We start from the raw sequence: 110512 nt of genomic DNA, 5'->3' as shown, positions 1-110512 counted from the left end.
CGGCATCATGGGCTTTCAGCGCAATCAGCAGAACTACGACGCTCTCGCGCGCGTGATCGAAAGGTGCCGGAACCTGGACGACAGATCCCACATCTATGCGAACCAGGGCGATCAGTATTACTTCATCGATGTCTTCCACTCGCTGCCGGACTTCGATGCGACGCGCATTTACGATTTCATCGAACTGAACACGCCCTGGGTCTATCGCCGCCCGGACAGCTTCATGGTTCATTACATCGGCATGTGGGAAGATAACCGCGCGCTTATCATGGACTACGACCTCCGCCACGCCGCGATGGAATGACGCGCTCGCCACCATCGTTGCCGCGCCGCCGGTAAGATGTACCGGACGGCGCCGCGCGTGCCCTGCAACCAAACCGCCACAATCACAGCCGATCATTAACCAGCGCGCAGGATTCGATCTGCGCAAGCCGCACGCACGACGCTCGACCAATCCTCTCACTCATCAGGAGAACCAATTGAACGACGACGTCACTGGCACGACCGCCCTCGAGACGCCTCTCGATCCCGATCTTCTCGCGAAGATCGACGCCTACTGGCGGGCCTGCAATTATCTTTCGGTCGGCATGATTTACCTGCGCGCGAATCCGCTGCTGCGCGAGCCGCTCGAGCGCGAACACATCAAGCGGCGTCTGCTCGGACACTGGGGCTCCGATCCCGGCCAGTCGTTCGTCTGGGTACATCTGAACCGGCTCATCAAGCGCGATGATCTGAACGTCCTGTTCGTCTCCGGTCCCGGCCATGGCGCGCCCGCGACGCTCGCGAACTCGTGGCTCGAAGGCCATTACTCGGAGATTTACCCCGATCGCAGTTTCGACGAGCGCGGCATGCTCAAGCTCTTTCGCGCGTTTTCGTCGCCGGGCGGCATCGGCTCGCATTGCACGCCGGAAACGCCGGGATCGATTCACGAAGGCGGCGAGCTCGGTTACAGCCTGTCGCATTCGTTCGGCGCGGCGTTCGACAATCCCGATCTGATCGTCGCGGCGGTCGTGGGCGACGGCGAAGCGGAAACCGGCCCGCTCGCCACATCGTGGCATTCGAACAAGTTTCTCAATCCCGCGACCGACGGCGCCGTGCTGCCGATTCTCCACCTGAACGGCTACAAGATCGCCAATCCGACGATCCTCGCGCGCATTCCGCACGACGAGCTCGAAGACCTGTTCAGGGGCTACGGCTACGCGCCGCATTTCGTCGAAGGCGACGATCCGGAAACGATGCATCAGCGCATGGCCGCGACCTTGGAACGCTGCATCGCCGATATCCGCGCGATTCAGGCGAACGCGCGCGCCAATCCTGAGAACGTGACGCGCCCGCGCTGGCCGATGATCGTGTTGCGCACGCCCAAAGGCTGGACCGGACCGAAGGAAGTCGACGGCCGGAAGGTCGAGGATTACTGGCGCTCGCATCAGGTGCCGATCGCGGATGCCGTAAGCAATCCCCGCAGTCTCGCGCAACTGGAAGCGTGGCTGCGCAGCTACAAGCCCGAGGAACTGTTTGATGAAGACGGCCGTCTGATCGAACCGCTGCGCGCGCTCGCGCCCGAAGGCACGCGCCGCATCAGCGCGAATCCGCACGCGAACGGCGGCGCGCTGCGGCAATCGCTCGACATGCCCGATATCCGCGACTACGCGTTCGAGTTCAAACGCGCCGCAAGCGTCTACACGTCGCCGACGGCCGTGCTCGCCACGTTCCTGCGCGAAGTGATCCGCCGCAACATGACGAGCTTCCGTCTCTTTGGCCCGGACGAGACCGCGAGCAACAAGCTCGACGGCGTGTACGAAGTATCGGGCAAGCGCTGGATCGCACAGACGCTGCCCGAAGACGAAGACGGCGGCGCGCTGTCCGTCGACGGACGCGTCATGGAGATGCTGTCGGAGCACACGCTCGAAGGCTGGTTCGAAGGTTACGTGCTCACCGGGCGTCACGGTCTTTTCGCGACCTACGAAGCGTTCGTGCACGTCATCGATTCGATGTTCAACCAACACGCGAAGTGGCTCGAAAAAGCAAAAACCGAAGTCGGCTGGCGCGCGCCGGTGCCGTCGATCAACCTGCTCATCACGTCGCTCGTGTGGCGGCAGGATCACAACGGCTTCACGCATCAGGATCCCGGCTTTCTCGATGTCGTCACGAACAAGAGCCCGAACGTCGTGCGTATCTATCTGCCGCCAGATGCGAACTGCCTGTTGAGCGTCGCGGATCACTGTCTGCGCACGCACGACTACGTGAATGTGATCGTCGCGGACAAGCAGCCGCATCTGCAATATCTGAACATGCAGGACGCCATCGTGCATTGCGCGAAGGGCATCGGCATCTGGGACTGGGCGTCGACGGATCAGGGCGCGGAGCCGGATGTCGTGATCGCGTGCGCGGGCGATATCGCGACGATGGAAGCGCTCGCCGCCGTCGAAATCCTGAAGGCGCATTGCACCGATCTGAAGATCCGCTTCGTCAACGTCGTGGATCTCTTCAGGCTGCTGCCGGACACCGAGCATCCGCACGGCTTGTCGCATCGCGATTTCGATTCGATCTTCACGCGCGACAAACCCGTGATCTTCAACTTCCACTCGTACGCGTCGCTCGTGCACAAGCTCACGTACAACCGCACGAATCACGCGAACATGCACGTTCACGGCTATCGCGAGCGCGGCAACATCAACACGCCGTTCGAACTCGCGATCATCAACGGCGTGGATCGCTATACGCTCGCGATCGACGTGATCGACCGCGTGCCGCGCATCGCGGGCAGCAGCGCGCATACGAAGGAATGGCTCAAGAACCAGATCATCGAGAGCGTGCGGTACGCGCATGAGGAAGGCATCGATCGCGACGAGATCCGCGAGTGGACGTGGAAGGATTGATGCGAGACTGAATGCGGCATGCAAGATGCCATCTGGCCTGATGAATGCAAAACGCCAGATGCAAAATGCAAAAAGCGCCCGGGGACATGCAGTCCGCCGGGCGCTTTCCCGTTCGCAGAAGCCTTGGCGTCAGGCTTTGCGCTCCGAATGATCCTTCTGCCTGAGCGTCTGCGGCAAGCCGAAGAGCAGCAACAGCGCGCACAGCACGCTCATCGCGCCGATCGCATACAGCGCGGGCGTCGTGCTGCCCATCGTGTCGCGGATGCGGCCGACCATCACCGGGCTCACGATGCCGCCCAGTTGCCCCAGCGTGTTGATCAGCGCAATCCCGCCCGCCGCGCCCGCGCCGGTCAAGAGCTTCGGCGGCAGCGCCCAGAACGCCGGAATCGAGGCGATCACACCCGCGCCCATGACGCCGAGCGCGGCGATGAGCAGCGTCGTCTGCTTGTCGAAGATGCCCGCCGCGAAGAAGCCGGCAGCCGCCATCACGAGCAGCGTCGCGACGAACTTGCGGCGCTCGCCCGACCGGTCCGACATGCGGCCGACCACGACCATGCAGATCGCGCCGCAGATATATGGGACGGCCGTGAGCAAGCCGATGATCGTCGGATTCTGCGTGCCCGCCGCCCGGATCAGATGCGGCGCCCAGAAGTTGAGACCGTACGACGCGATCTGAATCAGGAAGTAGATCAGGCCGAGCATCAGGAAGCCGGGCGTCCTGATCGCGCCGAACAGCGAATGGCCGGTGTCGGTATGCTGACTTTGCGTCGAGATCTGGCTCTTCAGATACGTCTTCTCGTCGCTCGTGAGCCACGCGGCGTCATCGACGCGATCTTTCAGCACCTTCAGCACGAGAATGCCAAGCAGCACGCACGGCAGGCCGCCGAGCAGGAACAGCCAGTGCCATCCCGCGATGCCCGCGACGCCATTCAGATGCCCGAGCACGAGCCCCGACAGCGGCGCACCGAAAAGCCCCGAGAAGGCCGACGCGAGAAACAGCATCGACGTGATGCGCCCGCGATAGCTCGCCGGAAACCACAGCGTCAGGTAATACAGCACGCCCGGCGCGAAGCCCGCTTCCATCGCGCCGATGATGAAGCGCAGTCCGTAGAACTGCCATTCCGTCTGCACGAAGACCATGAGCGCGGTCGCGATGCCCCACGAAATCATGATGCGCGCGATCCAGCGGCGCGCGCCGACCTTGTAGAGCAGCATGTTGCTCGGCACTTCGAAGAGCACATAGCCGATCACGAAAAGACTCGCGCCGAGACCGTATGCGGTGTCCGACAGGCCGAGCGAACTCTGCATCTGAAACTTCGCGAAGCTGATATTGATGCGGTCGAAAAACGCGAAGAAATAGCACAGCATGATGAGCGGCATGAGCCGCAATGCCACCTTGCGGATGATGTGCGAGGTGTTGCCGACAATGTGCGGCTCATCGGCCGCGTGGACGCTTAGATCGCTCATGTTTTGTCTCCAGTGTTGTTTTGGTCTTTTGAATTAGATCGCTTGCACGTAATCGGGCGCCGGATGCAGATCGCAATTGCGTCCCGCCTTCGCGACTTGTCCCGACACTTCGTGTCCGACGAGCGCGGGCAACGTGCGCGACAGCGCAATCAGCCTTGGCAGATCGATGCCCGTCGGAATGCTCATCTCATCGCACATGTTCACGAGGTCTTCGGTGCAGATGTTTCCCGAAGCGCCCGGCGCGAACGGACAGCCGCCGAGACCGCCGAGCGCGGCGTCGAAACGGCGCGCGCCGGTGTCGTAGGCAGCGAGGACGTTGGCGAGGCCGAGGCCGCGCGTATTGTGAAAGTGCAGCGTCAGATCGGCGGCGGGGACGTGTTCGAGCACGCGTGCGACCAGCCGCGCGACCTGACGCGGATTCGCCATGCCGGTGGTATCCGCGAGCGTGATGCCGTCGATGCCCATTTCGCGATACGTCCGCGCGATCGACACGACGCGCTCTTCGTCGATGCGCCCCTCGAACGGGCAGCCGAACGCGGTCGCGACGGTCGCGTTCAGCGAAGCCTTGCCGGAGGCGAGCCGAACGACATTGCCGAAACCGGCCAGCGACGACTCGCAACTCATACGCATGTTCGCGCGATTGTGCGTCTCGCTCGCGGACATCACGAGGTTCAGTTCATCGGCGCCCGCGGCGAGCGCGCGCTCGGCGCCCTTCACGTTCGGCACGAGCGCGACGTAGATCACGCCTCGCCCGCGCCGGATGCCGTTGAAGACCGCGTCGCCATCGCGCAGCGCGGGAATCGCTTTCGGCGACACGAACGAGCCCGCCTCGATGCGCGTGAAGCCGCACGCCGACAATGCGTCGATCAGCGCGATCTTGTCTTCGGTCTCGACCCACTGCTTTTCGATCTGCAGACCGTCGCGCGGCGCGACCTCCTGCACGACCAACGGTTCTTTGTATTCGTAATTCATTGCACCGCTCCTTCGGCACGCAGCCGTTCCACTTCATCCGCGGCGAAGCCGAGCGATTCGAGCACCGATTGCGTATGCTCGCCGAGCGCCGGGCCTTGCCAGTGCACTTCGCCCGGCGTATCGGAGAGCTTCGGCACGATGCCCGGCATCTTCACCGATGCGCCGCCCGGCAGTTCTGCCTTCAGCAGCATGTCGCGCGCTTGGTAATGCGCGTCGTTGACGATGTCCGCGACGGAGTAGATGCGACCCGACGGCACTTCCTCGCGTTCGAGCGTCGCCAGGACATCGTCCATCGAGTGATGCGAGGTCCACGCGGTGATCGCTTCGTCGAGCATTGCGCTGTGACGCACGCGGCCGTCGTTGCGGGCAAGCGCGGGATCGTCCGCGAGATCGGGACGGCCGATCACGTTCATGAGCCGCCTGTAGATCGGGTCGCTGTTGCCCGCGATCACAACGAAGCCGCCATCCTCCGTGCGATACGTGTTCGACGGCGCAATGCCCGGCAGCGCCCCGCCGCTGCGCTCGCGCACATGGCCGAGCAGATCGTATTCGGGCACGAGGCTTTCCATCAGATTGAACACGCTTTCGACGAGCGAGACATCGACCACCTGGCCGTCGCCCTTGCCGGTCTTCACGCGCAGCACCGACATCAGCGCGCCGATCACGCCGTGCAGCGAAGCGAGCGAATCGCCGAGACTCACGCCGACGCGCGCCGGCAGCCCTTCTGCGTCGCCCGTCGTGTAACGGATGCCGCCCATCGCCTCGCCGATCGCGCCGAAGCCCGGCCGGTCGCGGTACGGACCCGTCTGGCCGTAGCCGGAGATGCGGACCATCGTGAGCTTCGGGTTTATTGCATGCAAAACGTCCCAGCCGAGACCGAGTTTTTCGAGCGCGCCGGGCCGCATGTTTTCGATGACGATGTCGGCATCGGCGGCGAGACGCTTGATCACGTCCGCGCCTTCGGGCGACTTGAGATTCACGCACACCGACTTCTTGTTGCGCGATTGCAGATACCACCAGAGCGAAGTGCCCTCGTGCAGCTTGCGCCATTTGCGCAGGGGATCGCCGGTATTCGGCGCTTCGATCTTGATGACTTCCGCGCCGAATTCGGCCAGCATGCGCGCCGCGAACGGCGCGGCGATCAGCGTGCCGATTTCGATGACGCGAATGCCCTGAAGAGGTCCGCTCATGCCGCTGTCTCCTGATGATGTGCTTTTCGATGGAGACAAGCTTATTGGCGAACGCTCGGGGGCGTCCAACCGCATTTCGGCAAGCATCGTTCGTCAAACGCGAACGCTCGCCGGTTTTTTGAATGCTAAATGCCTGCTTCGACGGTCCGCAGATGATCGAACAGCAGCCGGCTCACGGGCGATAGCGCATCCGAATCGCGCACGACGATCACGAGGCTGCGCGCTGCCCAGTCGTCGTCGAGCGCGACGGCCGCGAGTCCGAGCTGACGACCCATCGCTTCGAAGACCTGCATCGGCAGCACGCCGACGCCCATGCCCGCCTGCACCATGCGGCACACGGCGTCGAAACCGGGAACGTGGATGCGCAACCGCAGTGCGCGCCCCGCCTGACGCGCCGCGAGATGCGTGCGCTGGTTGATCGAACTCGCCGAATGCAGCCCGATGTGATCGAAGTCGAGCGTCTGCGCGAATGCGATGCTCGCGCGCTTCGCCAGCGGATGATCGCCGGGCATGACGAGCGCGAGCCGGTCGTGCCGGTAATGCGCGGTTTCGAGGCCGCGCGTGTCGGCGTCGCCGGAACAGATGCCCAGGTCGACGAGACTGTCCGCGACGCCTTCCACGATGCCGCCGCTCGGGCGCTCCTCGAGATCGATCTTGATCTGCTCGTGCACGGACGAAAACGCGCGCAAGTCTTCCGGCAGGAATTCGACGATCGCCGAGAGATTCGCCATCATCCGCACGTAGCCGCGGACGCCGCTCGCATGTTCCGCGAGTTCGATGCCGATGTTCTCGACATCGCGCAGCACGCGCCGCGCGTGATGAAGCAGCGTTTCGCCCGCCGGCGTCAGCGCCATGCCGCGCGCCTTGCGTTCGAACAGCGCGGCGCCGACGGCCTGCTCCAGTTCGAGCAGACGCTTGCTCGCCGCCGACACCGCGATCGCCTCGCGTTCCGCCGCGCGCGTGAGCGTGCCTTCCTCGAACACCGCGAGAAAGAGTTGCAGCGTCGTGAGATCGAGACGCCGAAGGAGATTGCGGGTAGCCATCAGCGCGCGTATTTGAAGGTGCCTTGCGCGCTCGCGATCATCACGCGATCGTCGACCCACGCTTCGCCGCGTGCAAAATAGACGGAGCGTCCCTGACGTTCGAGAAAGCCTTTTGCGACGACCTTGTCGCCGATGCCGCGATCGAGATAGTTCACGGTCAGCGAAAGAGTGAAGCCGTGCACAGGCGCGGCGCCGGTCGGAAAGAGACCGGCGTAGCCGCAAGCGGCGTCGAGCAGCGTGGCGATCGCGCCGCCTTGCAGGATGCGCTGCCGGTTCAGATGCCCGGCGTGTATCGGCATCGTGAATTCGGCGTAGCCCGCGCGCCATTCCGTGAGCGTCGCGCCGAGCGCTTCGAGAAACGGATTGTCCAGATCCAGGTTCGCCACCTTTGCTCCTGATTGCCTGCGTTGCGGCGATTGTGCCATCGGCGGCCAGGCGCTGCCGGGCGGCACGAACCTGTTTTCCGGACATCCAGAATGGAAAAAACCCGCACGCGGCGGGTTCGATTTACGCAGTTCCGATTTACAAACTCACCGGACCGCGTTCCGTTTGGCAACGCACACAGAAATTCGCTATATGCGTTTCATGAAGGTCCGTCATGAATCGCATGGCGCATATTTGTCCGCGTAAATATGCGTCGTGACAAAGCGTCTCACGAACGCAACACACTGCATTAAAGGGCGTCAGTTATATCCGCGAATGACGCAGGAGTTTTTTTCCTCATCGGTCTTGCCGAAACGTCCGCAAATCTCTGCGATATATTCGGGTTCCGCCGATACCTGACTCGAACGATGCGACACCGGAACGCTCGTGTCGTGCGGCAGCTCGCCGTCGTCGATCCAGGCGTAGAAATGCGCGCTCGTATTGGCTTCCATGTTTTGTCTCCTATCTATGAAGCGCGAAAAAAGCGTTTTGACAGATTCAGAATGCACTCATCGAAAGCGGCTGGCCCTAGTGGATTTCATTAATGGACGAAGCCCGCCAGCCTGACGATGATGATAAGAATGCCCGTTCGCAACGCAAATCCGAACCGGTTCCAATCCGCCTGTCTGTTTCGTAGCGAAAAAAATGCCCGGTGCATGACCGGGCAGACTTGAATCATCGATTATGGAAAGCGGCGTTGGCAGTCTTCTATCAGTTATACGACATTCTTTTCGACGATCGGCCGGCCTTCCAGCACGCGAGTCCAGTCGAGCGGCGATAAATCGAGCGTTTCGTAACGCCCGCGCAAAATCAGTTCGCTGACGCCGCGCCCTGTTGCCGGGCCTTGTTGCAGGCCGTGTCCGCTGAACCCGTTCGCGAAGATGCAATTATCGACATCCGGATGATGGCCGATGATCGCGTTCTGATCGAGCACGTTGTATTCGTAATAACCGGACCAGCAACGCTCGACGCGCAGCGCCTCGAACGCCGGCACGCGATGCGCGAGCGTCGGCCAGATCACGTCGTCGAAGAGCGCGTGATCGACTTCGTCGAGCGGCAGGTCGTCGGGATCGTTGTCCGCCGAGGGCGACGTGCCGCAAATATACGTGCGCCCTTCAGGACGGAAATAGACGCCCGTGGGATCGATCAGCAACGGCGCGCGCTCGAGCGTCGCCGGCGACGACACATTGAAGATGCTGCGCCGACGCGCGAACACCGGAATGTCGATGCCGAGCATCGCCGCGACCGGACGCGACCACGCACCCGCCGCGTTCACGACGACATCGCATGGATACGTTTCGCCGCTGGCCGCGCGCACGGCGTTCGCACGCCGTCCTTCGCGTTCGATGCCGACGACTTCCGTGGTCACGTAACGCGCGCCGAGCGCCTGCGCCTTGCGACGCAGCGCCTGCACGAGACCGTAGCCGTCGAACCAGCCTTCGCCGCTCTCGCCGAACGCGCCCGCCGCGAGATCGTCCGTGTTGAGCCACGGAAAACGCGCGCGCAGTTGCGCGGCGTCGAGCAGGCTGATGTCCGCGCCGAGCGCTCGCTGCAACGCGTGGTTTTCGCGCAGCGTCGACGCACCCGCCGCCGTCGCCAGAAAGAGATAACCGCCTTCGTGCAGATCGATCGACGGACGCTCGCCGTTCACTTCGAGCCGCTCGCCGATCGAACGCAGGAAGTCGATGCCGAAGAGCGACATGCGTACCGAAAGCGGCGTCGAGAACTGCTGCCGGATCGAGGCCGCCGACAGCGCCGACGACGAACGCGCGTAAGTCGGGTCGCGCTCGATCACGGTGACTTGCACGGTCGGGTCCGATGCGCGCAGAAAGTACGCGACCGAGCTGCCGATCACGCCGCCACCTACGATGACAACGCTCGAACTCACGTTGGCCTCAGCTCAGATTGAAGTCGATGCCCTGCGCGAGCGGCAATTCCGACGAGTAGTTGATCGTGTTGGTCGCGCGGCGCATGTAGGCTTTCCAAGCATCCGAGCCCGATTCGCGGCCGCCGCCGGTTTCCTTCTCGCCGCCGAATGCACCGCCGATCTCCGCGCCGCTCGGCCCGATGTTCACGTTCGCGATGCCGCAGTCGCTGCCCGATGCGGACAGAAAGCGCTCGGCCTCGCGCAGATCGGTGGTGAACGCGCACGACGACAATCCGTGCGCGGCGGCGTTGTTCGCGGCGATGGCTTCGTCGAAATCCGTGTAGCGCATCACGTAGAGAATCGGCGCGAAGGTCTCCTTCAGCACGACCTCCGTCTGCGACGGCATTTCGACCAGCGCCGGGCGCACGTAGTAGCCGTTTTCGTGGCCCTTCACGGTCACGCGCTCGCCGCCCGTCACCTTGCCGCCTTCGCCCTTCGCCTGTTCGAGCGCGTCCTGCATGCGCGCGAACGCCTGCACGTCGATGAGCGGGCCCATCAGCACGCCCTGCTCCAACGGATTGCCGACGGGCACTTTGGCGTAGAGATCTTTCAGACGCGCGACGGTTTCGTCGTAGATGCTTTCGTGCACGAAAAGACGCCGCAGCGACGTACAGCGCTGCCCTGCCGTGCCGACCGCCGAGAACAGGATGCCGCGCAGCGCGAGATCGCGATTGGCCGTCTGCGACACGATGCCCGCGTTGTTGCCGCCGAGTTCGAGGATCGAGCGGCCGAAGCGTTCCGCGACCGCGACGCCGACCTTGCGGCCCATTTCCGTGCTGCCCGTCGCGCTGACGATGTCCGAGCGCTTGTCCGCGACGAGCGCCGCGCCGACCTCGCGCCCGCCGATGACGACCGACGCGAGGCCCGCAGGCGCCGCGCCGAATTCATCGATGGCATCGCGCAGGATGCGGTCGACGGCGAGCGCGGTGAGCGGCGTTTTCTCCGATGGCTTCCACACGACCGCGTTGCCGCACACGAGGGCGAGCGCCGCGTTCCACGACCACACCGCGACCGGGAAATTGAACGCCGAGATGATCGTGCACACGCCGAACGGATGCCACGTCTCCGCCATGCGATGACCCGGCCGCTCCGACGCGATCGTCAGGCCGTACAACTGGCGCGAGAGACCGACGGCGAAATCGCAGATGTCGATCATTTCCTGAACTTCGCCCAAGCCTTCCTGGAGAATCTTGCCCGCTTCGAGCGACACGAGCCTACCTAGCGCCTCCTTCTTCTCGCGCAGCCGATTGCCGAGCAGGCGCACGAGTTCGCCGCGGCGCGGCGCGGGCACGTTGCGCCACGAGGCGAACGCGGTGCGGGCGGCGGCGAGCGCGGCGTCGACGTCGGCGGTGGTGTTCTGCTTCACGCGGCCGATGACTTCGCCCGTGATCGGGGAAGTGACGGCGATATCGCCGTCGGTGACGAGGCTCGCGATGCCGAGGTCGGAAAGAATCGATTGTGCATTCACGATGAAAGTCCTTGCGAAGCGGGTTCGTTCGTCGGAGCAAAAGTTTCTGATAAGAAACTTTCGGAAGTCAGGAGACTATACGCGCTGCCGATGGCGCTCACAACAGCCGTCAATATTAGGGTTGTCACCAGATGCGGGCCGTTCGCCGCCGTTTTGCGCGATGTTATTATCGGAAACAAAGCGCTCCCACACGTTCCCATGTCCAGCCCCGGCACTAAGAATTCGCCCGAACAATCCGCCTCCGATCTCGGTGCCCGCGTGAAACGCGCGCGGCTCGCGCACGACCTGACGCTCGAAACCGCGAGCCGGATGTGCGGCGTGTCGCGCTCGGCGCTGTCGAAAATCGAGAACGGGCTGATGTCGCCGACCTTCGACGTGCTTCAGAAAATCGTGCGCGGCCTGCAGATCGATCTCGCCGAACTCTTCGGCACCGCGCCCGCGCCGAATGCGAGCGGCCGGCGCGCGCTCACGCGCCGCAACGAAGGACAGCGCCACGCGTATCGCGGCTATCAGATGGAATTGCTCGCCACCGAACTCGCGCACAAGGCGATGCTGCCGTTTCGCATCCGCATTTCGGCGCACACGCTCGATGCGTTCGACGACTGGGGCCGTCACGAAGGCGAGGAGTTTCTTTACGTGATCAGCGGCAGCGTGTGCCTCTATTCCGAACTCTACGCGCCGACGCATCTGCATGCCGGCGACAGCATCTACTTCGACAGCCGCACCGGCCACGCGGCGATTTCAACGAGCGACGAAGACGCCGAAGTGCTGTGGATGGCCACAGGCGGCGTGCCGGCGCCCTCATCCGCGCGCGATGCCGTGGACGCCGGCTGACGCGTTCATCGCAGAAAAGACGCATCGGCATTTCGTTCGGGCCGACGGTGAAGGTGCAGACCTCGTGGATATCGGCGGGATTCGTCGCGAGTTGCGCGGTGAAGTTCGCCGTCAGCATCGACACGACGAGACGCATTTCCACCGCCGCCAGACAGTGGCAAATTCGGACACGATCGGATCGAGTGGAGTAGGCATTTCAAATTCTCGTTTCATGATGAAAACGATGATAATGCAGGCGTTTTCCCCGCGTCCCCTCGTCCATTCGGGCTAATCCAGCATCAGCCTGCACTGACAGCCTTCCCCTCCACCTTCGCCGCCGACCGCTTGAAATAGGGCGAACTCAACGTCGCCGCGCCCATGTCCGACGCCGCTTCCAGCAGCGCGGGCGCGAGCTCCTTCAGACGCGCCTCCGGCAAACGGCTCGTCGGCCCGGCGAGGCTCACGACGCCCACGACGACGCCCGTCACCGGATGATGAATCGGCGCGGCCATCGACGTCATGCCGGCCTCGTACGTCTCGCTCGCGATGCCGTAGCCGCGTTTGCGCGCCGCCTGCAGATCGGCGAGAAACTGCTGGATCGTCTTCGGCGCCTTCGGTCCGCCCGAGCCGGGCTTGCCGAGCCCGCCCTGCTTCGACACGAGTTCGAGCGCCTCCTCATCGGAAAGCGACGACAGCCACGCCTGTCCGCTCGCCGTGCAATGCAAGGGCGGCTGGCTGCCCATGTCCGGGTCGTAGCGCAGCCCCGACTTCGCGCCCTGCGCCTTGCCGACGAACGTAATGTGATCGTCCTCGACGACGCCCAGCCGCGCCAGTTCGCCGGATTGCGCCGCGAGCCGGTCGAGCACGGGCTGCGACACGTCGAGTACGCCGCCCGTCGACAGATAGATGAGCGCGAGCGACACGAGCTTGAGCGCGAGCATGTATTCGCCGTGATCCTCGTCCTGCCGCACGTACCCTTCGTCGATCAGCATCGCGAGCAGGCGATGCGTGCCGCTGCGAGGAATATTGAGCGTGTCGGCGATGGCAGCGAGTTGCATCCGCCCGCCGTTTTTCGCCAGCAATTCGATGATCGACAACGCCCGCTCCAGATTTCCCGCCATCTTTCAGTCTCTCGAAGTTCCGATGATTCGGAATGAGAACACGATTCCACCTCGGAATTCAACCGGCGTATGTTTCCTCCAGCCATGCAATCGTCGCCTCGCGCAGACGTTTCGCACGCGTGAGCGCGCTCGCCGATTTCGCCCATTCGTTCATCGGCACTTCGAGCGAGAGCGGAAGATCGTCGGGCAACGCGCGCAGAATGCCCGCGAGATCGAGGCCGCCCTCGCCCGGAATCATCCGCTCGGCGCGCGCCTGATGCAGCAACGTTTCGAGATCGGTCGGGCGCTCGGCGGGCGCGTCGCAGAACTGCACGTAACCGAACCATTCGCGCGGCAATTCGCGCAGCGTTCGCGTCGACGATCCCGTGCGGTCGAAATGGATCGGATCGACGATGAGGCCCGTATTCGCGCGCTGCGCCGCTTTCACGATGCGCGCGCCCTGCACGATGTCTTTCGCGTCGGTCCAGGGCATCGGTTCGAGCGACGGCGACAGGCCATACGGCTTCGCGAGATCGCACAGCGCGGCGAGCCGCTCGGCCGTGCGGGCCCCGTCGGGATCGTTGCCCGCGACGAGCACGTAGCGCGCGCCCAGCTCGGCGGCGGTTGCGAGCATCGGTTCGTAATCGGCGACGTTCGTGTCGGGCTTGAGGCGCAGGATTTCGGCATCCAGCACGCCGATGCCGGTATCGCGCAAAGCCGCGAGCGTCTCGCGTTTCAGCGGCGTCGCGCCGACGATCTCGTGGCGCACTTCCGTATCGGTCGCGGGCACGAGGCGCAGGCCGACGAAGTCGTAGCCCGCCTGCGCGGCGCACTCGACCATCTGCGGCGGCGTCAGTTCGAGGATCGTCAGCGCGGACAGAGATAGCTTGCGTCGTGACATCGGCAATCTCCGGTTAGCGCAGCGGCGAGAACGGCGCGGGCACGTAGATGGTCGATTCCATCGTCGTCAGATGCGCCGGTCCGCCCTTCGGCGGCCAGATGCCGTCCTTCACGGCTTCCGCGCGAATCCGCGAGCGCTCGTCCACGCTCTTGTACGGCCAGATGTTGAGAAAGCGCGGCACGGTGCCGTCGAGCGCGTACATCGCGCCGATGAGCGGCGAGCGTTTCGTGCGCTCGGGCACGGCGTTCTGCCATGCGTCGATCGTGTGTTGCAGGCTCGCGAGCTTCGTGCCGTAGACGCGCATCTCGTAGATGCCGCCGTGCACGGCCGGCTCGATCGGCGGCAGGAAGGGAAAGAGCGCGTAGCTGTTCACTTCGACATCGGTGATGAACTCGCCGCAGCCGAACGGATTGCCTTCGAGCAGCAAGCGCCGGCGTTCCCCGATCAGCGCCGCTTCGGATTCGAAGCCGCGCAGCACCATGACCTTGCCGAGCGCGCCGATATCCGAATACCAGCAGCCGAGCAGCTTCGAGCCGGGCGCATCGCCGCTTGCCTTGATGTTTTCGAAGACCTGCGCGTTCGCGCCGATCTTCACCGTCAACGTGACCGTGTCGTACAGAGTCATTGCAGAGTCCTTGCCTGATTGAAGTTGGAGAGATTCGTGATGCTGTCCTCGCGCGCCGGTTCGGCCAGTTCGAGGCCCGCGAGATAGCCGAAGGTCATCGCTGGGCCGAGCGTGATGCCGCCAGCGGGATAGTGGCCGCCCATCATGCTCGCGGCGTCGTTGCCGACCGCGTAGAGGCCGGGAATCGGCGCGCGCATGTCGTCGAGAACACGCGAGCGCGCATCCGTCGATAAACCCGCGAACGTGCCGAGGCTGCCCGGCACGATCTTCACCGCGTGAAAAGGCCCATCGACGATCGGCGCGAGACACGGATTCGGCTTGTGCGATGCATCGCCCTGAACGCGGTTATACGGCGTCGAGCCTTTGTGGAACTGCGGATCGAAGCCGTCTTTCGCGTAGCCGTTGTACGTGGCGACCGTATCGGCGAGGCCGCGCACATCGATGCCGCATTGCTGCGCCAGCGCTTCGAGCGTCGGCGCGGACTTGAGATATCCCGAGCGTTCGTAAGGCCGCAGCGGAAACGGAAACGGCTTCGCGAAACCGAGGCCGTATCGGCGCTGAAACCGGTGATCGCAGACGAGCCACGCGCACGTCTCTTCGCCCGGCGACGTCGTGCCGATGAGCGCGGAGATGAAGTCGCAATACGACGACGCCTCGTTCGTGAAGCGCCTGCCCGCGCGCGTGACGGCGATCAGACCCGGCTTCGCGCGCTCGATCAGATGCGGAAACGCGACTTCGCGTCCCGTGGATTTCGGCACGAGCGACACCGGCGCCCACGCGGCGGGCGCTTCGAGCGACGCGTCGAAATGCGCGCCCGCCGCTTCGCCCAGGCGAATGCCATCGCCGGTATTGCTCTTGGGCGCGGCGGACCAGTGCGGCATCACGGGAAACGTTTCGGTCTGCCGCTTCGCGTCGTGCGGATAACCGCCGCACGCGAGCACGACGCCGCGCCGCGCGCGCACGTCGTGCATGACGCCATCGATCTCGACGCGCGCGCCCGTCACGCGATTCGCCTCGCGCGTCAGCGATACCGCCTTCGCCCGCGTGCGCAGATCGACGCCGCGATCCGCCGCCGACTTGAGCAGCCGCGCGACGAGCGCATTGCCGTTCACCAGATGCATCGAGCGCCGATAACGCAGCATGTGCCACGCAAACGCGGCGAAACGCTTCGCGACGTGCCACGCCGACTTCGCGCTGCGCGTCGCGTTCAGGAAGTGCGCGAGGTCTTGTCCCGACGCGATCGCCATGCCCTTGATCGTTACTTCGGCGAGCGGCGGACGCAGCTTGTCGATGAGCGGGCCGAGCTCGCGTCCGTCGAACGGCATCGCGCAGACCGAGCGGCCGCCCGTCGCCGCGCCTTGCGTCGTGTGGAAATCGGGGATGCGGTTGCCGTCGATGAAACGCATCGACGTATTGCGCTCGAAGAATTCGATCATGCGCGGACCGTGCTCGATGAGCGCATCGGCTTTCGCGGCATCGAAATGCGCGCCGAGTTCGCTCTTCAGATACGTGCGCGGCGCGCTTTCATCCTCGACGATGCCCGCGCGCGTCGCGAGCGGATTGCGCGGAATCCACATCCAGCCGCCCGACCACGCGGTCGTGCCGCCGAACACGTCTTCCTTCTCGCAGACGAGCACGGACAGGCCGCGCGTGGCCGCCGTGACCGCGGTCGACAAGCCGCCCGCGCCGGAGCCGAGCACGAGCACGTCGCATTCGAGAATCGGTTCGAGCTTCATTTGGCGTGCGCGTGCATTGAAAGATCGACCGGAAAATCGAGCGCTTCGTCCTGCTTCGGTTGCTTCGCGCGCGACGTCGCGTGGCGCGCCGCGAGGTAGCCGAACGCGAGACCGGGTCCGAGCGTGATGCCGGGGCCGGGATACACGCCGCCCATCACCGATTGCGCATCGTTGCCGCAGGCATAGAGGCCGACGATCGGCCGGTCGTCGCGGTCGAGCACGCGCGCGTCGGTATCGATAACGAGGCCGGTCGCCGCGCCGATATCGCCCGGATAGAGCCGCACCGCATAGAACGGCGCCTGGCCGATCGGACCGAGGCACTTGTTCGGGCCGGTCCAGTTGGCGTCGCCGTTGGCGTTCTGATAATCGGTCGTGCCGCGCTGGAAATCCGCGTCGACGCCGGTTTGCGCGTAGCGATTCATGCGCGCGACGCTATCGGCGAGACCGGCCTTGTCGATATCGAGCTTGTCCGCCAGTTCGTCGAGCGTCTTGCCTTCGACGAGATAGCCATCGGCGAGAAACGGCGCGAGTCCCTTGCCGCCCGGACGCACCATGCCAAGGCCGTACTTGCGCAATCCTTCGGAGTCCGTGACGAGATAGGCGGGCACGGCGGGCGTCGTCCTGTTCGCCGTCTGCATCGCAATCCCGAACAGGTGATACGACGTGTTTTCGTTGAGAAACCGCCTGCCGGACTTGTCGACGGTCATCATGCCGGGCTTGCCGCGATCCATGATGAAGTGCGGAAACACGGCGGTCGTACCGTCGGCGCGCTTGCGCACGGAGACCGGCGCCCAGAACGCGTTCGACAGCCCGCCAACGCCGAAGCGCGCGCCCGCCGCGAGCGCGAGATCCTGCGCGTTGCCGCTGTGGCCGGGCGCGCCGGGACACCACGCCGCATCGGCGCCCGGCAGCATCTCGGCGCGCCGCATCGGATGACGATTGAATCCGCCGCTCGCGAGAATCACGCCGCCCTTCACGTTGACGCGCCGACGCTCGTTGATCTGGCTCAGCGTCACGGCTTCGATGCCATTCGCGCCCGCGTGCAAAGCCTCCACCTTCGTGCTCGTCAGCACGGTCACGCCGCGCTGAAGCAGCGAGTAAAGCAGACGCCCGATCAGCGCGTTGCCCATCACGAGACGCGTGCCGCGCGGCGAGCTCATGCGGTCGCGTGCATGACGCGCGAGCAGTTTCGCCGCGTGCCTGAACGATGCCAACGACTTCGTCATGTTCAAAAGATGCCCGACGTCGTCGCGGTCGACCATCATGCCGCCGAGCACGGTGAATTCGGGAATCGGCGGACGAATCAGCGAGAACGCGCGGCCGAGCTTGCGGCCGTCGAACGGCAGCGGCTCCAGCGCGCGGCCTCGCAACGTCGAGCCTTCGATTTCCGACAGATAGTCCGGATGGAACGGCCGCGCGCGATATTTGACATCGGAGTTCGCTTCGATGTGCGCGACGGCCTTCGGGCCGGCGTCGAGGAACGCGCGGCGCATCGCGGCGCTGCTGCGCTCGCCGACCGCGCGATTCAGAAAGCCTTCGGCATTCGCGGACGAATCGTCGCGATTGACGCTCGCCGCGTGCTTCGACGCGGGAATCCACGTCGTGCCCGCCGAGTACGCGGTCGTTCCGCCGACGTATTCGGTGCTCTCGACGAGCAGCACCCGCGCGCCATCGACCGCCGCGACCAGCGCCGCCGACATGCCCGCGCCGCCCGCGCCGACCACGATTACATCGAAGGTCTCGTTCTGTTCCAGTTTGTCCAGTGTCTCCGCCATGTGCGCGCTTCCTGTAGAACTCTCTTTGATGTTGGAATACTATTCCAGAAACGCGACGTAAGCCAAGTTCTTTTTGAGACGATGGAGAAACGGTATGCGAGTGCTGGTTACAGGCGGAAGCGGCTTTCTGGCAGCGTGGGTCATGCGGCGGCTGCTCGCGCGCGGCATGGATGTGCGCGCATTCGATGTCCGCGAGGACGCGCGCCTTCTGTACGCGCTCGCGCCCGAACGCGCCGGTGACGTGCAATGGCGGATCGGGGATATCGGCGAGGCGCGCGATGTGGCGAACGCGCTCGACGGCTGCGATGCCGTCGTACATCTCGCGGGCGTGCTTACGCCCGCGTGCGCCGCCGATCCTGTGCGCGGCGCGCGCATCGATCTGATCGGCACGCTGAACGTGTTCGATGCGGCCATCGCGTGCAATTTGCGCTCGGTGCTTTACGCGAGCAGCGCGGGCGTCTTCGGCCCCGACGATGGCGCGACGCCCTTTCCGCTGACGCACTACGGCGCGTTCAAACTCGCGTGCGAAGGCTCGGCGCGGGCGTACTGGCACGATCATGGAATCGCGAGCATCGGATTCCGGCCGCTCGTCGTGTACGGCGCCGGACGCGAGACCGGTTCGAGCGCGGGTCCGAGTCTCGCGTGCCGTGCGGCCGCGCGCGGCGAGCCGTACACGATTCCCTTCACGGGCGCGACCGGCCTCGTCTACGCCGATGACGTCGCCGCCGCCTACGAACTCGCGCTCGTGACCGCGTTCGACGGCGCGCACGCGTTCACGCTCGCAGGCGACATCACGCCGATGCAAAGCGTGATCTCGACGCTCGAGCGCATCGCGCCCGGCGCGCGCATCGACGCAGAAGGCGCGCCGTTGCCCATCGCGACATCCTTTCCCGACGATCCCGCGCTCGCGCGATTGCTGCCCGGTCTTCCGAAAACGCCGCTGATCGACGGATTGCGGCAAACCGTGGCGTTCTATCGATAGATGAAGCGGGTCTTGGCACCGCCTGTTCCTTGGGGCACGATCGCCTCTTCAGGAACACGGTGCCAGCATGCAAAAAACGACACTGCTCAAAGGCATCCTGCCGATCAGCCGCGCCGCCGCGTGGCGCGACGCGCTCGCGGGCATCTCGCTCGCATCGATGGACATTCCGCAAGTGCTCGGCTATGCGCGCATCGCCGGCATGCCCGCGGTGACGGGCCTCTACACCGCGTTCCTGCCGCTCATCGCGTTTGCGCTGTTCGGGGCGTCGCGGCATCTGGTCGTCGCGGCCGATTCGGCGACCGCGACGATCTTCGCGAGCAAGGTTTCGTCGATGGCCGCGATGGGCAGCCCGCAATACGTCGCGCTGGCGGGCATGGTCGCGTTGCAGACGGCCGCGCTGCTCCTCGTCGCGCGGCTTTTCAAACTCGGCTTTCTCGCCGATTTCCTGTCGCGCACGGTGCTCACCGGTTTTCTCGCGGGCGTCGGCGTACAGGTGTCGATCGCGATGCTCGGCGATCTCTTCGGCATGACGGTGCCGTATCCGTCCTCGCGCAGTCTCGCCCAGCTTGCTTACGTGCTCGGTCATCTCGTGCACGCGCACGGACCGACGCTCGTGCTCGCGCTGGCCGTGGTCGTCGCGATTCTCGGCTGCAAGCGTTTCGCGCCGCGCCTGCCGATGCCGCTCATCGCGGTAATCGGCAGCATCGCCGCGAGCAAGGCGTTCGATTTCGCCGCGCACGGCATCTCGGTGCTCGGTCCGGTCGATGGCGGCCTGCCCGCGATCCGTTTTCCCGACATCACCTGGCAGCAATCGCTCGACCTCGTGCCGGTCGCGCTGTCGTGCTTCGTGATGATCATCGCGCAGAGCGCCGCCGCGGCGCGGGTCTTCGCGCAGCAGTATCGCGAGGACGTCGATACCAACAGCGACATCCTCGGTCTGGCTGCGGCGAACGCGGCGGCGGCCGTGAGCGGCACGTTCGTCGTCAACGGCAGTCCGACACAGACCGCGATGGCCGACCGCGCCGGCACGCGCAGCCAGTTCGGACAGCTCGTGTTCGCGGCAGTCGTCGCCGTCGTGCTGCTCTTCTTGAGCGGCTATCTGCGCTATCTGCCGCATTGCGTGCTGGCGGGCATCGTGTTCACGATCGCGATCGGGCTCATCAACGTGCAAAGCCTGAAGGACATTCGCGCGGAAAGCCCCGGCGAGTTCGCGCTCGCGCTCATCACGGCGGCTGCGGTGGTCATGGTGGGCGTCGAGCACGGCATTCTGCTCGCGGTGGCGTTATCGCTGCTGCGGCACGTGCGCCACAGCTATCATCCGCACACGATGGTGCTCACGCCCGTCGCGCCCGGCAAACCGTGGCAGTACGAGCCGACGAGGCCCGCCGCGATGACCGCGCCGCACCTGATCGTCTATCGCTTCGGCGCAGATCTGTTCTATGCGAACGATCACTTTTTTGCGTCGGAAGTGACGAATCTCGTCGATACGGCGCCGGACGAGTTGCGCCATTTTGTCGTCGATGCCGGCGCGATCACGGACCTCGATTATTCGGCGGCCCGCACCATCGGCGAACTGGTCGAAACGCTGCGCGCACGCGGCGTCGTCGTGATATTCGGACGCGTGAACCGCTTCCTGCGCAGCGACATGGACCGGCACGGACTGACGCCCGCGCTCGGCGCATCGAACGTGTACGACACACTTCACGAAGCGCTGGCAGCGGCTGGCGCAAGTCCGGGCGCGCACGAGCCGAACGTTCTCTGAATGCGCGTTGGCAGCCGTCTTTCTGCCGGCGCTTTTTGGTGGTCGCGGCTCGGGAAGACCGTTAGTTGCCTTCCTTCAAGTAGCAATTTTGTTGAATAGCATTCCATTTTCAACTAGCATTCAGCGAGTGCGGTCACACTATTTTCCGATCACGGATCAGGAGGCAATCGAGGCATGGCGCAGGACACTTCTTTTTCCGCATCGCTCGATGCGGGCTTGAGCGGCGCGACGCGCGTCTATTTCATCGTCGGCGATCCGATCGCGCAGGTACGCTCGCCTTCCGGCGTAACAGCGGCGCTGCGTGCGGCGGGACGCGATGCAATCGTGATTCCGGCGCACGTCGCGCCCGAAGATCTCGGCGCGTTTTTCGCGGGCATCGCGCCGCTGCGCAATTGCGACGGCGTGATCGTCACCGTCCCGCACAAGTTCAGCGCGACCGAATACTGCCGTTCGCTGACCGATGAAGGCGCGTTCCTCGGCGCGGTCAACATGCTGAAGCGCAATGCCGACGGCACCTGGCACGGCGGCGCGTCGGACGGCATCGGCATGGTGGCGGCGTTGAGAGATGCGGGCTGCGACCCGAAGGGCAAACGCGCGCTGCTGATCGGTGCGGGCGGCGCGGGTTCGGCGATCGGCCACGCGCTCGTCGATGCGGGCGTGGCCTCGCTCGCGATCCGCGATTTCGACGCCGCGCGCACCGGCGCCCTCGCCTCGCGCCTCGCTGCGCTGGGGCGCGGCGCGGTGAGCGTCGCCGACGATTCGGCTGCCGAAACCTACGATCTCATCGTGAATGCGTCGCCGGCGGGCATGCGTCCGGGCGACCCGCTGCCGATCGACGTCTCGCGCCTGCCACCGACGACCTTCGTCGGCGATGTCGTGACCAAGCCGCCGGTCACGCCTTTCATCGAGGCCGCCCGCGCGCGAGGCTGCACGACCGTCACCGGCACGCAGATGTTCGGGCGCGTGTGCGATGCGATCGTCGCGTATCTATTGAAGGGGTGAATCGCGGGACCGTTTGCCGTGCGAGGAATCGGAGCAATCTGGTTCAATCGCGAAACACGATCAGTCAACATTCCCGCCGCGCATTCGCGTCCCTCGCGAAGCGCGCCGGCTTGCAAGCTCCGGAACGAATCGTCGACGAACGCCGCCCCTTCGAAGGCGGCGTATTTCTGCGCCACGTTCCCGCCACGCCGGCGCTAGCGGCCGATTCCACAAGACTCGTGCGCTCGCATCGAGGGCAATGGAAGCAAGAGGCTGGAATGAACTCGGATCGAAAAACAATTCAACGCGTTGCGCGAGCTGGCTTCGCGGCCATCGCATGTGCCGTGCTCGCGGCGTGCGCATCGGGACCGGGCGCATCGGCGCCGCTGCCGGCTGACGGCACGCTCGCGACCGGACGCATTGTCGGCAAACAGTATTTGACGACTGTGTCGACGAACACGGCTTCTTCTTCCGGACCGACCGTCGGCGTGGGCGGCGGCGGCATCGGCGGCAATGGATGGAACGGCGTGGGCGGCGGCGCAGGCCTGAGCTTCGACCTGACGAACCTGTTCCAGAAGGCCCCGGAACAGACCGCGAAAATCTACCGCTACAGCGTGCAGATGAAGGACGGCTCGAAGCGCGACATCGACAGCCCGCTCGATCTCAACGAGGGTGCCTGCGTGACGACGATCGACTCCAGCCAGCCCGGCTACCCGAGACTGACGGGCGCGGACGCCTGCTGATCTTCCGGCGCCGCTCGTCCGATGAGCCGCCCCGACACCGCCGCGGCGACGCGCCTGATAACCGGGGCCCAATCGCCCGGTTCGCGCTGACGAATGAGCCGCACCGAGTCGTACCACGGCTGCGTCTCGTCTTCACCCCAACACCAATGCGACGCGCGATCGATCATCACCAGCACCGGCTTGCCGAGCGCGCCGGCGAGATGCAGCGGCGAACTGTCGATGGTCACGAGCACATCCAGCGCGCTGACGAACGCGGCGGAATCATGAAACTGCTCGCGATAGTCGGGAACGCCGGCGATACGCGCGCCCGCCGAACGCATTGCGGCAATATCGTCTTCGCGGCCCGGCGCAACGGGATGGAACGTGACGTTCGGCAGGCTCCAGAGCGGCGCGAGCGCTTCGACGGGAATGCTGCGCTGGGCGTCGCGACGATGCGTCGGGCTGCCCGCCCACACGAGACCGACGCGCAACGCATGGGTGCCGTCCGATGCGAGTTCGCGCCGCCACGCGTCGATGCGCTCAGGCGCGGCGTGAAGATACGCGCGGCCATCGACGTGATGCGGCAACAGACCGATCCAGACAGGCAGGCTCATCATGCCGACGGTGTAATCGACCGTGCCGAAGTCGTGCGCTTCGATCTGCACGCAGTCCGGCACGAACCGCCGCACCAGCGGATACAGCGCCGAACGCACCGCCAATAGCGCCGCGCCGCCGTTTCTTCGCACGCCCTCCGCGAATTGCGGAAAGTACCGCACGAATTGAATGTCGTCGCCGAGGCCGAGTTCGCTGTAGACCACGACGCGCTTGCCGTCGAGCGGCTGCCCGCGCCAGCCCGGCGCGAGCCGCTCCATGCGCGCGACGACGCCGTTGTCGCCCTGTTGCGATGTGCGGCGATCGAAGCGCATCCAGCCGCTGCGCCACGCGCCGCGCCGCAATTCGAGGTCGGCGAGATCGACGGCGAGCCAGGCCGCATCGGGCGTCTGCGAGAGCGCCAGACGGTACATCGCTTCCGCTTCGCCGTAGCGCGACTGCTCGTTGAGGTACATGGCGATTGCGCCGGTCACGTGACCATTGTCCGGATGATGCCGCGCGGCCTCGCGCATGATCGCTTCCGCCGATACGCTGTCGTGACGCAGCCAATAGCAATGACTCAGTTGCCAGCGAAGCTCGTAGTCTCTCGGGAATCGTTCCAGTGCTTCGACGCAGAAACGTTCGAGCGCGAGCCAGTCGCCCGAGCGGCGGATGTCGAGCGCGACGGCCAGCGCGTGGGCCGCATCGGACAAAGAGAGCGGAGGTGCGAATGAATCGGAATACATGAATGACTGCAATAGAACGGTGTTTGAAACGCGTGCTGAGTTTATATGAATCGAGGTTCATAGGAATACCGAAAAGCACGAGATAAATCCGAAAATAGCAATGCCGGATCGTTTAATCTGCATATCGAACTATCTTCAGGTCATGCTGAAATGCAGTGATTCGAATCGGCGATTGTGTGCGGCGCGGCGCTTTGCCATACTGAGTTCATTCGCCCTGTCTCCTCAAGCGTCCGCACTCGACTAACGAGCCCACAAGCGGACGCTCTCGCCGCCTCCCCGGGCGGCGTTTTTTTGCACGCGGCCTATTACCTCTGGCGTAATTGTCCGGCTCACTTTCTCCTGCGACGATGCACTCACACTGTTCATCGACGAGGAGACGGAAATGCCTGCAAAGCACTCACGCCCAGGTTTTATCGCGACCGCAGACGGCGTCGAATTGTTCTATCGCGACTGGCATCCGCAAGGCACGCCGGGCAACGGCAGGACGATCGTCTTCGTTCCGAGCTATTCGCTGCCAGGCGACATGTGGGCCTATCAAATGCTGTCGCTCGCGCGACAGGGCTTTCGCTGCGTCACCTACGACCGGCGCGGCCACGGACGATCGAGCGATCCGGGCGGCTGCTACGACTACGACACGCTTGCGGACGATCTCGCCGCACTCATCGATGCGCTCGATCTGTCGGACGTGACGCTCGTCGGCTATTCGATGGGCGGCGCCGAAGCCGTGCGCTATCTGACGCGTCACGGCAGCACGCGCGTTGCGCGCCTCGCGTTGATCGCTTCGACCTTGCCGATGCTCGCGAAGACGCCGGACAATCCCGACGGCATCGACCGCGCCTATACCGATGCCTTCCTGCACGACTTGACGACGGACTATCCGCAATGGCTGGCCGACAACGCGCGTCCCTTCGCCGGGCCGGGCGCGTCGCAGGCCATGATCGACTGGATTCGGGAAATGGCATTGCGCACGTCGCATCAGGCGCTTTTCGCGTGCAACGAAACCGTCAATCGCGGCGATTTCCGCAACGAGTTGCGCGACATCGACGTCCCGACGCTCATCGTGCAAGGCAATCGCGACGAATCGAATCCGCTCGAACTGACTTCGCAGCGCACGGCGCGCCTGATTCCGAACGCGCGGCTCGTCGTCTATGAAGGCGCGCCGCACGGCATCTTTCTGAGCGACGCGGCGCGGCTGACGGCGGATATCGGCGCTTTTGCGTCGGCGTAGCGATTGGCGCTCTGTTGCGGCGGCTTAATAACAGGCTCGGCGTTTGTCGGATAAGCGCTGAGTCCTGACGCGTTTGAAAACACTCATAACAATAGACTCTGGAAGAATCCCGGCACACCATAGCACTGCGAATCGACATTCCACCGCGCGGCTCTGCAATCGCCGCGCAATCCGCCCCACGTCCACCGGAGTCCATCGCAATGATCTTCCACGCCTCCATTCCCGCCCACGATCCGAAACACGTCGCGCAAGTGCTCGCCGAACTGTGGGATGGCTTCGCCGCGCCCTTCTCGCCCTTTCCCGGCGCGTGGATGGCGGTCGCCGGCGACGATCGCGGCAGCATCATCGAGGTCTATCCGAGCGATCAGGTCATCACGCCGGGCGGCGGTCACGAGGAAAGCGTCAGCTATGGCGCGGACACGGTGAAGCGCCCGCAGTACAGCGCGTTCCACATGGCCATCGCGACGAAGCTGAACGCAGAGGAAGTCATCGCGATCGGCGAACGCGAAGGCTGGCGTGCGGTGCGCTGCACGCGCGGCGACAACTTCTTCCACGTCATCGAATTCTGGATCGAGAACTCGACGATGCTCGAATTCCTCACACCCGACATGCAGGCCGAATATCTCGCCTTCGCGACGCCGGAAAACTTCAAGGCGATGGCCGCGGCTGCGGCCTGACGCTCACTTGCCGCGCCGCAGCCCGAAAAACAGCGCGGCGCCGCTCGCGAAGAGCAGCAACGAAAGCAGATGCACGGCGAGATCCATGCTGCCCGTCGAGGTGCGGATCTGGCCGATCACCCACGGACTCACGATCCCGCTCGTGATGCCGATACTGCTGATGAAAGCGATGCCCGCCGCCGCGCTCTTGCCCGGCAGATGGCTGGCGGGCACGGCCCAGAAGATCGGCAGCGCGGCGAAAATCAGCGTCGCGGCGAGCGAGAGAATCGCGAGCATCAGCGGGAAGCTCGGAAAATGCAGCGTGAGGGCCGCGAGCGCGATGCCGCCGCCGATCGTGCAGCACGCGAAGTGCTTGCGCCGCTCGGCGACGCGATCCGAATGGCGCGCGATCAGAATCAGACCCACCGCGCCGATCGCGTTCGGCACGACGGTGTAGAGGCTGACCGACATGACATCGGTGATGCCGAAGTCGCGGATCATCAGCGGCATCCAGAAGCTCAGCGTCAGCGACGCGCACGTCAGCGAGAAATAGATGAACGCGAAGAGATAGACGCGCGGATTGCGCAGCGCGTCGAGCATGCCGCTGTTATCGTGCTTCTCGTGATGACCGGTCGCGCACAGTGCCGTGAGCCGATCCTGCTCCGTTTGCGTGAGCCATTGCGCATCGCGCGGCGTGTCCACCAGCAGGCGCAACGCGATAAGACCGAGCAGCAGCGCGGGCGCGCCCTCGATCGCGAACATCCACTGCCAGCCGTGCAGGCCCATCACGCCGGCCATATCCCCCATGATCCAGCCGGACACGAGTCCGCCGAACACGCCCGCGACGGCCACGCCCGCGAAGAACACCGACATCACGCCCGCCCGCCGTTTCGCCGGAAACCAGTACGTCAGATAAAGCACGATGCCCGGAAAGAAACCCGCTTCGAACACGCCGAGCAGAAAGCGCAGCAGATAGAAATGGCCGGGCGTCGATACGAACATCATTCCGACCGACGCCGCGCCCCACAGCAGCATGATCCGCGTGAACGTGCGGCGCGCGCCGAACTTCGCGAGCAGCAGATTGCTCGGCACACGCTAACGGACTGAATGTGAACCGCATGGCGCGAGCTGCGTTAGGTTGTGAATCGTAGCTGAAACCTGTAGACGGCAAGCTGACGGACGGTCAGCGACCGCTACTTATGCGATCGGTCGTTCGCGCGAAGACGGCGCTCGTCCCTGCATTGTCCTCGCTAGCGACCCATATAATCGTCGAACGAAACTATTCCGATTACCAGGAGCGGCTGAACCGATGGAAGAGAGACAATTTTCTGAAGAGGAAGTGCAGGATCTTACCGACCGGGTATTCTTGCTAAAGAATCGGATAGAAGAAGGAAAATTCCACGTAGTTGAGCATTTGGCTGAAGGTTTCACGGAGAGCCTGCGTGCCGTCCGGCTACGTCACGACGGCAAGGTCGATCCGCATTCGGTCGATGGAAGGATTCGAGCGGCGACCCTTGCGATTCGAGCGATGCAGCACCGCGAGGACTCGAAGCGAGCGATCAGTCTCGCGAGGATCCAAAGCGAATATTTCAATTACCTGTTCGCCCAGTTCGATTGGCTCTATGCCGAACTACGGAAGCCTAACGCTACGCCCGCGCGTATTGCCGCAGTTGCGGCAGCCAACGAAAACATCGTGAAAAGCGTGATGGTGGCGCTTCCGGAAATAGCGGATGATCTGCGCGAGTTCTGGAAGGCTGTCACGGAAGCCGGCGCCTTCCATTTACAAGACGGTCGTCAATTGAAGACGACGTTTGCAGGCGATCTGTTCCCAGCACACTGGGAAAACGCAGTGTCAACCGCGGGGCTCTACGTTGATACTATCATACTTCCATGTCCGGTCATGAGGATCGCGCCGCTGATAGGACTTGCACCGGACCGTGATGTTGTCTCAATGCTCATAAAGCACGTCGTAACCGCAATGACCTATCGCGACGTTGCCACGGCGGATATAGATCCCCCAATCGTGCTAATTCTGCCGAACGAGGAAGACGTCATTTCGCAAGACCGTCAGGGACTCGTTAGACGCGCGAACCCCGCCGTTCTCAAACACGCGGCTCATCTCTTTCAACGGCCTTTCGAGAGCATCGAAGCACTCGGTGAATTCTGCGGATCGCTCGGCACAGTTGAACAGGTGCTTGCAGAGTTGAAAGTGCCGGAGCGACTTCTTTTCGATACCGATTGGGAGCCAGGCGCAAGTGCGCAATTGCAGCGATCGTTGCACGATCGGGTCTTTGCTATGCCGGGCGTGGATCCGACGGTCGCTGGTAATCATGTGTTCGAGGCTTGCTTGGGACGTATGCCGCAAGCGCTAGCGGCGCAAGAGAAAGCACTGCAAATTGGTGCGACACCGCTGATTAACGCCGAAACGTCGTGGCGTTACTATACGTGGCTTCTTGAGTATCAAGGCGTCGAATCGAAGACGGCTCCTCACGGACGAGAATCAATGCATGTCGTTCGTGCGATGGTAGCTGAGCGAGGAAATAATCTGGCATGGCTCGGAAACGTGCCAGTAGAGACGGTTGTCGAGATCCGAAGGAAGGGGCTGACCGACGAAGTCCGCGCGTTGCTCGGGAAAGGCATCTCAGAACTCATCCACATCGATCCCGACAACTACTTCAGAACCGCAGATCAAGTGGTCGACAACCTTGACCGGGCGTTTCAAGAACATCAGAAGCAATTACTCGAAGCGAAGGCCAAAAAGCTCAAGCTTTTTGGAATCGACGTTGCGTCTTGCGTGACCTTCGGTGCCATCGGCGTCGCTGCTGCTTTGACGTCAAATCCAAGCTTAGGCGTCGTGTCAGCGATCGCAGGCGTCGCAGGCCTTCCCAACCTCAAAGACATCAAATCAAAGTTCTCGGACATACTGGCTGAAGATCGTGCCAGACGCAGCTCGCCGACAGGGCTCTTGTTCCGACATGTACGAAATTAGCGGACGTCGCCAAGCAGCTGCGATCCAAATGGAATATTAAGTCTCGCGCAAGTAGGAGCAAGAACGAGCCAGCTTGAGGTGGGCCTGCTCACGCTGCGATCGACGCGGGCTGTCACACGCCGCGCCTACCATGAGCGCACGCGCAAATACTCGTTCCACTCTTGCGGGGACGTCGGGGCGAGTCATCTGGAAGGCAAATCGACGAGCGATCATAGGTAATTACCCGCGCTCGTCGGCGTCCTGTAACCTATACGATAGAATCGCAAATCGTCAACCGGTTTTAAGCGGCAAACGGCCGTTCGATTTCAGTTGGAAAAATCGGGCTCGTAACCACCACCGCGAACGTTCACGTCACCACCGCGCACGTTCACGCTTACGACGCTCGAATTCTTGGAGTCGCGTATGTGCTACGGAAACCCAGATCAGTTACTGGCCGACCTGCTGCAAGCTCGCCCACTCGTGCCTAACGAACATGGGCATACAGCGTTGGAAGACTTCGAGCACTTCTGCGCTTATTCGGGTTGCGACCCAAACAGTTCTTGGGCGAAATACGCCTATATCAGCGCACGATTTCCGCCAGCGGCGGCATGAGCGCGATCCCGCTGATTGATGTCAAAGACTTGATGTTAGCGACGCTGACACGAGCACCTTTCTCGCGCGATGACTGGCTGAATTGAAATATGACGGCTATCGCTGTCTCATTCGCAAAGTCGGTGTTCGCGTCCATCTCGAAGTGGCCTGTTCGCGCTGCGAGCGGCGAGGCCGCTATCGACTGTCCGGGCTCGTCGCTCGACTCGGCGACGAGTTCCCGATGACTGATCTAGGCTCGGAGTTAGCAGATTGTCCAAGGCGTAACGCCTCGATGACAGAGCGATGCGACGTGTACTTTCCCGGCTTTATCAAGATCATGACGGGCGAGGATCCTGCCGCGAAACCGAACGCCGTCAGCGACGATGACGACGACTATTGAGACGGGAGACATGCAGCCATGAACAAGGCGTATCTGATCGATCCGCTCGCGCGGACAGTAACCCTGATTGACCGCGGAGACAGAGACTCGCTCGCGCCCGCTTATCGGATGCTCGATTGTCAGTACGTTGAGGACTATGCGTTAGCAGATGCCGGGCGCGACACGCTCTATGTCGACGAATATCAGCACAGAGAGCGCGGCGCGTTGATTTGTCATCTCTTTCCGCACGCTGCTTTTGTCGGGCGTGCGCTCTTGATCGGCGCGACAGCCGACGGCGAGGAAGCCGACCCTGAGACACCGCTTAAAGCTAGGTGCGCAGCGACTCACTTTGTTTGAAGTTGTCAGCCTAAGTCGCAAACAACAAACCGACGACTCGCGAGCATACGCGAGCTTCACTTTCTGAGAGAAGCCATGAACGCCAGTTACTACACGTTTCATGTCACCAACTTTATATGCATTGTCGATCGCGAACTCGAAGGCTGTCGAAGTGTCACCAACGATATTCAGCGGATCATCGATGAAGACCTCATACCGCTTCTCTTGCCGACACGACGATTGATCTATCGCGACTCCGAGGGACGATGGGACGAGGTAAAGCTCAAGCATGAAATCGGCGCAGTCGCTTTCGACAGCTTCGCGCCGATCGATATAAAGCTCGCATCATCGTTCGACGTGTTGACGCCCGCGTTCTTCGGCGATGCCTCGGACGAAGACCTGATCGCGATCGGATACGAGCGGCCGTTTCGACTCCTCGAGGATGGCCGTATCGCCGCGCTACAGACGATCAATCCGTGGCTCGTCGCTGTTGTCGTTGACGTCCACGCTTACGGTCACGCCGATGCTTACTACTATCGATCGAAGCAAGCCGCCAAAGATGCGCTGGATAAATGGAGCGGCGTTGGCGAGCCGCAGAACTGGATACGTCATCCTCAAAGTGGGCGGCGACGAGATAACGGCGACGCGGCGCACGAGTATATTCAACCATGATCCGGAGTGTCGATGGACCAATCCGACCAGAGATTGCGCGATGATATTTACGAGATGTATGAGTTGTCGGTGGTACTCGGGGCTTGTCTCAACTCAGCGAGAAGCGATCCCGATACGGTGAGCGTGCCGCGCTCGAAGCTCAGTCGCTTCGTCAGCCTCGTCCCGTTCATCGCGGGATACGCGATGGCCGTCATGCCGCTGACACCGACGCCCGCCACTAAACGACGCGCTAAACAGGTCGAGAATGCTGATCCCGCGCTCTGCGCTGTAGCTCTTGCACAGATGCTTAAGCATGTTGATTACACCAGCCGCAAATGCACGTTTACCGAACAGATCGGTGCGGTGCTGCCGGTCGAAGTGATCTACCAAGCCCGCGCCGCATTGAACGCCTATAAAGGACGACGATGATGACCGCTTGCGATGACAAACTGCGCGACACAATGTACGAAGCCTATGAACGGTCGGTGACGTTGCGCGAGTTGCTTGATACTGCCGAGCCCGAAGCAAGGGATCTGCGTGTCTCGCGTGACGACCTCGAACGTATCGCGTTGATCCTGCCTCTGATTTCTGGTTTCTGTCTGGCCGCGCTGCCGACCGCGCGCACGGTGCAACGACTCGAAGCGATCGCCACAGCCGACTTCGATCAATGCGCGGCGATGCTTTCGCTCGTGCTCGATCAGATCGACTACATGCACGGCGCTTGCGCGATCAACGATGCAATCGGACAAGTGCTACCTCCCGAGACGCTTATCAAAGCACGCGCAACGTTGAACGGCGGAAGATAGCCGAAGCTCTCTCGTTTCTGGAACGCTGCCCCGCTTTCGAGCGGGGTTTTTTTTGCGCGCTCGACACGCAGAAAAGTTAGAGAGGTTGCACTGACGAACTCGTGTACTTGGTGAGACGTTCTCGACAATATTCGTTCCGTCGGCGGCGCTGACCGCCAGAGACAAAACGGAGCAGCAAATGAACAGCAACATCAATATTCGCAAGTCGCTTGACGCGCTGATCGCGGCGGGCTTCCCAGTGTCGTACCATACGTTTCGCCATCCGATCTTCATTCAGAAGCGCCGTATCGCCGAAGCGTGCGAACTTGCCGGCATCGCGCCGGTTTTGAATTGAACGGAGTCGAGCATGAAACGAGTAGCGATCACTGATGTCCGCGGCAAGTATCCGAAGTTCGATTCGATCGTCGCAGACGACGCGAATCCGTACTTCCTGATCGACGCCCATGTTAAAGCGCACGGCGGCAAGCCGTACAAAGCAGGCATGTCGTCGTCCGCATACTACGGCCGCTTTTGGGTTGACGAAAAACCCGTCACCGAATAATTGGAGCTAGTCATGACTTTCTTTGTAATGGGCCTGTTTGTGTTCTTCCTGCCGATCATCATCGCGGCGTGTCGCAAGCATCGCAACACCGCGCCGATCGTGCTCGTCACTCTGCTGCTCGGCTGGACGTGCATCGGTTGGTTGGTCGCGCTGATCTGGGCGTTCACCGATAAGGTGAACGACACGCAAAAGCCTCGCGTATGGGGTCCCGCATACAAGCAACCGCGTGAATGATTAGAGCGTTTGCACTGACGAAACACCTGTGCCGCGGTTGAGCATCACAGCAATATGAAGTTGTCGGCGGCGCTGACCGCACGAACCGAATCACGAACCAACTGTTTAGGAAACCTACCATGTCGAACAATGTTGAAGTCACCATGATCGAAGAATCGTCGCTCAACGCAATCCGCCGCATCGTCGCCGGAGAGATTCGCCGCTATGCAGAAGACCAGGCGGCCGCGAAAGCTGCTCGACCGAAAGCGCGTGTCGAATTGACCGCCGAGGAAGCGAAGCAATACATGACCGTTGATGAAGTCTCGGCGGTCACGGGTTACGGCGTGCCGTCGCTGCGCTCGATGGCAGCGAAAAAGATCGCACCGAAAGCGTTTCCGATCCTGCCCGAGCGTGTTGGCGTGCGCAGTCTGTACAACCGCGAAGCGGTCATGGCGTCGCCGAAAGCGCAGCAGCACGCCGGCCAGACGAACGGCTTTATCGCGACCCCGAAGAACATCGAATCGCTCGAAGTGATAACGATCGACGTGAAAGACGCCGGCGCGATCAGCGCGACGATTCAGAACGCGATCAGCGCAGCCGTGAATAAGCCCGCCGCGAGAAAGGCGACGACGAAGCAGGCAGCATCGGCAGCGAAGAAAGCGCCGGTCGCAACGAGAGCGCCTGCAGCGACGAGAGCGGCACCGGCCGCGAAGAAAGCGCCCGCCGCGAAGAAAGCGACGACGCGCAGCAAGTAACGAACGATCCGCGCGCGGCGACGCGCATCTTTTGAGGAAGTAGCAAGCATGACGATCACTGCAACTCTGGTCCCTGAATCGCGCCGTCTCACGTTCCTGCCCGAGACGTTTACGCCGCGCATGATGATGCGCGCCGAGGGACTTATCTACCATCAAGCGTCGATGCTGTCGAAGCAATACGGCGGCGGTCTGTGGGAGTTTTACACGCTCTCGAACGGCGGCCGCTACGCCGCGCCGGTTCGGCCGGACCAAGTCGCCGTGCGCGTCGATGGAAACGGCTATGACGGCATCGTTAGTGCCGACGCGTTGTCGTCCCGCTGACGCTGGTTATCGTCGCGCTGACGCTGATTGTCGTCCTGCTGCTTCTGCGTGTCGGGCGACGGCGGAACGCTGCCGCGCTGCTGCTGCGCCGGTTGCTGGCCGGGTTGCTGGTTGTTAGAGGTCATGCGGGTTCTCCCTCCGTGGGTTGCGCGGGATTGCGCAATGCTTCGTTCTCGGGTGCAGCGGACACGAGCGCGACGCGCGCGATACGGGCGATATGCTTGATCGTCTGCGCGTCGGTCGTCCCTTCGCAGAGTTCGCCGATCAGCGTCAGCGCGGCGCGCAGGCGGCTGTTGTCGTGCGCAAGATGGTGGCGAATGGCGTCGTGTCGTACTGCCATCAGAATTCCTTGTCGGTTCATGATTCAAACGGATCTTCAATCAACGGCTGCACAGGTATCGAGTCGAATAGCGACTGCTGCGGCTTGATGTACGGGATGCGCTCGATCGTCACTTCGACGCACGCTTCGGGCTTCGGTTCGCCGCGCTCGGCGTGCAGCCGCCAGACGAACGAGTCATCGATAAAGACGCGGCCCTTCATCGAGTCGAGCAGGATTTTCAGGCTGTTGTCCAGGTCGATGCAGCGCACATCGTCTTCCCACTCGTCGCCGAGCTTGCGCATACGCGCGCGAGCGTCGAGCGGCAGCTTCGGATAGAGCTTCACGGTCAGCGCGATCCGGCCATAGATCGGTTCGCGAATCTTGGCGAGCTTCAACAGCCAATGGACCTCGCGCCTGTACGCCTTCGCTTCGGCCGAGACGACGACCTGAACGTGACCGCTGATGACGAACGACTTCCAATATCGATTGCTCGACGGCGGATACGGAAGCGTCAGCGTCAGCGGCTGGTCGAGCGCGATCGACGGCGGCAGATCAGGAGCGCGATGGCCGGCCATGATTACGCGGTTTCCTTCGGTCGATGGAACACGGGCAACGTCGCGCCGATGACCTTGAAGTGAACGAGGCGCAGCAGGACAACCGGCGTGTCGTCGGGCGTGATGACCAACTCGCAGCGCGTCACGCCTTTGAGTTGTTCGCCGTTGACGAGCACGACCGGCGTCATGCCCGACGACAGATCGAGTGTCAGCATCATGCCGGTTCTCCCTGCTTGCTCTTGCGCTTCTTCAACGGCGGCAGCGTCGGCGGCTCGACCGACTCGCGCAGTCCGGCCGCATAGGTCAGCTGCTCGCGCGCATAACGTTTGATGTTCTGCTGGCCGTAGCGTTTGCCAACGTCGGGCCACTTGGCAATCTCAGCGAGCGCATTGAACAGCGCCTCTTCGAGCGGGTTTAGCATGATCGCTCTCGCGCATTCTGGCCGCATACGAACCGATATGCGAGGTGTGAACGTCGAGGTCTTCGAGCGCGTAGAAGTAAGCGGGCTTGACGTGATAGCGCGGATACGTCTCGTGCAGATACGAGTACACGCTTTCGATATCGGCGCGCTCGCCGCGTGCCATCAGCGCGCGAATCGCGGCAAAAATCATGCCGTTTAGGTCGCAAGAAAAATGCGACGGCATCAGCCACGCGCAGTGACACAGCGCATCGCTCTTGAGCAGCAGACATGCAAGCACCCGACGTTCGCCGCGCGATTGCAGATCGGTCTCGTAGGACGGGAAGCCTTCGTCAATCATTGTTGTCTCCGTTAATGATGTGATAGAGGCGCGCGGCTAGCTCGATCGTCAGATCGTCACCGGCCCGAGAGTTTTCGTTGCCGATGATCTGCGCCAACTGCTGCAAACAGACATGGCATCGACCCAGATCATTGCTTAGGAAATCGAACAATGTCGCATACGAAAGACGTTCATGCTCGGTCAACGGGAACTGCATGTCACGCAGCCGATTAGCGGCGATGCGGGCGAAGGTGCTCACGACGCTAGCTCCTCGTCATCGCTGCCGGGCTCGCGATCGCCATAGATATGCGGACTCGGCACGCGCGGCGGAAGCTCGTCGGGCTGATCGTCGTCGCGCTCGGCCTGATGGTGCGTCATTTCCCACCGTCGAATCGCGTCCTCGGCGAACTCGATCTGGACCGCGTTGATCGCTTGGCCTTCCTTAGCATTCGCAGGTAAGCGTCGAGCCCATTCGATGCCATCGGGTCGAGCCTGTTCGAACGTATCGGCAACGATCGTCTTGATGTAGGCAAGCTGGGCGATACCTTCGGGCGTGATCGTCGGACGTTGATCGGTCAGGCACGAGTGCGGCGGGATCATCGGCGTCTCGAATTGCTTCGGCACCGGCCGGCATAGCTCACGAAACGCCGGCAGATCGGGCACGGAACGCGTGTGGAACAGAGCCGCGACACCACGACGCAAATCGAGGTCGGTCATGTCCGCGAGACCTTCGCGCCAGATTTTTTTCGTCTTGTTGAGGTCTTCGACGTTGCGCCAGAAGTCGTGAAAACGCGCACCGTAAATCGACTCCATGCGGCTAAACAGCCGTTCGATCCAGTGCTCAGAAACGGCGCGAGTCATCGCTGACCTCCGGCATCGGAACGTCGATCACGTTCGCATCGTCGTCCTGCTGGCGATGCGATCCGGTCAGCCCGCGGGAGACGCGTTTGCGATCCTTCGCGATCGAATCCAACTCGTCGCGGCGGCCGTGGCCGTTGACGCGCTGCGTCGTCGGCGTCGTCGTCGGTTCGGTGCCGTTGCGCAGCCAGTCGAGCGCGGTCGTCACGGCATAGGCGCCGGGACTGCCGGCGTGCCGGGCGATGGCAACGTCGAGGGCATGACCGAGCGATTCGACGCTGACGCCGGCATCGATCGCGGCATCGAGGTTCGTCGCTGTCGTCGCCGTCAAGCGCAGTTCCTTGTCGGCAAAAATTTTTCTGGCGAGCGCGTTCGTCGTCTCCGTCTCGGCGACGCTTTCGCGCGCGCGCGAGTTTGACCGATGACTTGAGACTGAGCGATTGGTTTTAGGTTTTATCTCTCTGGGTTTTAGAGACTTTCCTTTTCCTTTTCCTTTTCCGTCAAAGACGATTCCGTGAGTGGTCCGTGTATGACTCGTCAATGCCTTATCTGGCAAGGGATAAAGCGGCTTACCCGGACGGTTGATGACCTGATGTTTTGCGAACGTCGGAACGTGCAAAAACCGCCCTGAAAACGCTTCCGCAAAACTTGCTAAATTTGCTGGATCGTTCACTGAGTTATCCGTGACATTCACGGAATACTCAAGGAGCAATCCTTCTTCGATCAGTGAAACGATCAGCGGCTCGACCTCGATTTCGTCGCCGGGAAAGACCTGCATTTTGAGTCGAATCGGATCACGCGGAAGGTTGCCGTGATCGTCGGCAAAATTCCACGTTCCGATAAATAGCAGACGCGCCGGATACGAACAGCGCGCAAGCTGCGGATTAGTCCAGAACTCAGGCTTGATCGTGCGGATTCGAGCCATGATCGTGCCCCAGTCACTCGCCGTGCGGCAAGGGCGCGATCTGCGTGGCGTTGAAGGTGCGGAGCTGGTCGAACATGCTGCGTTCGTCGTGCTGAGCGCCGAGTCGTCCGCTCGTTCGCATGTTGAGCCACCAGCCGAACAGGTCAGGGGTGCGAAGCTGTTCTTCGCGTTCGTGCGCGTCGCGCCATTGCTGTTGGCGACGGGTTCTGTTATTCGTTTGCATGGTCAAGTTTCTCCGGTTTCCGGAGTGAACCACGTCGCGCGACGGGACAAACGAGCAATCAGCGTATTCCTCGCCGATTCGCGTTTCAACCATGCAAACCGCTGAAAACTTTAGCTGCTCAATATATCGGGCGTATAAACGAAGGTGCTCGCGCAGCAGCCGGAGGGTGCGGCCTGCCTGTCGTCCTACTGCCATAAGCCTTTCGGTTGGCTATACGTTGGTCGGTTCGCTGTCCAAGTCAGGTGTTCGATCGGACAGATATTTTTTTGTAGCACAAAGGGACGATCGTTCGATCTACGAAGTACTTGAGTGGAAATCAACGCGCGTTGATAAGTGCATACCCTGGTGTGATCACGGCAAACGCTACCGGAAACATTCCCATTTCGCTAATCTTTTAAGAAATGTCTACGACTGTCCGAAGCGACCGTTCCGGACATTTCTAAGGTTTTACTTCAAGAAAATGGTGCAGCACGGGCGATCCTTCATACGTTTCGTATCGCGAAAAACTGGCTTTCCTTTAATCGCGCGAGAGATATTTTTCATCCTCGTGCCGCACCGATCGTCGCCCTGTTATTCAGGAACGAGACGATTATCTCGGGCATTCGAAATACACGCGTTATTGCAGTAGTACGTGCGGTCTCTAAGTGACTTCGATCATGCGAGCACGCTGCCGCTTATCAAGATGCTCTACCCCGGCACAAGCGGCGAGACGATCGCGCTGCCGCCCGAGGCGCTTCACTGGCACAAGGTTCTGGTCGATGCCGCGCAGCACGTCAAGCGTTACGAAGCGATTGTCGACGGCAGCAAGGGGCATTTGCTCGAACTGCTCGGCGATGCCGCGATCGGCACGCTGCCCGGCAACAGCGGCGAGTATCGGCGCAAGGTCGTGAACCGCCGCGGCTTCGAGATCGCGCCGACTTCCTACATCGACTTCCGTTTCAAGTCCAACAAGGGTGAAGCAAATGACGAGTGACCGCACGAGCGACATTGCGACCATCGAACCGCCGCCGAAGCTGTTCGGCCTGACGCCTGATCTGTTCTCGCTGCTCGAACGCGTTGCCGCGATGATGGCGTCCGCTACCGTCATGGTGCCCGAGCACTGCCGCGGCAAACCCGGCAACTGCTTCGCGATCGCGGCACGCGCGCATGGCTGGGGGCTCGATCCGTTCGCGCTCGCGCCGAAGACGCATCTCGTCGGCACGACCCTTGGCTATGAAGCGCAGGTCATCGGCGCGGCAATCAATAACTCCGGGCTGCTGCGCGATCGTCTCAACTTCGAATGGTTCGGTAACTGGTCGAAGGTGCTCGGCCGCTTCGAGACGAAGACGAGCAAGACTAAGAAGAACGAGCACGGCGAAGCGCAGACGTATCGCGTGCCGGCATGGACGCCCGAAGACGAAGAAGAACTTGGCGTGCGTGTCTGGGCCACGTTGAAGGGCGAGGACGAACCGCGCACGCTCGACGTGCTGCTGACACAGGCGCGCGTGCGCAATTCGACGCTGTGGGCCGACGATCCGCGCCAGCAGCTTGCTTATCTTGCCGAAAAGCGTTGGGGCCGCCTGTACACGCCTGAGGTCATCTTGGGCGCATATACGCGCGACGAACTCGAGACGATCGATCTGGGCGAGCGCGATATGGGCCGCGCCGAAGAGGTCCAGCGCCCGCGCGCGAACGATCCCGGTGAGTCGATCAAAGCGAAGCTGCGCCGCGTCACGCTCAAAGAGGTGCTGAAGGCTATCGACGACGCGACGACCGGCGCGGAACTCGTCGAAGCTGGCGAACTCGCCAAGAAGCTGACCAGCGAAAACGACAAGGAACAGGCGCGCCAGCAGTACGACGCGAAACGGAAAGCCGAACAGGCCAAGTCGACCAAAACCGGCAGTGAGGTCGCTAACGGCGCCACCAGTGCGCCCGACAACGGAGCGCATGGTAACGCGAAGGACGACACGAACGGGGACGCGAGCGGCGGTTTTACGGTCACGTTCGCCGAGGTCGCGAGTTCGATGGAAAGCGCGCTGCGCCGGCGCGATCGTGACGCGCTCGCAGCTGCGGCCGATCTGATCGCCCAGGTCGGTGACGATCAGCAGCAGATCGAACTGCGCACGATGGTCGAAGGCTTCATGAACGAACTAGACGGCGACGGTGACGAGGTGGCGGCATGAGGCGAACCCGCGAACGTCTGCCGCTGCACACATCCCCTTGGCCCGGCTGCACGCGTCAAGTCAGCCCTCGAAACTGGGGCTGCTCTGAACATTGGTACATGCCCGGAACCATCCGCTCGTGGATCGGCCGCGCGTATCGATATGGCATCGATCACGACTGCCATCCGACACGCCGCTATGTCACCGCGCATCGCGCAGCACTGCGATGGATTGCCGAACACGGAGAACAGTCATGACGATCAATCGAAAGATCATTGCGAACGAGTACGCGCTTTTCGCGAAAGCCAACATTCCGCCCGACGCGGCTCCAGGACAGCATGCCGATATGCAGCGCGCGTTCTTCGGCGGCGTCATCGTCATGCAACGCATCAATCGATTGATTGGCGAGATGACGGATAGCGAAGCGGTCGCGATACTCGAATCGATTGAGGACGAGACCAACATATATGCCGTCGCGCAGTTCGTCGCCGCCAGCATCTTCGTTGAGCAGGAGAGCAAGTCATGATCGACTTTCAGCAAACAGAATTGCGCGTCGTGCATGTGAACGTGAGAAGCGAGATTGTCGGCGACGATGAACGTCTCGCGATGGACTTGCGTATTGAGATGAACCTTCCGAACGTGTGCCTCGACAAGCTCGATGCAGACCTGCGGCCGTCGCTCTTTTGCGCGAACGGCAACGGCGACTTGCTCGGCAAGGATGCACAGCACATGCCGCACCTACGCTTTCCGCAACTCGGTCCGCTATCGTGGGATGGCTCGGTCTCGCCGGTCGCGCTGCTGCTGCATCTCGGCACGAAGAAAAACGAACTGAAGCTCGCGGACGCGAAGTTCAACAAGCTGCGCATCATGCCGCATGAGGGTGGAACCTGCGGGCTCGTCTGGCGCCTGCAGGTGCATCCGACCGAGGAAGAATCCGCCAAGGTCATGACTGTGCTTAAGCACACGATCAAGGGCACCCTCGACAGGAGCGAGGCGACGGACGACAGCGAGGACGACGATGAATGACGATCATCGGCGATTCTTCGATGCGCGCTCGCTCGATCGTCGTCGTCACCGCCTGCCCTTGATCGGGCAGCTTATCGGCGGTTTGCTGGCGTCACTCGTGATCGTCTTGCTAATGCTCGCGATCACAGCCGCAGCATGGGCCATTCTCTATCTGATTCACACAGCACCGTGAAAGAGAGTCCATCATGCAGCGAAAACAGGAACGTATCGACGACGGCGCGCTGTCGCATGTCGTCATCATTGGGGAGGAAGGCGACGGCTTTACGATAACGACCGAGGACGGGCGGCCAGCGACGCTCGCGGTCATCGATCCGACGACCGGCGAAGTCATCGAAAGCGGTGCCGATTTGGTCGGGGAGGTGTGGGATGTGGCGATCGAGGCGTATCGCCGTTTTCTGGTTGGCGAGAAGGCCCTGCGCGTCATGTCGGGACCGCCGGGCTTCTTCGCAGATAAAGAACCAGACTAAGTCGTGACGAGTCGTTGCGCATTTGCGGAACATCGGTGGAAGTCACGCCCCAGAGAAACGGAAGATCAACCGCGAAGCTCCTTCACAGTGGCAACTTCTAGCCGTTCAGTGACCTGCAGGTCGATAGATCGCAGAGCTACGATCGCAAAAAAGCTCTAAGGACGGATAAGGTGCACCGCCTCCGCAAGCGGGCCGGTTTTATCCACATAAAGGCTGGCAAGGTATTTGCGGTCGTTGTCTGCCAATCTGATGCCGGATCCGCCGCTCGTCTTCGACCTCAACACCATCTTCAGCGCCTCGACCGGAAACGCAAGGATCGCGTGTTGAGGGTCGAAAGCATACAGGAAGCTATCGTCCCGGAGATACGCGGATACCGACTTGCGGACGCCAGTCATCGCTATCAATTCAAGGTGCGCTGGTGCGTTGGGTTCAGAGAAGCGTGGCGTAGTATAGTTCACCTCCTCTCGACGCTTCATCAGCCAATCGAGCGCACCATCCACTCCAATCGGCTGTGAGAGCAAGGCGTTGTTAGGCAAGACCGCGCCGAACGACGTAAGTACCACCTTATGCGTGGGCCCATCCCTTTTTACTGCCATCGCACCGGCACTGCTCTCCCAACTGTACGGCTTTGTCCCTTCGTAACATATTGCTGTTCCGTGGGCCGCTAGTATCGCACGGGTCATATAGAACACAGCGTAGTACAGCTTTACCGTAGCCCACGTGAACAAATCCCTTTCGATCGCTTGCACCGCGTCTCCAATAGAGACGATTCCGGAGTAGACGTAGTCTGCGGCGTCCCGGTTCAGCGCCTGATGAAGCGCGGCCGCTTGTGCCGCGTTGAGGGCCACTGTAGAGAGCTTACCGCCAAGCGCTACGGGCTTCAGCTGTCCATCCACATAGCTTTGAGCTTGGTGCATTGTCAGACTTTGATCTTGACAGTCGACTTCTTCTGAGGACGGAACACGTCAACCAACCTGTCATACACTGCCTTCGACGCACTGGCTCCGCCGAGACCTTTGATGTTTTCTTGAAGAATCAGGGATTCTTTCGAAAGGTCTAAGGACTTTGCGATCGTTTCAACCTCGAAGGAGCCCTGTAGGTTGCAGTACGGGACCAGCTTCAGCCGCAAGAACTCAAGTGCGCCCATGAAACCTGCGGCATACATGAACGCGTTCGTCTTGCTGTCCCACTCAGGACCGTATTTCTGTTGAATCGCACTAAAAACGTTGACGATGATTTGTCGCTGTATCTCAAGTTCATGAATGTCTATCTGCTCCAGCGCACCCTTGTCTTCAACGAGAGGCTTGATAGCACTGACTGCCGTGGACAAAGCAATGCCACCTTTTCGAGTCTTATGCCCCGGAAACTTTATCTCGTCTTGATACGGAGATGTTCCGTCTTGGTTGAGGAAAGTAGCGATGTCACGTGCGCGAACCGCAGCGGCGTCGACCAAGTCTGCACTTGCGATTCCAAACAGATCGAAGACCAAACTCCGAGGAGCCGGCTTTTGCTCTTCGTTGATCGCTAGGAAGATGTCCGCGCATTCCTTGGTCGAGAGCTTCTCGTATATCACGACTGGAAGTTCGAGCTTGCCGATGTCGGCGCGTTCCTCAATAGCCGCTCTGATACCTGCGATGCGGTGTTGACCATCAATGATTTGGGCAGACTGACGCTCGTCAGCAAACGTCAGCTTGCCGTTAGCTCGTGCGATGGGATTTTTGTCGTTGACCCAGTTCAGAACAATCGCGTTGGGATAATCGCCGCCTGCGAGAGTGAAGTCTTTGATGCCCGATATGCGAGACTGATTGAGCATTCGCTGTATCGCACCTTCTTCGCTCGACTGGCCCCGAACGGCGGCATAGCTTATCTTGGTTACAACACTCGCGGGCAGCTTGGTCAGGATGAACTTGCGTCCCCCTTGCTTGACTTCTATGAAGCTCGGCTGTTGCTTAGCCATTGAATTTTTCTCCGGGACTTTCGGTTCGCCCTTTTTCCGATGAGAGTATGAGCGGAAATTTCGTGCTTCGGCACCGTATGCGGGCTGAGATGCACGATAACTGGCGTAGCTGCGGCAAATTCTACCCGACCCGAAGGATCCGCAGGCTAGGTGGCCTGCTGACCAGCTATTCGGCCCGCTTCCTTGCGCGCGCGAGGTTGGCGACGGCGCGTCAATGCCTGATGCTTCGGATCGTCGACGATGGTTTCGCTATGCCACGCGCCAGTCTTGCGGTCGATGAGAAAGCCGCGGATGACATCGTGTTTGGACGTCAGACGTAGCTCGATCAGTTCTTCGTTCTTTCGCGTGACCGGCCTGATGTCGATGCGTTTGAACGTATCGAGTACGAGTTGACGGGCTTGCGTGCGCGCGGCCGCGTCGAGTCGCGTGACGTCCTCGCGCAATTCAATCCAGCGTTGGGCCATCGCCGGCTTGGACGTTCGATCGAGCGGGACCAATGCAAACTCGTGTTTCGTGACGCTGGCCTGATGCGCCTTGAGTAGCGTCTCAAGCTCGCGGAGCTTCGTCACGAGTGAGGGCAGTTCGCCGTCGGATAGCGCGAGAGCTTCGGTGACGCGATCGATCTGCGCCTGCGTCTTGTCGACTTCCGCGCGCGCCAGCCTGAGCAGACCGTTGAGATTGCGCGCTATGTCGTCGTTCTCGACGAATAGCGACGTTAGCTTGATCTGGTCGCTGCAGTAGTCCATGACCGCCCGTTCTACAGGGACGATCGACATGCTACCGGTCCCGCATCGCTTCGACTTGTCCGCTTGCGTTGCGCTCGTGCAGTAGAGTCGACGATGACCGTCCTGCGGTAGTCCGTCCTCGCGCAACGATCGGCCGAGCATGTTTTGATTTGCGAGCGCGCTGCCGCACTTCATGCAGAACGTCAGTCTCATGCCCGTAACGAAGCTGACTATCTCTGAGCGCGTGCCCGCTGTGCGCCCGCGTTGCGATCGAAGCGCCTGCAGTTCGATGAACTCGGCCTCGGTCAGCGCCGGATAGTAGTTCGGCATCGCGTATTCCTGACCTTCGATCTCCACGGTTTTTTCGCCGATTAGCGCGCGGTTCTGGATGATTTCGTGCAGTCGCGTTGTGTTGCTCAACCCGCCTTTTCTGATCTTGCCGTTGACCATCCTATCGGGCGGCAACGGAATGCCGGCGGCCTCTAACTGATCGAAGCAGCAGCGGAGCGAATACCCTTGACGGAAGAAGCCGATCAGCGCGAGCAGCGGGGTCGTGAACGGCTCCCAGAATTGAAACTCGTTGGTCTTGCTGTCGTACTCGACCCAGCCCGGGTCTTTGCCGACGCCGAGACGCTTGCGCTCGTCGAGCTTTACCCAGTTCGTTGCGCGCGCTCGGGCGGCTGCTCGGATGCGCGTCGCTCGATTGTCGATTTCGGTGCGCGCTTGGGCCATCAGCATGATCGAAAACATCAGGTCGAACGGGTTCTTGTTGATCCCGTCCTGACTGTACTCGCGCTTGTCGGCCATCGTGACGACCGTGATCCCGCGGCTGATGATCGCGAGCAGCTGCATCAGCGCGTCGATGACAGTCGCACGCGACATGCGATCCATCGATTCGGCGATCAGCACCGAACCGGGGGGAACGTGACCGGCTTCGACTTCGCGCAGGAAGCCGCCGAAAGCGCCCTTAGTAACGTGGTCGCCGTGATAGGCGGATTGACCTTCATCGCGGAGCATGAGACTGCGATCGAGTTCCATGCCTCGTTCGCGCGCCCAAGTCTGGGATACTCTTCCTGCCGCTGAATGCTCGTGCCGGTTTTCTGCCGGATATTGCTGAACCGCAGATAGCTATAAACACGCGCCGCCGCGCTCGGTAGCGTCGGCGGCGCTTTCTTACTGGCGCGTGCCATTTCGAATTCTCCGTTTCGAATGAATCGGATATAAACAGAATAGTCTATATTCCGTTCGTTACGGCACTTCGAAAAGCACGTAGCCGACATAAAACACGGCGGCGCCGAGGCCGTACATTGCATCGGAGAAGCCGAGATCGTGCTTCATCTGCAATTGCGCGAAGCCGATGTTGATGCGGTCCAGAAACGACACGACGTAGCACAGGAACAGAAACGGAATGATGCGCCACGCGATTTTGCGGAACAGCGCGTCGTCCGATTGGGCGTGCGCATCCGCGACGGCGCTGGGCTCAAGCGCCGCCGTGCTGATCGACTTCGACATGTCTCGCTCCAGATGGGCGTAATGAGGCCGGCGTCTTGCGCGCGCCTTTTGCCTTGAGAGAGGGAGAAGCGGCGCGTCAGTGCGCGCCGCAAGAAACGGCGGTCAGTCCTGCAGTGCGGCCCACATTTCCTGGTCGCGCTGGGCCGTCCAGATACGCGGATGCTTGATGCCGCTCGCTTCGTCGTAAGCGCGCGAGACGTCGAACGGCAGGCAGTGCTCGTAGATGAAGACGTGACCGAATTTCGGATCCATCGCCTTGCGCGTCAGCGCCATCGATCCCTTCAGGTCGAGTTTCTCGGCGACGGCCTCGCGGCCCGCCTGCAAGAGCGTCGTGACGAAGTCCTTCGTGTAATCGAGGCCCTTGTCGACTTCCGCCGGCGAGAGCAGCGCCGGACCGCGTCCCGGCACGAGTTTGTCGGCCTTCAGCGCGCGCAGCGCTTCGAGCGTCGCGGGCCATTCTTCGAGTTGGGCATCGCCGCAATAGCAGGCGGCGTCGTACTCGACGAGATCGCCCGAAAACAGCACTTTCTGCGACGGCAGCCAGACGACCGTATCGCCCTTCGTGTGACCCGCGCCGAGATGCGCGATCTTCACTTCGAGCTTGCCGAGATACAGCGTGATTTCCTTCTCGAAGACGAGCGTCGGCCATGTCAGGCCCGGCACCGTCTCGACACCGGCGAAAAGGCGCGGAAAGCGCTCGATCTCCGATTTCATGTCCTGCTCGCCGCGCTCGACGATCATTTCATACGTGCCGCGGCTCGCGATGACCTGCTGCGCGCCTTCCGCGAAATACGCCGACGCGCCCAGCACGCGCACCGCGTGATAGTGCGACAGCACGATGTACTTGATCGGCTTGTCGGTGACGCTGCGGATTTTCGCGATGAGATCCTGCGCCATCGCGGGCGTGGCGGTCGTATCGACGATGAGTACGCCGTCGTCGCCGATGATCACGCCCGAGTTGGGATCGCCTTCCGCCGTGTACGCGTACGCGTTCTCGGAGAGTTGCGTGAACGTGATCTTCTTCTCTTCCAGATCGGCCTGCGATGCGAATGCTTTTGCCATGGTCGTGTCTCGCTTCCATTCTCGTGGGGATGGGTGGATGATCGGCGTGATGCCGTTGTTTGTCAACAGCAAGCGTACTTGCTATTTGCAAATTACGGGTAAGTACCGAATCGCTTCATCGGATGATTCCTGCTCGGCTAACATCTGCGGTTCGTTCATCCTTTATAGATCGCGGAGTGCTTTTGGCTCGTTCCGAAATCGGCGAAGAAAAGAAACAGCGCGGCATCCAGAGCGTCGAAGTCGGCGCGCGTCTGCTCGATGCGCTCGCCGCGCGCCGCGAGCCGCTTGCGTTGAGCGCGCTGGCCGAAGCGGCCGAACTGTCGACCGCGCAGGCCCACACGTACCTCGTGAGCTTGACGCGGCTCGGCCTCGTCAAGCGCGACGCGCTCACCGGCAATTACGAGCCGGGGCCGCTCTCGCTCAGGCTCGGCCTGTTGAATCTCGAGCATCAGCCGGCGTATCGGGCCGCCGCGCCGCGCGTGTCGGCGCTGGCGCTCGCGACCGGCATGAGCGTCGCGGTGAGCGTCGCCGGGCCGCAAGGGCCGACGATCGTGCGCTATGAGCGCGGCGGCTATCCGCTGCATGTGAATCTGCACGTGGGCACGGTGATGTCGCTCTCGGCGACGTCCACGGGCCGCGTGTTCCGCGCGTTCGACGACGACACCCGCGTCGCCGCGATGCTCGCGCATCAGGGCGAAGCCGATGCGCCGGAGATGGCCGCGTGCATCGAAGCGATTCGCGCGCGCGGCATCGAACGCAGCGTCGATGCGCCGAGTCCCGGCGTGAGCAGCATGAGCGTGCCGGTGTTCGACGGCGCGCATCGGATGCAGCTCGCACTGACGGCGATCGGACCGACCGGCCTCGCCGACGTCGCGTGGGACGGCCCGCTCGCGCACGCGCTGAAGGATGCCGCGCGCGACATTTCCGGGCTGCTTTCATGACGATCTTCGACGAGGACACGAAGCCGCAGCGCGGCATCAACGCGCTCGACGCGACCGGCGATCTGCTGCGCGCGCTGGTCGCCGCCGGCGAGCCGCTCACGCTGCGCGACCTCGCGGCCGCGGCCGGCATGCCGCCCGCGAAGGCGTTCGCGCATCTGGTGAGTCTGGTGAAGGTCGGCCTGCTCGCGCGCGACGACGCCGGGTTATTCCACGCCGGCCCGCTGAGCCGCGAGCTCGGGCTGATCGCGCTGCAGCGCCTTTCGCCGATCCGCGATGCCGAAGCCGAGATCGTCGCGCTCGCCGCGAGCACATCGATGACGGTCGCCGCCGCCGCGCTCGGACCGCTCGGCCCGACCGTGATCCGGCTGGAGGAATCGGCGCGGCCGCAGCATGTGAGCTTGCGCGTCGGCACGGTGATGTCGCTCGTCAACACCGCGATCGGGCGGGTGTACGCCGCGCACCTTCCCGCCGACATGCTCGCGAGCCTGATGACGCAGGACGCCATCCGCCTCGCGGGCGCGCAAGCGGCTGCGGGAAGCGACGCCGCGTATCGCGCACGGCTCGACGACATCCGCGAACGCGGCCTCGATACGGCGCTCGGCGCGCCGGTGCCCGGCATCCATACGCTGGCCGCGCCCGTGTTCGATCACACCGGCAGCGTGTGCCTCGTGATCGCGTTGATCGGTTCGTCGGGGGGCTTCGACAGCGCCGCGGACGGCCCGCTCGCCCGCGCGCTGCTTTCCGCGACGCGGCGCCTTTCGTGGCGTTTCGGTCTGATGGACGCGAGCTAGCCGCCCTTGACCATCTCCGTGCCGGTCACGCGGATCGCGGGGAAACGGTCGGTCGGCTTCGCGATCTCGTCCTGCGATGCGACGATCTCCAGTTCGTAACGCCCGGCATCGTACGTTGCCTTGACGACGGCATTGACCGCCGCGAGCGTGTGCTCGAGCGCGGTGCGCAGCGAGTCGCCCTGCAAGGTGCGCGCGACGAAGACCGCGCTCGTCAGATCGCCGACGCCCACCGGCTGGCGCGCGAACGGATACAGCGGGCGCTGCGCGAACCACGCCTCGCCGGGCGTGACGGCGAGCATATTGAAGGTGTCGGCGCGGCTGTTGCGATCGAGCAGATGCTTCACCAGCACGATGCGCGGCCCGCGCGCGATCACTTCGCGGCATGCGTCGACGGCTTCCTCGACCGTCTCGATCGGACGCCCGACGAGCTTTTCCAGCTCGACGTGATTGGGCATGATCGCATCGGCGATTCCGGGCATCGTCGTAACGAGGAAATCCTCGATGCCGGCCGCGACCGTGCAGCCGCCCGTCTGACCCATGACCGGATCGCAAAAATAAAGCGCGCGCGGATTCACCGCCTTCACCATCTTCACGATTTCGACGACCGCGCGGCCCTGCTCCGGCGCGCCGAGATAACCGGAGAGCACCGCGTTGCAGCGCCCGAGCACACCGATCGCGCCGATGCCTTCGATGACGTTCTGCAATTCGTCCGCATCGAAGGCGCTGCCTGTCCAGCGGCCGTACTGCGTGTGATTGGAAAACTGCACGGTGTTGAGCGGCCAGACGTTCACGCCGAGTCGCCGCATGGGAAAAACCGCCGCGCTGTTGCCCGCATGGCCGAACACCACATGCGATTGAATGCTCAGGACGTTGTTCATGTTCTGCTTTCCCGATTGATCGTGTCCGGTCGGATGAAACGTCGAAACGCTCGTCGCGCGCCAGCGCCGTGCAGCGCAACGCGACGATGGTTTCGGAAAGCACGCTCGCGGACGCCGTGCGCGGGCAGTGCAACCTTCATATTGTGCCGTGCCTCGACGCACTGCGGCATGGCGTGCCCGTTATAAATTGCGCGGACGCGTTTTGTCGAGCGATGCGATCGACAGGAAGTCCAAAGGTCGCGCGTCTGCAACACCGCAGCACGCTCGTGCGCGTTCGGCACACGCATTGCTCGATGCGGACGGCGAAACGGTCCGCATCGCCCGGCGAAAAAAACGGGCGACTTCAGCACACGAATTCGAATGCGCGCCGGATAATGCTCCATCGACAGATACCAACAAAAGCATACGAGGACGCACACACGGCAAGACATCGAACATCAATAGTCGCAGGTCAAATCAGGAGGCTGACATGGAGATGCTGGCTAAGAATCGCACCGATTTGCAGAAGTCGACCCTCGCAATCGTCCTCGCCGGCGGGCGCGGCACCCGGCTCGGTCCGCTCACCGACAAGCGCGTGAAGCCGGCCGTCCACTTCGGCGGCAAGTACCGCATCATCGACTTCGCGCTGTCCAACTGCCTCAATTCCGGCATCCGCCGCATCGCGGTCGTCACGCAATACAAGGCGCATTCGCTCATCCGCCATCTGCAGCGCGGCTGGGGTTTCCTGCGCGGCGAGTTCAACGAGTTCATCGATATTTGGCCGGCGCAGCAGCGCGTGGATTCGAGCTGGTATCGCGGCACCGCCGACGCGGTCTATCAGAACCTCGATATCGTCCGCTCGATCGGGCCGGAGTTCGTCATCGTGCTGGCGGGCGATCACATCTACAAGATGGATTACACGCGCATGGTGCTCGACCATGTGGAAAGCGGCGCGGACTGCACGGTCGGCTGCATCGAGGTGCCGCGCATGGATGCGGTCGCGTTCGGCGTGATGCACGTCGATGAAAACCGCCGCGTCACCGATTTCCTGGAAAAGCCCGCCGATCCGCCCGCGATGCCCGGCAAGCCCGACATCGCGCTCGCGAGCATGGGCATCTACGTGTTCAGCGCGAAGTATTTGTATGACCTGCTGCAGGAAAACATCGAGACGTCGAACACGGATCACGATTTCGGCAAGGACATCATTCCGCGCGTCGTGACGACCGGCAAGGCGATCGCGCATCCGTTCAGCATGTCGTGCGTGACGTCGAGCAGCGATCCGGAAGCGCCCGCGTACTGGCGCGATGTCGGCACCGTCGATGCGTACTGGTCCGCGAATCTCGATCTCGCATCGACGATTCCGGAGCTCGATTTGTACGACCGCAAATGGCCGATCTGGACGAATCAGGAGCAGTTGCCGCCCGGCAAGTTCGTACGCGACCTGAACGGGCAGCAAGGCGCGATCACCAATCTGCTCGTGTGCGGCGGCTGCGTGATCTCGGGATCGCAGGTGTCGAAGTCGGTGTTTTCGTCGGCGGTGCGGGTCCACTCGTTCTGTAACATCAATGAGGCAGTCTTGTTGCCGCAAGTGACCATCGGGCCGAGTTGCCGTTTGCAGAAGGTCGTGATCGACCGCGGCTGCACGGTGCCCGAAGGTCTCGTGGTCGGCGAGGATCCGGACGACGATGCCGCGCGTTTCTTCCGCACGGAGTCCGGCGTCACGCTCATCACACGCGACGCGCTGGCGCGGCTCGGACAGCGTTAGACGCCGCGCGCCGGCCAATAAAAACCAATCGACGGGAGTGCCGATGACCGTATGCGTGCTGCATGCCGCAGCAGAAATGTTTCCGCTGTTGAAAACCGGCGGCCTCGCCGATGTGGTCGGCGCGTTGCCGCCCGCGCAATCGCAACTGGGCACGAACGCGCGCGTCGTGCTGCCGGGCTTTCCCGCCGTGCTCGCGGGTCTCGACGATCTTCAGCCCGTGGCCGATCTCGGCAGCGCGTTCGGCGCGGGCAATATCCGCCTCGAGCGCGGCGTGTTGCAGCCGCACGGCATCGTCGTGTATGTGGTGCGCGCGGATCAGTTCTACGATCGTCCGGGCAATCCGTATATGGATGCGACGAATCGCCCCTATGCCGATAACGATCGGCGCTTCGCGCTGCTCGGCTGGGCGGCGGCGCGCATCGCGACGGGCGTGGACCCGGCATGGAAGCCGCATATCGTCCACGCTCACGACTGGCATGCGGGACTTGCGCCGGCGTATCTGCGCGCGTTCGAGCGCGGCGGCGCGGCGCGGGTCGGCACTGTGATGACGGTGCACAACCTGGCGTATCAAGGCACGTTTCCGGCTTCGGAATTCGGCGCGCTGCAATTGCCCGGCGATTTCTACGCGGTGGAAGGCGTCGAATTCTACGGCCACGTCTCGTTTCTCAAGGCGGGGCTTTATTTCGCCGATCGCATCACTACCGTCAGCCCGACCTACGCGCGCGAAATCCAGACGCAGGTGCAAGGCGCCGGACTGCACGGTCTCCTGCAGACGCGCACGCACGACATCACCGGGATTCTGAACGGCGTCGATTATTCGATCTGGAGCCCGACCGCCGATGAATCCATCGCGTCGAAATACACGCAGGCGAAGATCGGCGGCAAGTCGAAATGCAAGACGGCGCTGCAGGAGCGCATGGGTCTCGCGAAGGACGACGACGCCCTGCTCTTCGGCGTCGTCAGCCGTCTGACGGAGCAGAAAGGACTCGACCTGCTGCTTTCGGCCGTGCCCGATATCGTCCAGCGCGGCGGCCAGCTCGTCGTGCTCGGCACCGGCGACCCGGCGCTCGAAACCGGCATGAAGAACGCGGCGGCGGCGCATCCGGGCGCGGTCGCGGTCGAACTCGGCTTCGACGAGACGCTTTCGCATTCGATCATCGCGGGCAGCGACGTCGTGATGGTGCCGTCGCGCTTCGAGCCGTGCGGGCTCACGCAGCTCTACGCGCTCGCGTACGGCTCGCTGCCGCTCGTGCATCGCGTGGGCGGGCTCGCGGATACCGTCGTCGATTCATCGCTCGAAAATCTCGCCGAGGATCTCGCGACCGGCTTCGTCTTCGATACTTTCGATCGCGCGGGCATCGTCGGCGCGATCCGGCGCGCGTTCGCGCTCAAGGCGCGTCGCACGGAGTGGAAGGCCGTCGTCAAGCGCGCGATGGGCCAGAGCTTCGGCTGGGAAGACGCCGCGCTCAAGTACGCGGAGGTTTATCGGGATTTGACGGGCGGCTGAGCCGTCCAGACGACGTCGCCATCCACCGCGTAGGGCGCGCAGGCGCGATGCTTGCGACTGCAATGCGCCATCGCCGATGCGATCGGGTCCGGCCCGAGTGCCGCGATCGACCACGCGCCATCCGACGCGATCACGAAAGCGCGCGGACGCGGCAACTTCAGAAACGCGTCGTAGCCCTTGCGACCGGCGGCGTCGATGAACGGCACGGCGCTCGCATCGGCAAGCGCGGCGAAACCGGTCGCGGGCGGGCCCGAGCGCGTCCAGACCACCTGATCGTCGTACGCATAGAGACGGCAATCGGCCGTGAGCGCCGCACAGTCGCGCAGGGCCTGCGTCAACGGATCGAAGCCGTCGTGCGCCGCCGCGCCGCCGTTCGGTCCGACTGCAAACGCGCGCGGAAACGGCTTCGAGAGGAACTTCCGATACAGCGCGCGCATGCCCTCGCTGCCGAGATACGGCACGGCGGCGATGTCGTCGACGGCGGCGTATCCGCTCGAGGGCGGCGTCGCCATCGGCATGTTCTCCGGGTAAATCGACGCGAACGGCATGCCGATTTTCTTCAGGAACGCATCGAGTTTCGGCGTCCACACGCGCAAGCCTTCCCATGAACCCAGCAGCTTGTGGGAATCGGTCATGAAGGCGCCGTAGTTCGCCAGTTCGGCGTTCGCGCCCGCCGACGTGTAGCGCGCGAACATTTCCCGCCAGGTGCCGGCCGGAAAGAACGAATCGTTCTCGCCGTACAGCCACAGCGACGGAACGTGCGCACGCGCGCCGAGCGCCGCGCTGTCGCGGACGAGCGCAGCGTCGTCCGACGCGCATACGTCGACGCGCACGCCGCCGTAGAAGTTCACGACGCCCTTCACTTCCGGCGCGTTTCGCGCCCCGAACGCGAGGCTGTACCAACCGCCCGCGCTCTCTCCTGCGACAACGACGCGCGAACCGTCGACGTAAGGCTGCTGACGCATGTACGCGATGACCTTGCCGATATCGTCCGCCGCCTTGTTCCCGAGCCCCGCCAGATCGCACCCGTGCGCGCGCAGTTCGCCCGTCGATCCCGCGTAGCCGCGCATCATCGGCAGCGCAACCGCGTAGCCGCGCGACATGAAGTAGTTCGCCAGATAGGTGAGATGAAAGCGTGGCATCGTCGCCTTCGTTTTCTTGCCGTAACCGCCATGATTGATGACGGCGAGCGGAAACGGTCCCGCGCCCTCCGGCATCGCGATCGTCACCTGCAATTGCGCGGTATCGCCGCGCTCGCCGACCGGCACTTGCACGACGCGTTCGCCGGGCAATGCGGGAACCGGCGCACGCAACGCGTCGTAGGCGCTGGTTGCATGACTGTCCGATAGATGGAATGCCATCAGAAAGACGAAAAATAGCTGCAGTCGAAACATGGTTCCCGCGCGCGTAGCCTAAAGGCCGCATTATCGGCGTTTCCTGTTCGCGACCTTGCGCCGGCGGGCGCGCAATTTGCGTAAGGCACAAATTAATACAAATGCAGGAGCGCATATGCATAAACCCCTCGCAGGCCAGATTGCGCTCGTGACGGGCGCGAGTTCGGGCATCGGCACGGGCGTCGCGACCGCGCTCGCCGATGCGGGCGCGCACGTCGCCATCAACTATCACTCGCACGCGGAACCCGCCGAAAAGCTCGCCGCCGCGATCACTGCGAAAGGCGGCGAAGCGTTCGCGGTCGGCGCGGACGTCTCCGACGAAACCCAGATCGACGCGATGTTCGATGCCGTCGTGAAGCGCTACGGCACGGTCGATATCGTCGTCGCGAATTCGGGCTTGCAGAAGGACGCGAAGTTCACCGCGCTCACGCTCGACGACTGGAAGACGGTCATCGAAACGAATCTCACCGGCCAGTTCCTCACCGCGCAGCGCGCCGTCCGCGAATTCGAGCGGCGCGGCATGCGCGACGTGTCGAAGGCGCTCGGAAAGATCATCTGCATGAGTTCCGTGCACGAGGTCATTCCGTGGGCGGGACACGTGAACTACGCTGCGTCCAAGGGCGGCATTCAGATGATGATGAAAACCATCGCGCAGGAAGTCGCGCCGCAGCGCATTCGCGTGAACGGCATCGCGCCCGGCGCAATCCGCACCCCGATCAACAAGGACGCTTGGGATACGCAGGACAAGCTCGACAAGTTGCTGACGCTGATTCCGTACGGGCGCGTCGGCGAGGTCGAGGATATCGGGCGCGCGGCGGTGTGGCTTGCGTCTGACGATAGCGATTACGTCGTCGGCACGACGCTTTTCGTCGATGGCGGCATGACGCTCTATCCGGGATTCGCGGATAACGGCTGATGGCGGACAACGGAATGAACCCAATCAAGGTGGACGTCGCCGTGATCGGCGCGGGCACGGCCGGCATGGCCGCGTTTCGCGCGGCGCGGCTCGCGGGCGCGAACGCGGTGCTGATCGAGGGCGGCGAACCGGGCACGACCTGCGCGCGCGTCGGCTGCATGCCGTCGAAGCTGCTGCTCGCGGCGGCCAACGGCTTGCACGACGCGCATTCGCTCGCCGCGCGCGGCATCGAAGGCACGCACGCGCTCGAAGCCGATCGCGCGCGTGTGCTCGATTACGTGCGGCGCGAACGCGATCACTTCGTCAAGGGCGTACTCGACGAAATCAAAGCGCTGCCGGATGGCATGCTGCTGCGCGGCAAGGCGCGCTTCGAAGCGCCGACGCGATTGCGGATCGGCGACGACACGCGCGTCGAGGCCAAAAGCGTCGTCATCGCGACGGGCGCCGCGCCGAGCGTGCCCGACGAGCTGAAGGTGTTCGGCGACAAACTCATCACGAGCGACGATCTCTTCGAACTGCGCACGTTGCCGAAGCGCATCGCCGTGTTCGGCGCGGGACCGATCGCGCTCGAGCTGGGGCAAGCGCTCGCGCGGCTCGGCATCGAAATTTTCATGTTCGGCAAAGGCGGCAGCGCGGGAGCGATTACGGACAAACCGGTGCGCGATGCGCTTATCGCCGCGCTCGCCGACGAGTTCTATTTCGATCCCGACGCGAAAATCGACGGCATGTCGCTAGAGGGCGGCCAGCCGACGCTGCGCTTCACGTCGCCGGACGGCGTGGCGCGCGTCGAACGCTTCGATCTCGTGCTCGCCGCGACCGGCCGTGCGCCGAATCTGAAGCCGCTCGCGCTGGAAAACGCGGGCATCGAACTGAACGAAAAAGGCGCGCCGCTTTTCGACGAAACAACGATGCAATGCGGCGACAGCGCGATTTTCATCGCGGGCGATTGCGACGGCGCACGCCCGTGGCTCCACGACGCCGCCGACGAAGGCAAGCTCGCCGGCGACAACGCCGCGCGCTTTCCGGACGTGCAGCGGATCGAGCGCAAGGTGCCGTTCTCGATCGTGTTCTGCGAGCCGCAGGTGGCGATCGTCGGCGCATCGTATGACGATCTCGACAAGCCGATGACGGTCACAGGAGAAGCATCGTTCGAGAATCAGGGACGAAGCCGCGTCATGCGTCAGAATCGCGGCCTGCTGCACGTCTATGCCGACGCGAAAACCGGCAAGCTGCGCGGCGCGCAAGGCTGCGGCCCGGCGATGGAGCATCTCGGGCATCTGCTGGCGTGGGCGCTGCAACTGGAATTGACGCTCGATGAAGCGCTTAAACTGCCTTTCTATCATCCGGTCGTGGAAGAAGGCTTGCGCACCGCGCTAAAAGATGCAGATAGAAAATGCTACGAGGAAAGATCGGAAACACCGCCGGCATTACCAAGCGCCGCGGGTTGCTGATCCAAAAAAAACGAACGCCGGTTGCAAGCAACCGGCGTTTATCGTCGAAAAGAGCAAGGATCAGCTTCCGCTCAAACCATATTGCAGTGCGAGATCGAACCCGAGCACGACGAGCGAACAGAAAAGCCCCAAGGACAAATTCGCCAGTCTATGTCCGACGTCCTTGTGCTTCGTCAGCACGGCGCCCGCGAGGAACGCTATTTCCACGATGACCTGCATGCAAAACACGGCAATCATCAACGCGAACTCGTAACCCATCGAGTTGAAGTTCAGGAAGTTAAAGCCGTTCACCGCCACCCAAGACCCCACTCGCCAAGCTTCGTATGCCAATAGCAGCAACGGGAAGAAATAGCTGGCTACATAAGTCGGCACCGTGGCGTGCCGCAGTTCCATATTTAAGTGACGTGTTACTTGCATCGCGTACTCCTCATCTGATTGCCCGAAAACGACGGGCGTTCTACCTGCACCGTGGCGCAAACCGGAGCGTTCTGATCGAACGGCAGACGGGCGTCGTGCTTTCAGAATAGGACAATTTTTTGGAAAGCGAATCATCGTATTCCCGATGATCGTATCCAATAAGGCTTTACGCGCTTCGTTGTGCAGTGCAACTGAATAAAGCAGTTATTTCCCGGCCCTAGATTCGACACGCGCATACGTGCCGATTTCCTAAAGTGTTCGAGCCGTATCAAACGCCAGAGTTCTTCGCGTACAACTTGATAATGCCCGAAAAATCGAGCCCGCCGAATCCTTGCTGGCTCATCGACTGATACAACTGTTGTGCCAGCGCACCCATGAATACGGGCTGCTTCGCGGCGCGCGCTGCATCGACGGCAAGTCCGAGATCCTTGAGCATTAAATCAGCGCCAAATCCGCCCGAATAACCACGCGACGCCGGCGCGGTTTCGATGATGCCCGGATAGGGATTACACGTATCCGAGCTCCAGCAACGCCCAGTCGATGTATTGACGATACTCGCGAGTTTCGTCGGATCGATGCCGAGCGTTTCGCCGAGTTTCATCGCTTCGGCGACGCCGATCATGGAAATCCCTAGCAGCAAGTTATTGCAGATCTTCGCGATCTGGCCCGTGCCGGTTTCGCCGCATCGCACCATGTTCTTGCCCATGCCGGACAAGACGGGACGCAATGTTTCGAAGAGCGTTTCATCCGCGCCGACCATGAACGTCAGCGTACCCGCCTGCGCGCCGACGACGCCGCCGGAAACGGGCGCATCGGCGAACGGGTTGCCCTGCTTCGCCGCCGCCTCGCCGATGAGCTTCGCGGTCGCCGGATCGATCGTGCTGCTGTCGACGAGCGGCACGCCTTTCGCAACGCCCGCGAGCACGCCGTCGTCGCCCAGATAGACCGTCTTCACATGCTGCGCCGCGGGCAGCATCGTGATGACGACTTCCGCGCCTTCCGCCGCCGCGCGCGGCGATGCGGCGAGCGTCGCGCCCGCCGCCTTCGCCGCATCGAGCGCGGCGGGGACGAGATCGAACGCCGTCACCGCGTGGCCGGCCCTCAGGAGATTGGCGGCCATCGGACCGCCCATGTGACCCAAACCAATGAAGCCGATTCGCATGGACATCTCCCTTTAGCGAAGCGCGATGGTCGTGTTGACGCCGTCGTTCACGGTGGCGTCGTCGAACCAGCGCGCGGTGACGGTTTTCGTCTGCGTGTAGAACTGCACGACCTGCTTGCCGTACGGGCCGAGGTCGCCGAGCTTCGAGCCGCGCGAGCCGGTGAAGCTGAACGCGGGCACCGGCACCGGAATCGGAATGTTGATGCCGACCTGACCGATATCGATCTCGCTCTGGAACTTGCGCGCCGCCGCGCCGCTTTGCGTGAAGAGACCGACGCCGTTGCCCATCGGATTGCGATTGACGAGCGCGATGGCGTCATCGAGCGTATCGGCTTCCAGCACGCACAGCACCGGGCCGAAGATTTCCGTCTTGTAGATCGACATGTCGGTATCGACGTTCGTAAAGATCGTCGGTCCGATGAAGTTGCCCTTCTCGTAGCCCTTCACGTCGATATCGCGGCCATCGAGCGCGAGCGTCGCGCCCTCTTCCACGCCCTTGCTGATGAGCCCGAGAATGCGCTCCTTTGCCGCTTTCGACACGACCGGGCCGACGTCCGTATTCGGCTCCGTGCCGCCGTTGACCTTGAGCGTCCTGGCCTTCTCGACGAGTTCCGGCACCCAGTCCTTCGACGCCCCGACGAACACGGCGACCGACGTCGCCATGCAACGCTGACCCGCCGCGCCGAAGCCCGCGCCCGCGAGCGCGTTGAGCGTCTGCTCCTTGTTGGCGTCGGGCAGGACGACGGCGTGATTCTTCGCGCCCATCATCGACTGCACGCGCTTGCCGTGCTGGCTCGCGAGGTTGTAGACGTGCGTGCCGACGGCCGTCGACCCGACGAACGAAATCGCCTTGATATCGGGATGCGTGCAGATCGCATCGACGACTTCCTTGCCGCCATGCACGACGTTCAGCACGCCCGCCGGCACGCCCGCTTCGAGCGCGAGTTCGACGAGTTCCATCGTCGACAGCGGATCCTGTTCGGACGGCTTCAGTACGAACGTGTTACCGCAGACGATCGCCATCGGGAACATCCACAGCGGGATCATGGCGGGGAAATTGAACGGCGTGATGCCGGCGCACACGCCGAGCGGCTGCCGTAGCGTGTACGTGTCGACGCCGCCCGCGACGTTTTCGGAGAATTCGCCCTGCTGCAGCGTCGAAATCGAACACGCGTGCTCGACCACTTCGAGACCGCGAAAGATGTCGCCTTCGGCATCGGCGAGCGTCTTGCCCTGCTCCGCCGTCAGCGTCCGCGCGATGCGCTTCTGGTTCTGGCGCACGAGGTCCTGAAACTTGAGCATCAGACGCATGCGCGTGCCGAGCGGCGTCGTGCGCCACGTCTGAAACGCCTTGTGCGCGGCGGCAACGGCGGCGTTGACTTCATCGACCGTCGCAAACGGCACGCGACCGACGACTTCCTGCGTCGCAGGATTGACGATATCGCGCCACTCCGTCGTCTTCGAATCGACGAACTGGCCGTCGATCAGCAGTTTGGCCGTACGGACGGACGCACTCTGCGCCGGATGTTCAGCAGCGATATTCACGAGTCACTCCTTTTGGATGAGTTGTCACGAAGGGGAACGAAGACGCGCGGACGGAGCGCCGGTGCGGCGCCGAAGGGAAAAGGCATGTCGTCTCCGTTTATAAGAAATCGGCGCGCAGTGCAGCACGCTCGTTTCCTTGAGTATAGTTATGCAAAAGTCCATCATGGCACTAGAAAAACACCCGATCGATATGCAAAAAACGCCATGCCAAACGTTATTCCAAGCGCCAAGCTCGATATCGGGCGCCTCAACTGGGACGACCTGCGCTTCTTCCTGGAAGTCGCGCGCACGCAGCGCGCGAGCGGCGCGGCGAAGCGTCTGGGCGTCGATTACACGACGGTCGCGCGGCGCGTTCGCGCGCTGGAGGACGCGCTCGGCACGCTTCTGTTCGACAAATCGCGCAGCGGCGGATTCATTCTGACGGCCGAAGGCCAGCGCCTGCTCGGTTACGTCGATTCGATCGAGACGACGGTGCAGTCCGCGACCGAGCAGATCGCCAACACGGGGCACGCGCTGTCCGGACACGTTCGCGTCGGTTCGACGGAAGGCTTCGGCTGCTTCTTTCTCGCGCCGCAACTCGCGCGCTTTCAGGACGCGCATCCGAACATCTCCATCGATCTGCTGCCGGTACCGCATTTCGTGAGTCTGTCGAAGCGCGAGGCGGATATCGCCGTCACGCTCGAACGACCCGAGCAGGGCCAATACGTTTATACGAAGCTGTGCGATTACCGGCTCAAGCTCTACGCGACCGCCGACTATCTCGACGCGCACGAACCGATCCGCACGAGCGACGATCTGCGTCATCATCGTTTCGCAAGCTATATCGACGATCTCGCGTTCAGCTACGAATTGCTGTATCTCGAACGCGCGGTGCCGGGCGCGGTGTCGCGCTGGCGCAGTACGAGCGCGATTGCGCAGTACTTCGCCGCGCTGCAGGGCCGCGCGCTCGCGATCCTGCCGTGCTTCATGACTTCGCCCGATCCGCGCTTCGTGCCGGTCTTGCCCGACGATATCGTCGTGACGCGCGCCTTCTATCTGTCCTGCCGCGAGGATTTGCGCAAGCTGAAGCGCATCACGGCTGTATGGGACTACCTGCGCGCGGCGGCCGAAGCGAACCGCGGCTTCCTGATGGGAGACGGCGCGCAGATGGCCTGGGTCGATGTCAAGTGATCCTGACCGGCGACACGCTTTTTGACAGCGATTCGAGACCGAACGTGGTATGCGTGACGCCACCGCGAACATCACAAAATTTGACTCGATAAATTCGTGGAATTTTGCTTCGATGTCCTGCCGAAACGTCACTCGCCCACGCGAGCTCGGGCATAATCGCCGGCCAGTTTCATTGCATTGCCGTGGAGAGCGCGGCGCACTCCATTCCCGTGATTTCCTCTAGTTTCTTTCCCGCTGCCCCGACGGGCCGCGCCGTGCGCTAATGGCTTTCGTCATCTGGTCACGGCGGTCCATGTCCCGCCAGCGCATCCGTTTCGTCGAGGCCCGCACGGCGCGCGCCATCGCGGTCATCGGCGCCATTACGCTTCTCGTGGCCGCGCTCGCGCTCGGCATCGCGATCGGCACCATGTTCGCGCGCAGCCATCTCGGCGAGGAGCAGACGCTGATGTCGCGCCGCTCGTACGAGATCGAAGAGCTCGGCCGCATCAATGCCGCGCTGATCGAGCTGACGCCGCGCGTCGAAGGCCTGTCCGCGCAAGTCAGCGAGCTGCACGAATTCGACACGCATCTGAAGGCCGCGCACGGCGCGGGCGGCACGTCCGGCGTGCATGACGTGCCGCCGCTGCCCGACAGCGAAGAGCCAGCCACGTCGCTCGACGGCGCGGGCGGCCCCGCCTTGCCGCCGCGCCTGTGCGATATCGGTCGCGCGGCGGCGGGCACGCCGCGGCAGCGTTTGAAGAGCGCGCATCGGATCATCGATTGCCTGAACGACGAAGTCTCGCAATTGCAGACGCAAACGCTCGCCCACTACGCCGCGTACATGGCCTTTCCCGGCCGCAATCCGGCACCCGGCCTGCGCAGCGGCTCGCCTTACGGCAACCGTCTGGACCCGTTCACGGGACGTCTGAGCTTTCATCCCGGCATTGACTTCGCCGGACCGGCGGGCACGCCGATTCTCGCCAGCGCGGGCGGACGCGTCATCGCGGCGGGCGAGCGCAACGGCTACGGCATTTCGGTCGACATCCGCCACAGCGACGGCATGGTGACGCGCTATGGACACGCGTCGCGCATCTTCGTGAAAACCGGCGAATTCGTGATGCCGGGACAGGTGATCGCGGAAGTCGGCTCGACCGGCCGCTCGACGGGGCCGCATCTGCATTTCGAAGTGATCGTCGACGGCGCTCAGATCAATCCTTCTCCCTATCTCGCGCTCTTCAGGCGTTTGTCGCATGCGCAAAGTTGATTCGAAGCGGCTGTCGCTGCAACTCTCCCGCCAGTCCTATTCGCTGACGCCGAGGCGCGGCGCGGGCATCTGGCTCGGACTGATCGCGGCCGTGTGTGCGATCGCGGCGCTCGCCGCCGCAGGCTTCGCACTCAAACGCTCGCATGAAGACGTGCGCAAGCTCGACACGCTCTGCGCGCCGCCCGTCTCCGAGCAGAAGCTGCGCGAGCAGCTCGCGCATGCGCAGCTCGCGCTCGAACAGGAGATGGCGAGCCGTACCTCGCTGGAAGAACGCGCAAAGGACAGCGCGGCCGAAATCCAGCGTCTGCAGACCGATCTCGCTTTCCTCAGGAAGCAGCAAAAACCCAATTGAGCGGCACGCGTCAGCGCGGGCTTCGTGCAGCAACCCTTTACCGCATCGCAAGGACTCGACATGTTTTCATCGAAGAAGGATTCCAACGGCATCAAGATGGCCAAGCTCGCGACGCTCGTCGCGCATAACGTGCATATCTCGGGCGATCTCGAGTTCAGCGAAGGCCTGCGCATGGACGGCCAGGTCACGGGCAACGTGGCCGGCCGTCCGGGCGAAGAAACGCTGCTCGTCGTGAGCGATCAGGGCGCGATTCGCGGCAACGTGAGCGCTTATAACGTCATCATCAACGGCTGCGTGACGGGCGATGTCACCGTCGCGCATTTCGTCGAACTTCAGTCGAACGCGCGCGTGCTGGGCAACATCTACTATCAGCAGTTGCGCATGGATATCGGCGCGACGGTCGAAGGCAAGCTCACCAAGTTCGATTCGCAGGCGGCGCACGTCCCGAGTCTGCCGGCGCCGCCCGAATACAACATCGACCTCGTCTCGAACTGACGGCAGACAACGAGCGCCGGAGAATCCGCGCGTGCTGGCAGCCGGGCGCGTGTCCGGCTAAGATTCGATGGATCAAGGCCACGCGCTCGCGCCCCTGGCGAAATCACGCGACTTCGAGCGTCCATCGACACGTGGCCGGTTATATCCAGATAACGATAAAGGGCGCCCCATGCTGGTCAATTGCGCGGCTTATCAGAATGGCCGAAAGCTCGCGGACGTCGAGATCGACGACATCAACGCCTATCGCGATCTGCCCGACTCTTTCATTTGGGTTGCATTGAAAGAGCCCGGTCCTGGCGAACTCGCGCACATGACGCAGCAGTTCGGCTTGCACGAGCTGGCGGTCGAAGACGCGCAGCACGGTCATCAGCGGCCGAAGATCGAGGAATACGGCGACTCGCTGTTCGCGGTCTTTCATACGGTCGAATTCGACGAAGAAGGCGAAGTGCTCGTCGGCGAAATGAACGTGTTCGTCGGCACGAACTACGTGCTTTCGGTCCGCAACCGCACGACGCAAGGTTTTCAGGAAGTGCGCAAGCGCTGCGAGCGCGAGCCGCATCTGCTCAAGCACGGCCCCGCGTTCGTGATGTACGCGCTGCTCGATGCGGTCGTCGATCGATACTTTCCCGTGCTCGAGACGCTCGGCGCGGAAGTCGACGAAGTGGAAGAGCGCATCTTCGAGCAAAAAGGCTCGGTGGAATCGCGCGAGATCATCGAGGATCTGTACTCGCTCAAGCGGCGCATGACGATCCTGCAGCATCACACCGCGCCGCTGCTCGAAGCCGTCAGCAAGCTGTATGGCGGGCGCTCGCCCGGCGTGTGCTCCGGCATGCAGGAATATTTCCGCGACGTGTACGATCACCTGCTGCGCATCGTGAAGACCATCGAAGGACGGCGCGAAATGATCGTCACGGCGATCCAGGTGAATCTCGGTCTGATCGCGCTCGCGGAAAGCGAAGTGACCAAGCGCCTCGGCTCGTTCGCCGCGCTCTTCGCCGTGCCGACGATGATCGCCGGCATCTACGGCATGAACTTCAAGTCGATTCCCGAACTGGACTGGGTCTACGGCTACCCGACGTGTCTCGCGGTCATGCTGGTGGTCGATGTCGTGCTCTACTGGCGCTTCAAGAAGGCCGGCTGGCTGTAGCAAGAATGTTCCTTTTCGGAACCTTCGGGCGAAATTCGTTGTCTAATCAAGCGATTTGCGAGAGAATGTCATCTGGCCTTGCAAAATCGGCCTATCGACCGCACATGACGTAAGCGCACGGCAGAAGCGCTCACTTCCGCAGCACACGTTGCTTTTCCGTTTCAACCGCACATCGGCTCTGCTGTTGCCGATGTCGCCGTCCCGGTCATGCCGGCCACGGCGCGCCGCATCCGCGGTTCGCCCTGTCGTCCGGCCTATGCCGTCAAGCTCACGACGAGCCTGAGATAGAGACGCGGCGCGCCCCGCATGCACGTTTATCGTGCATGGACGCGCCAGGCCACGCTTTGCATCGCCACTTACGATTCGTAGCGACGACGCTTTCGGGCAGCGGCGCAGAACGGTTCGTTGGCGTCGAATGCGCGTTTTTCGCGCGATGCGCGGCAGCACCCACTACAACTCATTACAGGAGCCCCATATGGCGAAAGAAGAACTCATCGAACTCGACGGTATCGTTGACGAAGTGCTTCCCGACAGCCGCTATCGCGTGACGCTGGACAACGGCGTCGTCGTGGGCGCTTACGCCTCGGGCCGCATGCGCAAGAATCACATCCGTATTCTGGCCGGCGACCGCGTGACGCTGGAACTGTCGGTGTACGACCTGACGAAGGGCCGCATCAACTTCCGTCACAAGGACGAGCGTGCCGGTGGCGGCGCCCCGCGCGCACCGATGCGCCGTCGTTGATTTCCCTGCATCATCCGTAACGAGCGTGAGCCTGATCCGCAGCGCGCGCTTTTGAACCAAACACGCGGATCATTCTGAACTTCGACGCGGCCGCTCATCCGTCAAGGCTGCGCAGCGCGTCGATGTCCCTTCTTCCTTCAGCCGCGCGCCGCCAAGAGCGCGTCGATGCCGACCGCGAAGCCGTCCTCGTCGTTGCTCTTCGAGACCAGGCTCGCGCGACGCTGCACGCTGTCGGATGCCTGCCCCATCGCGATCGATACGCCCGCGATCTCGAACATCGCCACATCGTTGCCCATGTCGCCGAGCACGGCCACGCGTTCGAGCGGCACGTTCGCGAGTTGCGCCAGTTCGCGTACCGCAGTGCCCTTGTTCGCTTCCAGGCTCGTGATATCGAGGTAATAGGTCTGCGAGCGCGCGGCGTGTCCGCGGCCTTCCAGTTGCTTTTGCACGCTGCTTTCGACGCGCGCGAGCAGCGCCGTATCGGCGGTCGAGCCGACGATCTTGTCGACCTCGCCGAGATCGACATCGTCGAAACGCGTGACGAGCACGCCTTCGTAGCCGACCGTGCGCGTCTCGAGCGGCACGTAGGTGCCTTCGGGATTCGTCAGATACCAGGCGTCATTGATGAACACCCACGCGTCGACGTTCGCCGACGCGAGCGCTTCGAGCGATGTCTGCACGACATCGCGCGGCAGCTTGTGCGACGACAGCAAATCGCACGTGCCCGGCCTGACGAGACTGCCGCCGTTGTACGACGCGTAAGGCATGTCGACGTCGAGCGCCTCAACGATATGCCTCATGCCCTTGCCCGGCCGGCTGCTCGCCACGGTAAAGCGCACGCCCGCTTCCTTCAGGCGACGCACGGCGTCAATCGCCGGTTGGCCCAATGCCTTGTCGGTATAGAGCAGCGTGCCGTCGCAATCGGTGACGACGAGTTCCGCTTTGGCGAGCGCGGCGAACGCCGCATCGGCGTCGCCGTTCACGCTGTAAAGTCCGTATTTGCTGTTGGCGTTCATCAGTGCGCCCCTTCACGCTGATTGAAATGCGGCAACTGGCGCGTCTCGCGCACCGAGCGCGGATGCCACAGCCGCGCGCCGCCTTCGATGCCCGCCGCATTCGACACGACCGCGACGTTATCCGGCAGCTTGAACTTGATATGCGCCGCGTTGCCGCCGCCGATCCACAGCTTGTCGTAGTTCGTCAGCGTCGCCAGGATGCCGATGATCTTCTCCACGCGCCGGCTCCAGCGCTTCTTGCCCGCCTTCTCGCGCGCCGCGTTGCCGATGTACTCGTCGTAAGTCTTGTCCTTCGCGACCGGATGATGCGCGAGCTCCAGATGCGGCATCAGTTCGCCGTCGCGAAAGAGCGCGGTGCCCGCGCCCGTACCGAGCGTCAGCACCATTTCGATGCCGCGCCCTTCGATCGCCGCGAGCCCTTGCATCTCCGCGTCGTTGATCATGCGCGCGGGCACGTTGCCGAGGCGCTCGGCGATCAGTTGCGCGAGCGGCACGCCGCGCCAGGCGGGCGTGCCGAGATTCGGCGCGGTCAGCACGACGTTATCGCGCACGACGCCCGGAAAGCCGATGGAAATGTGCGTCGGCGGCTCGGCGACGATCGGCGCGATCAGTTCGATGAGCGTCTCCACGACCACGTCGGGCTTCGCCGGATGCGGCGTCGCCACGCGCACGCGGTCGCTCTTCATCTCGCCGTCCTCCGAGATGATGGCCGCCTTCAACCCGGTCCCGCCGATATCGATCGCGAGAATGCGTTCCGCCTTGATCGCGAGTTTGTCCGCCGTGACGTGGGTCTTCTGCTTGGCTCTTGATTCTGTGCTCACGCTCGTTGTCCTTTTGAGTTTGCGTTGCGATGAGATGAGTTCAGTTCTTCTTGTGCGCGTCGGTCAGCGGTCGCCACGCGCGGCCGTCGTCGGCAAGCAGCTTGTCCGCTTCGGCCGGCCCCGCGCTGCCCGCCGCGTAACCGCGCACGGGCAGCGGACTGTCCGGATGCAGCACGCGATCCACCGCCGCCCAAGCCGTCTCGATGCTGTCCGCGCGCTGAAAGAGCGTCGCGTCGCCGAGCATGCAGTCGTAGAGCAGCGTCTCATAGCCGACGTTCGCGCGCTCCGCGAAGAAGTCGGCATAGTCGAACCTCGAACGCACCTTGCCGATCTGCATTACCGGTCCCGGCACTTTCACGTTGAAATCGAAGCTCGTGCCGTGCGCCGGATCGATGCGCAGCGTGAACACATTCGGCGTCAGCGCATCGACGGGCGTATCGCGAAACAGCAAAAACGGCACCGCCTTCAGTTGCACCGCGATCTCCGTGCGACGCTCGGTGAGCCGCTTGCCCGTGCGCAGATAAAACGGCACGCCGGCCCAGCGCCAGTTCTCCACGTACACGCGCGCCGCCGCGTAGGTTTCGGTCCGGCTATCTTTGGCCACGCCCGGTTCTTCCTTATAGCCCGGCCCGGCGGGTCCAGCTTCGTACTGGCCGAGCACGACGTCGTCGGCGGTGAGCGGACGGATCGCATCGAAGACTTCGGCTTTTCTGTCGCGCACGGATTCGGCATCGAAGGAATTCGGCGGCTCCATCGCGACCATGCCGAGCAACTGGAACAGATGGTTCGGCAGCATGTCGCGAAACGCGCCCGTCTGCTCGTAGAACTTGCCGCGCCCTTCCACGCCGATCGTCTCCGCCGCCGTGATCTGCACGTTGTCGATGTACTCGCGCCGCCAGATCGGTTCGAACATCGCGTTGGCGAAGCGCACGGCGAGAATGCTCTGCACCGTGTCCTTGCCGAGAAAATGGTCGATGCGGTACACCTGCGACTCGTCCGCATACTTGAGGATGCAGCGGTTCAGTTCCTGCGCCGACGCCAGATCGCTGCCGAACGGCTTCTCGATGACAAGCCGTCTGAAATTGCCGTCCTTCTCTTCGAGCATGCCCGCCGCGCCGAGATGCTCGATGATCGGCTGAAAGAACCGCGCGCCCACCGCGAGATAGAACACGACGTTGTCCGACTTCGCCTGCGCGAGCCGCGCCTTGAGCCGGGCGAAGGTTTCGTCCTCTTCGAATTCACCGGGGAAATATTCGAGCCGCCCGACGACCCAGTTCCACGCGTCCTCGTTCAACTGCGACGTGTGAAACGTCGCGGCCTTGTCGGCGGCGAACGTGCGCAGCGATTGCGTGAGCTCGTCGCGCCATTCGGACGTCTCGCGCTCGCCGTGATTCACGCCGATGATCTCCATGCCGTCGTCGAGCAGCTTGTCGGCGGAGAGGTTGTAGAGCGACGGCATCAGCAAGCGCTTGGTGAGATCGCCGCCCGCCCCGAAAATCACGAGCGTGCATGGCGGCGCGGGATGCTTGCCGGCGCACGTCGCGCTGGCCGGGTTGTTTTCCTTCGATTGATTCGCTTCGTTCGATTCTTTCGGCATGGCGTATCGCCCCTTGTCAGTTGCGCTTGAACCTGGAAAGACCTGCATCGATGCGGCACAGTTCATTCGAACGACGCGTTGCAAGCCCGCGCGACGAATAACGTATGCATTTTGTAATTTTTAACCTTTCGTGTCGTAAAATATGCGCGCCTGACGACAGCACTCGCGGACATTGCGACATCGAAGCTTGACGAAGCCTGAACTCCATATGAACGCACATGACACTTCCATCGACCTCGCCGCCTACTTCGAGCGCATCGGGTACGCGGAATCCGTGCGGCCCGCCCCGACGCTCGACACACTGCGCGCGCTGCATCTGCTGCATCCTCAGGCCATTCCCTTCGAAAATCTCGACGTGCTGATCGGCCGCCCGATCCGGCTCGATCTCGAATCGATCCAGCGCAAGCTCGTCGCCGGACGGCGCGGCGGCTACTGCTACGAGCACAACCTGCTGTTTCGCAGCGTACTTCAGACGCTCGGTTTTCGCGTGCGCAGCTTCGCAGGACGCGTCCTGTGGGGCCGCGAGCGGTCTGACATGCCTGCGCGCACGCATATGCTGCTGCTCGTCGATCTCGACGAAGGCGCGTTCCTCGCCGATGTCGGCTTCGGCGGCATGACGCTTTCCGCTCCGCTCGCGCTCCAGACGGGCCTCGAACAGATCACGCCGCACGGCGCTTTCCGCCTCGAAGGGGCCGGCGAAGCGCCCGGCTACATCCTGCAGGCGCTCGTGAACGGCGCGTGGACGAACGTCTATCGCTTCGACCTCGATCCGCAGTATGACGCCGACTACGAGATGGCCAATCATTTCGTGTCGATGTATCCGCAGTCGATCTTCCTGCACAACCTGCTCGCCGCGCGTCTCGCGCCGGGCAAGCGCCTCGCCCTGTTCAACCGGCGTTTCTCGATCCACGACGAACGCGAAGGCAGCGATCATCGCGAACTCGACGGCACGGCCAGTCTGCGCCGCGTGCTCGAAGGCGAACTCGGCATTCGTCTGCCGGATGGCGCCGAACTCGACGCCGCCCTCGCCCGTCTGCCCAACCAAGCTTAATCAGAAGACCACGATGTTCAAGAAGAAGACGCGCGGCGGCAGCGATTTCCAGACGCATCACCGCAGCGCGGTGCTCGCAAACCGGCTGCCGGCCTGGCGCTCGCGGCTCGTCGTCATCGGGGTGACGGCGGCGTTTTTGACGCTAGCCGGACGCGCGCTGTGGGTCCAGGTCATCGACCACAAGTTCTATATCGGCGAAGGCCAGAAGCGCTATCAGCGCACGCTGGCGCTCTCGGCGACGCGCGGACGCATCGTCGATCGCAATGGCGCGATGCTCGCCGTCAGCCTCGCGACCTACGAAGTCTGGGCGACGCCCAAGCTCTTCGACGGCGATCACGGCGGCGAGATCGCGCGCCTGCTCGACATGCCGCCGAAGGATCTGCAGCGCCGCATCGACGGGACTCGCGCGTTCGTCCTGCTCAAACGTCAGGTGGAAGCGGAAACCGCCGAGCGCATCGCGACGATCGGGCGCGCGGGCATCACGCTCGTGCCGGACACCAAGCGCTTCTATCCCGAAGGCGAATCGGCGGCGCACGTCGTCGGCTTCACGAATAACGAGGATCACGGGCAGGAAGGCGTCGAGCTGGCCGCCGACGCGCGTCTGACGGGCGCGGCCGGCCAGCGCGAAGTGATCCGCGACCGGCTCGGGCGCGTGGTCTCGCAGATCGGCGAGCCGGCCATGCCGCAGAACGGCGAAACCATTCAGCTGACGATCGACCGGCGCATCCAGCAACTCGCGCATTCGCAACTCAAGGCGGCGATCGCGAAGCACAAGGCGCGCGCGGGCAGCGTCGTCGTGCTGGATGCGAAGAACGGCGAAGTGCTCGCGCTCGCCAACTATCCGAGCTTCGATCCGAACGATCGCTCGCGCCTCACCGGCGAGCAGTTGCGCAACCGCGCGCTCACGGACACCTTCGAGCCCGGCTCGACGATCAAGCCGCTCGTCGCCGCGCTATCGATCGATCTCGGCCGCGTGCGGCCCGAAACGCGCATCGACACATCGCCGGGCACGTTCAAGCTCGGCCCGAACGTGATTCACGACACGTCGAATCACGGCGTCATCACCGTGTCCGAGGCGGTGCAGATGTCGAGCAACGTCGCGCTCACGAAGCTCGCGCTGCAGATTCCCGCGCAGACGATCTGGGACAAGTACCGCGAATACGGCATCGGCCGCGCGCCCGAGCTGACGTTTCCGGGCGCCGCGACCGGCCGCCTGCGCGCGCCCGAGCGCTGGAAGCCGATCGAACAGGCGACGATGGCGTATGGCTACGGTTTATCGCTGTCGCTCGTGCAGATCGCACAGATCTACACGGCGTACGCCGGCGACGGACGCTTTTATCCCGCCACGCTGATTCACGGCGAAACGCGCCGCGACGCCGTGCAGGTGACGAAGTCCGCGACCGCGAAGGCCGTGCGCAACATGCTCGAAAACGCGACCGGCGACCACGGCACGGGCCGCGCGGCGGCGGTGGAAGGCTATCGCGTCGGCGGCAAGACGGGCACGGCGCGCAAGCAGGTCGGACGCTCGTATGCGGCGAACAAGTACCGCGCGTCGTTCGTCGGCATCGCGCCGATGAGCGATCCGCGCGTGATCGTCGCCGTGATGATCGACGAGCCCACGGGGGGCACCTATTACGGCGGAACGGTCGCGGGGCCGGTGTTCTCGGGCATCGTCGGCGCGACGCTGCCGCTGCTCGGCGTGCCGCCCGACGCATGAAGCGCGGCGCACGCGGGCGCGGGCCTTGCTGCAGCGTGACCGGACTGTCAAGGGCTTGTGCTCTAATGTCGTGTTCGGCACCAGAAGATCAAACGGGAAAGACCATGAAAAAACTCGCCGCGGCGCTCGCGTTGCCTGTGCTTTTCGCCGCCTGCGCCCAGTTTCATAACGAAGATGCAGGACAACCCGAAGTCGAGAAATCGTCGACGGAAAACAAGGTGAACGGCATCGTGCAGTGCATCGCCGCCGAAGCGAAAAAGCACGACGCCCAATACAAGCAGACGTCCATCCCGCAAGGCGTGATGCTGGAATTCGGCGATTCCAACGTCATCAAGGTCCGCTACGACAACGGCGAGACCACGTACCGGTACTATCCGGGGCAGCGTCATCCGTCGAACATGTGGATCGAAGGCGCGGGCAAGAAATGCGCGCCGGCGGACGCCACCGCTCACGACGAACCTCAGAAATAAGCAGACAGGACCATGCGCTCGACCAAAGCCATCAGCGCCGTCGAACGGCTCAAGACGCGCAGCGGCAACGCGAATTACGCGGCCATCTCGATGCCGGGCGGCTACTTCTATCTCGCCGAGCGCGCGCCCGAAGGCACGAAGAAAATCTCCGAGCCGATGCCGATGGACGACTTCGTCGCGTTCGTCAACGCCCGCGATCCGGCCAAGCCGCGCAAGGCCAGCAAGCTCGATCTCGCGATGGAAGAACAGATCGGCCGCAGCGGCAAACGCACGGCAAAAACGCCGTCCGCGAACGACGAATGATCGGCCTGCGTCGCCCTTGCGCGACGCAACATCGAAATCCCCGCGTTGCTCTCACACCAATGTGCGATGACAGACGGAGCCATCAGGCCCGCGTTGCGTACATTTTTGTTAACGATCGAAATCGCCGAGACAGGCAACGATCGGTCATCCGAAGAAAAGAGCAAGGGCCACCCGCTTAGCCACAAAAATATGCGCGGGTGAACGGGGTGCCTCAACGGCGCGCGTGTCCGATGTCGGGACAAGCCGTCGTATGGCCGAGAGGAAGACCAAATAATGAAGAAGAAAAACGAGACCAAGGGCAGTCTCTTGCCCTCGGCGTTGGCTGACGTCGAGCTTCAGCACATCGAGCGCGCACTCGCGCAACTTCGCACGATGCACAAGCAGTCTTCCGGCACGCTCAACGTCGAATACTGGCGGGAGCGGCTCGCCGCCGTGGTCAAGGGTTACGCGCTCGTGCCGGCGCAGAAGCAACGCATCGAAGCGTTGCGCGTCGCGCTCGACACAGTCGACAGCGGTCCGCGCGACGGCTCCGGCAGCCGTAAAAGATCGACCAACAGGCTTTGGGCGAAAGCGGCCTAAGAACCGCTTTCGCCGCTCGCGCTGCGGCGCGAATCCCTCGTTCGCGCCCGCGTCTCGCGACGAAGCGGGCGTGCAACGGTCCTTTGAACTTCCGACGATTCACGGCACGTGCGTTTCAACGCGCCGCTTTGCCGCGTCAGGCACCGTTCATGCTCGAAAGCTAGTCTTTCGATCATGCCGGGAATCGCCATGTCCACTTTCTTTCACGACCGCGCGGGCGCATCGCGCCGGCCCTCGCCGATGCTCGCGAACGCGATCGTCGCCAGTCTCATCGCGACGTTCAGCACGGTCGGCGTCGCGCAGATCACGAACGGCGGCGGCTCGGAGCGACAGGAAAGCCGTCAGTCGGATTCGAGCTCGCGCGCGAATCCATCGGGCTCGCCGCTGGTCGAATCGCAGAAACCGCAATCGAAGGATGCCGCGCAGGGCCGCGCCGCGACCGCCGACAAGAAGCACAAGGCCGAGGGCAGCACCGGCTTCAACAACGGCCTTTACGGCACGGGCGCGGGCAACAACAAATGATGCGCGCTTAGTCGCGATGCCGCTGCGGCGCGCTCGTGATCTCTGGCGCGATCGCCGCGTGATTGACGATCGCGACGAGCGACACGCCGCCAATCACATTGCCGATGAACGTCGGCACGAGGAACACGAAGAAGTAGTCGGAGATGTCCGCCGCGCCGATCATCACCGCGTAGGCCGCTTCGACCGATCCGGCGATGACGTGCGTGAGCTTGCTCACGGCGACGGTGTAGGTCACGAGCAGGATCGTGAGGAGCCGCCCCGAGCGCGCGCTCGGCAGCAGCCATACCATCAGCGCGATCAACCAGCCGGAAAACACGCCGCGAACGACGGTCACGCCGAAATCCGCGGAAAGCGGCGTCATCGCGACCTTGGCGAGCGCCTCGCTCACTTCCGGCGAAAAGACGCCGCGAATCTGCAGGATCGCCGCGAAGATCGTCGTGCCGACCAGGTTGAAGAAAAGCACGATCGCCCAAAGGCGCAGCGCCTTGAACAACGTCGACAAATCGCGCCGCGTAAGGACCGGCAGCACCGCCGTCAGCGTGCTTTCGGTGAAGAGCTGCTGACGTCCGAGGATCACGAAGACGAAGCCGATCGTGTAGCCGAAGCTCGATACGAGTCCCGTCCAGCGGGCCTCCGGCAGCGCGCTTTCGAGAATCGACTGGACGAGAAAGGAGAATCCCATCGACAGGCCGGCGGCGAGCGCCGACCACATCAGCGCCGCGAAGGTGCGCTCCATCGCGACTTCGCCTTCCTCGCGCACGATCTCGTGGATGACGAGCGGATGCGGTGCGGAATGCTCGGCGGCTTGCTCCTGCTCGGCGCTGTCGAGATGCGGCGAGTCGGCCCCCGCTTGCGGGTCGTTCATGTTCTTTCTCCCTGAACGCCGCTCGATGCGAAATGTGGATGAGCGGCTGGCGCATCCACGAAGCAGGAAGAATGCCCGTTGATTATCTGGCGACGCCGCCGTCGAGCGATTCGTAACCGCGCCACTTGTAGATGAGCGCGGAGACGATCCAGCACGCCGCGAACAGCGCGACGATGCCGTAGCCGAGCATCCCGAAGTGCTCGGAGAGCGACGCTGCCACGTCCCACAGTCCGCCCTTCAGCCGCAGCCGGTCCGCGATCAGCCCGAGCGCCTCGATGCCGCCGATCAGCACGGCAATCAGCACCGAGACGAGCGTCACGGTGAGGTTGTAGTAGAGCTTGCGGATCGGCTTCATGAAGGCCCAGCCGTAGGCGCCGGTCATCAGCAGGCTGTCGGCGGTGTCGATGAGCGACATGCCCGCCGTGAACAGCATCGGGAACACGAGAATCGACCACACCGGCATGCCGCGCGCCGCTTCGGCCGCCGCGATGCCCATCAGCCCGATTTCGGTCGCCGTGTCGAAGCCGAGGCCGAACAGAAAGCCGAGCGGATACATGTGCCAGCTCTTGCCGATCAGCCTGAAAAGCGGACGGGCGATGCGCGCGAGCGGACCGCCGCCGACCGTGAGCATGTCTATGTCGTCGCGGCAGGTTTCGCCGCGCCGCACGCGACGGAACGCGCGCCATACGCCGCGCAGCACGAACAGGTTCATCGCCGCGATCGCGAACAAAAAGAGCGACGACACCGACGTGCCGATGATTCCGCCGATCTCGCGGTACTCGGCGAACCGGCCGTGCACGGCCATCGCCGTCGCGGCGATGAGCGCGGTGGCGGCGACGACGATCGTCGAATGTCCGAGCGAAAAGAAGAAGCCGGCGAAGTGCGGCCGCTTGCCTTCGTGCATCAGCTTGCGCGTGACGTTGTCGATGGCGGCGATATGGTCGGCATCGACCGCATGGCGCAGCCCGAGCGAATACGCGAGCAACGACGTGCCGAGCAGCAGCGGATAGTGACGGAACGCGACCAACGCCCAGAGCCACGCGAGCACGTTGAACGCGATCAGCCCGCCGATGAGCCGCGCGGATTTGCGCGGCAGGTTGCGATGCGCCTGATGCGGCGCGGAAGCGGGCTCGATCGGTTCGGACATATGCGCGCGCTTGCGAGGATGAAGGGACAAAGCATAACGTGCGCCGATGCATGGTCAAAAATCGGATGCATATTGCGTCGAATGCGAAATCCTTAGCCGGATTCCTTGGTTGGGAGGCATGCGACGCGCCGCTACCATGGCCCTTCGCCATTTTCGACGTCCGCCATGCCCCGCTATCTCGACGACGCCCAACGCCAGGAACTCCAACGCCAGCGCGAAACCTGGCGCTGGCGCAGCGAATGGCCGACGTGGGCGGTCGCCGTCGCGATCTACGGCGGATGGTTCGGCGTCGCGCTCAACGCGCGCGCGATCGGGCTGGTTCCGGCCGTCGCGCTGCTCGCGGTGCTGTCGTGCTGGTATATGTCCCTGCAGCACGAGCTGATGCACGGTCATCCGACGCGCTGGCCGCTCGTCAACATGCTCATCGGCATCGCCCCGCTCGCGGTATGGTTTCCGTATGAGGTGTATCGCGAGTCGCATCTGCGGCATCACGACGACGCGCATCTGACCGAGCCGGGACGCGATCCCGAGAGCTATTACGTGACGCCCGAACAGTGGGCGAGCGCGGGCCCCGTCCTGCGCGCCGCGCTCGCCGCGCGCAATACCTTCGCGGGCCGGATGCTCATCGGGCCGTGGTTCTCGATCGCGGCATCGTGGCGCGAGGCGGCGCAGGCCGTCGTCGAGCGGCGCTGGAAAATCGTCGCGAGCTGGATCGTGCATCTCGCGTCGCTCGTGCTGCTCGCGAGCTGGCTCGACACGCGATGCGGCATTCCGTGGCGCGCCTTCGTGTTCGGTGTCGGCTATGCGTCGCTCGCGCTGGCGTCGATTCGCTCGTTTCAGGAGCATCGCGCGGCGGAGAGCCATAGCGAACGCACGGTCGTCAACGAGGCTGCGTGGCCGTGGCGACTGCTCTTTCTCAACAATAACTTTCACGCCGTGCATCACGATCTGCCGGGCGTGCCGTGGTTCGCGCTCGGGCGGATCTATGCGCGGCGGCGCGATGCCTATCGCGCGAGCAACGGCGGTTTCGTCGTGCGCGGATACGGCGAATGGGCGAGCCGTCACGCGTTCGCGCAGGCTGCTGAACCGGTGCATCCGTTCGCCGCGCCGGACGCATCTGCCGATCGACGCCGCGACGCGCGCCGCGAACCCGCGCGTCTCGCGAGCTGACGCCTCCCACGGTACGATTCGCGTCATGCACTGGATCGCCGCCCTGCCGATGTACAACGTCGCGCCCGCGCTCGCCGCGGATTGGCGCACGCTGCTCGAACGTGTCCGCGAGCAGCTCGCGGACTGGCTACGCGCACGCGGCGATACGCTCGAGATCGTCGATCCCGGTGCGGATCTCACCGCGTTCTGGCTGCGCGACGACGTGTTGTTGTCGCAAACCTGCGGCTATCCGCTCGTGCATGCGCTCGCGAATCGCGTGCAAGTCGTAGGCGCGCCCGATTTCAACGCGCCCGGCTGCGAAACCGGCGCTTATCGCAGCGTGATCGTCGTCGGGGCGCGTGTCGGCGCGCAATCGGTCGAAGACTGCCGGAACCTGCGCGCAGCCTACAACGACGACGATTCCAACAGCGGCATGAACCTTTTCCGACACGCCGTCGCTCCTTACGCGCACGACGGGCGTTTTTTCGCGTCGGTGACGAAAACCGGCGCGCATCTCGCGTCGCTCGCCGCAATCGCCGAAGCGCGCGCTGACATCGCCGCGATCGACTGCGTCACGTTCGCGTTCGCGCAGGCGCATCTGCCCGAATTGACGGCGGGCGGGCGCGTGCTCGACGTGACCGCCGGCGCGAGCGCGCTGCCGTTCATCGCGTCGCTGCGCGTGCCGCCGGATTCCATCGACGCAATCCTCGACGCCCTCGCCGATGCACTCGCGGACGACCCCGCGCTCGCCGCACGGCTGAGGCTCAAAGGCATCGTCAGACGCACACAGACGGACTACGCGGCCATTCTCGACTACGAGCGCGAGGCCATCGAGCGCGGCTATCCTCGCCTCGCCTGACACTTCGCCCCACGGTGCATTCCGGCAGATTCCGCGGACTTTCGGCACAATCGGTCTTTTCAGCGCGTGAAACCAGCGCGATGCCGGATGCATCGCGATCCGTCACGCTTTCGGAAAGCCGCAATGATCCCCTTCTCGCTACTCGACCTTTCCCCGGTTCCGCTCGGCTCGACGCCGGCCGACGCCTTCGCCCATTCGCTCGATCTCGCCCAGCACGCCGAGCGCTGGGGTTATCTGCGCTACTGGCTCGCCGAGCACCACAACATGACGGGCATCGCCAGCGCGGCGACCGCCGTGGTGATCGGCCATATCGCGGCGGGCACGAAGACGATTCGCGTCGGCTCGGGCGGCATCATGCTGCCGAATCACGCGCCGCTCGTGATCGCCGAGCAGTTCGGCACGCTGGCTTCGCTGTTTCCGGGACGCATCGATCTCGGACTCGGACGCGCACCCGGCACCGACCAGACCACGGCGCGAGCGCTGCGCCGCGACCTGCACGGCAGCGCCGAATCGTTTCCCGATGACGTCGTCGAATTGCAGCGCTACTTCGCCGATCCGGTCGAAGGCCAGCGCGTGCGCGCGGTGCCCGGCGCCGGCCTGAACGTGCCGATCTGGCTGCTCGGCTCGTCGCTGTTCTCGGCGCAACTCGCGGCCGCGCTCGGGCTGCCGTTCGCGTTCGCGTCGCATTTCGCGCCGGATTATCTGCTGACCGCGCTCGAGGTCTATCGCAAGCAATTCCGCCCTTCCGCGACGCTGCAAAAGCCCTACGCGATGGTCGGCGTGAACGTGTTCGCCGCCGATACCGCCGATGAAGCACGCTTTCACTTCACGTCGCTGCAGCAGCAGTTCATCAATCTGCGGCGCGGCACGCCCGGACAATTGCCGCCGCCGGTCGAGTCGATCGCGTGGAGCGACGCCGAGCGCGCGGGCGTCGAGCATTCGCTCGCGTGTTCGGTCGTCGGCGCGCCCGCCGATGTCGAAGCCGGGCTGCGCTCGGTCATCGATCAGACGCAGGCCGACGAGCTGATCGTCACCGCGCAGATCTTCGATCACAAGGCGCGTCTGCGCTCGTTCGAGCTCACGAGCCAGGCGCGCGACGCGATCGGCGCGAGCGCCTGAACCATCGGCCTGAGCAGAGAAAATTAGGGGTCGCAAGGCTTCGACGGGTCTCCCGCTTTACGCGCGCGCTTTTGACAGGCAATAATGAGATACCGGAGGACGGCGCGGGCCGCGCCATCCTTCGCGTCCGCTTCACTTGCCAAGTTGAAACTCCGCATGGCGCGCCCGATATTCGTGCATGCCGGTGTTCGGCGCGGCGACACAACAACAACGACGTCGCAAGACGGGAGGAAGAATGTCGATGCCGAGAAGCGCCGCCACTGGCGCCATGACGCTCCTGACGGAATACGACGATGCCAGCGGACAGGAAGTGCGTTCGCTGCGCCTCGAACCGGCAGCGGACGGCAAAGCCGTACTGCTGATTGAAATCGATGAGCGCAAACCCGGCATTCACCGCGAAGTGCGTTATGAAATTACGCCCGCGGAGCTGATTGCCGCCATTCGCGCGCACGGTGCCGAATTACCTGGGGAACAACACAGTCGTTAAAACGTTTTAATAGTTGCCATCGGCAGCATACAATAGAGTTAGCGAGGTTTCGGCCGCCATGCGGAATTGGCGGAGCGGCTTCGCCATCGGTTCGTGGCTCCCCACGTGACGTTCCGCGCGCTTCCCGTTCGCGCGTCCGTCACGGCGATGCTCGGGCGGGCGAACGTTCGCATTGGTGGCAATGCACACATTAAAGGCAAAGTCATCGCGCGAATTAATAGGCGTGCGGTAATACACTAATTGACGCGTGCCATGCACTGCGTCACGCTTCATAAAACACATATATTCAAGTCATCGAACCGCCCCGGTCCGCGCGGGGTTTCGGTTCGTCCTCTGAAAATCAAAAAGCTGAATCAGGAAAGCCGTGGACGAAAGAAAGCGAGACAGCATCATTGCGTATTTGCGCAGCCGAATGGCTGAGTTCGGCATTTCGGAAAGAGCGTTGGCCGAAGCATTGGCCGAAGCGCCGGCGGAGAATCCGCCGCCGCCCTCCTTCACCAAGACCAACGGAACTCATGGCGCACCCAAGGCAAAGCGGCCGATGCCGCAATTGCCCCTGATACCGCATTCGTCGGATGCCGGGGCGCCGATATTCCGAAACGCGAGCGGCGATACGTGGGACGGCATCGGCGATATGCCCGAGTGGCTCAAGCGTGCAGTGCACGCCGGGCAGGACATCGAGTTTTATCGCGTTTGAGCGTCGTCGGCACATTGCCGAGGCAGGCCGCGCCTCGCTGGCGGCGGTTCGCGCGCGTCCTTTGAAACGCAGACCCGGTACATTGCGCCCAGCGCGCTCGCCGGTCGCGTTTTCGCTGCTCATAGGCAGCGTTCATAGGCAATTCACAGGGATTTATCAAGCCCAAAAAATTTTCGCCGATGGTTGCCCATCGAGCCTGAAAACGTTTATTGATACTTCTCTGTAAGTCGGCTCCTATTCGAGCCACGCATCGGCCTGACGTCAAGCACGCCCGATCAAGTCCCGCCGTCTCCATTCGACCAGGGGGCACGCATGAACGCATACGGACGCCGCAACGTTGCACCCGCCGCTCGCCGGCATCGACCGGCACAGGAACGCGCGCGAGGCACCGGCTCGGGTTCGCACAGTGGCGCCTGACGTCCCGGTCAACCGAAGTAATCCTAACGATCGAGCGGCGCGCGCCATGCTCTCCCGTCCCGACACACTGCCGAGCGTCGTGCGGCGCATGACGGCCGGACGCATGCTGCTCGGTGGCGCGTCGGTCGAGGCGGTGGCCGAGGCGCTGCATCTTTCCTTGCAAACGGTGCGGCGTTACAAGGCGATCGTCGACGAAGGCGGCCTCGACGCGCTCGGCAAGATGGGCGTCGGCGGGCGCGCGTCGGTGCTGGATCGCGAGGCGCTCGACTGGATCGCCGCCGCGCTGCGTGGGCCCGCGCGCGCGCACGGTTTCGAGAGCGATACGTGGACCAATGCGCGTCTGCGCGAACTGATCGAGCGGCGCTACGGCGTGCGTTACTCGCGCGTCTATATCTGGCAGATCGCGACGAACCTCGGGCTCGGACATTTGCTGTCGAAGTCGCGCCGCTGAGCGCGTTCCGCAAGTTGACTGAAGCAACACGAACATAAGGAGGCACGGCATGTTCCGCTCGTCATCTCAAGCTTCGCATCGTTCGGTCAGGATTCTCGCCGCCTGCGTGGCGCTCGCTCTCGGCGCGATCGGAAGCGCATCCGCCGACGATGCCGCGTCCGCCCCGACGACGCGCGGCGCGGCGGCCATCGCACAGGTGCAGGCGCGCGTGGTCGGCATCGATCCGACGACGAACAGCGTGTCGCTGCAGGGTCCGGGCGGGCGCGTCGTCGAAGTGGCGGTGAATCCCGAAGTCGGCGATGTGAAGAAACTTCAGCTCGGCGATATCGTGAACATCGAATATCGCAGCGCGGTGCTCGTGAGCGCGACGAAGGTGAAGTCGAACGGCATCCGCGAGCGCATCGACACGGACGCGTTGATTCCCGCGTCGGGGGGCGTGGCGGCGGAGGCGCGCGTCGTCGAGGTGATCGGGACGATCGAGCGCGTCGATGCGAAGAACCGGCGCATCACGCTGCGCGGGCCGAACAAGACGGTGACGCTGCAAGCCGCGCCGGATGTGCCGCTCGCCGGGTTGAAATCCGGGGATATGGTGCACGCGCGGTTCGAATCGGCGACCGCCGTGCAGGTGATGCGCGGCGGCCAGGGGATCAAATGAATGTGTGCGGTTGTCCACAGTTTTTGTGGAGAGCCTTGTGGATAGCCGTGGGAGCATCGCCTCAACGCTTTGATCGCAAAGGCTTTTCCTTCGTGCATCGACAACGCGGCAGCCGCTGAAAAACGAAACGCCCCGCAGGGCGTTTCGTCATCCTCTCAGGCTCGAAGCGCGCCCTTCTCGTCAGAAATTGAAGTTGTCGATATTCGCGGCATCGAAGGTCGTCGGCGGGCCGAGAATCACTTCCCCGCTCTTGCCCACCGTGCGCTTGCCCAGCTTGCCCGCCTCGAACGAATCGCCTTCCTTGCCGGTGATCGTCCCCGATGCGAGATTGGCCGCCGCGAACGCCGCGAGATAACCCAGTTGACCCGGATCCCACAACTGGAACGCCTTGACCGTGCCGTTCTTCACGAACGCGCGCATCTGATTCGGCGTGCCGAGGCCCGTCACGACGACCTTGCCCTTCGCCGGCGAACTGGAGATATAGCGCGCCGCCGCCGCGATCCCGACCGATGTCGGCGCGACGATACCCTTCAGGTTCGGATAAGCCTGCAACAAGCCCTGCGTCTCGACGAAGGACTTCTGATCGTCGTCGTTGCCGTACGCGATCTTCACGAGCTTCATCTTCGAATATTCGGGCTTCTTCAGTTCCTCCTGCATCCACTTGATCCAGGTGTTCTGATTCGTCGCATTGGGCGTCGCCGAGAGAATCGCGAATTCGCCCTCGCCGCCGATCAGCTTCGACAGCAACTGGATCTGTCCGCGTCCGATCGCTTCCGAATCGGCCTGATTGACGAAGATCTGCCGGCCATCGGGCGCCGTGTCCGAGTCGAAGGTCACGACCTTGATCCCTTGCGACATCGCCTTCTTGAGATACGGCACGACCGCGTTGGCATCGTTCGCCGCGATCACGATCGCGTTCTGCCGCTGCGTGATGAGCGTGTTGATGTAGCTCACCTGCGACGACGCGCCCGCATCCGACGGACCCACGACCTTGCCATCGCCCTTGAGCTCCTTGATCGCGGCCATGCCGCCGTCGTCGGCGATCACTTCGTACGGGTTGTTGATCTGCTTCGGCAGGAAAGCGATCTTCAGGCCGCTCTTGATATCGGCGGCGCTTGCCGAAAGCGCCACGGTCGCCGCGAGAAAGGCCGCCGCCAGCGCCGGCCCGCGCAGGAATCGATGAGGTTTATTCATGTTGGCATGTCTCCTGTCATTGCGCATTGGCTGCGCTGGTTGATTACGACGTTCAAAGCGCCTGCGCCATCAGACGCTTCTCGCGCGCGGCCCGCCAGCGCGCGACGAGATTCGGGATCAGCACCGACGAAAGCAGCAGCGCGCCCGTCACGATGGTGAGCGTTTCGCTCGATACGTCCGCGAGTGTCAGCGCATTGCGCAGCACGCCGATGATGACGAGCGACAGCAGCACGCCGATCATCGAGCCGCGTCCGCCGAAGATGCTCACGCCGCCGAACAGCACCGCCGCGATCACCGAGAGCTCGAAGCCTTCGCCGTTGTCGCCGCGCGCGCTCGTGAAGCGCAGCGTGTAGACGATGCCCGCGAGCGCCGCCATCGCGCCCGACATCATGAAGAGCTTCAGCTTCGTCTTCGCCACATCGATGCCGGAAAATTGCGCGGCCGTCGGATTCGCGCCGATCGCGAAGAGGCTGCGGCCGAAAGGCGTCGCTTGCAGCAAGACCGTGAAGATGATCGCGCCTGCAATGACGAGTACGAACGGCATCGGCAGGAAGGTGTCGCCGACCGTATCGATGCCGAACGCCGTGTACGACGCGGGAAAATCCGCGATCGCCTGATCGCCGAGCAGCACGTACGCAAGGCCGCGAAAAAGCGCGAGCGTGCCGATCGTCACCGCGAGCGATGGCAGACTGAAGCGCACGATCACGAGGCCGTTGAGCAGGCCAGCAAGCGTGCCGAACGCGAGCACGAGGACGATCACGAGCGGCATCGGCAAGCCCATGTGCCACAGCACGCCCATCAGCGCGCTCGATGCGCCGAGCACCGACGCCACCGACAAATCGATCTCCGCCGCGACGATGATGAGCGTCATCGGCAGCGCGATCAATGCGATCTCGGTGAAGTCGGCGAGCATGTTCGAGATGTTCGCCGTCGACAGGAACAACGGCGACAGCACGCGCCCGGCGACGAGCGATACGACGAGCACGATCGCGAGCATCGCTTCCCATTGCAGAGGGCGGCGTTTCGTCGTGGACAGAGCGGAATCGGGTTTAGCCATGATCGCGTTTCCTCATCATGCGGCGCGCGACGGAACGCGCGAGCAAGGTATCGAGCGCGATCGCCGCGACGATCAGCGCGCCTTGAATCGCCTGCTGCCAGAATGGCGACACGCGCAGCACCACCAGTGCGATGTTGATGACGCCGAGCACGAGCGCACCGAGCGTCGCGCCGGCGATGGTCCCGACGCCACCCGTGATCGCGACGCTGCCCACGACCGCCGCTGCCACCACTTGCAGTTCTATGCCCTTCGCCGTGCTGGCATCGACGGTGCCGAAACGCGCGAGCCACAGCACGCCCGCGAGCCCCGCGATCGCGCCGGAAAGCAGGAAGCCGATCATCACGCGGCGATCCACGCGTATGCCCGCAAGACGCGCGGCCTCGGGATTCGAGCCGATCGCATAATGCTCGCGCCCGCCGCGATACTGCTTCAGATACACCGACAGCGCGATCAGCACGACGAGCGCGATCAGCACGAGATTCGGCACGCCGATAAGCGAGCCCGTCGCGATGGACGCGAATGCGTCGGGCAGGCTCGTCGCGTTGATCTGGCCGCCGTGGACCCACGCGTAATCCGCGCCGCGCACGATATAGAGCGTCGAGAGCGTCGCGACGAGCGACGGCACGCGCCCGAACGTGACGAGCGCGCCGTTCACCGCGCCGATCACGAAGCCGATGCCGATGCCCGCGAACATCGCCACGATCACCGGCATGTGCGGGAACATGACGAAGAGGCTGCCGACGCCATACGCGCTCACGCCGACGACCGACGCCACCGACAGATCGATATGCCGCATCAGCATCACGATCGTCATGCCCGCCGTCAGCAGGCCGATGATCGACACGTTGAGCAGCACGTCGCGCAGGTTCTGCAGGTTCAGGAAATCGGGCTTCACCGCGCCGGTCGCGCCGATCAGCACGAGCAGCACGATGAAGAGCGTCAGCTCGCGGCTCTTCGCGATCGTGACCGCGAGGCTTTCGCGCTTCGTATCGGCGGCGTGCATCGCGGGAAGTGAAGATGTATGTCGAGTCATCATGCTGCGTGCCCCAAAACGGCAGGCGATGCGCCCAGCGCAGCGCTCATTACGCGTTCTTCGTTCGCCTCGGCGCGCGCGATATCGGCGCTGATGCGGCCTTCGTGCATCACGAGCACGCGATCGGCCATGCCGAGCACTTCGGGCAGCTCGCTGGAAATCATCAGCACGGCCATGCCTTCTCTGACGAGTTCGGCGAGCGTGCGATACACCTCCGCTTTCGCGCCCACGTCGATGCCACGCGTCGGTTCGTCGATGATGAGCACCTTCGGATTCGTCGCGAGCCATTTGCCGAGCACGACCTTCTGCTGATTGCCGCCCGACAGCGTGCCGACGGGCGCATGGAGATCGCTGGCCTTCAGACGCAGGCGCTTGCCCCAGTCGGCGGCGAGCGTCGATTCGCTTCTCGCCGTGATGAGCCCGTGGCGCATCAATCGGCCGAGCACCGTCAGCGATGCGTTGCGCGCGATGCTCAACTCCAGCGCGAGCCCTTGCGCGCGACGATCTTCCGGCACCAGCGCGAGCCCGGCGCGCACCGCCGCCGCCGGATGCCCGAGCGCGAGCTTCTTGCCGGCGATCTTCACCTCGCCGCCATCGACCGGATCGATGCCGAAGATCGCGCGCGCCACTTCGCTTCGTCCCGCGCCGACGAGTCCCGCGAGCGCGACGATCTCGCCCGCGCGCACATCGAAGGACACGTTCTTGAACACGCCTTCGCGCGTGAGATTGCGCACCGAAAGACGCACGTCGCCGGGCGCGACATCGGCTTTCGGATAGAACGTGTCGAGATCGCGGCCGACCATTTTGCTCACGATCGCATCGATGTTCATGTTCTCGGTGAGCGCGTCGTGGACCTTCATGCCGTCGCGCATGATCGTCATGCGCTGCGTCAGCGCGAACACTTCATCGAGACGATGCGTGATGAAGAGAATCGCGGCATCGCGCTCGCGCAACGCACGCACGATCGCGAAGAGCCGCTCGACTTCGGGCAGCGAAAGCGCGGCCGTCGGCTCGTCCATGATGAGCACGTTCGCGTCGAGCGACAGCGCCTTCGCGATTTCCACGACTTGCTGATCCGCGATCGACAATCCGCGCACGAGCCGTTGCGCGCGCAGATTCACGCCGAGCGACGCGAGCAACGCATCGACTTCGCGATGCATCTCGTCGTAGCGAATGCGCCCGAAGCGATCGCGCGGCTGGCGGCCCATGTAAATGTTCTCGGCGATGGAAAGATCGGCGAAAAGCGTCGGCTCCTGATAGATCACGGCGATGCCCGCATCGCGCGCTTGCGCCGGATTCGCGAAGCGGCGCGCCTCGCCTTCGACGAGCAACTCACCCGCATCCGGCTGATAGACGCCCGCGAGCAACTTCACGAGCGTCGATTTGCCCGCGCCGTTTTCGCCGAGCAGCGCGTGCACTTCGCCGGGAAAGAGTTGCAGGCTGCCGTCGCCGAGCGCGCGCACGCGGCCGAACGATTTGCTGGCGTGTCTCAGTTCAAGACGTGGCGTCGTCATGTCGTTTTCCTCAGATGCGGTAGATGCGTTCCGCGTTGCGCACGAAGAGCGCTGCTTTCTCGCTGTCGCTCGCGTCGGCGACGATGCGCGCATACGCGTTCCACAACGCCGTGTACGTGCCGAACAGCCGATCCACCGGAAAGTTCGATGCGAACATCGCGCGCTCGACGCCGAACGTATCGATCGTCTCGTGCACGTAAGGACGCAGGCTTTCGATAGTCCAGCCGTGATCGAACATCGCAAAGCCGCTCAGCTTCACCGCGACGTTCGGGCAAGCGGCCAGCAAGCGCATGCCGTCGCGCCACGCGCGATAACCTTGCGTCGATGCGCGATCCACGAACATGCCCGCATGATTGACGATGAATTGCGTATCCGCATGCTCGCGCGCGAGTTGCGCCGCCTCTTCCATCTGCGATGGATAAAGCTGCAGATCGAACGACATGCCGAAGCGCTTGAGCGAGCCGAAGTGCCTGCGCCATTGCGGCTCGCGCATGTAATGACGCCCGACGTAGTCGTAGAGCTTGCTGTCATGTACGTTGAGAATCTGGCGGATGCCGCGCGTATTGGCGAACGCCGCATGCGCTTCGAGCACTTGCTGCGCGTCATCCGCCGACAGATCCGCGCCCGCGACGATGCCGTTCGGCATGCCTTCGATATCCGCGATCGATTGAAGCCAGCGCGTTTCCTCGACGGGATCGGCGGGATCGTGATTTGCATCGACGTGCACGAGCTTCAGCACTTCGATGTCTTCGGCATCGCGCAGCAGATCGGTGAGCAGATAGTCGTGCTGCAAGTCGCGCGCATCGCCGACGAACGACGTCTGCGGATTCGCAAGCCACGGGTAATGATGCGTCTTCAAGTCCCACAAATGAATGTGCGGATCGACGACCTGCATGATGGCGTTCCTCGCGAAAGAGGCGAACGTTTCAGGGAAGATGAAAGACCGGCACGAGCGGCGTCGTCACGGGCGAATTGTCCGCGTGCGTGTCCATCAACTCGGCCATGAGGTTCCACCACTTGCGCATGATGGGCAGCGTCGGCAACGCATCGGTCGTGTGCGTGTCGGTGCGCTGATAAATGGCGAAGAGATGCCCGTTCGAGTCGTCCAGAAAGATCCGGTAATCGCGGATTCCGGCGGCGCGCAACGCATCGGCCAGTTCCGGCCATATCTCGCGATGACGCTTCTCGTATTCCTCGCGCATGCCCGGCTTGAGGGTCATGCGAAATGCCACTGTCTCCATGGCGGACCGCCTTTTTATGTTTGGTGAATCCCTGCGTTCGGGACTCGTCGTGCTGCGACTATAATTCGCCGACCGATAACACGACAATCCGATTGCAGGATTGGCCGATCGCAAAAACGTATCGCTGCGCCGTATCATCGCGCGGTTCCGAGCGGACTGTCGAATGAACCAGAACGTGTCCCAAAGTGTGTCGTCCAGCCTTTCACCGATCGCGCTCGTCAATCGGCTGAAGTTCAAGCATCTCGCCCTTCTCGTCGCGCTCGACGACGCGCGCAATCTGCATCAGGCCGCCGACGCGATCAACGTCGCGCAGCCGAGCGCGAGCCGTATGCTCGCCGACATCGAGGAAGCATTCGGCTTTCTGCTCTTCGAGCGCAATGCACGCGGCATGCAGCCGACGCCGCTCGGCACCGCCGCGCTCGCTTACGCGCGCCGCTCGCTCGCGGACCTGACGCGCTTCGCCGACGATCTCGACGCCAAGCGCCGCGGCGGTCACGGTCAACTGACGGTCGGCGCGATCATGGGCGCAGCGCCCGACGTGCTCGCGATGGCCGTCACCGAATTGAAATCCGAACGTCCGCTACTGAACGTGCGCATTCTCGGCGAGACGAGCGATCAGGTCGTGCAATTGCTGCATCGCCGCGAAGTCGACCTCGCGCTCGGACGCCTCACCACGCCGTTGCAGCACAACGATTTCGACTTCGAGCCGCTCGCGCGCGAAGCGATGCGGCTTGTCGTGCGCGCGGGGCATCCGTTGGCGGACAAGGCTTCGCTCGAGCTGCAAACGCTCGTCGGCTGGCCCTGGATTCTGCAACCGATCACGAGTCCCGCGCGCGGCCTCTTCGAAGACGAACTCGCGCGCGCCGGGCTGACGACGCCCGCGGATATCGTCGAATGCGCGTCGATCTTCGCGACGCTGCAACTGCTGCAAAACAGCGAAGCCGTCGCGATGCTGCCGGAATCAGTCGTGCGCGACTATCTGCGCGCGCAATTGCTGATCGAACTGCCGATCGAGATCGGCAAGAGCCTGTCCGGATTCGGCTTGTTGCGGCGCAAGTTCGAAACCTTGAGCGAACCGGCCGAGTACTTCATCGCGTTGTTGCGCAAGTACTCGGCGTCGTCGCGTCACTGAAGGTTCACGAACAGCCCGCCATCGACGAGCAAGGACGCGCCCGTCACATAGCGCGCCCGATCCGAAGCCAGAAACACGACGCACTGCGCGACATCGTCCGGTGCGCCGAGACGTCCGAGCGGGATGCGTTTTTCCATGTAGGCGCGCTTGTCCTCGTTCGAGAGATCGTCGGCGTTGAGGTCCGTCGCGATCGTGCCGGGCATCACCGAATTGCAGCGGATGCCGTACGGTCCCAACGCGATCGCGCAGGATTGCATCAGCGAATGCACGCCCGCCTTGGTCGGCGTGTAATGCGTCTGCATGCCGCCGCCGACGAGCGCGCTGATCGAACTCGTCGCGACGATCGCACCGCCCGTGCCCTGCGCTTTCATCTGGTTCGCGGCGGCCTGGGTGACGTAGAACGCGCCGTTCAAATTCACGGCGACCGTGGTTTCATAGACAGAAGCCGGCATGTCGAGGAACGCGTGAAACGGACAGATGCCCGCGTTGCTCGACAGCACATCGACGCGGCCGAACGCTTCCACCGTGCGCCGGATCAGTTCGATGCCGGTCTCGCGCTCGGCGACGTTGCCTTCGACCGCGATCGCGCGCCGCCCGAGCGCCTCGATCTCGCCGACGATCGATTCCACCGCCGACGCCTTCCCGTAAGACGTGTCGTTGTCGCGCCAGTAGTTGATCGCGACGTCCGCGCCTTCGCGCGCGCTCGCGAGCGCGATCGCACGGCCGATGCCGCGCGAGCCGCCCGTCACTACGACGACCTTGTTCTCCAGCAACATGCGATGCCCCTCAGTGTGTGTAAGGCCGCGTCAACGCGCATTCCGGATTCAGCCGCACGCCGAAGCCCGGCGTCTCCGGCACCTTCATGCGGCCGTTGACCGGCACGGGTTCGTCGAGCAGCAAGGGCGTAAACATCGGCACGACCTGATCGGCCTTGGGCGCCATCATCAGAAACTCGGCGAACGGCGAGTTATGACGCGTCACGACGAAGTGATAGCTGTACACCGACGAACCGTGCGGCACGACGAGCACGTTGTGCGCGTCCGCGAGCGCCGAAATCTTGATGAGCTCCGTGATGCCGCCGCACCAGCCGACATCCGGCTGCACGAGATCCGCGCAACCCATTTCGAACAGCATGCGAAAGCCCCAGCGCGTCGCTTCGTGCTCGCCGGTCGTCACCATCATGCCGCCCGGCACGGAACGGCGCAGTTCGGCATAGCCCCAGTAGTCGTCGGGCGGCAGCGCTTCTTCGATCCACTTCAGGCCGTGCTCGCGCGCCGCGTTCGCGAGGCGCTTCGCGTAGTTGAGATCGAGGCTCATCCAGCAATCGAACATCAGCCAGAAATCGTCGCCGACTTTCGCGCGCATGTCCGCGAGCTTCGCAATGTTCTTGTGCAGCCCTTCCTCGCCTTCCGCCGGGCCGTGCTGCAAGGGCATCTTGCCGCCGATGAAACCCATCTCCTTCGCGAGATCCGGACGCGCGCCCGTCGCATAGAACTGCAACTCGTCGCGCACCGGTCCGCCGAGCAGATGGAACACCGGCTCACGGCGCACCTTCGCGAGCAAATCCCACAGCGCAAGATCGACGCCCGAAATCGCGTTGAGCACGATGCCCTTGCGCCCGTAATACAGCGTCGCGTTGTACATCTGATCCCACATCTTTTCGATGTCGGTCACGCGCTGGCCTTCGAGAAAGCGCGCCAGATGCTTCTCGACGATGAACGCGCCGATCTCGCCGCCCGTCGTCACCGCGAAGCCGACGGTGCCGTCGCTCGCTTCGATCTCGACGACGAGCGAGCCGAGCACGTTCAGCCCGAACGACTGGCGGCTCGCGCGATATTCGGGATAGCGGGCCATCGGCGTGGCGATGTGATCGTCGATCCAGTGATCGGCGCCCTGATCGTGGTAATCGGCGCCGCCGCCGCGAACGGTGAAAGCGCGTACTTGCTTGATAGTCGGCATGGACATGTGTTCGTCTCCTTCTCTGTTCTTTCTGTTCAGGATGCGCTGGCGGTTTCGCCGCGCGTAATCGAATGACGTTCGGGCACGCGCACCAGCACGACGATGACAAGCGCCGCGAGCACGCTCGCGCCCGCCAGCACCATCAGCCCCGCGCTCGCCGAATGGAACGCGGCTTCGGCGGCGGTGCGGGCCATCGGCGCGAAGAAGCCGCCGAGTCCGCCCAGCGAATTGATGAGCGCGATGCCCGCCGCGGCGGCCGCGCCCGTGAGATAACGCGTCGGAAAGGTCCAGAAGAGCGGTTGCGCGGCGATGAAGCCGCTCGCCGCGCAGCACAGCGCGATCAGCGACACGACCGGCGATCCCGCGATGCCCGACACGGCGATCGCGACGCCCGACATCGCGAGCAGCGCGACCGCGCACACGCGATGCCGGCCGGTGCGATCGGCATAGCGCGGCACGATCCACGTCACGATCACGGCGGCCATCCACGGCAGCGCCGTCACCAGTCCCACGCGAAATCCGACTTTCGTGCCGAGCAGCGCCGACACCTGTTGCGGCAGATAGAACACGACGCCGTACACCGCCGCCTGAATCAGGAAGTACACGCAACAGAGCACGAGCACGCGCGGATCGACGAGCGACGCGAGCACACTGCGCGGTCCGTGCGACGACGCCGCGCGCGCATCGTCGTCGAGGCGGCTGGCGAGCAGCGCGCGCTGATCGGGCGTAAGCCAGCGGGCTTTCGCGGGATCGTCGTCGAGATACCAGAACGCCCACACGCCGACGATCGACGCGAGCAGCCCTTCCACCAGAAAGAGCCATTGCCACCCTTTCAGGCCGAACGCGCCGTGCAGATCGAGCAGCAGACCGGACAGCGGCGCGCCGAAGATGAACGCGAGCGGCGCGCCGAAATAGAACACGCCGAGCGCACGCGCGCGCGACGATTGCGGAAACCAGCGCGTGAGGTAATAGACGATGCCGGGAAAGAAGCCCGCCTCCGCCACGCCGAGCAGGAAGCGCAGGGTATAGAACGTCGTGGCGTTATGCGCGAAGGCCATCGCCGCGGAGACGAGGCCCCACGTCACCATGATCCGGCACATCCACAGCTTTGCGCCGACGCGATGCAACAGCAGATTGCTCGGCACTTCGAAAATCGCATAGCCGACGAAAAACACGCCCGCGCCGAAGGCGAACGCGGCGTTCGTGAGGCCGGTGTCCTGCTGCAGCGCCTTTTGAGCAAAGCCGATATTCGCGCGGTCCAGAAACGCGAGCACGTACATGAGCAGCAGAAACGGCAGCAGCCGGCGCATGACACGCGACGTGACCGCGCCTTCCGCCTGTGCGGAATGGTTCATGTGAGTCTCCCGATGATGCGTTTCAGTACGTCGCGCGTCCGCCCGACAGATCGAACACCGCGCCGGTGCTGAACGCGCAGTCCTCGGACGCGAGCCACAGAATCAGCGACGCAGCTTCTTCCGGCATCAGGAAGCGGTTCATCGGAATTTTGGAGAGCATGTAGTCGATGTGCTGCTGCGACATCGAATCGAAGATTTCGGTCTTGGCAGCGGCGGGCGTGACGGCGTTCACGAGGATGTTCTTGCCCGCGAGTTCCTTGCCGAGCGATTTCGTGAGCCCGATCAACCCGGCCTTCGACGCGCTGTAGTGCGACGCGTTCGGATTGCCCTCCTTGCCCGCGATCGACGCGACATTGACGATGCGCCCGTAGCCCGACTTCAGCATGTGAGGCACGACGGCGCGGCACGTCAGGTACGGCCCGATCAGATTGACATCGATCACGCGCCGCCATACGTCGGGCGCGAGTTCCCAGGTCGTGCCGTTGCCACCGGTGATGCCCGCGTTGTTGACGAGCACGTCGATCTTGCCGTGCACCGCCAGCGCCTTGTTCACGGCTGCATCGACGGAGGATTCTTCGGTCAGTTCGACGACCGCGTCGCTGACTTTGCGCTCCCTGTACTTTGCCGCGAGCTCGGCGCTCGTGCGGGCGAGGCGCTCGCCGTCGACATCCCAGAGCGATACCTCGGCGCCGGACTGCAGCGCGCGTTCCGCCACAGCGAGGCCGATGCCACGCGCGCCGCCCGTGACGATCACGACGCGGTTCGCCAGGTCGATACGGTTCATGGATGTGTCTCCTTTCGTTGTTCGTTGCTTTGGGTGGTCATGCCGTGAGAGGCACTATAGTCCGGCGGCAATAGCGCAACAATTCGAAAGGGCGATCGTTCGATAGCAAAAGCGGATCGGTGGCGGAGTCGAAGCGGGCGGGGGTTAAGATTTCTCGATACAAATCGCGGAAGCGCGCCTAAAGTTATAATTTCTCGATAAACGTTAAGAAATCTCGATGACACCGATCGGTTATTCCCGACTCATCGCCATCGGCGAACTGCGCGTAACGCCGCCGCGGAGGCTGGCGTACGCCAGTTCGTCGGTAAACCGGCGCGTCGACAGCGAGAGCCATATCCTGTTTCCAAACAGCGTGGCGTTCGACGATACGCCCGTCGGTCATCTGGAGTTCGCGCTACGCCACGAAGGCGTGAATCTCGAGATTATCGATGCCGCGTTCGAGCATATCGAGCCGGAAGAACTCATCGCCCGTCTGCGCGCGACGCCTTCCGGCGAGCAGATTCGCCGCGCCTGTTTCCTGTGGGAATGGCTGACCGGCAAGGCACTGGATGCGGGCGTGAGCGTCCGCGGCGGTTACGTCGATCTCTTTGCGCCCGATGTCTATTACACGGCGCCGCAGCCCGTGAATTCGCCTCGCTACCGCGTGCGCAATAACGCGCCGGGCACGCCGTGGTTTTGTCCGGTCGTGCACCGCGCCGCGATTCCGGACGATCCGCCCTTGACAGACCTGCTTCTGGAAGCGCAAAGCGCGCTCGATGCGATGCAGGACCCCGATCTGTACAAGCGCGCGCTCGCTTTTCTGTATTTATCGGAGACGCGCGGCAGCTACGCGATCGAATCCGAAACCCCCAGCTCCGACAAGCAAGAGCGTTTTGTGCAGCTTCTGAAGCGCGCGGGCGAGCCTGCGAAGATCGACGAAGAATGGCTGGTGCAGTTGCAAAACGTGATCGTGCGGGACGTGTATAGCCAGGAAGCGTCGTATCGGACGAGACAAAACTGGCTGGAGGACGCTGCGGGCCGGATCGACTTCTTTCCCGCGCCGGTTGACGATCTTCGACGCGTGATGACCGATTGGGAAGCCTTCGTCAACGATCGGAAACGGTGCCCCGATGTGCTCGTGAAGGCCGCCTGCGCGGCCTTCGGCTTCGTTTATCTGCATCCGTTCTTCGATGGCAACGGCCGGCTGCATCGATTTCTCATCCAGCACGTGCTTGCGCGCTCGGGCGTGCTAGGCGCGGATACCGTGATTCCGGTGTCGGCTGTGATGGAGCGAAACATTCCGGCTTACCACGCCGTGCTGACGGCGTTCTCGCGCCCGGTCACGCGACTGTGGAATTACCGTCGCGTCGAGACGGAGCCGCTCGTACTGAGTGCGCCTTCGAGCCGCGCGTACCGGTTCTTCAACGCCGATCGTGAAGTCGCGTTTTTGCACGCGATGATCAAGGAGGCCGTGCGCGAGGAAATTCCGCGCGAGATCGCGTGGCTTCAGGGCTACGACGCCGCTTTTGCGCAACTGAACGACGAGTTCGACTTGCCGCGAAAGGATCTTTCAGCGCTCATTCGGATGGTTCAGTCGAACAAGGGGGTCCTGTCGGCGCATCGCAGGAAGCAGTATCAGCACCTTCCTCGCCCCGTACTCGACCGAATCGAGGAAGTGGTGCACGGTGCGTTCGCAAGCAGGGCGGCAGACTCGGAAAGTTAAGATTTCTCGAGTCAAACGCCAAAAATCCATCGAAAATCAAAATATCTCGTTGGGCGTGAAGAAATCTCGATTCCCTCGCCCCTCAGTGCGTTTGCCGGCGCTCGGGCCTTTCCATCCCGGAAACGTGGCCGCGCGGCATGGCGACCGAATCCTTGAAATGCTTATCGGCAAAAAGCGCGAATCCGAAAAGCGCGGCCACGCCGAGCGGGCAAATGACGAAAGCAGCAACGAGCACGGCAACCTCCATTCGATGATGCTCGCAGTGTATCCCGCGTAAAGCCGCCAATTGTCGCCAAAATCGACAATACTCCATTCAATGTTCGCGAACTTTCACCCTGTTTGATTTGATGAGCGTGCGTATTCGCACCGGATCGTGGTGCCAGGCACGGCCGTTGCTATATGCACCAGCCGTCGATCCCGACACCGAATCAACCTGGAAAAGCATGTTCACACCGAAAGCCTGCACCGCTACCTGCGTACTGGACGGAATGCCCGTCACGCTGACCTACTTTCCCGACACCACGCTGCTGCGGATCACCGACGCGAATGGCCGCTGCGTGCGCGAAACCCGCTGGCCCGCGCCGTGGCGGACGTTGCTCGCCACCTTGCGCGAATTCAGCGGACGCGATGCCGAAAGCCAGCTTTCGACCTTGCTCGACGAGATTCCCGCCATGTCGAAGCCGACGCGCGAGCTGGCATCGGCGCTCGCGTAGCGGAATGTTTCATCACTAGAATCAATGAGTTCCATCGAGACAATTTTGAGCGCGCGGACCCGCGCCATTTACAATGTCGGATCGGCTGCGCATGGGCTGCCCGGCCCGCGCCGATTCACGCCCCTCGCGGTCCCACTCTCACGCATCCGACTGGCTGTATGGTCACTGAAACGTCTTCATCGGAATCCCTCGCCGTCGCTGAACGCGTGCGCGAACTCATGGGCCGTCACGGCATCGGAAAGCGTCAGCAGACAGCGGAGCTGTGCCGCATTCTCGACCTGAGCTTCTCGCAGGGCCACCGGAAACTGCGCGGGAACAGTCCGTGGACGCTCGCGCAGATTCGCCGCGTCGCCGATGCCTTCGACGAACCCGCGCTCAAGCTCTTCGATTCGATCAACACGCGCCCCGACGAAACCGAAGGCACCGCGCACGACGCCGTGCTCAAGCTCGGTTCGGTGGAAATTCCCTGCATGGCGTGGGTCGGCAACGCGCTCGATGCGGGCAGCCGTCCGGATTTCATCGCGCAGAAACTCAACAATCGCTGGATCGTCACCAAGCACGAAGGCGTGCTGCTGCACGAAGCCAGCGACGTCCACAAGATCGAAATCCAGCCGCGCCGGCCGGATACCGACAAACCCATCATCGCCGTGGTCGACGACGATCACGCCTCGGCCGACAATCTGCACGACTATCTCGAAGCCACCGGATTCGCGGCGATGGCCTTCTACGGCCTCGACGCGTTCCTCGAAGCGCTGCAGACGCAAGTGTTCGATGCCGTCGTGATCGACTGGCTGTTCGGCGTGCATACGTCGGCGGATGCGATCCGCGCGGTGCGCGAGTCGGACAATCCGGACGCGCCGGTTTTCGTGCTGACGGGCGAACTCACCACGGGCAAGGCGAGCGAATCGGAAATCAGCCAGGTCATCCGCGACTACAACGCGACGTGTTTCGAGAAGCCCGCGAGGCTCGGCATTCTCGTCGCCGATCTCTCCAAGCGGCTGATGCGCAATTAGCTGACGCGCCGGCGCACCGTCACCGCGCGATGCACCGCGCCCTTCAGCACCTCGTAGCGCACCGGCTTCAGCAGATAGTCGAAGAACAGCACGGCCGCGCTCGGATCCACCAGTTCGGGCGCGTACGCGCTCACCGCGATGATCGGCACGCTCGCGCCGGGCGCACTGCGCGCACGATACTCGTTCGCGAACGAATAGCCGTCCTTGCCCGGCATATGCAGGTCCGCGAGGATCACGTCGGCGTCGTTCGCGCGCAGCCACGCGAGCGCGCTGTCGACATCCGGCAGCGCGACCGCGTAATAGCCGAGATGCGTGAGCATTTCGATCAGAGAATCGCGGATCGACTCGTGGTCGTCGATCACGAGCACGCGCGACTTGCGCAACTCGGGCGCATCGGCTTCCGGCTCACGCCGGGGCACATGACGCGCCGCGACCGCCGGCAGGCTCACGCGAAACGCCGCGCCCTGCCCGACTTCGCTCGAAACCTCGATCTTCCCGCCAAGCAGCTCGACAAGTCCGCGCACGACCGCGAGGCCCATTCCCGCGCCGTCGAAGCGCCGCGTGCTCGATGAATCGAGCTGCGTGAATTCCTGGAAGATGAGCGGCAACTGCTCGCGGGAAATGCCCGGCCCCGTATCGATCACGGAGATGTCGAGGCGCTTCTCCGTGCGCGCGAAATGCACGTCGATGGAACCCGCTTCGGTGTACTTGATCGCGTTGGTCACGAGATTCGTCACGATCTGCCGCACCCGATGCGGATCGGATTCGATCGGGCCGCGCTCGCCCGCATAATCGCCGCGCAACGCCAGGCCCTTCGCGCTCGCGGCGGGTGTGTTCGCATCGACGATGGATTCGAGCAATTCGACCGGATCGAACACGGCCATGCGCAGTTCGAGCTTGCCCGCGCCGAGACGCGCGTAATCGGTCAGATCGCGCATCTGCGCCTCGAGATGACGCGCGCCCGCTTCCAGACGCTGCATGATTTTGCGGTCGGCGTCGCCGCGCGCGTTCAGCCCGAGCAATTCGACCGACGAGACGATCGCATGCAGCGGCGTGCGCAGCTCGTGGCTGATCATGCCGAGGAACGTGTCTTTCGCGACGCCCGCCTCGCGCGCCGCGCGCGTCGCCTGATGCTCCGCCGCCAGCGCCGCGCGCTGCTGTTCGATAAGGCGCGTGCGCCGATAGCCGTTCAAGAGCAGCAGGATCGTCGCCGCCGCCGAGAGCAGGCCGAGCAGCACGCCGCCGTAAATCAGATAGCGGCGCTTCGCCTCGAAATCGCGCACGATCGCCTCGCGCTCCGCGACATCCATCAGCCGACGCCCGCCCGCCAGTTCCGCGACGACGGGCGCGTTCTGCCGCAATACGCCGATCACGCGCAGGGTGCGCTGGTGCTCGCTCTGCAATCCGTCGATATCGCCTTGAATGGAATCGAGCGCCGTTTGCAACTGACGCAGAATCTCGCGCTGCCGGTTCAGCAGCGCCTGATGATCGTCCGACACCCCCGCCGATTCCGACACCTGCCTGAGCCGCGCCCGCAGCAGCCGATAGCTCGCGCGCACGCCCCCCGCGTCCTCGTCGATGCCATTGCGATACAGCAGAACGTGATTTTCGAAGCGCGCGTACGCGATCTGAAACTGCGCCGCGTCCCAGTACACGTCGTAAGGCAGAACGAGCCGATGCGTCTCGCGCGCGACCAGACCCGAATACAGCATATAGCCGACCGCGCCGATCGGCGGCGCGACCGCGAGCGCGATCAGCGCCGCATACCAGAGCCGGCGAAACCAGGGTCGCGCGGCGTGTGCGCGCAACGGGGATTCGGTGCGGATGACGGCCATCCGCTAATGCAAGGCTTCGATCGCCCGGGCCGCGCGCTCGGACGCAACGACGATCAGCTTCATCGTCGCCCGCGTCGCGCCGACGAAGATCTTGCGCGCGGCCTGCTCGTCGAGCGCGTCGAAATCGACTTCGGTGAGAATCACGCAGGGCGCCGATTGCCCCTTGAAGCGATAGATCGATTCGAGCAGCACGTCGCCCTCGCGATACTCCGGGTTGCCGAACAGATCGTACGTTCCGGTGAAGGCGCGCAGCCGATGCGGGCCGAGGTGATCGACGGCAGTGAGCGCCGAACCCTCGCGGCCCCGGAACGACAGCACCGCGATGTCCTGCTTGCGAAAGCCGAGCGACAACGCGTGCGTGATCGCGCGCTTGGTCGCCTCGATGATTTCCTCGGGATGCCCGTCGGCGTAGGTCGAAACGCTCACGTCGGAGCCGTCGAAGGGACTGCCCGCATCGAGCCGCACATCTGGCCCGACGACCTTGCGGATGAACCCGAGCAGATCGCGCGGGCTGCGATAGTTCGTCGTTTCGCGCAGGATCGTCCAGCCCGGCAGCGGCACCGGCTCGCGCAAATAAAGGTTCTGCATCGGATCTTCGAGCCACCACCACGCGCCTTCAGGATTCAGCAGACGTTCGAGCGCCTCAACCCACGCCGCCTGAAAATCCTGGCCTTCATCGACGATGAGCACATCTGTCTTCCATTGCTCGGGCACGGGCACGGCGGCGAAGCGATCTTCGAGCGTCGCGAAGACATTCGGCTGACTGAAGTCGGGCGGACTGCCCGCATCGCGCGCGACGGCCGCGCTCAACTGATGGTAATTCGCGATCTTCGCCTCTTTCGGTGCGATCGCACGGATATGGTCGGCGAGCGGCCGGTTGAAGCACACGTAGAGCACGCTCTTGCCCTGCGCGAGCGCGTCGCGCATCACGCGCACGGCGAGTTGCGTCTTGCCCGCGCCCGCGGTCGCGATCACGCGAAGACGGAACGGTTCGAATTCGAGCCGCCGCGCCCACGTCGCGAGCCCGCCCGACAGACGCGTGACGAGCGTGTTCGCCGCACCGACGAGCGCGTTGGTATCGGGCGTGAGCGAAAGTTCGTCGGCGAGAAAATGATGGATGCGCGCCGCCGATTCGAAGCGCGGCTCGTCCGGCGGCAGGATTTCGAGCACGACGCGCGCAAGCTGCGACTTGCGGCTCGCATCGACGATGCGCGCCGGCGACACGCCCGCGATGGCCGTGTTCTTGACGGTGTAATCGGGGCAGTAAAGCAGTTCCTCGATCCGGTACGTGCCCGCGCCGAACGCCGCCGTGAACCGCCGATGCAGGTTCTCCAGCGTGCGCGCGAGCTGAATGGCGACGTTGCGCTCTTTCTGCAAATAGACCTTGACGAGACCTTGCCCCGTCTCGCGCAGAAAACCGGCCTTCTGCTCGATCATCAGCACGCGGCCGGACGGCGCGACGACTACGAAATCCGCTTCGCCGAAGACCGAAAATCCTTCGTTGACGCGAGTCCAGTGCACGCCGTGATAGACCGTGTAGTCGTCGGGCAGCTTTTCGAGGCGCGCGAGCGTTTCGAGTTCGCGCGCCGCCGCGCCGGTCGCTTCGAGGTTCTTCCAGTCGTCGGGAACGATTCGGGCCATGCGTCGCCTTTGGGCTGAGTGATTGCGTCCGAGTCATTGTACGCAACGCGCTTACGGTTCCCGCAATAGGCCGGATGGCTAGCTTGCGTAATCGTATCGGCCGCCTTTTTCGAGCGCGCGCTGATATGCCGGACGCGCGTGAATGCGTTCGAGAAAGGCGCGGATATGCGGCATCGACTTCGCGCCCGCGCGGGCGCTGCCGGCTTCGAGGGGAAAGCTCATTTGAACGTCGGCGGCGGTGAACGAATCGCCGGCGAACCACGGCGACTTTGCCAGTTCGGCATCGATATAGCCGAAATGCAGACGCAGTTGCGGATCGATGAAACTGCTCTGCATCGTCTGCGCGATGCGCCTTGCGATCGGCTTAGCGAAGAACGGCATTTTCGCGCTCTCCAGCCGCCGCGCGACGAGCTTGAGCAGGAGCGGCGGCATCGCGGAGCCTTCGGCGTAATGCATCCAGTAGTTGTAGCGCAGGCGTTCGGGCGTCGTGCCGGGCGGCGGCGCGAAACGGCCTTCGCCGTACCGTTCGACGAGATATTCGATGACCGCGCCCGACTCGGCGAGCGTGAGGCCATCGACGGTCACGACGGGCGATTTGCCGAGCGGATGCACCGCGCGCAACTCGGCCGGCGCGAGCATCGTGCGCGGGTCGCGCTGATAGCGCTTCAGCTCGTATTCAACGCCGAGTTCTTCGAGCATCCACAGCACGCGCTGCGAGCGGGAATTGTTGAGATGATGAACGGTCAGCATGCCTGGACTCTTCTTCATATTCGACGATGCCGCTCGCGGTACGCCACTTGCATCCAGCGAACTGATGCGCGGCCGGGCGTCGAAAGCATACGGCCCTTCGATGAAGGCCGCGCAACGATTTCTAACACACAACGAAAAAGGAGAAGTCGATGACGCTGATCATTTATCTCGTAGGCTGGCTGATTTTCATTGGCGGCGTGTCGTGGGCGCTCGTGGCGATGCACGTCTCGCAGCACACGATCATGATCGTGGCCGTCATCATGCTGGGCATCGCCGTCATCACGGGCGCGACGCGGGCGCGCAACCGCGACCGGTCCTAGGCGTTCCGGGCCGCCGTCGATGGCGGCCCGCGCGACTCACATCACATCACCACACGGGCCCGAGCCGCGTCCTGGATCAGCGTGACGAGTTCGTCGGGATGCACCGGCTTCGTCATGAAATGCTGAAAGCCTTCGCCGATGCTGCGTAATCGGTATTCCTCGCCGCCGTGCCCCGTCAGCGCGATCGCCACGGACGGCGGCAGATTTCCGCGTATTTCGTGATCCCGCAAACGTTGGACGAGGTAGAAACCGTCCATCTCGGGAAGGTCGAGATCGCAGATCACCGCATCCGGAAGATGCTCGATCGCCGCTTGCGCGCCGTCTTCGGCGTCGGCTACGGCGATGACTTCGGCACCCTCTTCTTCCAGCAACGTCTGCAGCGACGCTCTGCTCTCGGGATCGTCTTCGATGAGGACGATCCGCATATGCCCCAGTCTTGCCACTTCGTTCATGATGTTCTTTTCTACTGCCAAAAACGGAATTCTCGCGTCGGTCTCCAGCTCTTTCCGCCGCGCGCGCGGTAGCGCGCACTGATTGACACGAGAACGCGGCGGGAATTCCGAACGCACCGTTTTTTATGCCGCGCGTACGCCGGTGCGGAACGCCTCGCGGTTTGTGACTGCGCCGACGCGAAAAATCGCCCGGTTGCAGCGTGCCTAAAGGAGCAAAAACCGGACCGGTTTGCATCTTTCGCCGCAAGCGCCGCGTCGCGCGGGCCTCCCGGCCGATCCGCCTCGCCCAAACGCTCGTCACACGCGCACGATCGTGTAATTCCGGCATCGGCCGTGCCCTGTTTTCCCATCAGACGTTTGTCTCGCGGATGGAATCGGGGTGCGAGGCGCTCGACGTGCCCGCCTGCAGCAGCGCGCGATATTCGCTCGGCGTGAGGCCGACCGTCGCCTTGAACTGGCGCGTGAAGGCGCTGTGATCGGTGTACCCGCACAGCGCGGCGACATCGGTGACTTTCTCCTGCGAGACGAGGAGCGCAGTGGCCGCGTCGAGCCGCGTTTTCAACAGCACCTGGCGCGGCGTCAGATGAAAGACCTTGTGAAAGTAGCGCTCCAGTTGCGCGATGGACATGTTCGCCATCTGCGCGAGCTGCCGCATGTTGAGCGGCTGCACGTAATTTTCCTGAATGTGCTGCACGACCGCCGCGAGCCGGCTGTACGCGGGATGCGTGCCTTCGGCCGCTTGCAGATCCCGCGAAATGCCCGCGAGCCCGACGATATGTCCCTGCGTATCGTGCAGCGGCTGCTTGCACGTCATGCACCAGCCGGGCTCGCGCCCCGGATACAGATGCAGTTCGAGCTGATCGATCAGCTGATGTCCCTGCGCGATGATCGCCTGATCCTGCGCCGTGTAGATGCGCCCGAAGCGACGCGGGAATACGTCCTCGGCGGTCTTGCCGAGCAGCGCGGATTTGTCGTCCTTGTGACCGCAGCGGCGCGCGAGCGTGCGATTGACCATCGCATAGCGCGCCTCGCGATCCTTCACGAAGAACACGATGTCGGGCATCGCGTCGAAGACCGGCGCGAGCAGCGCGAAATGCGCGAGCATGTCGGCGAGCGTCGATGCCGGAGGTGGTGCGATCGTCATACGTGCGGGTGTCGGTTGCGCTCGGTGGATTCTGGCGACCGATTATAGGAGCGCCAATACGCGGACAAAATTGGCGCTGGCCCCACTAGAAATGACGCGTTTCGGTCAGTTCGCCCGCAGCGATCAGCGTGTCGATGCAAACCGGCGCGAACGGTGGACGCGCCACCGCGCGCGGCCATCCGAACAGGAGCGACGCCGCCTCGCCGCAGATGCGCCCCTGACACGGCCCCATGCCGCAACGCGTCTGCAATTTGGCATCGCGCCAGCTCGCGTGCGCGGCGACTTCGCCGATTGAAACATCCTCGCAGCGGCACAGCAACGTGTCCGGCGATGGCATCGCGCGGGCGTCGGCGCCGACTTCGAACGTACGTGCGACGCGTCGCGCGAAGGCACGCCAGCGATCGCGTTCGCGCACCAAACGCGCATCGATGGCGACGCCGAGCGCCGCCTGCGCCGCGATCGCGCCTTCGACGCGCGCGAGTTCCATCCCGCCGATGCCCGCGCATTCGCCCGCCGCGAATACGTCTCGCTGAGAGGTTCGCTGGGCGCCGTCGACGTGGATCGCGCCGTCGCGTTCGTCCGTCGAGCAGCCGAGTGCAAGCGCGAGCGTCGTGTTCGGCACGAGTCCGAAACCGCACGCGATGCGATCCGCTTCGAGCGTTTCATCGCGCCCGCGCGTGCGGATCGTGACCGCCTCCACGCGCGCGCTTCCATGCGCCTTCACGACGACGCTGCCCGTGCGGTAACACGCGACGCCGAGCGCGACGGCCTGCGCCAGCTTTCCCGGCGTCAGCGCCAGCGACGCGACGAATCGTGCGACCCGCGCGAACGGCGCCTGTTCGACGACCGCGACGACGCGCGCACCGTGACGACGCGCGGTATCGGCGGCGGCGAGCAACAGCGGCCCGCTGCCCGCCACGACGATGCGCTCGCCACGCACCGGCATGCCGCCTTTGACGAGCGCCTGCAAGCCGCCTGCACCGGTCACGCCGGGCAAGGTCCAGCCGTCGAAAGGAAGCAGCCGCTCGCGCGCGCCGGTCGCGAGGATGAGCTTCGAATACGCGAGCACGAGCGGCGCGCCGTCGCGTTCGAGCAGCAGCCGTTTGTCGCCGGGCGCTGCCGCGACCTTCGTCGAGTTCATCACGATCAGCTTCGCGTGCGAGCGCGTTTCGTCGAGCCATTGGCGCAATGGCGCGGCGGGCGCTTGCGTCGGACCTTGCCGCCAGATCTGGCCGCCAGCGCGCGGATTGTCGTCGATGAGCGCGACGCGCCCGCCCGCTCGCGCCGCCATTCGCGCCGCGCTCAAGCCCGCCGGTCCCGCGCCGACGATCGCGATGTCCACTCGTTCGATGTTCATCGCGTCGTCTCGATCGACAGGCCGTCGCGGCAAAGCGTCTGACAGCCGAGCACATGCGCGCGGCCATCGACCGTCACGCGGCATTCGTGACACACGCCCATGCCGCACAGCGCGGCGCGCGGCTCGCCGGTGACAGAGCGCCGCGTGCCACGAATGCCCCGCATCGCGATCGCGGCCGCGACGGTCGCGAACGCGGGCACGTCGAGCGATTCGCCGTCGATGATGACGCGCACGCGCTCAGCCATCGGCGTGCTCCGGCGCGAATCGTTGCGGGCAGAAAGCGTTCGTGTCGGGCATATCGAATGGAAGCGGCTCGCCGAGCATTTGCGCGACGAGGAGTTTCGCGGTGCCGAGCGACGTCGTCACGCCGAGCCCTTCGTGACCCGCCGCGAGCCACAGCCGGTCGCCGGGGAAACGCGCCGGTCCGATCAGCGGCAAGCCGTCGGGCGTGGCGGCGCGAAAACCGGTCCACGCGCGAATCGCATTGAGCCCGCCGATTCCCGGCAGATAGCGCGTCGCGCGCGCGAGCATCATCGCGAGCACGTTCATTTCGACGGCGGGATCGAGCGTGCCGAATTGACGCGACGACCCGATCAGCACTTGCCCCGTCGGACGCGGCTGCGCGTTGAACGCGACCGACGTGCCGCGCGCGTGATGCGCGCTCTTGATATAGCCGAGCTCCAGCACCTGATGACGAACCGTGCCCGGATAACGATCGGTGATGAGCAGATGCCCCTTCTTCGCTTCGAGCGGCAGTCCCGCGATCAGATCCGGCGCGGCGAGCCCGTTGGCGACGACCACGTGCGCAGCCGTTCGTCGTTCACCATTCGCGAGCGTGACGCGCGCGTGCGCGCCGGCGGCATCGACGGAATGCACCGCGCAGCCGGTCGATACGCGAATGCGCGTCGAACTCGCCAGCAGCCATTGCGCGGCGGCGGGCGCGTAGACGATCGCGTCGTCGTCGATGAGCAGGCCGCCTTGCATCGCGTGGCTCACCGACGGCTCGGATTCGCGCAGCGCGGCGCGGTCGACCATATGCGCGCGCACGCCCGCCGCGGCGAATGCGTCGCGCATCGCGCGCCCGGCGTCGAGTTCCTCGTCGTCTTCCGCGATCCAGAGCGTGCCGCAGCGCGAGAACGCATCGCGCTCGCGCAGTTGCGGGCCGAGCGCGAGCCACAGTTCGCGCGAAGCCCGCGCCAGCGCGAATTCGGCGGGCGAATCGTTCATCACGACGATATGGCCCATGCCCGCCGCCGTCGCGCCGCCGCCGATGCCGCCCGCGTCGAGCACATCGACCGTCATGCCGCGCGCGGCAAGCTCGGCTGCGCACGCCGCCCCGACAATCCCGCCGCCGACGACGATCACGTCCGCCGTCATATGCCTTTGATGAACGGATCGCGCGCGTCGAACACGAGCCGTCCTTCGCACATGACGTGCGCGTAACCGGTGATCGTCGGGATCAGCGCGTCGCCGTCGAGCGCGTAACTGCCCTCGAACACGCTGCCGATGATGCTCTCCTGGCGCCAGATGTCGCCCGGCGCGAGCGCGTCGTCCGCCGCGAGGCACGCGAGCTTGGCGCTCGTTCCGGTGCCGCACGGCGAACGGTCGTAGGCGCTGCCCGGGCACAGCACGAAATTGCGGCTGTCGACGCCGGCGACGGGCGAATCCGCGAGCAGTTCGATATGGTCGATGAACGCGCCGTCCGCGCCGGTGATGCCCTGCGCATGCAAGGCATCGCGGATCGCCTCCGTGAACGCGGTCAGCTCGGCGATGCGCGCGGGCACCAGTTCGCGACCGTGATCCGCGACGAGAAAGAACCAGTTGCCGCCCCACGCGACGTCGCCGGTGAGCGTGCCGTGGCCGGGCACATCGACCGATACCGCCCGCCGATGCCGATACGCCGGCACGTTGCGCACGCTGACGCTGCCGTTCTCGTGCAGCGTCGCATCGACGGGCCCGACGGGCGTATCGATCCGATGCCGCCCCGGCGCGATCCTGCCCGCATGGGCGAGCGACGCGACGAGCCCGATCGTGCCGTGCCCGCACATGCCGAGATAGCCGACGTTGTTGAAGAAGATGACGCCCGCCGCGGCTGCGGGATCGTCCGGTTCGCAGAGCAACGCGCCGACCATCACGTCCGAGCCGCGTGGCTCCGTGACGATGGCGCGGCGCCAGTCATCGAAGCGCGTGCGAAACGCGTCGAGCCGTTGCACGAGTGTGCCGTTGCCCAGATCGGGGCCGCCCGCAATCACGAGGCGCGTCGGTTCGCCGCCCGTATGCGAGTCGATGATGTCGATGGTTTTCATGCCGCTATCGTAGAAACGCTTACGCCGGGCGTCTTGACGCGGCTGGACGGTTTGGATGACGAAATCGGCATAATCGAAGGTCGTCCGGAGGGGCTTTTCGCGGTGCGAAACGGCTATGCCGAAATCGGCACGCGGCGCGCGCGAATCACGCAAGACGCCTGATTTTTCGGTGCTTACACTGCGTACCGTCCAATCAATTTCGGAGAGCCGCCGTGACGCATATCTGGGAAGGCGTGATGCCCGCCGTGACCACCAAGTTCAACGCCGATTTCAGCATAGACCGTGCGTGGACCGCGAAGAACATCGACGCGCAGATCGAAGCGGGCGTGGACGGCATCATCGTGTGCGGCTCGCTCGGCGAAGCATCGACGTTATCGCTGGACGAAAAGCTCGACGTGCTCGACATCGCCGTGGACGCCGCACGCGGCCGCGTGCCGGTGCTCCTGACGATCGCCGAGAACAGCACGCTCGACGGCTGCCGCCAGGCCGAGCGCGCCGCGCGCCACGGTGCGGCGGGCTATATGGTGCTGCCGGGTTTGCGTTATCTGTCGGACCGGCGCGAGACGCTCAATCATTTCCGCATGGTCGCCGATGCCAGTCCGCTGCCGCTGATGGTCTACAACAATCCGCTCGCTTATGGCGTCGATGTCACGCCGAAGATGTTCGCCGAACTTGCCGAAGACAAGAAGTTCGCGGCGATCAAGGAATCGAGCGGCGACGTGCGCCGCATCACCGATCTCATCAACGAAACGGGCGACCGCTATGCGATTTTTTGCGGCGTCGACAATCTCGCGATGGAAGCGATGCTGATGGGCGCGCACGGCTGGGTCGCGGGTCTCGTGTGCGCGTTCCCGCGCGAAACGGTCGCGATCAGCAAGCTGATTCGCGCGGGGCGTGTCGAGGAAGCGCGCGCGATCTATCGCTGGTTCGCGCCGCTGCTCGCGCTCGACGTGTCGCACAAGCTCGTGCAGAACATCAAGCTCGCCGAGGCGATCGTCGGTCTGGGCACGGAGCCGGTGCGTCCGCCGCGCCTGCCGCTCGCCGGCGATGAGCGCAAGGAAGTCGAAACGCTGATTCGCCGGAGCATCGAGACGCGCCCCGCATTGCCGGCGCTTTAAGACGCGCGCGAAATGAAAAATGCCGCCGGTTTGTCAACCGGCGGCATTTGCTTTTTGATGGGCTTCAGGCCGCGATCTGCGCAGGCGCGGGATCGGTGAGACCGCCATCCGAATCCGCGCCTTCATCGTAGAGATGCAGCAGACGGTAACCGCTCTTGTACACCGGCTGCAGGCGGAAGTTGTTGACCGGCTCGATTTCCAGCGCGAGACGCAGGCGCGAAACGTGGCTGTCGATCGTGCGGGTCGTTTCGCGGAACTCGCGTCCCCAGACCATCGCGAAAATATGATCGCGCGATAGCACGCGCCCGATGTTCGAGAAGAAAAGCTGCGCGAGACGGAATTGCGTGCCGCTCAACTGCACCGGCTTGCCGCGCACGGTGACGGTTTGCTGGCGTGCGTCGAAACGATACGGCCCGACTTCGAGGCATGCGCTCGACGTCGCGGGATACGCGCGGCGCAAGAGCGCTTCGACGCGTGCGCCGAACTCGCCCGGCCGGATCGGATACACGACGAAATCGTCCGCGCCGGCGGTGAGCGCGCAGACGACGTTGTGTTCGGCGCCGTCCGGCGTCGCGAACATGACCGGCACGCGTTCGCCGAAGCTCGAGCGCACGGATTTCAGCAGATCGAGGCCGCAGAGGCCCGTGGAATTCCAGTCGAGAATCAGCAGATCGACCGTGGAGCGGGACAGCGCCTTCGACAGCACGAGGCCATCGCCGAAAGTCACGCAAGTGTGGCCGAGTCGTTTGACGACATCGCTGATGAGATTTCGATAACTGGGGTCGGTTTGCAAAACGGCGACGCGCATAGTGTCTTACCTGATGAGTCCAAGGGACATGAAGCGGAGGCCGTTTTGCGGCGCCCGCCGGGCGTCTCGTCGCGGGATGAGACGGGGATTTACAAGCTGCGAATTCTGGGCAGCGATGCGACCCTTTCCCATCGGACTCATCCGAATTGTCAACGCATGTGACTGCGTAGCGCCCGGAACGGGCGGCGTCTGATGCGCGCAACCATCTCGAAATTAGAACGGGTTTTCGCTTTTGCGCGCGCTTTCATCCTGTAACATGCCGTGTTTGGCTCAAAAGTTCCCGCTTCCGCCGTTTTACCGAGACGTCGTAGCAAGCTGCGCCGCGACTGTCCGTCGCATCGCGCAGCGCGGATGACGGGCAGCGGCTTTCGAATCCGCGCCCGCTGGCTTCCGGCCCGGATCGTTCGCGTTCCGCGCCCGGGCCTTCGCTTCGCGTCCACCCGGCGCGTTTAGTCACTCCCGCAGGGCAAAGCCTCGTTCTACCGCGCGTCATGCGTGGCTTTTCCACTTACGGGTTCTTTTCCGATGCAGGCAACACCTCTGTCCGACGCCCCGCGCGCGGCCGGCCGTGCGCTCACGCGCGGCGATTACAAGACGCTCACGCTCGCCGCGCTCGGCGGCGCGCTCGAGTTCTACGACTTCATCATCTTCGTGTTCTTCGCGCCGGTCATCGGCCAATTGTTCTTTCCGCCGTCGATTCCTGACTGGCTGCGTCAATTGCAGACTTTCGGCATCTTCGCGGCGGGTTATCTCGCGCGCCCGCTCGGCGGGATCATCATGGCGCACTTCGGCGATCTGCTCGGACGCAAGCGCATGTTCACGCTTTCCGTGCTGCTGATGTCCGTGCCGACGCTCCTGATGGGCCTCCTGCCCACGTACGCGTCGATCGGCCTGATGGCGCCCGTCCTGCTGCTCCTGTTCCGCGTGATGCAGGGCGCGGCGGTCGGCGGCGAAGTGCCGGGCGCGTGGGTGTTCGTGTCGGAGCATGTGCCGGGGCGTCATATCGGCTATGCGTGCGGCACGCTCACGGCCGGCCTGACGGCGGGCATTCTGCTCGGCTCGCTGATCGCCACGGGCATCAACAAGGCGTTCGCGCCGGCCGAAGTCGCCGATTTCGCGTGGCGCCTGCCGTTCCTGCTCGGCGGCATCTTCGGTCTGTGCTCGGTGTATCTGCGTCGCTGGCTGCATGAAACGCCGGTGTTCGCCGAGTTGCAGAAGCGCAAGTCGCTCGCCGCGGAACTTCCGCTCAAGGCCGTGCTGCGCGATCACGGCCGCGCCGTCATCGTGTCGATGCTGCTGACGTGGATGCTTTCCGCCGCGATCGTCGTCGTGATCCTGATGACGCCGACGCTGCTGCAGAAGCAGTTCCACATCGCGCCGGCGACGGTGCTCGTCGCGAACTGCGCGGCGACGCTGTGCCTCACGATCGGCTGCGTGCTGGCGGGCGCGATCGCGGGCCGCATCGGCGCGGGCAAGACGATCTTCGTCGGCGGCGTGGCGCTCGCCGTCACGTACTGGATGATGTTCCAGCAGGTCGCGGCCGATGCCTCCGCGCTTTTGCCGTGGTACGCGCTCGCGGGCTTTTTCGTCGGCGTGATCGGCGCGATTCCGTTCGTGATGGTCAAGTCGTTCCCCGCGGCCGTGCGTTTCTCCGGCATCTCGTTTTCGTACAACGTCGCGTATGCGGTGTTCGGCGGACTCACGCCGATCGTCGTCTCGCTGATGATGAAATCGAGCCCGATGGCGCCCGCGATCTACGTCGGCGCGCTGTGCGCGGTCGGCGGGCTGACGACGTTGTTCATCAAGCAGGCGCGCTGATCCGGCGTTAGCGTTCCACACGCGAAGTGGCGCACCGTTCACGCGGTGCGCCATTTTTCATTGCGCTTTCACGTTTCGGCCCACGCCGAAACATCGGCCGCGCCGCGCGCCTACGATGGCCGGCATGAACTCGAATCTTTCTTCATCCGAAACGCGTCTGTCCGCACGGCAGACGCTCACCGTGACGGCGACCAGCGTCGGCTTCGTCGTCTCGCAACTCGATGTCTCGATCGTGAATGTCGCGCTCGCGAGCATCGGCCACGATCTGGGTGCGAGCGTCGCGAGCCTGCAATGGACCATCGACAGCTACGCGCTCGCCTTCGCCGCGCTCATGCTCTCGGCCGGTTCGCTCGGCGACCGCTTCGGCGCGCGGCGCATGTTCGTCGGCGGACTTGCGCTTTTCGCGCTGGCGTCGCTCGCGTGCGCCTTTTCCGGCGACGCGACGCAACTCATCGCCGCGCGCGCCTTGCAGGGCGTCGGCGCGGCGGCGATGCTGCCGAACTCGCTCGCGCTGCTGAACGCGGCGTGCGGCCACGACCGGCGTCTGCGCGCGCGAGCCGTCGGCTTGTGGACGGCGGCGGGCGCGGTGTCGATCGCGGCGGGGCCGATCGTCGGCGGCGTGCTGATCGCGGCGTTCGGCTGGCGCAGCATTTTCTGGGTCAATCTGCCGATCTGCGCGGCGGGCATCGTCGCGACGCTCGCGTGGATAGAAAACGCGCGACCCAAAGATGCCGGTCATGCGCGCGGCATCGACCTGCCCGGCCAGGCGCTGGCGATCGTCGCGCTCGCCTCGTTCGTCGGCGCGGTGATCGAATTGCGCCCGCTCGGACCGATGCATCCGCTCGTCATCGGCGCTTTGCTGCTCGCGCTGGCGGCGGGCGGCGCGTTCATCGCGATCGAGCGCGAAAGCCGCACGCCGATGCTGCCGCTGTCGCTCTTCGCCGAGCGCACGTTCAGCGCGGCCGTGGCCTTCGGTATCGGCGTGAATCTCACCTACTATGGAATGGTCTTCGTGCTGAGCCTGTATTTGCAGCGCGTGCTCGGTCACACGCCCTTGCAGACCGGTCTCGCGTTCCTGCCGCTGACGGGCGGATTCCTGATCTCGAACCTGGCGAGCGGCCCTGTCGTCGCGCGCTTCGGCTCGCGCGGCCCAATGATCTTCGGCGCGCTGCTCGACGCCGCCGGTTTCGCCGCGCTCGCCTTCGTCGATGCGACGACGCCCACGGCCGCGCTGCTCGTGCCGTTCCTGCTGATTCCATCGGGGATGGGACTCGCGGTCCCGGCGATGACGACCGCGCTGCTCGGCACCGTCGGCCAGCCGCGTGCGGGCACGGCGTCGGCGGTGCTCAACACGGCGCGGCAGGCGGCGGGCGCGATCGGCGTCGCGGCGTTCGGCGCGCTCGCGGCTCATGGCGACGGCGCGGCGAGCGCGCACCAGATCGTCGATGCGGTGCGCTGGTCGGCGGCGATCTCCGTCGCGCTTCTGTTGTGCGCCGCGTTGATCGCGCGTCATGTGAACAATCCGGCGAGCGCGAACGCCGAAGAACGTGTTACTTAGAGACGGACGTCGGGAACGGCCGTTGCAACGCCCAGGTAAAGCCGCGAATCTTTTGAGGACAACACCATGTCGACAATGCCCCGCTCCCCCGAGGAGCCGCTCGAACCGGACCCGGACAAGCTGCTCGATCCCGACGCCGCGCCGAACCCCGAAGATCCGGACATGCCTGACGGCCCGGATTCCGCGACGCCGATGGTGCCCGCCGATCCGAAAAACGGCGAACCGCGCATGTAGAACGCCGGGCGGCCATCGCGCGCATAAAGCAATGCCCGCGCGGCCTTGAAAGCGGCGCGGGCATTCTTACTGATGCTCGTGGACGAAGAGCGTTACAGGCTAGTGGTCTGCACCGCGCCGGTTTCCAGCGCACGCTCGATGAGCGCTTCCTGCTGCGCCTTGCGAACGGCATCGGCGACGAGCGTATCGGGCGCTTCCACTTCGGCCTTGATCGCGCCGATGATGCCGTCCGCTTCGACGATCACGAGCGATTCCGCCGAATCCGCACGGCTGATGATGACGCGCAGCGGCCCGCCGCCCTCCGCGATGCTGGCGCAAAACTGCATCGTTTGCCCGCCGATCACTTGTTCGAATGTTTGAATCATCGCTGCCTTCCGCGTTGGTTGGACAAAAGCTGACACAGGCCGCGCGCCATGCGACGCGCAGCCTGCTTTCTCATTGATCCGCGCATGTCGACTAGGTTCAATTCTGTAAGCATGCGCGGCGCGACGCAAGCTCAACGTCTTGCGTCGGCGAGTTCGCGAAGGATGGCGGCGGTCGAATCGTCGGCGGGAAAGAAGGCTTCGATCGCAAGCTCCGACAACGTGATGTCGACGGGCGTGC

At 63.6% G+C, this 110512-nt stretch carries 119 protein-coding genes and 3 pseudogenes (2 of these 122 only partly in view); 59 read left to right on the top strand and 63 right to left on the bottom strand.

Features of this window, described 5'->3' with window-relative positions:
- Both NCR93_RS16755 and NCR93_RS16750 read left to right on the top strand, forming a co-directional pair.
- Positions 1–304: the end of a glycosyltransferase family protein gene (locus NCR93_RS16755; protein ID WP_175979302.1), read on the top strand. Its footprint begins 995 nt before the window's first position; 304 of the gene's 1299 nt are visible here — the last part of the coding sequence; the start codon falls outside the window, past its left edge; the stop codon is at positions 302–304.
- A 175-nt stretch (positions 305–479) separates the two neighbouring features.
- On the top strand, positions 480–2879 hold the full coding sequence (locus NCR93_RS16750; RefSeq protein WP_175979301.1) for a phosphoketolase family protein: 2400 nt from the start codon (positions 480–482) through the stop codon (positions 2877–2879).
- A gap of 129 nt (positions 2880–3008) precedes the next feature.
- On the opposite strand, the gene NCR93_RS16745 is transcribed toward NCR93_RS16750, so the two are convergent.
- The 8 genes from NCR93_RS16745 to amaB all read right to left on the bottom strand — a co-directional run bounded on the left by NCR93_RS16745 (position 3009) and on the right by amaB (position 11369).
- Complete coding sequence (locus NCR93_RS16745; RefSeq protein WP_008353451.1) at positions 3009–4346, bottom strand: MFS transporter; 1338 nt, start codon at positions 4344–4346, stop codon at positions 3009–3011.
- Between the two features lie 33 nt (positions 4347–4379).
- Positions 4380–5318, bottom strand: coding sequence for a hydroxymethylglutaryl-CoA lyase (locus NCR93_RS16740; protein ID WP_175979300.1), 939 nt, complete (start codon positions 5316–5318; stop codon positions 4380–4382).
- The gene (locus tag NCR93_RS16735; RefSeq protein ID WP_175979299.1) at positions 5315–6508 is read right to left on the bottom strand and encodes a CaiB/BaiF CoA transferase family protein; all 1194 of its coding nucleotides are present in this window, start codon (positions 6506–6508) and stop codon (positions 5315–5317) included. The genes NCR93_RS16740 and NCR93_RS16735 overlap by 4 nt, the downstream gene beginning before the upstream one ends.
- A 125-nt stretch (positions 6509–6633) precedes the next feature.
- Positions 6634–7551 (bottom strand): LysR family transcriptional regulator, encoded by a 918-nt coding sequence (locus tag NCR93_RS16730; RefSeq protein WP_008353454.1) that lies wholly within the window; start codon positions 7549–7551, stop codon positions 6634–6636.
- A complete protein-coding gene (locus NCR93_RS16725; RefSeq protein ID WP_008353455.1) occupies positions 7551–7937 on the bottom strand; it encodes a PaaI family thioesterase in 387 nt (128 codons plus the stop codon). The genes NCR93_RS16730 and NCR93_RS16725 overlap by 1 nt, the downstream gene beginning before the upstream one ends.
- A gap of 297 nt (positions 7938–8234) precedes the next feature.
- Positions 8235–8426: a hypothetical protein gene (locus NCR93_RS16720; RefSeq protein WP_175979298.1), complete on the bottom strand. Its 192-nt coding sequence runs from the start codon at positions 8424–8426 to the stop codon at positions 8235–8237.
- A gap of 263 nt (positions 8427–8689) precedes the next feature.
- The gene (locus NCR93_RS16715; protein WP_175979297.1) at positions 8690–9862 is read right to left on the bottom strand and encodes an NAD(P)/FAD-dependent oxidoreductase; all 1173 of its coding nucleotides are present in this window, start codon (positions 9860–9862) and stop codon (positions 8690–8692) included.
- Positions 9863–9869: 7 nt separating this feature from the next.
- On the bottom strand, positions 9870–11369 hold the full coding sequence (gene amaB / locus NCR93_RS16710; RefSeq protein ID WP_033536131.1) for an L-piperidine-6-carboxylate dehydrogenase: 1500 nt from the start codon (positions 11367–11369) through the stop codon (positions 9870–9872).
- A 198-nt stretch (positions 11370–11567) separates the two neighbouring features.
- Here amaB and NCR93_RS16705 point away from each other — a divergent pair, with 198 nt between their 5' ends.
- Positions 11568–12203, top strand: a complete 636-nt coding sequence (locus tag NCR93_RS16705) for a helix-turn-helix domain-containing protein (protein WP_008353462.1) — start codon at positions 11568–11570, stop codon at positions 12201–12203.
- A 278-nt stretch (positions 12204–12481) separates the two neighbouring features.
- Here the strand turns inward: NCR93_RS16705 and NCR93_RS16700 are convergent, their stop codons facing one another.
- From NCR93_RS16700 to NCR93_RS16680, 5 genes are read right to left on the bottom strand one after another with little or no spacing between them, the layout of a single operon-like run.
- Entirely contained in the window at positions 12482–13303 is an 822-nt protein-coding gene (locus tag NCR93_RS16700) for an IclR family transcriptional regulator (RefSeq protein WP_175979296.1), read from the bottom strand.
- Positions 13304–13361: 58 nt separating this feature from the next.
- Positions 13362–14183: a sugar phosphate isomerase/epimerase family protein gene (locus NCR93_RS16695; protein ID WP_175979295.1), complete on the bottom strand. Its 822-nt coding sequence runs from the start codon at positions 14181–14183 to the stop codon at positions 13362–13364.
- 13 nt (positions 14184–14196) lie between these two features.
- A complete protein-coding gene (locus NCR93_RS16690) occupies positions 14197–14808 on the bottom strand; it encodes an NIPSNAP family protein (protein ID WP_175979294.1) in 612 nt (203 codons plus the stop codon).
- Positions 14805–16544, bottom strand: coding sequence for an FAD-dependent oxidoreductase (locus NCR93_RS16685; protein ID WP_175979293.1), 1740 nt, complete (start codon positions 16542–16544; stop codon positions 14805–14807). The genes NCR93_RS16690 and NCR93_RS16685 overlap by 4 nt, the downstream gene beginning before the upstream one ends.
- Positions 16541–18319 (bottom strand): FAD-dependent oxidoreductase, encoded by a 1779-nt coding sequence (locus NCR93_RS16680; RefSeq protein WP_175979292.1) that lies wholly within the window; start codon positions 18317–18319, stop codon positions 16541–16543. Before NCR93_RS16680 ends, NCR93_RS16685 begins: the two co-directional genes overlap by 4 nt.
- A gap of 94 nt (positions 18320–18413) precedes the next feature.
- On the opposite strand from NCR93_RS16680, the gene NCR93_RS16675 reads away from it, so the two are divergent.
- The 4 genes from NCR93_RS16675 (at position 18414) to NCR93_RS16660 (ending at position 22787) form a co-directional block, all read left to right on the top strand.
- On the top strand, positions 18414–19301 hold the full coding sequence (locus NCR93_RS16675) for an NAD-dependent epimerase/dehydratase family protein (RefSeq protein WP_175979291.1): 888 nt from the start codon (positions 18414–18416) through the stop codon (positions 19299–19301).
- Between the two features lie 67 nt (positions 19302–19368).
- Positions 19369–21063: a SulP family inorganic anion transporter gene (locus NCR93_RS16670; RefSeq protein ID WP_175979290.1), complete on the top strand. Its 1695-nt coding sequence runs from the start codon at positions 19369–19371 to the stop codon at positions 21061–21063.
- Positions 21064–21237: 174 nt separating this feature from the next.
- On the top strand, positions 21238–22065 hold the full coding sequence (locus NCR93_RS16665; RefSeq protein WP_008353472.1) for a shikimate dehydrogenase family protein: 828 nt from the start codon (positions 21238–21240) through the stop codon (positions 22063–22065).
- Between the two features lie 257 nt (positions 22066–22322).
- On the top strand, positions 22323–22787 hold the full coding sequence (locus NCR93_RS16660; protein ID WP_175979289.1) for a hypothetical protein: 465 nt from the start codon (positions 22323–22325) through the stop codon (positions 22785–22787).
- Here NCR93_RS16660 and NCR93_RS16655 read toward each other — a convergent pair.
- On the bottom strand, positions 22754–24103 hold the full coding sequence (locus tag NCR93_RS16655; protein WP_250532264.1) for a hypothetical protein: 1350 nt from the start codon (positions 24101–24103) through the stop codon (positions 22754–22756). The two genes, NCR93_RS16660 and NCR93_RS16655, sit on opposite strands and share 34 nt — an antisense overlap.
- A gap of 382 nt (positions 24104–24485) precedes the next feature.
- Between NCR93_RS16655 and NCR93_RS16650 the strand changes: the two genes are divergently transcribed.
- Both NCR93_RS16650 and NCR93_RS16645 read left to right on the top strand, forming a co-directional pair.
- Positions 24486–25331, top strand: a complete 846-nt coding sequence (locus NCR93_RS16650; protein WP_175979287.1) for an alpha/beta fold hydrolase — start codon at positions 24486–24488, stop codon at positions 25329–25331.
- 200 nt (positions 25332–25531) lie between these two features.
- Positions 25532–26008, top strand: coding sequence for a hypothetical protein (locus NCR93_RS16645; protein ID WP_175979286.1), 477 nt, complete (start codon positions 25532–25534; stop codon positions 26006–26008).
- 3 nt (positions 26009–26011) lie between these two features.
- Here the strand turns inward: NCR93_RS16645 and NCR93_RS16640 are convergent, their stop codons facing one another.
- Positions 26012–27079 (bottom strand): MFS transporter, encoded by a 1068-nt coding sequence (locus NCR93_RS16640; protein ID WP_279613000.1) that lies wholly within the window; start codon positions 27077–27079, stop codon positions 26012–26014.
- A 217-nt stretch (positions 27080–27296) separates the two neighbouring features.
- Here NCR93_RS16640 and NCR93_RS16635 point away from each other — a divergent pair, with 217 nt between their 5' ends.
- The gene (locus NCR93_RS16635; protein WP_175979285.1) at positions 27297–28976 is read left to right on the top strand and encodes a hypothetical protein; all 1680 of its coding nucleotides are present in this window, start codon (positions 27297–27299) and stop codon (positions 28974–28976) included.
- A gap of 559 nt (positions 28977–29535) precedes the next feature.
- Here the strand turns inward: NCR93_RS16635 and NCR93_RS16630 are convergent.
- The gene (locus tag NCR93_RS16630; RefSeq protein ID WP_175979120.1) at positions 29536–29703 is read right to left on the bottom strand and encodes a hypothetical protein; all 168 of its coding nucleotides are present in this window, start codon (positions 29701–29703) and stop codon (positions 29536–29538) included.
- A gap of 261 nt (positions 29704–29964) precedes the next feature.
- Here NCR93_RS16630 and NCR93_RS16625 point away from each other — a divergent pair, with 261 nt between their 5' ends.
- From NCR93_RS16625 to NCR93_RS16585, 9 genes are all read left to right on the top strand, one after another.
- Positions 29965–30282, top strand: a complete 318-nt coding sequence (locus NCR93_RS16625; protein WP_175979284.1) for a hypothetical protein — start codon at positions 29965–29967, stop codon at positions 30280–30282.
- 75 nt (positions 30283–30357) lie between these two features.
- Positions 30358–30933, top strand: a complete 576-nt coding sequence (locus NCR93_RS16620; RefSeq protein ID WP_175979283.1) for a hypothetical protein — start codon at positions 30358–30360, stop codon at positions 30931–30933.
- 12 nt (positions 30934–30945) lie between these two features.
- Positions 30946–31341: a hypothetical protein gene (locus NCR93_RS16615; protein WP_175979282.1), complete on the top strand. Its 396-nt coding sequence runs from the start codon at positions 30946–30948 to the stop codon at positions 31339–31341.
- A 32-nt stretch (positions 31342–31373) separates the two neighbouring features.
- Complete coding sequence (locus tag NCR93_RS16610) at positions 31374–31718, top strand: hypothetical protein (protein WP_175979281.1); 345 nt, start codon at positions 31374–31376, stop codon at positions 31716–31718.
- Between the two features lie 178 nt (positions 31719–31896).
- Complete coding sequence (locus tag NCR93_RS16605) at positions 31897–32052, top strand: hypothetical protein (RefSeq protein ID WP_250532263.1); 156 nt, start codon at positions 31897–31899, stop codon at positions 32050–32052.
- A 12-nt stretch (positions 32053–32064) separates the two neighbouring features.
- A complete protein-coding gene (locus NCR93_RS16600) occupies positions 32065–32259 on the top strand; it encodes a hypothetical protein (protein ID WP_175979279.1) in 195 nt (64 codons plus the stop codon).
- Positions 32260–32271: 12 nt separating this feature from the next.
- Complete coding sequence (locus tag NCR93_RS16595; protein WP_175979278.1) at positions 32272–32493, top strand: superinfection immunity protein; 222 nt, start codon at positions 32272–32274, stop codon at positions 32491–32493.
- 119 nt (positions 32494–32612) lie between these two features.
- On the top strand, positions 32613–33227 hold the full coding sequence (locus tag NCR93_RS16590) for a hypothetical protein (protein ID WP_175979277.1): 615 nt from the start codon (positions 32613–32615) through the stop codon (positions 33225–33227).
- Positions 33228–33275: 48 nt separating this feature from the next.
- A complete protein-coding gene (locus NCR93_RS16585) occupies positions 33276–33548 on the top strand; it encodes an antirestriction protein (protein WP_175979276.1) in 273 nt (90 codons plus the stop codon).
- On the opposite strand, the gene NCR93_RS16580 is transcribed toward NCR93_RS16585, so the two are convergent.
- The 9 genes from NCR93_RS16580 to NCR93_RS16540 are packed head-to-tail and all read right to left on the bottom strand — an operon-like array spanning position 33506 to position 36941.
- Entirely contained in the window at positions 33506–33673 is a 168-nt protein-coding gene (locus tag NCR93_RS16580) for a hypothetical protein (protein WP_175979275.1), read from the bottom strand. The two genes, NCR93_RS16585 and NCR93_RS16580, sit on opposite strands and share 43 nt — an antisense overlap.
- A complete protein-coding gene (locus tag NCR93_RS16575) occupies positions 33670–33888 on the bottom strand; it encodes a hypothetical protein (protein WP_175979274.1) in 219 nt (72 codons plus the stop codon). The genes NCR93_RS16580 and NCR93_RS16575 overlap by 4 nt, the downstream gene beginning before the upstream one ends.
- 17 nt (positions 33889–33905) lie before the next feature.
- Entirely contained in the window at positions 33906–34442 is a 537-nt protein-coding gene (locus tag NCR93_RS16570) for a RusA family crossover junction endodeoxyribonuclease (RefSeq protein ID WP_175979273.1), read from the bottom strand.
- Between the two features lie 2 nt (positions 34443–34444).
- On the bottom strand, positions 34445–34639 hold the full coding sequence (locus tag NCR93_RS16565; RefSeq protein WP_175979272.1) for a three-fingered domain-containing protein: 195 nt from the start codon (positions 34637–34639) through the stop codon (positions 34445–34447).
- On the bottom strand, positions 34636–34842 hold the full coding sequence (locus NCR93_RS16560; protein ID WP_175979271.1) for a hypothetical protein: 207 nt from the start codon (positions 34840–34842) through the stop codon (positions 34636–34638). Before NCR93_RS16560 ends, NCR93_RS16565 begins: the two co-directional genes overlap by 4 nt.
- Complete coding sequence (locus NCR93_RS16555) at positions 34799–35179, bottom strand: DnaB-like helicase N-terminal domain-containing protein (protein WP_175979270.1); 381 nt, start codon at positions 35177–35179, stop codon at positions 34799–34801. Before NCR93_RS16555 ends, NCR93_RS16560 begins: the two co-directional genes overlap by 44 nt.
- Positions 35172–35417 carry a hypothetical protein gene (locus NCR93_RS16550; protein WP_175979269.1) on the bottom strand — a complete coding sequence of 82 codons (246 nt, stop codon included), beginning with the start codon at positions 35415–35417 and terminating at the stop codon, positions 35172–35174. The genes NCR93_RS16555 and NCR93_RS16550 overlap by 8 nt, the downstream gene beginning before the upstream one ends.
- Positions 35414–36019 carry a hypothetical protein gene (locus tag NCR93_RS16545; protein WP_250532262.1) on the bottom strand — a complete coding sequence of 202 codons (606 nt, stop codon included), beginning with the start codon at positions 36017–36019 and terminating at the stop codon, positions 35414–35416. The genes NCR93_RS16550 and NCR93_RS16545 overlap by 4 nt, the downstream gene beginning before the upstream one ends.
- Complete coding sequence (locus NCR93_RS16540) at positions 36000–36941, bottom strand: hypothetical protein (protein WP_175979267.1); 942 nt, start codon at positions 36939–36941, stop codon at positions 36000–36002. The genes NCR93_RS16545 and NCR93_RS16540 overlap by 20 nt, the downstream gene beginning before the upstream one ends.
- Between NCR93_RS16540 and NCR93_RS16535 the strand changes: the two genes are divergently transcribed.
- The 7 genes from NCR93_RS16535 to NCR93_RS16505 all read left to right on the top strand — a co-directional run bounded on the left by NCR93_RS16535 (position 36940) and on the right by NCR93_RS16505 (position 40798).
- A complete protein-coding gene (locus NCR93_RS16535) occupies positions 36940–37269 on the top strand; it encodes a hypothetical protein (RefSeq protein ID WP_175979266.1) in 330 nt (109 codons plus the stop codon). The two genes, NCR93_RS16540 and NCR93_RS16535, sit on opposite strands and share 2 nt — an antisense overlap.
- A gap of 526 nt (positions 37270–37795) precedes the next feature.
- Positions 37796–38137, top strand: a complete 342-nt coding sequence (locus NCR93_RS16530; RefSeq protein ID WP_175979265.1) for a hypothetical protein — start codon at positions 37796–37798, stop codon at positions 38135–38137.
- Entirely contained in the window at positions 38127–39326 is a 1200-nt protein-coding gene (locus NCR93_RS16525) for a RecT family recombinase (RefSeq protein WP_175979264.1), read from the top strand. The genes NCR93_RS16530 and NCR93_RS16525 overlap by 11 nt, the downstream gene beginning before the upstream one ends.
- Before the next feature lie 118 nt (positions 39327–39444).
- Positions 39445–39831, top strand: a complete 387-nt coding sequence (locus NCR93_RS16520; RefSeq protein WP_175979263.1) for a hypothetical protein — start codon at positions 39445–39447, stop codon at positions 39829–39831.
- Positions 39828–40331, top strand: a complete 504-nt coding sequence (locus NCR93_RS16515) for a hypothetical protein (RefSeq protein ID WP_175979262.1) — start codon at positions 39828–39830, stop codon at positions 40329–40331. The genes NCR93_RS16520 and NCR93_RS16515 overlap by 4 nt, the downstream gene beginning before the upstream one ends.
- On the top strand, positions 40324–40503 hold the full coding sequence (locus NCR93_RS16510; protein ID WP_175979261.1) for a hypothetical protein: 180 nt from the start codon (positions 40324–40326) through the stop codon (positions 40501–40503). The genes NCR93_RS16515 and NCR93_RS16510 overlap by 8 nt, the downstream gene beginning before the upstream one ends.
- A gap of 13 nt (positions 40504–40516) precedes the next feature.
- Positions 40517–40798 (top strand): hypothetical protein, encoded by a 282-nt coding sequence (locus NCR93_RS16505; RefSeq protein WP_175979260.1) that lies wholly within the window; start codon positions 40517–40519, stop codon positions 40796–40798.
- Between the two features lie 155 nt (positions 40799–40953).
- Here NCR93_RS16505 and NCR93_RS16500 read toward each other — a convergent pair whose 3' ends face one another.
- The 5 genes and pseudogenes from NCR93_RS16500 to NCR93_RS16480 all read right to left on the bottom strand — a co-directional run bounded on the left by NCR93_RS16500 (position 40954) and on the right by NCR93_RS16480 (position 46054).
- A complete protein-coding gene (locus tag NCR93_RS16500; RefSeq protein ID WP_175979259.1) occupies positions 40954–41715 on the bottom strand; it encodes a hypothetical protein in 762 nt (253 codons plus the stop codon).
- 2 nt (positions 41716–41717) lie between these two features.
- Positions 41718–42755 (bottom strand): DGQHR domain-containing protein, encoded by a 1038-nt coding sequence (locus NCR93_RS16495; RefSeq protein ID WP_175979258.1) that lies wholly within the window; start codon positions 42753–42755, stop codon positions 41718–41720.
- 146 nt (positions 42756–42901) lie between these two features.
- Positions 42902–44530: pseudogene (locus NCR93_RS16490) on the bottom strand (recombinase family protein); the annotation flags it as partial.
- A gap of 201 nt (positions 44531–44731) precedes the next feature.
- Positions 44732–44992, bottom strand: a pseudogene (locus tag NCR93_RS16485) (MFS transporter); the annotation flags it as partial.
- A gap of 102 nt (positions 44993–45094) precedes the next feature.
- Complete coding sequence (locus NCR93_RS16480) at positions 45095–46054, bottom strand: MBL fold metallo-hydrolase (protein WP_008353481.1); 960 nt, start codon at positions 46052–46054, stop codon at positions 45095–45097.
- Between the two features lie 122 nt (positions 46055–46176).
- On the opposite strand from NCR93_RS16480, the pseudogene NCR93_RS16475 reads away from it, so the two are divergent.
- Positions 46177–47786 (top strand): annotated as a pseudogene (locus tag NCR93_RS16475) (IclR family transcriptional regulator).
- Here NCR93_RS16475 and pdxY read toward each other — a convergent pair.
- Positions 47783–48664 carry a pyridoxal kinase PdxY gene (pdxY, locus tag NCR93_RS16470; RefSeq protein WP_033536161.1) on the bottom strand — a complete coding sequence of 294 codons (882 nt, stop codon included), beginning with the start codon at positions 48662–48664 and terminating at the stop codon, positions 47783–47785. The pseudogene NCR93_RS16475 and the gene pdxY sit on opposite strands and share 4 nt — an antisense overlap.
- 469 nt (positions 48665–49133) lie before the next feature.
- Between pdxY and glgC the strand changes: the two genes are divergently transcribed.
- Both glgC and glgA read left to right on the top strand, forming a co-directional pair.
- A complete protein-coding gene (gene glgC, locus NCR93_RS16465) occupies positions 49134–50408 on the top strand; it encodes a glucose-1-phosphate adenylyltransferase (RefSeq protein WP_008353483.1) in 1275 nt (424 codons plus the stop codon).
- 43 nt (positions 50409–50451) lie between these two features.
- The gene (gene glgA, locus NCR93_RS16460) at positions 50452–51915 is read left to right on the top strand and encodes a glycogen synthase GlgA (RefSeq protein ID WP_175979256.1); all 1464 of its coding nucleotides are present in this window, start codon (positions 50452–50454) and stop codon (positions 51913–51915) included.
- Here the strand turns inward: glgA and NCR93_RS16455 are convergent.
- Positions 51891–53276 (bottom strand): dienelactone hydrolase family protein, encoded by a 1386-nt coding sequence (locus NCR93_RS16455; protein ID WP_239295018.1) that lies wholly within the window; start codon positions 53274–53276, stop codon positions 51891–51893. The genes glgA and NCR93_RS16455 overlap by 25 nt on opposite strands.
- A 148-nt stretch (positions 53277–53424) precedes the next feature.
- On the opposite strand from NCR93_RS16455, the gene NCR93_RS16450 reads away from it, so the two are divergent.
- Positions 53425–54225 carry an SDR family oxidoreductase gene (locus NCR93_RS16450; protein ID WP_175979254.1) on the top strand — a complete coding sequence of 267 codons (801 nt, stop codon included), beginning with the start codon at positions 53425–53427 and terminating at the stop codon, positions 54223–54225.
- Between the two features lie 14 nt (positions 54226–54239).
- Positions 54240–55676 (top strand): dihydrolipoyl dehydrogenase, encoded by a 1437-nt coding sequence (locus tag NCR93_RS16445; protein WP_175979253.1) that lies wholly within the window; start codon positions 54240–54242, stop codon positions 55674–55676.
- 60 nt (positions 55677–55736) lie between these two features.
- Here the strand turns inward: NCR93_RS16445 and NCR93_RS16440 are convergent, their stop codons facing one another.
- From NCR93_RS16440 to NCR93_RS16430, 3 genes are all read right to left on the bottom strand, one after another.
- On the bottom strand, positions 55737–56093 hold the full coding sequence (locus NCR93_RS16440) for a hypothetical protein (protein ID WP_033536128.1): 357 nt from the start codon (positions 56091–56093) through the stop codon (positions 55737–55739).
- Between the two features lie 268 nt (positions 56094–56361).
- Positions 56362–57255: a 3-hydroxyisobutyrate dehydrogenase gene (gene mmsB, locus NCR93_RS16435; RefSeq protein WP_175979252.1), complete on the bottom strand. Its 894-nt coding sequence runs from the start codon at positions 57253–57255 to the stop codon at positions 56362–56364.
- Between the two features lie 12 nt (positions 57256–57267).
- Positions 57268–58800 carry a CoA-acylating methylmalonate-semialdehyde dehydrogenase gene (locus NCR93_RS16430; protein ID WP_175979251.1) on the bottom strand — a complete coding sequence of 511 codons (1533 nt, stop codon included), beginning with the start codon at positions 58798–58800 and terminating at the stop codon, positions 57268–57270.
- A gap of 204 nt (positions 58801–59004) precedes the next feature.
- Here NCR93_RS16430 and NCR93_RS16425 point away from each other — a divergent pair, with 204 nt between their 5' ends.
- The 6 genes from NCR93_RS16425 (at position 59005) to infA (ending at position 63949) form a co-directional block, all read left to right on the top strand.
- Positions 59005–59970, top strand: coding sequence for a LysR family transcriptional regulator (locus tag NCR93_RS16425; protein WP_239295020.1), 966 nt, complete (start codon positions 59005–59007; stop codon positions 59968–59970).
- A gap of 292 nt (positions 59971–60262) precedes the next feature.
- Positions 60263–61213: a M23 family metallopeptidase gene (locus NCR93_RS16420; protein ID WP_175979249.1), complete on the top strand. Its 951-nt coding sequence runs from the start codon at positions 60263–60265 to the stop codon at positions 61211–61213.
- Positions 61200–61565, top strand: a complete 366-nt coding sequence (locus NCR93_RS16415) for a hypothetical protein (protein WP_175979248.1) — start codon at positions 61200–61202, stop codon at positions 61563–61565. Before NCR93_RS16420 ends, NCR93_RS16415 begins: the two co-directional genes overlap by 14 nt.
- A 60-nt stretch (positions 61566–61625) precedes the next feature.
- On the top strand, positions 61626–62060 hold the full coding sequence (locus NCR93_RS16410) for a bactofilin family protein (RefSeq protein WP_175979247.1): 435 nt from the start codon (positions 61626–61628) through the stop codon (positions 62058–62060).
- A 169-nt stretch (positions 62061–62229) separates the two neighbouring features.
- Entirely contained in the window at positions 62230–63207 is a 978-nt protein-coding gene (corA, locus tag NCR93_RS16405; protein WP_008353501.1) for a magnesium/cobalt transporter CorA, read from the top strand.
- A gap of 475 nt (positions 63208–63682) precedes the next feature.
- Positions 63683–63949, top strand: a complete 267-nt coding sequence (gene infA / locus NCR93_RS16400) for a translation initiation factor IF-1 (protein WP_006999277.1) — start codon at positions 63683–63685, stop codon at positions 63947–63949.
- Positions 63950–64086: 137 nt separating this feature from the next.
- On the opposite strand, the gene NCR93_RS16395 is transcribed toward infA, so the two are convergent.
- From NCR93_RS16395 to zwf, 3 genes are read right to left on the bottom strand one after another with little or no spacing between them, the layout of a single operon-like run.
- Positions 64087–64965, bottom strand: coding sequence for an HAD family hydrolase (locus NCR93_RS16395; protein WP_175979246.1), 879 nt, complete (start codon positions 64963–64965; stop codon positions 64087–64089).
- Positions 64965–65786, bottom strand: coding sequence for an ROK family protein (locus tag NCR93_RS16390; RefSeq protein WP_372492552.1), 822 nt, complete (start codon positions 65784–65786; stop codon positions 64965–64967). The genes NCR93_RS16395 and NCR93_RS16390 overlap by 1 nt, the downstream gene beginning before the upstream one ends.
- A gap of 40 nt (positions 65787–65826) precedes the next feature.
- Positions 65827–67383 carry a glucose-6-phosphate dehydrogenase gene (zwf, locus tag NCR93_RS16385; RefSeq protein WP_008353506.1) on the bottom strand — a complete coding sequence of 519 codons (1557 nt, stop codon included), beginning with the start codon at positions 67381–67383 and terminating at the stop codon, positions 65827–65829.
- Positions 67384–67591: 208 nt separating this feature from the next.
- On the opposite strand from zwf, the gene NCR93_RS16380 reads away from it, so the two are divergent.
- From NCR93_RS16380 to NCR93_RS16355, 6 genes are all read left to right on the top strand, one after another.
- Positions 67592–68434, top strand: a complete 843-nt coding sequence (locus NCR93_RS16380) for an arylamine N-acetyltransferase family protein (RefSeq protein ID WP_175979245.1) — start codon at positions 67592–67594, stop codon at positions 68432–68434.
- A gap of 13 nt (positions 68435–68447) precedes the next feature.
- Entirely contained in the window at positions 68448–70151 is a 1704-nt protein-coding gene (locus NCR93_RS16375; RefSeq protein ID WP_175979244.1) for a peptidoglycan D,D-transpeptidase FtsI family protein, read from the top strand.
- A gap of 104 nt (positions 70152–70255) precedes the next feature.
- The gene (locus NCR93_RS16370) at positions 70256–70621 is read left to right on the top strand and encodes a hypothetical protein (RefSeq protein ID WP_008353509.1); all 366 of its coding nucleotides are present in this window, start codon (positions 70256–70258) and stop codon (positions 70619–70621) included.
- 12 nt (positions 70622–70633) lie between these two features.
- Entirely contained in the window at positions 70634–70924 is a 291-nt protein-coding gene (locus NCR93_RS16365; RefSeq protein WP_034471787.1) for a hypothetical protein, read from the top strand.
- A gap of 273 nt (positions 70925–71197) precedes the next feature.
- Positions 71198–71503: a hypothetical protein gene (locus NCR93_RS16360; protein WP_008353512.1), complete on the top strand. Its 306-nt coding sequence runs from the start codon at positions 71198–71200 to the stop codon at positions 71501–71503.
- A 189-nt stretch (positions 71504–71692) separates the two neighbouring features.
- Entirely contained in the window at positions 71693–72025 is a 333-nt protein-coding gene (locus NCR93_RS16355) for a hypothetical protein (protein ID WP_008353516.1), read from the top strand.
- Positions 72026–72032: 7 nt separating this feature from the next.
- On the opposite strand, the gene NCR93_RS16350 is transcribed toward NCR93_RS16355, so the two are convergent.
- Together NCR93_RS16350 and NCR93_RS16345 are read right to left on the bottom strand one after the other, a co-directional pair.
- Positions 72033–72890 carry a formate/nitrite transporter family protein gene (locus tag NCR93_RS16350; RefSeq protein ID WP_008353518.1) on the bottom strand — a complete coding sequence of 286 codons (858 nt, stop codon included), beginning with the start codon at positions 72888–72890 and terminating at the stop codon, positions 72033–72035.
- A gap of 82 nt (positions 72891–72972) precedes the next feature.
- Positions 72973–74037 (bottom strand): HoxN/HupN/NixA family nickel/cobalt transporter, encoded by a 1065-nt coding sequence (locus NCR93_RS16345; RefSeq protein ID WP_175979243.1) that lies wholly within the window; start codon positions 74035–74037, stop codon positions 72973–72975.
- A 165-nt stretch (positions 74038–74202) separates the two neighbouring features.
- Here NCR93_RS16345 and NCR93_RS16340 point away from each other — a divergent pair, with 165 nt between their 5' ends.
- From NCR93_RS16340 to NCR93_RS16310, 7 genes are all read left to right on the top strand, one after another.
- Entirely contained in the window at positions 74203–75207 is a 1005-nt protein-coding gene (locus NCR93_RS16340) for a fatty acid desaturase (protein WP_175979242.1), read from the top strand.
- Between the two features lie 25 nt (positions 75208–75232).
- Entirely contained in the window at positions 75233–76045 is an 813-nt protein-coding gene (locus NCR93_RS16335) for a phosphate/phosphite/phosphonate ABC transporter substrate-binding protein (RefSeq protein WP_175979241.1), read from the top strand.
- 123 nt (positions 76046–76168) lie between these two features.
- A complete protein-coding gene (locus NCR93_RS16330) occupies positions 76169–77164 on the top strand; it encodes an LLM class flavin-dependent oxidoreductase (protein ID WP_008353522.1) in 996 nt (331 codons plus the stop codon).
- A 241-nt stretch (positions 77165–77405) separates the two neighbouring features.
- Entirely contained in the window at positions 77406–77651 is a 246-nt protein-coding gene (locus NCR93_RS16325) for a hypothetical protein (protein WP_008353523.1), read from the top strand.
- A gap of 364 nt (positions 77652–78015) precedes the next feature.
- Positions 78016–78348, top strand: a complete 333-nt coding sequence (locus NCR93_RS16320; protein WP_008353524.1) for an H-NS family nucleoid-associated regulatory protein — start codon at positions 78016–78018, stop codon at positions 78346–78348.
- Between the two features lie 463 nt (positions 78349–78811).
- Positions 78812–79216 carry a helix-turn-helix domain-containing protein gene (locus tag NCR93_RS16315; protein WP_008353526.1) on the top strand — a complete coding sequence of 135 codons (405 nt, stop codon included), beginning with the start codon at positions 78812–78814 and terminating at the stop codon, positions 79214–79216.
- Positions 79217–79265: 49 nt separating this feature from the next.
- Positions 79266–79871, top strand: coding sequence for a copper-binding protein (locus tag NCR93_RS16310; protein ID WP_008353527.1), 606 nt, complete (start codon positions 79266–79268; stop codon positions 79869–79871).
- Positions 79872–80051: 180 nt separating this feature from the next.
- Here the strand turns inward: NCR93_RS16310 and rhaS are convergent, their stop codons facing one another.
- Genes rhaS through rhaM form a run of 6 tightly spaced genes read right to left on the bottom strand, consistent with a single transcriptional unit; the run spans position 80052 to position 85910 of the window.
- Positions 80052–81065 carry a rhamnose ABC transporter substrate-binding protein gene (rhaS, locus tag NCR93_RS16305; RefSeq protein WP_008353534.1) on the bottom strand — a complete coding sequence of 338 codons (1014 nt, stop codon included), beginning with the start codon at positions 81063–81065 and terminating at the stop codon, positions 80052–80054.
- Between the two features lie 52 nt (positions 81066–81117).
- Positions 81118–82122 (bottom strand): ABC transporter permease, encoded by a 1005-nt coding sequence (locus NCR93_RS16300; RefSeq protein WP_175979240.1) that lies wholly within the window; start codon positions 82120–82122, stop codon positions 81118–81120.
- Positions 82115–83155: an ABC transporter permease gene (locus NCR93_RS16295; protein ID WP_175979565.1), complete on the bottom strand. Its 1041-nt coding sequence runs from the start codon at positions 83153–83155 to the stop codon at positions 82115–82117. The genes NCR93_RS16300 and NCR93_RS16295 overlap by 8 nt, the downstream gene beginning before the upstream one ends.
- On the bottom strand, positions 83155–84669 hold the full coding sequence (locus NCR93_RS16290; RefSeq protein WP_175979239.1) for a sugar ABC transporter ATP-binding protein: 1515 nt from the start codon (positions 84667–84669) through the stop codon (positions 83155–83157). Before NCR93_RS16290 ends, NCR93_RS16295 begins: the two co-directional genes overlap by 1 nt.
- 10 nt (positions 84670–84679) lie before the next feature.
- On the bottom strand, positions 84680–85564 hold the full coding sequence (locus tag NCR93_RS16285; protein ID WP_175979238.1) for an amidohydrolase family protein: 885 nt from the start codon (positions 85562–85564) through the stop codon (positions 84680–84682).
- A 31-nt stretch (positions 85565–85595) separates the two neighbouring features.
- Positions 85596–85910, bottom strand: a complete 315-nt coding sequence (gene rhaM, locus NCR93_RS16280) for an L-rhamnose mutarotase (protein ID WP_175979237.1) — start codon at positions 85908–85910, stop codon at positions 85596–85598.
- A 163-nt stretch (positions 85911–86073) separates the two neighbouring features.
- Between rhaM and NCR93_RS16275 the strand changes: the two genes are divergently transcribed.
- Complete coding sequence (locus NCR93_RS16275) at positions 86074–87042, top strand: LysR family transcriptional regulator (RefSeq protein WP_008353543.1); 969 nt, start codon at positions 86074–86076, stop codon at positions 87040–87042.
- Here NCR93_RS16275 and lra1 read toward each other — a convergent pair.
- The 4 genes from lra1 to NCR93_RS16255 are packed head-to-tail and all read right to left on the bottom strand — an operon-like array spanning position 87036 to position 91140.
- Positions 87036–87818: an L-rhamnose 1-dehydrogenase Lra1 gene (gene lra1 / locus NCR93_RS16270; protein ID WP_008353544.1), complete on the bottom strand. Its 783-nt coding sequence runs from the start codon at positions 87816–87818 to the stop codon at positions 87036–87038. The two genes, NCR93_RS16275 and lra1, sit on opposite strands and share 7 nt — an antisense overlap.
- 10 nt (positions 87819–87828) lie before the next feature.
- Complete coding sequence (rhmD, locus tag NCR93_RS16265) at positions 87829–89007, bottom strand: L-rhamnonate dehydratase (protein WP_008353545.1); 1179 nt, start codon at positions 89005–89007, stop codon at positions 87829–87831.
- Between the two features lie 29 nt (positions 89008–89036).
- Positions 89037–90356, bottom strand: coding sequence for an MFS transporter (locus tag NCR93_RS16260; RefSeq protein ID WP_008353546.1), 1320 nt, complete (start codon positions 90354–90356; stop codon positions 89037–89039).
- Positions 90357–90378: 22 nt separating this feature from the next.
- Positions 90379–91140: an SDR family oxidoreductase gene (locus NCR93_RS16255; RefSeq protein ID WP_175979235.1), complete on the bottom strand. Its 762-nt coding sequence runs from the start codon at positions 91138–91140 to the stop codon at positions 90379–90381.
- Positions 91141–91357: 217 nt separating this feature from the next.
- On the opposite strand from NCR93_RS16255, the gene NCR93_RS16250 reads away from it, so the two are divergent.
- The gene (locus NCR93_RS16250; RefSeq protein WP_175979234.1) at positions 91358–92842 is read left to right on the top strand and encodes a Fic family protein; all 1485 of its coding nucleotides are present in this window, start codon (positions 91358–91360) and stop codon (positions 92840–92842) included.
- Between the two features lie 82 nt (positions 92843–92924).
- Here the strand turns inward: NCR93_RS16250 and NCR93_RS16245 are convergent, their stop codons facing one another.
- Positions 92925–93089 (bottom strand): hypothetical protein, encoded by a 165-nt coding sequence (locus NCR93_RS16245; RefSeq protein WP_160172889.1) that lies wholly within the window; start codon positions 93087–93089, stop codon positions 92925–92927.
- Positions 93090–93285: 196 nt separating this feature from the next.
- Between NCR93_RS16245 and NCR93_RS16240 the strand changes: the two genes are divergently transcribed.
- A complete protein-coding gene (locus NCR93_RS16240; protein WP_033536125.1) occupies positions 93286–93555 on the top strand; it encodes a hypothetical protein in 270 nt (89 codons plus the stop codon).
- A 158-nt stretch (positions 93556–93713) separates the two neighbouring features.
- Positions 93714–94568 carry a helix-turn-helix domain-containing protein gene (locus tag NCR93_RS16235; protein ID WP_008353552.1) on the top strand — a complete coding sequence of 285 codons (855 nt, stop codon included), beginning with the start codon at positions 93714–93716 and terminating at the stop codon, positions 94566–94568.
- Here the strand turns inward: NCR93_RS16235 and NCR93_RS16230 are convergent.
- The 3 genes from NCR93_RS16230 to NCR93_RS16220 form a co-directional block, all read right to left on the bottom strand.
- A complete protein-coding gene (locus NCR93_RS16230; protein ID WP_008353554.1) occupies positions 94565–96403 on the bottom strand; it encodes an ATP-binding response regulator in 1839 nt (612 codons plus the stop codon). The two genes, NCR93_RS16235 and NCR93_RS16230, sit on opposite strands and share 4 nt — an antisense overlap.
- 3 nt (positions 96404–96406) lie before the next feature.
- The gene (locus NCR93_RS16225) at positions 96407–98044 is read right to left on the bottom strand and encodes an ATP-binding domain-containing protein (protein WP_175979232.1); all 1638 of its coding nucleotides are present in this window, start codon (positions 98042–98044) and stop codon (positions 96407–96409) included.
- Positions 98045–98122: 78 nt separating this feature from the next.
- Positions 98123–98794 carry a glutathione S-transferase gene (locus NCR93_RS16220; protein ID WP_175979231.1) on the bottom strand — a complete coding sequence of 224 codons (672 nt, stop codon included), beginning with the start codon at positions 98792–98794 and terminating at the stop codon, positions 98123–98125.
- Between the two features lie 149 nt (positions 98795–98943).
- Here NCR93_RS16220 and NCR93_RS16215 point away from each other — a divergent pair, with 149 nt between their 5' ends.
- A complete protein-coding gene (locus NCR93_RS16215) occupies positions 98944–99114 on the top strand; it encodes a hypothetical protein (RefSeq protein ID WP_008353559.1) in 171 nt (56 codons plus the stop codon).
- Positions 99115–99155: 41 nt separating this feature from the next.
- Here the strand turns inward: NCR93_RS16215 and NCR93_RS16210 are convergent, their stop codons facing one another.
- The 6 genes from NCR93_RS16210 to NCR93_RS16185 form a co-directional block, all read right to left on the bottom strand.
- On the bottom strand, positions 99156–99566 hold the full coding sequence (locus tag NCR93_RS16210) for a response regulator (protein ID WP_051079069.1): 411 nt from the start codon (positions 99564–99566) through the stop codon (positions 99156–99158).
- 349 nt (positions 99567–99915) lie between these two features.
- Positions 99916–100710, bottom strand: a complete 795-nt coding sequence (locus NCR93_RS16205) for an AraC family transcriptional regulator (protein WP_175979230.1) — start codon at positions 100708–100710, stop codon at positions 99916–99918.
- 85 nt (positions 100711–100795) lie between these two features.
- Entirely contained in the window at positions 100796–102067 is a 1272-nt protein-coding gene (locus NCR93_RS16200; protein ID WP_175979229.1) for an NAD(P)/FAD-dependent oxidoreductase, read from the bottom strand.
- On the bottom strand, positions 102064–102312 hold the full coding sequence (locus NCR93_RS16195) for a 2Fe-2S iron-sulfur cluster-binding protein (RefSeq protein ID WP_008353563.1): 249 nt from the start codon (positions 102310–102312) through the stop codon (positions 102064–102066). Before NCR93_RS16195 ends, NCR93_RS16200 begins: the two co-directional genes overlap by 4 nt.
- Positions 102305–103444 (bottom strand): NAD(P)/FAD-dependent oxidoreductase, encoded by a 1140-nt coding sequence (locus tag NCR93_RS16190; protein WP_175979228.1) that lies wholly within the window; start codon positions 103442–103444, stop codon positions 102305–102307. The genes NCR93_RS16195 and NCR93_RS16190 overlap by 8 nt, the downstream gene beginning before the upstream one ends.
- Positions 103441–104373 carry a 4-hydroxyproline epimerase gene (locus tag NCR93_RS16185; protein WP_175979227.1) on the bottom strand — a complete coding sequence of 311 codons (933 nt, stop codon included), beginning with the start codon at positions 104371–104373 and terminating at the stop codon, positions 103441–103443. The genes NCR93_RS16190 and NCR93_RS16185 overlap by 4 nt, the downstream gene beginning before the upstream one ends.
- Before the next feature lie 212 nt (positions 104374–104585).
- Between NCR93_RS16185 and NCR93_RS16180 the strand changes: the two genes are divergently transcribed.
- Positions 104586–105491: a dihydrodipicolinate synthase family protein gene (locus NCR93_RS16180; protein WP_008353567.1), complete on the top strand. Its 906-nt coding sequence runs from the start codon at positions 104586–104588 to the stop codon at positions 105489–105491.
- Between the two features lie 64 nt (positions 105492–105555).
- On the opposite strand, the gene NCR93_RS16175 is transcribed toward NCR93_RS16180, so the two are convergent.
- A complete protein-coding gene (locus NCR93_RS16175) occupies positions 105556–106299 on the bottom strand; it encodes a response regulator transcription factor (RefSeq protein ID WP_008353569.1) in 744 nt (247 codons plus the stop codon).
- Between the two features lie 525 nt (positions 106300–106824).
- On the opposite strand from NCR93_RS16175, the gene NCR93_RS16170 reads away from it, so the two are divergent.
- The 3 genes from NCR93_RS16170 to NCR93_RS16160 all read left to right on the top strand — a co-directional run bounded on the left by NCR93_RS16170 (position 106825) and on the right by NCR93_RS16160 (position 109909).
- The gene (locus NCR93_RS16170; protein WP_175979226.1) at positions 106825–108117 is read left to right on the top strand and encodes an MFS transporter; all 1293 of its coding nucleotides are present in this window, start codon (positions 106825–106827) and stop codon (positions 108115–108117) included.
- 115 nt (positions 108118–108232) lie between these two features.
- Positions 108233–109675, top strand: a complete 1443-nt coding sequence (locus NCR93_RS16165; RefSeq protein ID WP_175979225.1) for an MFS transporter — start codon at positions 108233–108235, stop codon at positions 109673–109675.
- A 66-nt stretch (positions 109676–109741) separates the two neighbouring features.
- The gene (locus NCR93_RS16160; RefSeq protein ID WP_008353574.1) at positions 109742–109909 is read left to right on the top strand and encodes a hypothetical protein; all 168 of its coding nucleotides are present in this window, start codon (positions 109742–109744) and stop codon (positions 109907–109909) included.
- Between the two features lie 92 nt (positions 109910–110001).
- Here the strand turns inward: NCR93_RS16160 and NCR93_RS16155 are convergent, their stop codons facing one another.
- Positions 110002–110274 (bottom strand): hypothetical protein, encoded by a 273-nt coding sequence (locus tag NCR93_RS16155; RefSeq protein ID WP_008353575.1) that lies wholly within the window; start codon positions 110272–110274, stop codon positions 110002–110004.
- Positions 110275–110405: 131 nt separating this feature from the next.
- Positions 110406–110512, bottom strand: the 3' portion of a protein-coding gene (locus NCR93_RS16150; RefSeq protein ID WP_175979224.1) for a helix-turn-helix domain-containing protein. 712 nt of this gene lie beyond the right edge of the window; 107 of the gene's 819 nt are visible here — the last part of the coding sequence; the start codon falls outside the window, past its right edge — the gene reads right to left on this strand; the stop codon is at positions 110406–110408.

It is taken from the genome of Caballeronia sp. ATUFL_F1_KS39 (assembly GCF_023630985.1).
In the GTDB taxonomy this organism is placed as follows: Bacteria; Pseudomonadota; Gammaproteobacteria; order Burkholderiales; family Burkholderiaceae; genus Caballeronia; species Caballeronia zhejiangensis.
Note: the sequence above shows the minus strand (reverse complement) of the source record. Positions and strands in the feature narration are given on the sequence as shown.

What these genes read in the sequence shown, in the direction of transcription:
- NCR93_RS16745 (WP_008353451.1), bottom strand. Translation starts at nt 4,346, where the DNA reads ATGAGCGATCTAAGCGTCCACGCGGCCGATGAGCCGCACATTGTCGGC.
- NCR93_RS16740 (WP_175979300.1), bottom strand. Translation starts at nt 5,318, where the DNA reads ATGAATTACGAATACAAAGAACCGTTGGTCGTGCAGGAGGTCGCGCCG.
- NCR93_RS16735 (WP_175979299.1), bottom strand. Translation starts at nt 6,508, where the DNA reads ATGAGCGGACCTCTTCAGGGCATTCGCGTCATCGAAATCGGCACGCTG.
- NCR93_RS16730 (WP_008353454.1), bottom strand. Translation starts at nt 7,551, where the DNA reads ATGGCTACCCGCAATCTCCTTCGGCGTCTCGATCTCACGACGCTGCAA.
- NCR93_RS16720 (WP_175979298.1), bottom strand. Translation starts at nt 8,426, where the DNA reads ATGGAAGCCAATACGAGCGCGCATTTCTACGCCTGGATCGACGACGGC.
- NCR93_RS16705 (WP_008353462.1), top strand. Translation starts at nt 11,568, where the DNA reads ATGTCCAGCCCCGGCACTAAGAATTCGCCCGAACAATCCGCCTCCGAT.
- NCR93_RS16700 (WP_175979296.1), bottom strand. Translation starts at nt 13,303, where the DNA reads ATGGCGGGAAATCTGGAGCGGGCGTTGTCGATCATCGAATTGCTGGCG.
- NCR93_RS16695 (WP_175979295.1), bottom strand. Translation starts at nt 14,183, where the DNA reads ATGTCACGACGCAAGCTATCTCTGTCCGCGCTGACGATCCTCGAACTG.
- NCR93_RS16690 (WP_175979294.1), bottom strand. Translation starts at nt 14,808, where the DNA reads ATGACTCTGTACGACACGGTCACGTTGACGGTGAAGATCGGCGCGAAC.
- NCR93_RS16685 (WP_175979293.1), bottom strand. Translation starts at nt 16,544, where the DNA reads ATGAAGCTCGAACCGATTCTCGAATGCGACGTGCTCGTGCTCGGCTCC.
- NCR93_RS16680 (WP_175979292.1), bottom strand. Translation starts at nt 18,319, where the DNA reads ATGGCGGAGACACTGGACAAACTGGAACAGAACGAGACCTTCGATGTA.
- NCR93_RS16675 (WP_175979291.1), top strand. Translation starts at nt 18,414, where the DNA reads ATGCGAGTGCTGGTTACAGGCGGAAGCGGCTTTCTGGCAGCGTGGGTC.
- NCR93_RS16670 (WP_175979290.1), top strand. Translation starts at nt 19,369, where the DNA reads ATGCAAAAAACGACACTGCTCAAAGGCATCCTGCCGATCAGCCGCGCC.
- NCR93_RS16665 (WP_008353472.1), top strand. Translation starts at nt 21,238, where the DNA reads ATGGCGCAGGACACTTCTTTTTCCGCATCGCTCGATGCGGGCTTGAGC.
- NCR93_RS16660 (WP_175979289.1), top strand. Translation starts at nt 22,323, where the DNA reads ATGAACTCGGATCGAAAAACAATTCAACGCGTTGCGCGAGCTGGCTTC.
- NCR93_RS16655 (WP_250532264.1), bottom strand. Translation starts at nt 24,103, where the DNA reads ATGTATTCCGATTCATTCGCACCTCCGCTCTCTTTGTCCGATGCGGCC.
- NCR93_RS16650 (WP_175979287.1), top strand. Translation starts at nt 24,486, where the DNA reads ATGCCTGCAAAGCACTCACGCCCAGGTTTTATCGCGACCGCAGACGGC.
- NCR93_RS16645 (WP_175979286.1), top strand. Translation starts at nt 25,532, where the DNA reads ATGATCTTCCACGCCTCCATTCCCGCCCACGATCCGAAACACGTCGCG.
- NCR93_RS16635 (WP_175979285.1), top strand. Translation starts at nt 27,297, where the DNA reads ATGGAAGAGAGACAATTTTCTGAAGAGGAAGTGCAGGATCTTACCGAC.
- NCR93_RS16630 (WP_175979120.1), bottom strand. Translation starts at nt 29,703, where the DNA reads ATGGACGCGAACACCGACTTTGCGAATGAGACAGCGATAGCCGTCATA.
- NCR93_RS16625 (WP_175979284.1), top strand. Translation starts at nt 29,965, where the DNA reads ATGAACAAGGCGTATCTGATCGATCCGCTCGCGCGGACAGTAACCCTG.
- NCR93_RS16620 (WP_175979283.1), top strand. Translation starts at nt 30,358, where the DNA reads ATGAACGCCAGTTACTACACGTTTCATGTCACCAACTTTATATGCATT.
- NCR93_RS16615 (WP_175979282.1), top strand. Translation starts at nt 30,946, where the DNA reads ATGGACCAATCCGACCAGAGATTGCGCGATGATATTTACGAGATGTAT.
- NCR93_RS16610 (WP_175979281.1), top strand. Translation starts at nt 31,374, where the DNA reads ATGTACGAAGCCTATGAACGGTCGGTGACGTTGCGCGAGTTGCTTGAT.
- NCR93_RS16605 (WP_250532263.1), top strand. Translation starts at nt 31,897, where the DNA reads ATGAACAGCAACATCAATATTCGCAAGTCGCTTGACGCGCTGATCGCG.
- NCR93_RS16600 (WP_175979279.1), top strand. Translation starts at nt 32,065, where the DNA reads ATGAAACGAGTAGCGATCACTGATGTCCGCGGCAAGTATCCGAAGTTC.
- NCR93_RS16595 (WP_175979278.1), top strand. Translation starts at nt 32,272, where the DNA reads ATGACTTTCTTTGTAATGGGCCTGTTTGTGTTCTTCCTGCCGATCATC.
- NCR93_RS16590 (WP_175979277.1), top strand. Translation starts at nt 32,613, where the DNA reads ATGTCGAACAATGTTGAAGTCACCATGATCGAAGAATCGTCGCTCAAC.
- NCR93_RS16585 (WP_175979276.1), top strand. Translation starts at nt 33,276, where the DNA reads ATGACGATCACTGCAACTCTGGTCCCTGAATCGCGCCGTCTCACGTTC.
- NCR93_RS16580 (WP_175979275.1), bottom strand. Translation starts at nt 33,673, where the DNA reads ATGACCTCTAACAACCAGCAACCCGGCCAGCAACCGGCGCAGCAGCAG.
- NCR93_RS16575 (WP_175979274.1), bottom strand. Translation starts at nt 33,888, where the DNA reads ATGGCAGTACGACACGACGCCATTCGCCACCATCTTGCGCACGACAAC.
- NCR93_RS16570 (WP_175979273.1), bottom strand. Translation starts at nt 34,442, where the DNA reads ATGGCCGGCCATCGCGCTCCTGATCTGCCGCCGTCGATCGCGCTCGAC.
- NCR93_RS16565 (WP_175979272.1), bottom strand. Translation starts at nt 34,639, where the DNA reads ATGATGCTGACACTCGATCTGTCGTCGGGCATGACGCCGGTCGTGCTC.
- NCR93_RS16560 (WP_175979271.1), bottom strand. Translation starts at nt 34,842, where the DNA reads ATGCTAAACCCGCTCGAAGAGGCGCTGTTCAATGCGCTCGCTGAGATT.
- NCR93_RS16555 (WP_175979270.1), bottom strand. Translation starts at nt 35,179, where the DNA reads ATGATTGACGAAGGCTTCCCGTCCTACGAGACCGATCTGCAATCGCGC.
- NCR93_RS16545 (WP_250532262.1), bottom strand. Translation starts at nt 36,019, where the DNA reads ATGACTCGCGCCGTTTCTGAGCACTGGATCGAACGGCTGTTTAGCCGC.
- NCR93_RS16535 (WP_175979266.1), top strand. Translation starts at nt 36,940, where the DNA reads ATGATCGTGCCCCAGTCACTCGCCGTGCGGCAAGGGCGCGATCTGCGT.
- NCR93_RS16540 (WP_175979267.1), bottom strand. Translation starts at nt 36,941, where the DNA reads ATGGCTCGAATCCGCACGATCAAGCCTGAGTTCTGGACTAATCCGCAG.
- NCR93_RS16525 (WP_175979264.1), top strand. Translation starts at nt 38,127, where the DNA reads ATGACGAGTGACCGCACGAGCGACATTGCGACCATCGAACCGCCGCCG.
- NCR93_RS16515 (WP_175979262.1), top strand. Translation starts at nt 39,828, where the DNA reads ATGATCGACTTTCAGCAAACAGAATTGCGCGTCGTGCATGTGAACGTG.
- NCR93_RS16510 (WP_175979261.1), top strand. Translation starts at nt 40,324, where the DNA reads ATGAATGACGATCATCGGCGATTCTTCGATGCGCGCTCGCTCGATCGT.
- NCR93_RS16505 (WP_175979260.1), top strand. Translation starts at nt 40,517, where the DNA reads ATGCAGCGAAAACAGGAACGTATCGACGACGGCGCGCTGTCGCATGTC.
- NCR93_RS16500 (WP_175979259.1), bottom strand. Translation starts at nt 41,715, where the DNA reads ATGCACCAAGCTCAAAGCTATGTGGATGGACAGCTGAAGCCCGTAGCG.
- NCR93_RS16495 (WP_175979258.1), bottom strand. Translation starts at nt 42,755, where the DNA reads ATGGCTAAGCAACAGCCGAGCTTCATAGAAGTCAAGCAAGGGGGACGC.
- NCR93_RS16480 (WP_008353481.1), bottom strand. Translation starts at nt 46,054, where the DNA reads ATGGCAAAAGCATTCGCATCGCAGGCCGATCTGGAAGAGAAGAAGATC.
- pdxY (WP_033536161.1), bottom strand. Translation starts at nt 48,664, where the DNA reads ATGAACAACGTCCTGAGCATTCAATCGCATGTGGTGTTCGGCCATGCG.
- glgC (WP_008353483.1), top strand. Translation starts at nt 49,134, where the DNA reads ATGGAGATGCTGGCTAAGAATCGCACCGATTTGCAGAAGTCGACCCTC.
- glgA (WP_175979256.1), top strand. Translation starts at nt 50,452, where the DNA reads ATGACCGTATGCGTGCTGCATGCCGCAGCAGAAATGTTTCCGCTGTTG.
- NCR93_RS16455 (WP_239295018.1), bottom strand. Translation starts at nt 53,276, where the DNA reads ATGGCATTCCATCTATCGGACAGTCATGCAACCAGCGCCTACGACGCG.
- NCR93_RS16450 (WP_175979254.1), top strand. Translation starts at nt 53,425, where the DNA reads ATGCATAAACCCCTCGCAGGCCAGATTGCGCTCGTGACGGGCGCGAGT.
- NCR93_RS16445 (WP_175979253.1), top strand. Translation starts at nt 54,240, where the DNA reads ATGAACCCAATCAAGGTGGACGTCGCCGTGATCGGCGCGGGCACGGCC.
- NCR93_RS16440 (WP_033536128.1), bottom strand. Translation starts at nt 56,093, where the DNA reads ATGCAAGTAACACGTCACTTAAATATGGAACTGCGGCACGCCACGGTG.
- mmsB (WP_175979252.1), bottom strand. Translation starts at nt 57,255, where the DNA reads ATGCGAATCGGCTTCATTGGTTTGGGTCACATGGGCGGTCCGATGGCC.
- NCR93_RS16425 (WP_239295020.1), top strand. Translation starts at nt 59,005, where the DNA reads ATGCCAAACGTTATTCCAAGCGCCAAGCTCGATATCGGGCGCCTCAAC.
- NCR93_RS16420 (WP_175979249.1), top strand. Translation starts at nt 60,263, where the DNA reads ATGTCCCGCCAGCGCATCCGTTTCGTCGAGGCCCGCACGGCGCGCGCC.
- NCR93_RS16415 (WP_175979248.1), top strand. Translation starts at nt 61,200, where the DNA reads ATGCGCAAAGTTGATTCGAAGCGGCTGTCGCTGCAACTCTCCCGCCAG.
- NCR93_RS16410 (WP_175979247.1), top strand. Translation starts at nt 61,626, where the DNA reads ATGTTTTCATCGAAGAAGGATTCCAACGGCATCAAGATGGCCAAGCTC.
- corA (WP_008353501.1), top strand. Translation starts at nt 62,230, where the DNA reads ATGCTGGTCAATTGCGCGGCTTATCAGAATGGCCGAAAGCTCGCGGAC.
- infA (WP_006999277.1), top strand. Translation starts at nt 63,683, where the DNA reads ATGGCGAAAGAAGAACTCATCGAACTCGACGGTATCGTTGACGAAGTG.
- NCR93_RS16395 (WP_175979246.1), bottom strand. Translation starts at nt 64,965, where the DNA reads ATGAACGCCAACAGCAAATACGGACTTTACAGCGTGAACGGCGACGCC.
- zwf (WP_008353506.1), bottom strand. Translation starts at nt 67,383, where the DNA reads ATGCCGAAAGAATCGAACGAAGCGAATCAATCGAAGGAAAACAACCCG.
- NCR93_RS16380 (WP_175979245.1), top strand. Translation starts at nt 67,592, where the DNA reads ATGAACGCACATGACACTTCCATCGACCTCGCCGCCTACTTCGAGCGC.
- NCR93_RS16375 (WP_175979244.1), top strand. Translation starts at nt 68,448, where the DNA reads ATGTTCAAGAAGAAGACGCGCGGCGGCAGCGATTTCCAGACGCATCAC.
- NCR93_RS16370 (WP_008353509.1), top strand. Translation starts at nt 70,256, where the DNA reads ATGAAAAAACTCGCCGCGGCGCTCGCGTTGCCTGTGCTTTTCGCCGCC.
- NCR93_RS16365 (WP_034471787.1), top strand. Translation starts at nt 70,634, where the DNA reads ATGCGCTCGACCAAAGCCATCAGCGCCGTCGAACGGCTCAAGACGCGC.
- NCR93_RS16360 (WP_008353512.1), top strand. Translation starts at nt 71,198, where the DNA reads ATGAAGAAGAAAAACGAGACCAAGGGCAGTCTCTTGCCCTCGGCGTTG.
- NCR93_RS16355 (WP_008353516.1), top strand. Translation starts at nt 71,693, where the DNA reads ATGTCCACTTTCTTTCACGACCGCGCGGGCGCATCGCGCCGGCCCTCG.
- NCR93_RS16350 (WP_008353518.1), bottom strand. Translation starts at nt 72,890, where the DNA reads ATGAACGACCCGCAAGCGGGGGCCGACTCGCCGCATCTCGACAGCGCC.
- NCR93_RS16345 (WP_175979243.1), bottom strand. Translation starts at nt 74,037, where the DNA reads ATGTCCGAACCGATCGAGCCCGCTTCCGCGCCGCATCAGGCGCATCGC.
- NCR93_RS16340 (WP_175979242.1), top strand. Translation starts at nt 74,203, where the DNA reads ATGCCCCGCTATCTCGACGACGCCCAACGCCAGGAACTCCAACGCCAG.
- NCR93_RS16335 (WP_175979241.1), top strand. Translation starts at nt 75,233, where the DNA reads ATGCACTGGATCGCCGCCCTGCCGATGTACAACGTCGCGCCCGCGCTC.
- NCR93_RS16330 (WP_008353522.1), top strand. Translation starts at nt 76,169, where the DNA reads ATGATCCCCTTCTCGCTACTCGACCTTTCCCCGGTTCCGCTCGGCTCG.
- NCR93_RS16325 (WP_008353523.1), top strand. Translation starts at nt 77,406, where the DNA reads ATGCCGAGAAGCGCCGCCACTGGCGCCATGACGCTCCTGACGGAATAC.
- NCR93_RS16315 (WP_008353526.1), top strand. Translation starts at nt 78,812, where the DNA reads ATGCTCTCCCGTCCCGACACACTGCCGAGCGTCGTGCGGCGCATGACG.
- NCR93_RS16310 (WP_008353527.1), top strand. Translation starts at nt 79,266, where the DNA reads ATGTTCCGCTCGTCATCTCAAGCTTCGCATCGTTCGGTCAGGATTCTC.
- rhaS (WP_008353534.1), bottom strand. Translation starts at nt 81,065, where the DNA reads ATGAATAAACCTCATCGATTCCTGCGCGGGCCGGCGCTGGCGGCGGCC.
- NCR93_RS16300 (WP_175979240.1), bottom strand. Translation starts at nt 82,122, where the DNA reads ATGGCTAAACCCGATTCCGCTCTGTCCACGACGAAACGCCGCCCTCTG.
- NCR93_RS16295 (WP_175979565.1), bottom strand. Translation starts at nt 83,155, where the DNA reads ATGACTCGACATACATCTTCACTTCCCGCGATGCACGCCGCCGATACG.
- NCR93_RS16290 (WP_175979239.1), bottom strand. Translation starts at nt 84,669, where the DNA reads ATGACGACGCCACGTCTTGAACTGAGACACGCCAGCAAATCGTTCGGC.
- NCR93_RS16285 (WP_175979238.1), bottom strand. Translation starts at nt 85,564, where the DNA reads ATGCAGGTCGTCGATCCGCACATTCATTTGTGGGACTTGAAGACGCAT.
- rhaM (WP_175979237.1), bottom strand. Translation starts at nt 85,910, where the DNA reads ATGGAGACAGTGGCATTTCGCATGACCCTCAAGCCGGGCATGCGCGAG.
- NCR93_RS16275 (WP_008353543.1), top strand. Translation starts at nt 86,074, where the DNA reads ATGAACCAGAACGTGTCCCAAAGTGTGTCGTCCAGCCTTTCACCGATC.
- lra1 (WP_008353544.1), bottom strand. Translation starts at nt 87,818, where the DNA reads ATGTTGCTGGAGAACAAGGTCGTCGTAGTGACGGGCGGCTCGCGCGGC.
- rhmD (WP_008353545.1), bottom strand. Translation starts at nt 89,007, where the DNA reads ATGTCCATGCCGACTATCAAGCAAGTACGCGCTTTCACCGTTCGCGGC.
- NCR93_RS16260 (WP_008353546.1), bottom strand. Translation starts at nt 90,356, where the DNA reads ATGAACCATTCCGCACAGGCGGAAGGCGCGGTCACGTCGCGTGTCATG.
- NCR93_RS16255 (WP_175979235.1), bottom strand. Translation starts at nt 91,140, where the DNA reads ATGAACCGTATCGACCTGGCGAACCGCGTCGTGATCGTCACGGGCGGC.
- NCR93_RS16250 (WP_175979234.1), top strand. Translation starts at nt 91,358, where the DNA reads ATGACACCGATCGGTTATTCCCGACTCATCGCCATCGGCGAACTGCGC.
- NCR93_RS16245 (WP_160172889.1), bottom strand. Translation starts at nt 93,089, where the DNA reads ATGGAGGTTGCCGTGCTCGTTGCTGCTTTCGTCATTTGCCCGCTCGGC.
- NCR93_RS16240 (WP_033536125.1), top strand. Translation starts at nt 93,286, where the DNA reads ATGTTCACACCGAAAGCCTGCACCGCTACCTGCGTACTGGACGGAATG.
- NCR93_RS16235 (WP_008353552.1), top strand. Translation starts at nt 93,714, where the DNA reads ATGGTCACTGAAACGTCTTCATCGGAATCCCTCGCCGTCGCTGAACGC.
- NCR93_RS16230 (WP_008353554.1), bottom strand. Translation starts at nt 96,403, where the DNA reads ATGGCCGTCATCCGCACCGAATCCCCGTTGCGCGCACACGCCGCGCGA.
- NCR93_RS16225 (WP_175979232.1), bottom strand. Translation starts at nt 98,044, where the DNA reads ATGGCCCGAATCGTTCCCGACGACTGGAAGAACCTCGAAGCGACCGGC.
- NCR93_RS16220 (WP_175979231.1), bottom strand. Translation starts at nt 98,794, where the DNA reads ATGCTGACCGTTCATCATCTCAACAATTCCCGCTCGCAGCGCGTGCTG.
- NCR93_RS16215 (WP_008353559.1), top strand. Translation starts at nt 98,944, where the DNA reads ATGACGCTGATCATTTATCTCGTAGGCTGGCTGATTTTCATTGGCGGC.
- NCR93_RS16210 (WP_051079069.1), bottom strand. Translation starts at nt 99,566, where the DNA reads ATGAACGAAGTGGCAAGACTGGGGCATATGCGGATCGTCCTCATCGAA.
- NCR93_RS16205 (WP_175979230.1), bottom strand. Translation starts at nt 100,710, where the DNA reads ATGACGATCGCACCACCTCCGGCATCGACGCTCGCCGACATGCTCGCG.
- NCR93_RS16200 (WP_175979229.1), bottom strand. Translation starts at nt 102,067, where the DNA reads ATGAACATCGAACGAGTGGACATCGCGATCGTCGGCGCGGGACCGGCG.
- NCR93_RS16195 (WP_008353563.1), bottom strand. Translation starts at nt 102,312, where the DNA reads ATGGCTGAGCGCGTGCGCGTCATCATCGACGGCGAATCGCTCGACGTG.
- NCR93_RS16190 (WP_175979228.1), bottom strand. Translation starts at nt 103,444, where the DNA reads ATGACGGCGGACGTGATCGTCGTCGGCGGCGGGATTGTCGGGGCGGCG.
- NCR93_RS16185 (WP_175979227.1), bottom strand. Translation starts at nt 104,373, where the DNA reads ATGAAAACCATCGACATCATCGACTCGCATACGGGCGGCGAACCGACG.
- NCR93_RS16175 (WP_008353569.1), bottom strand. Translation starts at nt 106,299, where the DNA reads ATGCGCGTCGCCGTTTTGCAAACCGACCCCAGTTATCGAAATCTCATC.
- NCR93_RS16170 (WP_175979226.1), top strand. Translation starts at nt 106,825, where the DNA reads ATGCAGGCAACACCTCTGTCCGACGCCCCGCGCGCGGCCGGCCGTGCG.
- NCR93_RS16165 (WP_175979225.1), top strand. Translation starts at nt 108,233, where the DNA reads ATGGCCGGCATGAACTCGAATCTTTCTTCATCCGAAACGCGTCTGTCC.
- NCR93_RS16160 (WP_008353574.1), top strand. Translation starts at nt 109,742, where the DNA reads ATGTCGACAATGCCCCGCTCCCCCGAGGAGCCGCTCGAACCGGACCCG.
- NCR93_RS16155 (WP_008353575.1), bottom strand. Translation starts at nt 110,274, where the DNA reads ATGATTCAAACATTCGAACAAGTGATCGGCGGGCAAACGATGCAGTTT.